This is a genomic window from Pseudomonas sp. P108 (assembly GCF_032613195.1).
Lineage (GTDB): Bacteria > Pseudomonadota > Gammaproteobacteria > Pseudomonadales > Pseudomonadaceae > Aquipseudomonas.
Genome location: NZ_CP126691.1, coordinates 5,190,434 through 5,305,776 on the forward strand (window position 1 = coordinate 5,190,434; position 115,343 = coordinate 5,305,776).

At 58.9% G+C, this 115,343-nt stretch carries 85 protein-coding genes and 1 pseudogene (2 of these 86 running past the window's edge); 46 read left to right on the forward strand and 40 right to left on the reverse strand.

Going from position 1 to position 115,343, the window contains the following annotated elements:
* A protein-coding gene (gene argJ / locus QOM10_RS22885; RefSeq protein ID WP_316916988.1) for a bifunctional glutamate N-acetyltransferase/amino-acid acetyltransferase ArgJ crosses the window boundary here: on the reverse strand, positions 1 to 907 show its 5' portion. Its footprint begins 311 nt before the window's first position; 907 of the gene's 1,218 nt are visible here — the first part of the coding sequence; its start codon is at positions 905 to 907; the stop codon falls past the left edge of the window.
* A gap of 122 nt (positions 908 to 1,029) precedes the next feature.
* Positions 1,030 to 3,765 carry a preprotein translocase subunit SecA gene (gene secA, locus QOM10_RS22890; RefSeq protein ID WP_316916989.1) on the reverse strand — a complete coding sequence of 912 codons (2,736 nt, stop codon included), beginning with the start codon at positions 3,763 to 3,765 and terminating at the stop codon, positions 1,030 to 1,032.
* 308 nt (positions 3,766 to 4,073) lie between these two features.
* On the opposite strand from secA, the gene QOM10_RS22895 reads away from it, so the two are divergent.
* Positions 4,074 to 4,529 carry a DUF721 domain-containing protein gene (locus QOM10_RS22895; RefSeq protein ID WP_102900164.1) on the forward strand — a complete coding sequence of 152 codons (456 nt, stop codon included), beginning with the start codon at positions 4,074 to 4,076 and terminating at the stop codon, positions 4,527 to 4,529.
* A 108-nt stretch (positions 4,530 to 4,637) separates the two neighbouring features.
* Here the strand turns inward: QOM10_RS22895 and QOM10_RS22900 are convergent, their stop codons facing one another.
* Complete coding sequence (locus tag QOM10_RS22900) at positions 4,638 to 6,125, reverse strand: helicase HerA-like domain-containing protein (RefSeq protein WP_127929529.1); 1,488 nt, start codon at positions 6,123 to 6,125, stop codon at positions 4,638 to 4,640.
* A 189-nt stretch (positions 6,126 to 6,314) separates the two neighbouring features.
* Here QOM10_RS22900 and QOM10_RS31395 point away from each other — a divergent pair.
* The 5 genes and pseudogenes from QOM10_RS31395 to QOM10_RS22920 all read left to right on the forward strand — a co-directional run.
* Positions 6,315 to 7,346: pseudogene (locus QOM10_RS31395) on the forward strand (cache domain-containing protein); the annotation flags it as partial.
* Positions 7,347 to 7,439: 93 nt separating this feature from the next.
* Positions 7,440 to 8,204 (forward strand): methyl-accepting chemotaxis protein, encoded by a 765-nt coding sequence (locus tag QOM10_RS31400; protein ID WP_409347916.1) that lies wholly within the window; start codon positions 7,440 to 7,442, stop codon positions 8,202 to 8,204.
* A 258-nt stretch (positions 8,205 to 8,462) separates the two neighbouring features.
* The gene (locus tag QOM10_RS22910; protein WP_177413876.1) at positions 8,463 to 9,584 is read left to right on the forward strand and encodes a glycosyltransferase family 4 protein; all 1,122 of its coding nucleotides are present in this window, start codon (positions 8,463 to 8,465) and stop codon (positions 9,582 to 9,584) included.
* A complete protein-coding gene (locus tag QOM10_RS22915) occupies positions 9,577 to 10,353 on the forward strand; it encodes a DUF2334 domain-containing protein (RefSeq protein WP_150750366.1) in 777 nt (258 codons plus the stop codon). The genes QOM10_RS22910 and QOM10_RS22915 overlap by 8 nt, the downstream gene beginning before the upstream one ends.
* Positions 10,350 to 11,348: a YbhN family protein gene (locus tag QOM10_RS22920; protein ID WP_150750367.1), complete on the forward strand. Its 999-nt coding sequence runs from the start codon at positions 10,350 to 10,352 to the stop codon at positions 11,346 to 11,348. Before QOM10_RS22915 ends, QOM10_RS22920 begins: the two co-directional genes overlap by 4 nt.
* On the opposite strand, the gene QOM10_RS22925 is transcribed toward QOM10_RS22920, so the two are convergent.
* The gene (locus QOM10_RS22925; RefSeq protein ID WP_174245079.1) at positions 11,332 to 11,508 is read right to left on the reverse strand and encodes a hypothetical protein; all 177 of its coding nucleotides are present in this window, start codon (positions 11,506 to 11,508) and stop codon (positions 11,332 to 11,334) included. The genes QOM10_RS22920 and QOM10_RS22925 overlap by 17 nt on opposite strands.
* A gap of 86 nt (positions 11,509 to 11,594) precedes the next feature.
* On the reverse strand, positions 11,595 to 12,443 hold the full coding sequence (purU, locus tag QOM10_RS22930; protein ID WP_007912774.1) for a formyltetrahydrofolate deformylase: 849 nt from the start codon (positions 12,441 to 12,443) through the stop codon (positions 11,595 to 11,597).
* A 336-nt stretch (positions 12,444 to 12,779) separates the two neighbouring features.
* Here purU and mvaT point away from each other — a divergent pair, with 336 nt between their 5' ends.
* Positions 12,780 to 13,157: a histone-like nucleoid-structuring protein MvaT gene (gene mvaT / locus QOM10_RS22935; RefSeq protein ID WP_007912775.1), complete on the forward strand. Its 378-nt coding sequence runs from the start codon at positions 12,780 to 12,782 to the stop codon at positions 13,155 to 13,157.
* A gap of 97 nt (positions 13,158 to 13,254) precedes the next feature.
* Here the strand turns inward: mvaT and sbcB are convergent, their stop codons facing one another.
* On the reverse strand, positions 13,255 to 14,685 hold the full coding sequence (sbcB, locus tag QOM10_RS22940) for an exodeoxyribonuclease I (protein ID WP_150774440.1): 1,431 nt from the start codon (positions 14,683 to 14,685) through the stop codon (positions 13,255 to 13,257).
* Between the two features lie 181 nt (positions 14,686 to 14,866).
* Between sbcB and QOM10_RS22945 the strand changes: the two genes are divergently transcribed.
* The 6 genes from QOM10_RS22945 to QOM10_RS22970 are packed head-to-tail and all read left to right on the forward strand — an operon-like array spanning position 14,867 to position 21,586.
* Entirely contained in the window at positions 14,867 to 15,592 is a 726-nt protein-coding gene (locus QOM10_RS22945) for an RDD family protein (protein ID WP_127929534.1), read from the forward strand.
* Positions 15,589 to 16,566 carry a stage II sporulation protein M gene (locus QOM10_RS22950; RefSeq protein WP_316916992.1) on the forward strand — a complete coding sequence of 326 codons (978 nt, stop codon included), beginning with the start codon at positions 15,589 to 15,591 and terminating at the stop codon, positions 16,564 to 16,566. Before QOM10_RS22945 ends, QOM10_RS22950 begins: the two co-directional genes overlap by 4 nt.
* A complete protein-coding gene (locus tag QOM10_RS22955; RefSeq protein WP_316916993.1) occupies positions 16,553 to 18,100 on the forward strand; it encodes a DUF4129 domain-containing protein in 1,548 nt (515 codons plus the stop codon). Before QOM10_RS22950 ends, QOM10_RS22955 begins: the two co-directional genes overlap by 14 nt.
* Positions 18,097 to 19,260 carry a DUF4350 domain-containing protein gene (locus QOM10_RS22960; protein ID WP_316916994.1) on the forward strand — a complete coding sequence of 388 codons (1,164 nt, stop codon included), beginning with the start codon at positions 18,097 to 18,099 and terminating at the stop codon, positions 19,258 to 19,260. The genes QOM10_RS22955 and QOM10_RS22960 overlap by 4 nt, the downstream gene beginning before the upstream one ends.
* Positions 19,257 to 20,258 carry an AAA family ATPase gene (locus QOM10_RS22965; protein WP_150750373.1) on the forward strand — a complete coding sequence of 334 codons (1,002 nt, stop codon included), beginning with the start codon at positions 19,257 to 19,259 and terminating at the stop codon, positions 20,256 to 20,258. The genes QOM10_RS22960 and QOM10_RS22965 overlap by 4 nt, the downstream gene beginning before the upstream one ends.
* A complete protein-coding gene (locus QOM10_RS22970) occupies positions 20,255 to 21,586 on the forward strand; it encodes a DUF58 domain-containing protein (RefSeq protein WP_316916995.1) in 1,332 nt (443 codons plus the stop codon). The genes QOM10_RS22965 and QOM10_RS22970 overlap by 4 nt, the downstream gene beginning before the upstream one ends.
* A 107-nt stretch (positions 21,587 to 21,693) precedes the next feature.
* On the opposite strand, the gene QOM10_RS22975 is transcribed toward QOM10_RS22970, so the two are convergent.
* From QOM10_RS22975 to QOM10_RS23010, 8 genes are all read right to left on the reverse strand, one after another.
* Positions 21,694 to 23,670 carry a hypothetical protein gene (locus QOM10_RS22975; RefSeq protein WP_316916996.1) on the reverse strand — a complete coding sequence of 659 codons (1,977 nt, stop codon included), beginning with the start codon at positions 23,668 to 23,670 and terminating at the stop codon, positions 21,694 to 21,696.
* A 119-nt stretch (positions 23,671 to 23,789) separates the two neighbouring features.
* Positions 23,790 to 25,130: a hypothetical protein gene (locus QOM10_RS22980; protein WP_316916997.1), complete on the reverse strand. Its 1,341-nt coding sequence runs from the start codon at positions 25,128 to 25,130 to the stop codon at positions 23,790 to 23,792.
* On the reverse strand, positions 25,123 to 28,884 hold the full coding sequence (locus QOM10_RS22985) for a hypothetical protein (protein WP_316916998.1): 3,762 nt from the start codon (positions 28,882 to 28,884) through the stop codon (positions 25,123 to 25,125). Before QOM10_RS22985 ends, QOM10_RS22980 begins: the two co-directional genes overlap by 8 nt.
* Entirely contained in the window at positions 28,877 to 32,965 is a 4,089-nt protein-coding gene (locus QOM10_RS22990; protein ID WP_316916999.1) for a neuraminidase-like domain-containing protein, read from the reverse strand. The genes QOM10_RS22985 and QOM10_RS22990 overlap by 8 nt, the downstream gene beginning before the upstream one ends.
* Before the next feature lie 39 nt (positions 32,966 to 33,004).
* Positions 33,005 to 36,676, reverse strand: coding sequence for a Tc toxin subunit A (locus QOM10_RS22995; RefSeq protein ID WP_316917000.1), 3,672 nt, complete (start codon positions 36,674 to 36,676; stop codon positions 33,005 to 33,007).
* Between the two features lie 124 nt (positions 36,677 to 36,800).
* A complete protein-coding gene (locus QOM10_RS23000; RefSeq protein WP_316917001.1) occupies positions 36,801 to 40,064 on the reverse strand; it encodes a hypothetical protein in 3,264 nt (1,087 codons plus the stop codon).
* A 190-nt stretch (positions 40,065 to 40,254) separates the two neighbouring features.
* Positions 40,255 to 40,611 carry a PilZ domain-containing protein gene (locus QOM10_RS23005; RefSeq protein ID WP_127929544.1) on the reverse strand — a complete coding sequence of 119 codons (357 nt, stop codon included), beginning with the start codon at positions 40,609 to 40,611 and terminating at the stop codon, positions 40,255 to 40,257.
* 230 nt (positions 40,612 to 40,841) lie between these two features.
* The gene (locus QOM10_RS23010; RefSeq protein WP_007951249.1) at positions 40,842 to 41,228 is read right to left on the reverse strand and encodes a tetratricopeptide repeat protein; all 387 of its coding nucleotides are present in this window, start codon (positions 41,226 to 41,228) and stop codon (positions 40,842 to 40,844) included.
* Positions 41,229 to 41,400: 172 nt separating this feature from the next.
* Here QOM10_RS23010 and pyk point away from each other — a divergent pair, with 172 nt between their 5' ends.
* A complete protein-coding gene (pyk, locus tag QOM10_RS23015; protein WP_127929545.1) occupies positions 41,401 to 42,852 on the forward strand; it encodes a pyruvate kinase in 1,452 nt (483 codons plus the stop codon).
* A gap of 177 nt (positions 42,853 to 43,029) precedes the next feature.
* Positions 43,030 to 44,355 (forward strand): delta-60 repeat domain-containing protein, encoded by a 1,326-nt coding sequence (locus QOM10_RS23020; protein ID WP_316917002.1) that lies wholly within the window; start codon positions 43,030 to 43,032, stop codon positions 44,353 to 44,355.
* A gap of 193 nt (positions 44,356 to 44,548) precedes the next feature.
* On the opposite strand, the gene QOM10_RS23025 is transcribed toward QOM10_RS23020, so the two are convergent.
* From QOM10_RS23025 to QOM10_RS23035, 3 genes are read right to left on the reverse strand one after another with little or no spacing between them, the layout of a single operon-like run.
* A complete protein-coding gene (locus QOM10_RS23025) occupies positions 44,549 to 45,298 on the reverse strand; it encodes an enoyl-CoA hydratase-related protein (RefSeq protein WP_316917003.1) in 750 nt (249 codons plus the stop codon).
* A 28-nt stretch (positions 45,299 to 45,326) separates the two neighbouring features.
* Positions 45,327 to 46,262, reverse strand: coding sequence for an iron-sulfur-binding ferredoxin reductase (locus tag QOM10_RS23030; protein ID WP_316917004.1), 936 nt, complete (start codon positions 46,260 to 46,262; stop codon positions 45,327 to 45,329).
* Positions 46,255 to 47,361 carry a sensor domain-containing diguanylate cyclase gene (locus tag QOM10_RS23035; protein ID WP_127929550.1) on the reverse strand — a complete coding sequence of 369 codons (1,107 nt, stop codon included), beginning with the start codon at positions 47,359 to 47,361 and terminating at the stop codon, positions 46,255 to 46,257. Before QOM10_RS23035 ends, QOM10_RS23030 begins: the two co-directional genes overlap by 8 nt.
* Positions 47,362 to 47,999: 638 nt before the next feature.
* On the opposite strand from QOM10_RS23035, the gene QOM10_RS23040 reads away from it, so the two are divergent.
* The 9 genes from QOM10_RS23040 to QOM10_RS23080 all read left to right on the forward strand — a co-directional run bounded on the left by QOM10_RS23040 (position 48,000) and on the right by QOM10_RS23080 (position 66,200).
* Complete coding sequence (locus QOM10_RS23040) at positions 48,000 to 49,523, forward strand: fumarate hydratase (RefSeq protein WP_127929551.1); 1,524 nt, start codon at positions 48,000 to 48,002, stop codon at positions 49,521 to 49,523.
* A 201-nt stretch (positions 49,524 to 49,724) separates the two neighbouring features.
* Positions 49,725 to 54,245, forward strand: coding sequence for a SpvB/TcaC N-terminal domain-containing protein (locus tag QOM10_RS23045; RefSeq protein WP_316917005.1), 4,521 nt, complete (start codon positions 49,725 to 49,727; stop codon positions 54,243 to 54,245).
* Positions 54,242 to 57,034, forward strand: a complete 2,793-nt coding sequence (locus tag QOM10_RS23050) for an RHS repeat-associated core domain-containing protein (RefSeq protein WP_316917006.1) — start codon at positions 54,242 to 54,244, stop codon at positions 57,032 to 57,034. The genes QOM10_RS23045 and QOM10_RS23050 overlap by 4 nt, the downstream gene beginning before the upstream one ends.
* A gap of 172 nt (positions 57,035 to 57,206) precedes the next feature.
* Positions 57,207 to 59,768, forward strand: a complete 2,562-nt coding sequence (locus tag QOM10_RS23055) for an RHS repeat-associated core domain-containing protein (protein WP_316917007.1) — start codon at positions 57,207 to 57,209, stop codon at positions 59,766 to 59,768.
* A gap of 76 nt (positions 59,769 to 59,844) precedes the next feature.
* The gene (locus QOM10_RS23060; RefSeq protein WP_316917008.1) at positions 59,845 to 61,605 is read left to right on the forward strand and encodes an ATP-binding protein; all 1,761 of its coding nucleotides are present in this window, start codon (positions 59,845 to 59,847) and stop codon (positions 61,603 to 61,605) included.
* A complete protein-coding gene (locus tag QOM10_RS23065; protein ID WP_127929555.1) occupies positions 61,605 to 62,933 on the forward strand; it encodes a sigma-54-dependent transcriptional regulator in 1,329 nt (442 codons plus the stop codon). The genes QOM10_RS23060 and QOM10_RS23065 overlap by 1 nt, the downstream gene beginning before the upstream one ends.
* Before the next feature lie 384 nt (positions 62,934 to 63,317).
* The gene (locus QOM10_RS23070; RefSeq protein ID WP_007912608.1) at positions 63,318 to 64,637 is read left to right on the forward strand and encodes an MFS transporter; all 1,320 of its coding nucleotides are present in this window, start codon (positions 63,318 to 63,320) and stop codon (positions 64,635 to 64,637) included.
* Positions 64,638 to 65,019: 382 nt separating this feature from the next.
* Complete coding sequence (locus tag QOM10_RS23075; RefSeq protein ID WP_150774293.1) at positions 65,020 to 65,295, forward strand: hypothetical protein; 276 nt, start codon at positions 65,020 to 65,022, stop codon at positions 65,293 to 65,295.
* Positions 65,296 to 65,570: 275 nt separating this feature from the next.
* The gene (locus QOM10_RS23080) at positions 65,571 to 66,200 is read left to right on the forward strand and encodes a flavin reductase family protein (protein WP_316917009.1); all 630 of its coding nucleotides are present in this window, start codon (positions 65,571 to 65,573) and stop codon (positions 66,198 to 66,200) included.
* A 4-nt stretch (positions 66,201 to 66,204) separates the two neighbouring features.
* On the opposite strand, the gene QOM10_RS23085 is transcribed toward QOM10_RS23080, so the two are convergent.
* Both QOM10_RS23085 and QOM10_RS23090 read right to left on the reverse strand, forming a co-directional pair.
* The gene (locus tag QOM10_RS23085; RefSeq protein WP_038366794.1) at positions 66,205 to 66,447 is read right to left on the reverse strand and encodes a hypothetical protein; all 243 of its coding nucleotides are present in this window, start codon (positions 66,445 to 66,447) and stop codon (positions 66,205 to 66,207) included.
* 43 nt (positions 66,448 to 66,490) lie between these two features.
* Positions 66,491 to 66,844, reverse strand: coding sequence for a putative quinol monooxygenase (locus QOM10_RS23090; RefSeq protein WP_127929557.1), 354 nt, complete (start codon positions 66,842 to 66,844; stop codon positions 66,491 to 66,493).
* A 397-nt stretch (positions 66,845 to 67,241) separates the two neighbouring features.
* Here QOM10_RS23090 and QOM10_RS23095 point away from each other — a divergent pair, with 397 nt between their 5' ends.
* Positions 67,242 to 68,171, forward strand: a complete 930-nt coding sequence (locus QOM10_RS23095) for an AraC family transcriptional regulator (RefSeq protein WP_127929558.1) — start codon at positions 67,242 to 67,244, stop codon at positions 68,169 to 68,171.
* 319 nt (positions 68,172 to 68,490) lie between these two features.
* On the opposite strand, the gene QOM10_RS23100 is transcribed toward QOM10_RS23095, so the two are convergent.
* Positions 68,491 to 69,939 (reverse strand): aldehyde dehydrogenase family protein, encoded by a 1,449-nt coding sequence (locus QOM10_RS23100; RefSeq protein WP_316918396.1) that lies wholly within the window; start codon positions 69,937 to 69,939, stop codon positions 68,491 to 68,493.
* Positions 69,939 to 71,576 (reverse strand): 5-guanidino-2-oxopentanoate decarboxylase, encoded by a 1,638-nt coding sequence (locus QOM10_RS23105; RefSeq protein WP_316917010.1) that lies wholly within the window; start codon positions 71,574 to 71,576, stop codon positions 69,939 to 69,941. The genes QOM10_RS23100 and QOM10_RS23105 overlap by 1 nt, the downstream gene beginning before the upstream one ends.
* 228 nt (positions 71,577 to 71,804) lie before the next feature.
* On the opposite strand from QOM10_RS23105, the gene QOM10_RS23110 reads away from it, so the two are divergent.
* On the forward strand, positions 71,805 to 72,686 hold the full coding sequence (locus tag QOM10_RS23110) for a LysR substrate-binding domain-containing protein (RefSeq protein WP_316917011.1): 882 nt from the start codon (positions 71,805 to 71,807) through the stop codon (positions 72,684 to 72,686).
* 35 nt (positions 72,687 to 72,721) lie between these two features.
* Here the strand turns inward: QOM10_RS23110 and QOM10_RS23115 are convergent, their stop codons facing one another.
* The 4 genes from QOM10_RS23115 to QOM10_RS23130 all read right to left on the reverse strand — a co-directional run bounded on the left by QOM10_RS23115 (position 72,722) and on the right by QOM10_RS23130 (position 75,822).
* Positions 72,722 to 73,189, reverse strand: a complete 468-nt coding sequence (locus tag QOM10_RS23115; protein WP_160041619.1) for a hypothetical protein — start codon at positions 73,187 to 73,189, stop codon at positions 72,722 to 72,724.
* Between the two features lie 33 nt (positions 73,190 to 73,222).
* Complete coding sequence (locus QOM10_RS23120) at positions 73,223 to 73,933, reverse strand: hypothetical protein (RefSeq protein ID WP_160041621.1); 711 nt, start codon at positions 73,931 to 73,933, stop codon at positions 73,223 to 73,225.
* 350 nt (positions 73,934 to 74,283) lie between these two features.
* Positions 74,284 to 74,898, reverse strand: coding sequence for an NAD(P)-dependent oxidoreductase (locus QOM10_RS23125; protein WP_316917012.1), 615 nt, complete (start codon positions 74,896 to 74,898; stop codon positions 74,284 to 74,286).
* A 45-nt stretch (positions 74,899 to 74,943) separates the two neighbouring features.
* Complete coding sequence (locus tag QOM10_RS23130; protein ID WP_127929563.1) at positions 74,944 to 75,822, reverse strand: MBL fold metallo-hydrolase; 879 nt, start codon at positions 75,820 to 75,822, stop codon at positions 74,944 to 74,946.
* A gap of 114 nt (positions 75,823 to 75,936) precedes the next feature.
* Here QOM10_RS23130 and QOM10_RS23135 point away from each other — a divergent pair, with 114 nt between their 5' ends.
* Both QOM10_RS23135 and QOM10_RS23140 read left to right on the forward strand, forming a co-directional pair.
* The gene (locus QOM10_RS23135; RefSeq protein WP_202978058.1) at positions 75,937 to 76,842 is read left to right on the forward strand and encodes a LysR family transcriptional regulator; all 906 of its coding nucleotides are present in this window, start codon (positions 75,937 to 75,939) and stop codon (positions 76,840 to 76,842) included.
* A 217-nt stretch (positions 76,843 to 77,059) separates the two neighbouring features.
* Entirely contained in the window at positions 77,060 to 77,236 is a 177-nt protein-coding gene (locus QOM10_RS23140) for a hypothetical protein (protein WP_007912636.1), read from the forward strand.
* A gap of 148 nt (positions 77,237 to 77,384) precedes the next feature.
* Here the strand turns inward: QOM10_RS23140 and QOM10_RS23145 are convergent, their stop codons facing one another.
* Positions 77,385 to 78,269, reverse strand: a complete 885-nt coding sequence (locus QOM10_RS23145; RefSeq protein WP_316917013.1) for a helix-turn-helix domain-containing protein — start codon at positions 78,267 to 78,269, stop codon at positions 77,385 to 77,387.
* Positions 78,270 to 78,455: 186 nt separating this feature from the next.
* On the opposite strand from QOM10_RS23145, the gene pobA reads away from it, so the two are divergent.
* Together pobA and QOM10_RS23155 are read left to right on the forward strand one after the other, a co-directional pair.
* Positions 78,456 to 79,640, forward strand: a complete 1,185-nt coding sequence (pobA, locus tag QOM10_RS23150; RefSeq protein WP_177413918.1) for a 4-hydroxybenzoate 3-monooxygenase — start codon at positions 78,456 to 78,458, stop codon at positions 79,638 to 79,640.
* A gap of 79 nt (positions 79,641 to 79,719) precedes the next feature.
* Positions 79,720 to 81,237 carry an MDR family MFS transporter gene (locus QOM10_RS23155; protein WP_127929566.1) on the forward strand — a complete coding sequence of 506 codons (1,518 nt, stop codon included), beginning with the start codon at positions 79,720 to 79,722 and terminating at the stop codon, positions 81,235 to 81,237.
* A gap of 170 nt (positions 81,238 to 81,407) precedes the next feature.
* Here QOM10_RS23155 and QOM10_RS23160 read toward each other — a convergent pair whose 3' ends face one another.
* The 4 genes from QOM10_RS23160 to QOM10_RS23175 form a co-directional block, all read right to left on the reverse strand.
* Positions 81,408 to 82,256 carry a cache domain-containing protein gene (locus tag QOM10_RS23160; protein WP_316917014.1) on the reverse strand — a complete coding sequence of 283 codons (849 nt, stop codon included), beginning with the start codon at positions 82,254 to 82,256 and terminating at the stop codon, positions 81,408 to 81,410.
* A gap of 113 nt (positions 82,257 to 82,369) precedes the next feature.
* Positions 82,370 to 83,224, reverse strand: a complete 855-nt coding sequence (locus tag QOM10_RS23165) for an ATPase (RefSeq protein ID WP_127929568.1) — start codon at positions 83,222 to 83,224, stop codon at positions 82,370 to 82,372.
* Between the two features lie 116 nt (positions 83,225 to 83,340).
* Positions 83,341 to 84,333 (reverse strand): NAD-dependent epimerase/dehydratase family protein, encoded by a 993-nt coding sequence (locus QOM10_RS23170; protein WP_122844525.1) that lies wholly within the window; start codon positions 84,331 to 84,333, stop codon positions 83,341 to 83,343.
* A 95-nt stretch (positions 84,334 to 84,428) separates the two neighbouring features.
* Positions 84,429 to 85,328: a LysR family transcriptional regulator ArgP gene (locus QOM10_RS23175; protein WP_116030023.1), complete on the reverse strand. Its 900-nt coding sequence runs from the start codon at positions 85,326 to 85,328 to the stop codon at positions 84,429 to 84,431.
* Between the two features lie 96 nt (positions 85,329 to 85,424).
* Between QOM10_RS23175 and QOM10_RS23180 the strand changes: the two genes are divergently transcribed.
* The 10 genes from QOM10_RS23180 to QOM10_RS23225 all read left to right on the forward strand — a co-directional run bounded on the left by QOM10_RS23180 (position 85,425) and on the right by QOM10_RS23225 (position 99,574).
* Positions 85,425 to 85,826, forward strand: coding sequence for an ACT domain-containing protein (locus tag QOM10_RS23180; protein WP_316917015.1), 402 nt, complete (start codon positions 85,425 to 85,427; stop codon positions 85,824 to 85,826).
* A gap of 5 nt (positions 85,827 to 85,831) precedes the next feature.
* Positions 85,832 to 86,434 (forward strand): LysE/ArgO family amino acid transporter, encoded by a 603-nt coding sequence (locus QOM10_RS23185; RefSeq protein ID WP_150750394.1) that lies wholly within the window; start codon positions 85,832 to 85,834, stop codon positions 86,432 to 86,434.
* Between the two features lie 176 nt (positions 86,435 to 86,610).
* On the forward strand, positions 86,611 to 87,207 hold the full coding sequence (locus QOM10_RS23190) for a superoxide dismutase (protein ID WP_007918933.1): 597 nt from the start codon (positions 86,611 to 86,613) through the stop codon (positions 87,205 to 87,207).
* Positions 87,208 to 87,642: 435 nt separating this feature from the next.
* Positions 87,643 to 89,694, forward strand: a complete 2,052-nt coding sequence (locus tag QOM10_RS23195; protein ID WP_127929574.1) for a putative bifunctional diguanylate cyclase/phosphodiesterase — start codon at positions 87,643 to 87,645, stop codon at positions 89,692 to 89,694.
* A gap of 211 nt (positions 89,695 to 89,905) precedes the next feature.
* The gene (locus QOM10_RS23200; protein WP_316917016.1) at positions 89,906 to 91,252 is read left to right on the forward strand and encodes an imelysin family protein; all 1,347 of its coding nucleotides are present in this window, start codon (positions 89,906 to 89,908) and stop codon (positions 91,250 to 91,252) included.
* Between the two features lie 319 nt (positions 91,253 to 91,571).
* Complete coding sequence (locus QOM10_RS23205) at positions 91,572 to 92,999, forward strand: di-heme oxidoredictase family protein (protein ID WP_316917017.1); 1,428 nt, start codon at positions 91,572 to 91,574, stop codon at positions 92,997 to 92,999.
* A gap of 27 nt (positions 93,000 to 93,026) precedes the next feature.
* Positions 93,027 to 94,091, forward strand: a complete 1,065-nt coding sequence (locus QOM10_RS23210) for an imelysin family protein (RefSeq protein WP_127929577.1) — start codon at positions 93,027 to 93,029, stop codon at positions 94,089 to 94,091.
* A gap of 14 nt (positions 94,092 to 94,105) precedes the next feature.
* A complete protein-coding gene (locus QOM10_RS23215) occupies positions 94,106 to 95,206 on the forward strand; it encodes a DUF1513 domain-containing protein (RefSeq protein WP_316917018.1) in 1,101 nt (366 codons plus the stop codon).
* Between the two features lie 179 nt (positions 95,207 to 95,385).
* Entirely contained in the window at positions 95,386 to 96,534 is a 1,149-nt protein-coding gene (locus QOM10_RS23220; RefSeq protein WP_127929579.1) for an efflux RND transporter periplasmic adaptor subunit, read from the forward strand.
* Between the two features lie 13 nt (positions 96,535 to 96,547).
* Positions 96,548 to 99,574 (forward strand): multidrug efflux RND transporter permease subunit, encoded by a 3,027-nt coding sequence (locus tag QOM10_RS23225; RefSeq protein ID WP_316917019.1) that lies wholly within the window; start codon positions 96,548 to 96,550, stop codon positions 99,572 to 99,574.
* Positions 99,575 to 99,749: 175 nt separating this feature from the next.
* On the opposite strand, the gene QOM10_RS23230 is transcribed toward QOM10_RS23225, so the two are convergent.
* From QOM10_RS23230 to colR, 5 genes are all read right to left on the reverse strand, one after another.
* Positions 99,750 to 99,977: a hypothetical protein gene (locus tag QOM10_RS23230; protein WP_127929581.1), complete on the reverse strand. Its 228-nt coding sequence runs from the start codon at positions 99,975 to 99,977 to the stop codon at positions 99,750 to 99,752.
* Between the two features lie 2 nt (positions 99,978 to 99,979).
* Positions 99,980 to 100,696 (reverse strand): lipopolysaccharide kinase InaA family protein, encoded by a 717-nt coding sequence (locus tag QOM10_RS23235; protein WP_127929582.1) that lies wholly within the window; start codon positions 100,694 to 100,696, stop codon positions 99,980 to 99,982.
* A 4-nt stretch (positions 100,697 to 100,700) separates the two neighbouring features.
* Entirely contained in the window at positions 100,701 to 101,369 is a 669-nt protein-coding gene (locus QOM10_RS23240) for a class I SAM-dependent methyltransferase (RefSeq protein WP_316917020.1), read from the reverse strand.
* Positions 101,370 to 101,530: 161 nt separating this feature from the next.
* Positions 101,531 to 102,805: a sensor histidine kinase gene (locus QOM10_RS23245; protein WP_150750400.1), complete on the reverse strand. Its 1,275-nt coding sequence runs from the start codon at positions 102,803 to 102,805 to the stop codon at positions 101,531 to 101,533.
* Positions 102,805 to 103,476: a two-component system response regulator ColR gene (gene colR / locus QOM10_RS23250; protein WP_095123294.1), complete on the reverse strand. Its 672-nt coding sequence runs from the start codon at positions 103,474 to 103,476 to the stop codon at positions 102,805 to 102,807. The genes QOM10_RS23245 and colR overlap by 1 nt, the downstream gene beginning before the upstream one ends.
* Positions 103,477 to 103,697: 221 nt before the next feature.
* On the opposite strand from colR, the gene QOM10_RS23255 reads away from it, so the two are divergent.
* Entirely contained in the window at positions 103,698 to 104,441 is a 744-nt protein-coding gene (locus tag QOM10_RS23255) for a phosphatase PAP2 family protein (protein ID WP_150750401.1), read from the forward strand.
* A gap of 192 nt (positions 104,442 to 104,633) precedes the next feature.
* Here QOM10_RS23255 and groL read toward each other — a convergent pair whose 3' ends face one another.
* The 4 genes from groL to QOM10_RS23275 all read right to left on the reverse strand — a co-directional run bounded on the left by groL (position 104,634) and on the right by QOM10_RS23275 (position 108,146).
* The gene (groL, locus tag QOM10_RS23260; protein ID WP_127929586.1) at positions 104,634 to 106,280 is read right to left on the reverse strand and encodes a chaperonin GroEL; all 1,647 of its coding nucleotides are present in this window, start codon (positions 106,278 to 106,280) and stop codon (positions 104,634 to 104,636) included.
* Positions 106,281 to 106,330: 50 nt separating this feature from the next.
* The gene (locus QOM10_RS23265; protein WP_007916610.1) at positions 106,331 to 106,624 is read right to left on the reverse strand and encodes a co-chaperone GroES; all 294 of its coding nucleotides are present in this window, start codon (positions 106,622 to 106,624) and stop codon (positions 106,331 to 106,333) included.
* 248 nt (positions 106,625 to 106,872) lie between these two features.
* A complete protein-coding gene (locus QOM10_RS23270; RefSeq protein ID WP_016986669.1) occupies positions 106,873 to 107,349 on the reverse strand; it encodes an FxsA family protein in 477 nt (158 codons plus the stop codon).
* 65 nt (positions 107,350 to 107,414) lie between these two features.
* Positions 107,415 to 108,146, reverse strand: coding sequence for a HugZ family protein (locus tag QOM10_RS23275; protein WP_150750402.1), 732 nt, complete (start codon positions 108,144 to 108,146; stop codon positions 107,415 to 107,417).
* Positions 108,147 to 108,310: 164 nt separating this feature from the next.
* Here QOM10_RS23275 and QOM10_RS23280 point away from each other — a divergent pair, with 164 nt between their 5' ends.
* Complete coding sequence (locus tag QOM10_RS23280; protein ID WP_127929588.1) at positions 108,311 to 109,069, forward strand: SDR family oxidoreductase; 759 nt, start codon at positions 108,311 to 108,313, stop codon at positions 109,067 to 109,069.
* A gap of 127 nt (positions 109,070 to 109,196) precedes the next feature.
* Here the strand turns inward: QOM10_RS23280 and apbC are convergent, their stop codons facing one another.
* Entirely contained in the window at positions 109,197 to 110,291 is a 1,095-nt protein-coding gene (gene apbC / locus QOM10_RS23285; RefSeq protein ID WP_160041643.1) for an iron-sulfur cluster carrier protein ApbC, read from the reverse strand.
* Positions 110,292 to 110,446: 155 nt separating this feature from the next.
* Here apbC and metG point away from each other — a divergent pair, with 155 nt between their 5' ends.
* The 4 genes from metG to QOM10_RS23305 all read left to right on the forward strand — a co-directional run.
* Complete coding sequence (gene metG / locus QOM10_RS23290; RefSeq protein WP_150774274.1) at positions 110,447 to 112,498, forward strand: methionine--tRNA ligase; 2,052 nt, start codon at positions 110,447 to 110,449, stop codon at positions 112,496 to 112,498.
* Between the two features lie 115 nt (positions 112,499 to 112,613).
* A complete protein-coding gene (locus tag QOM10_RS23295; RefSeq protein WP_150774273.1) occupies positions 112,614 to 113,183 on the forward strand; it encodes an electron transport complex protein RnfA in 570 nt (189 codons plus the stop codon).
* Entirely contained in the window at positions 113,180 to 114,388 is a 1,209-nt protein-coding gene (rsxB, locus tag QOM10_RS23300; protein WP_316917021.1) for an electron transport complex subunit RsxB, read from the forward strand. The genes QOM10_RS23295 and rsxB overlap by 4 nt, the downstream gene beginning before the upstream one ends.
* Positions 114,375 to 115,343, forward strand: partial view of an RnfABCDGE type electron transport complex subunit D gene (locus QOM10_RS23305; RefSeq protein WP_150750406.1) — the 5' portion only. 15 nt of this gene lie beyond the right edge of the window; only the first 969 of its 984 coding nucleotides appear in the window; the start codon lies at positions 114,375 to 114,377; the stop codon falls past the right edge of the window. Before rsxB ends, QOM10_RS23305 begins: the two co-directional genes overlap by 14 nt.

The window sequence follows — 115,343 nt, forward strand, 5'->3', positions numbered from 1 at the left end:
CCACGGTGTAGCCGACGTCGAGGCATTCCTGATGGTTGCCGCCGCCATTCACTTCAACGGTGACGAACTTGGTCGCACCTTCGCCGTCACGCACGATGGCCTGGGCCACGTCCATGCACACTTCGAACACCGCTTGCTTCAGTTTTCCGAACAGCTCGCCTTCAGCGCGGGTGATTTCCGGCAGTGCGGCCTTGCCGGTTGCGATCAGCATGCAGCAGTCGTTGGTCGAGGTGTCGCCGTCGATGGTGATGCGGTTGAACGACTTGTTCGCGCCATCGAGCATCAAGTTGTGCAGGACGTCACGGGAGACTTTGGCGTCAGTAGCAATGTAGCCAAGCATGGTCGCCATGTTCGGACGGATCATGCCCGCGCCTTTGCTGATGCCGGTGACGGTGATGGTCACGCCGTCATGCTCGAACTGGCGGCTGGCACCCTTCGGCAGGGTGTCGGTGGTCATGATCCCGGTAGCAGCGGCTTCCCAGTTGTTTTCCGAGAGGTCGTCCAGCGCGGCTTGCAGCGCGCCTTCGATCTTCTCGACCGGCAGTGGCTCGCCGATCACGCCGGTGGAATACGGCAGAATCTGCTCGGCAGCAACGCCGGTCAGCTCGGCCAGTCTGGCGGTGGTACGTTCGGCAGCGGCCAGACCCGGCTCGCCGGTGCCAGCGTTGGCGTTGCCAGTATTGGTCAGCAGGTAACGCACGGCATTCTGTACGCGTTTCTTCGCCAGGATCACCGGCGCGGCGCAAAAGGCGTTCAACGTGAACACACCCGCCACGGTCGAGCCTTCGGCGCAGCGCATTACGACAACATCTTTGCGCCCGGGGCGCTTGATGCCGGCCGAGGCGATACCGAGTTCAAAACCGGCAACCGGGTGCAACGTTGGCAAAGGACCAAGACCAACAGCCATGAATGCGCTCCTTACTCAATGATGTCAGCACCGCCACGCGCAGTGACGGTGGTTTAAATGGCAAAACGCCGCGACGGCAGGAGCCGGTCGCGGCGCGGGTATTTCAGCGATTGAAACGGGTTTTACTGGATCTGCCCGTGGCAATGCTTGAATTTCTTGCCCGAACCGCAGTAGCACAGTTCGTTGCGGCCCAGCTTCTGCTCGTTGCGAACCGGGGCGGTGGCGAGGGCCACATCGACCTCTTCACCCAATACTTCCGGTTGCTCCAGACCTGGCGCTTCGGCGTGTTCGAACTGCATGCGGGCGGCCAGTGCTTCGGCTTCCTGACGCAGGCGTTGCTCTTCGGCTTCCGGATCTTCGCGGCGAACCTGAACGTGCGACAGCACACGGATCGAGTCGCGCTTGATCGAATCGAGCAGTTCGGAGAACAGCGTGAACGACTCGCGCTTGTATTCCTGCTTCGGGTTCTTCTGAGCGTAGCCACGCAAGTGGATACCGTGACGCAGGTGATCCATGGTCGACAGGTGGTCTTTCCACAGGTCGTCCAGCACGCGCAGTACGATTTGCTTCTCGAACGAGCGCAGTGCCTCGGCACCGGCCTGATCTTCTTTCTCGTTGTACGCCGCCATCAGCTCGGTCATGAGCTTCTCGCGCAGGGTTTCTTCGTACAGGTGATCGTCTTCGTCGAGCCATTGCTGGATCGGCAGCTTCACGCCGAAGTCGCTGGCAATCGTCGCTTCCAGACCGGCCACGTCCCACTGCTCTGGCAGCGATTGCGGTGGAATGTGTGCGCTGACGGTTGCGTTGAGCACGTCCTGACGGAAGTCGGCGATGGTTTCACCGATGTTGTCGGCGGCCAGCAACGTGTTACGCATGTGATAGATCACTTTACGCTGTTCGTTGTTGACGTCGTCGAACTCGAGCAGTTGCTTACGGATGTCGAAGTTACGGCCTTCAACCTTGCGCTGCGCCTTCTCGATCGCGTTGGTCACCATGCGGTGTTCGATCGCTTCGCCCGGCTGCATGCCCAAGGCTTTCATGAAGTTCTTCACCCGATCAGAGGCGAAGATACGCATCAGGCTGTCTTCCAGCGACAGGTAGAAGCGGCTCGAACCGGCATCACCCTGACGACCGGCACGGCCACGCAGCTGGTTGTCGATACGACGGGATTCGTGACGCTCGGACGCGATCACCTGCAAACCGCCGGATTCCAGCACTTGCTGGTGACGCTTCTGCCAGTCGGCCTTGATCTGGGCAATCTGCTCAGGGGTCGGGTTTTCCAGCGACGCAACTTCAACTTCCCAGTTACCGCCCAACAGGATGTCGGTACCACGACCGGCCATGTTGGTGGCGATGGTCAGTGCGCCCGGACGACCGGCCTGCGCGATGATCTCGGCTTCCTTTTCGTGGAACTTGGCGTTGAGAACCTTGTGTTCGATGCCTTCCTTCACGAGCAATGCGGACATGTGCTCGGAGGTTTCGATGGTCGCAGTACCCACCAGCACCGGACGACCGGCAGCCATGCTTTCCTTGATGTCCGTAACGATCGCCGCGTATTTCTCTTCGGCGGTGAGGAACACCAGGTCGTTGAAGTCTTTACGCGCCAATGGTTTGTTCGGCGGAATGACCATGACTTCCAGACCATAGATCTGGTGGAATTCGAACGCTTCTGTATCGGCCGTACCAGTCATGCCGGACAGCTTGGTGTACAGACGGAAGTAGTTCTGGAACGTGGTCGAAGCCAGGGTCTGGCTCTCGGCCTGGATGTTCAGGCCTTCTTTGGCTTCGATGGCCTGGTGCAGGCCTTCGGACAGACGACGCCCCGGCATGGTACGGCCGGTGTGTTCGTCGACCAGTACGACCTGGCCGTCCTGCACGATGTATTCGATGTTGCGATTGAACAGTTTGTGCGCACGCAGACCGGCATACACGTGGGTCAACAGGCCCAGGTTATGTGCCGAGTACAGGCTCTCGCCTTCAGCCAGGAGGCCGACGCGGGTGAGCATGTCTTCGATGAACTGGTGACCGGCTTCGTTGAGTTCGACCTGACGGGTCTTCTCGTCAACGGTGTAGTGGCCAGCCTTGGTGACTTCGCCTTCGACTTCTTCAACGTGCAGTTCCAGCTGCGGGATCAGTTTATTGATCTCCATGTACAGCTTGGAGCTGTCCTCGGCCTGACCGGAAATGATCAGCGGGGTACGCGCTTCGTCGATGAGGATGGAGTCGACTTCGTCGATCACGGCAAAGTTGAGTTCGCGCTGGAATTTTTCTTCCATGCTGAACGCCATGTTGTCGCGCAGGTAGTCGAAACCGAATTCGTTGTTGGTGCCGTAGGTGATGTCGGCGGCGTACGCCAGACGTTTCTCTTCCGGGGGCTGGAACGGCGTCACGACGCCGACGGTCAGGCCGAGGAATTCATACAGCGGACGCATCCAGTTGGCGTCACGACGCGCCAGGTAGTCGTTCACCGTCACAACGTGCACGCCCTTGCCGGACAGTGCGTTGAGGTAAACGCCCAGCGTTGCCACGAGGGTTTTACCCTCACCGGTGCGCATTTCGGCGATCTTGCCTTCGTGCAAGGTCATGCCACCGACGAGTTGCACGTCGAAGTGGCGCATACCCATGATGCGCTTGCCGGCTTCGCGGGCGACCGCAAAGGCTTCTGGCAACAGCTTGTCGAGGGTTTCCCCTTTGGCGATGCGGGCCTTGAACTCATCGGTCTTGGCGCGCAATTGATCGTCCGAAAGGGCCACCATTTGCTCTTCGAAGGCATTGACGAGCTGCACCGTCTTGAGCATGCGTTTGACTTCACGCTCGTTCTTGCTTCCAAAAAGTTTCTTTAACAAAGGCGCAAACATATCGGCAGGATCTTCCACACTAAAGGGATGGAGGGCGGCCCCGTGAGCGTCGCCCGTGCAGCCCTCATGGCCGCATGCGAACGAGCATTCTACCCGGAAACGGAAGTGAGGAAAGTGGCGATGTTCCACGATGCTGGCACTGCGCTTTGACGGGGCTCACTTAAAATAGGGGCGTTTTGCTCAACTTCAAGTCATACAAGGCAGAAGTTAGTCGTTGATTTAATGGGTAAAGCGGGGGCAAAAGCAATGGGCGAGTGATTTCGGCCTTTCTGCTACCATGGCGTTTCTGTTACTTCAGGTGTTCGATCATGGCATTTCGCCCTCTTACGGCCAGAGCACCCGCCGTTCTCCTGCGCGAAGCCAAGCCGCTCAAAGCCATCCTCGGCCACGCCCAGCGACTGGGTCATTTGCAACGCCTGCTCGAAAGCCAATTGCAACCTGCAGCCCGCGAACACTGCCATGTAGCGTCGTGGCGCGAAGGCAGTCTGTTGCTGATTGTCACCGACGGTCACTGGGCCACACGCCTGCGCTACCAGCAAAAACGCCTGCAGCGGCAATTGCAGATGTTCGACGAGTTCGCCAGTCTGACGCGGATTCTGTTCAAGGTGCAGCCGCCTACAGTGCAGCGCGGGGCGGCCGGGCACACGATGGATTTGTCCACGGATGCGGCGGCTACGATTCAGGCCACGGCGGACGGGATCACTGATCCAGGTTTGCGCGCAGCGCTGGAGCGCCTGGCGGCGCACGCCAAAAACAAATCCTGACAGCTATCAATAATTGTAGGAGTGAGCCTGCTCGCGATAGCGGTGAAACAGTCGACATTGTCGTGACTGTCATACCGCAATCGCGAGCAGGCTCACTCCTACATTAGATCAGCGGCGTTTGCTGCCACCGAGTAAGGAGCCCATCAAACCGCGCACCAATTGCTTACCGAGGTTATTGGCAGCCTGACGCATGGCCGACTTCAACGCCTGCCCTGCCGCCGTACCGAGAAACTCCCCTGCCCTGTCGGCAAGGCTTGGCTCTTCAACCGCAGGCTTGCCGGCGGGTGCCTCGGCCTCAGGCGCCAGGCCTTTACGGCCCATGAGAATTTCATACGCCGATTCACGATCAATCGGCTTGTCATAGCGCCCCTTGAACGGCGAGCCGGCGATCAATACCGTGCGCTCGGTTTCCGTCAGCGGCCCGATCCGCGATTGCGGTGGCGCCACCAGCCCGCGCTGAACCATTTCCGGCGTGCCTTTCTCGGTCAGCGTGCCGACCAGCGCTTCGCCAATCCCCAACTCGGTCAGCACCGACAAACTGTCAAACGCCGGATTCGGCCGGAAGCCGTCCGCCACCGCGCGCAGGGATTTCTGCTCTTTGGCGGTAAAGGCGCGCAAGCCATGCTGGATGCGCAGGCCAAGCTGCGCGAGCACGTCATCGGGCAAGTCCGCCGGCGACTGGGTGACGAAATACACGCCAACACCTTTGGAACGAATCAAGCGCACCACTTGCTCCAGCCTTTCCTGCAAGGCCTTCGGCGTATCGCCAAAAAGCAAATGCGCTTCATCGAAAAACAGCGCCAGCAGCGGTTTATCGGCATCGCCGCGCTCCGGCAACTGCTCGAACAGCTCAGCCAGCAGCCACAACAGGAACGTCGCGTAGACCTTCGGCGCCTCGTGTACCAGACGACTGGCGTCGAGCAAGTGAATGCGCCCACGGCCATCGGCGGTCGGCTGCAAAATGTCTTCAAGTTGCAGTGCCGGCTCGCCAAACAAGGCTTCGGCGCCCTGCTGCTCAAGAATCGCCAGGCGGCGCAACAGCGCCTGACTGGAACCGGTGGTCATCAGCGCCGCGTCTTCGCCCAACAGTTGCGGGTTGTCCTTGAGGTGATTAAGCAGCGCCTTCAGATCTTTCAGATCGAGCAACAACAGGCCTTCGCGGTCGGCAACTTTGAACGCTGCGTAGAGCGCTGACTGCTGGCTGTCGGTCAGCTCCAGCAGACTGCCGATCAGCAGCGGGCCCATTTCGCTCAACGTGGTGCGCAACGGATGACCGGACTCACCGTGGATATCCCACAAGGTCACCGGGTACGCCTGCGCTTTGTAGTTGAGCCACGGCATCCCGGCAATGCGCTCGGCAACCTTGCCCTGCGGGTTACCGGCCGCACCGAGGCCGCACAGATCACCCTTGATATCAGCGGCAAACACCGCGACGCCGGCATCGCTGAACGCCTCGGCCAAACGTTGCAAGGTGACGGTTTTACCGGTACCGGTGGCGCCGGCGACCAGTCCGTGGCGGTTCGCCAGGCGCATGGCCTGACCAATCTGTTGCCCCGCGAGGTCGGCGCCGATTACGAGTTGCGATGAGTCAGGCATTTTGTCACCCAATGGTTAATCTTTGATTCTGCATGGCCGATAAAGAAGAGTGAGAGACCCGACCACAAGTCAGGCCGGACATTTCCCTAAGGAGAGACGGAAATATCAGCTTGTTTTCACCCTTGCCCATTTCGCGCGCCTCTATAAAAGCACGCCCTGGACATTAAGACCTTAGCGGAACCCCAAGCCATGAACAAAAATCTGCGCTTCAGCCATAAAATTTTGCTTGCCGCCGCCCTTATCGTCATTGCCGCCTTCGCCTCGTTTACCTTGTACAACGACTGGCTACAGCGCAACGCGATCCGCGATGACCTGAACAACTATCTCAACGAGATGGGTGAAGTCACCGCCGGCAATATCCAGACCTGGCTCACCGGTCGCATTCTGCTGATCGAGAACGCCGCCCAGAACATCGCCATCAACCCGGAACCGGCCAATGTCGCCAGCCTGCTGGAACAGAAGGCCCTGACGTCGACGTTCATGGCTTCCTACCTCGGCGATGCCACTGGCCACTTCACCATCCGTCCTGATGCGAAGATGCCCGACGGTTTCGATCCACGCGTGCGCCCTTGGTATAAAGGTGCCGAGAGCAGCAGCACCTCGACTCTGACCGAGCCGTACATCGACGCTGCCACCGGCCAGTTGATCATTTCCATCGCCACTGCCTCGAAGAAGGCCGGTCAGAGCGTCGGTGTGGTTGGCGGTGACCTGAGTCTGCAATCGCTGGTCGACACCCTCGCCGCGCGGGATTTCGACGGCATGGGTTATGTGTTCCTGATCAGCGCCGACGGCAAGATCCTCGTGCACCCGGACAAGGCTTTGGTGATGAAATCACTCAAGGAAGCCTATCCGCAGGATACCCCGCGCATCAGCAGCGACTTCAGCGAAGTCACCGTTGACGGCAAAACCCGCATCGTCACCTTCGCGCCGATCAAAGGCCTGCCGTCGGTGAACTGGTACATCGGTCTGTCGGTGGACAAGGATCAGGCGTTCGCAATGCTCAGCGAATTCCGCACCTCCGCAGTGATCGCGACAGTCATCGCTGTCGCGATCATCCTCGCGCTGCTCGGCATGCTGATCCGCATTCTGATCCAGCCGCTGCACGTCATGACCCGCGCCATGGAAGACATTGCCGATGGCGAAGGCGACCTGACCAAACGCCTGACCATCGTTAACAACGATGAGTTCGGCGTGCTGGGCACCGCATTCAACCGCTTCGTCGAGCGTATTCACGGCTCGATCCGCGAAGTGTCGTCGGCCACCGGGCAAGTCAACGAAGTAGCGCTGCGTGTGGTCGCTGCGTCGAACTCGTCGATGTACAACTCCGATCAGCAAGCTTCGCGCACCAGCAGCGTTGCCGCCGCGATCAACCAGCTCGGCGCCGCCGCGCAGGAAATCGCCCGCAATGCAGCACAAGCGTCGAATCAGGCCAGTGATGCACGCGGCCTCGCCGAAGACGGCCAGCAAGTGGTGGATCGCAGCATCAAAGCGATGAATCAGCTGTCGAGCATGCTCAGCGCGTCGAGCAGCAACATCGAATCGCTGAACAGCAAAACCGTGAACATCGGCCAGATTCTCGAAGTGATCACCAGCATTTCCCAACAGACCAACCTGCTGGCGCTCAACGCGGCGATTGAAGCGGCGCGTGCCGGTGAGGCCGGTCGTGGCTTCGCGGTGGTGGCCGATGAAGTGCGCAACCTGGCGCACCGCACCCAGGAATCGGCGCAGCAAGTGCAAACCATGATCGAGGAGCTACAAGTCGGCGCCCGTGAATCGGTAAGCACGATGAGCGACAGCCAGCGCCACAGTCAGGACAGCGTCGAGATTGCCAACCTCGCCGGGGAGCGCTTGAACAGCGTGACGCAGCGCATTGGCGAGATCGACGGGATGAACCAGTCGGTGGCCACCGCGACCGAGGAGCAGACCGCCGTGGTTGAGTCGATCAACGTCGATATCACCGAGATCAACACGCTGAACCAGGAAGGCGTGGAGAACTTGCAGGCGACACTGCGCGCGTGTTCGGATCTGGAGCAGCAGGCTTCGCGGTTGCAACAACTGGTTGGCAGCTTCCGCATCTGAAGATCAAGAGCCTTACCCCCTCACCCCAGCCCTCTCCCCCAGGGGGGCGAGGGGAAAGGGAGCCGATCTTCGTGCTGTTCAAAACCTGAGTTCGACTCGGTATTGCACGTCGGCGTAATTCGCTCAAACACCTCGGTCAGTCCCCTCTCCCTCCGGGAGAGGGCTAGGGTGAGGGTGCTCTTCAGCTCTACCGCGCAATCCCGACCGAACATCTATTCTTGATAAAGGTCAACCAAGGGAGAACCACGCAGCGGAGGGATGATCACCGTGCATATCGCCGACATCACCATGTTCTACGCCCCGGCCAGCGGTGGCGTGCGCACTTATCTGGATGCCAAGCATCGCCGGCTGGGAGTCAAACCCGGCATTCGTCACAGCCTGCTGATTCCCGGCGCGCACTTCGGTGAACACGATGGCGTTTATACGGTTCCCGCCCCCGCCCTGCCCTTCGGCAAAGGGTATCGCTTCCCGCTGCGCCTCGCGCCTTGGCGAAATGTCCTGCAGGATTTGCAGCCCGATCTGATCGAAGTCGGCGACCCTTACCTGACGGCCTGGGCCGCACTGGATGCGCGGCGACAACTGGATGTGCCGGTGATCGGTTTTTATCATTCGGATCTGCCGCTGCTGATCGGCAATCGTATGGGGCATTGGGTCACGCCGAATATCGAGGCGTATGTCACCCGGCTCTACGGCAACTTCGACCGGGTACTGGCGCCAAGCCAGGTGATGGCTGACAAACTCAGCGGACTTGGCGTGCGCAATGTCTTTGTGCAGCCCTTGGGCGTGGACCTGCAAACCTTTCACCCTGAAGCGCAGGACCGCAATCTGCGCGCAGAACTGGGCATCGCCGAGGACACGCGCCTGCTGATTTTCGCCGGACGCGGCTCGAAAGAGAAAAACCTGCCAGTGCTGCTCAACTGCATGCGACGCCTCGGCCCGCGTTATCACCTGCTGCTGGTCGGCTCATCGATGCCCGCCGTGGTGCCGGACAACGTCAGTGTGATCGACGAGTTCTGCCCTGCCTGGCGAGTCGCGCAATTGATGGCCAGTGCCGACGCACTGGTACATGCCGGTGATCAGGAAACTTTCGGGCTGGTGATTCTTGAAGCCATGGCCTGCGGCATTCCCGTGGTCGCCGTGGCCGCGGGAGCCTTTGAAGAAATCGTTACTGAGTCATGCGGCCTGCTCTGTGCGCCGAACAACCCGCAGGCTATGGCCAATGCCGTGCGCGAGCTGTTCAGTCGTGGCTGCGTGAGACTTGGCCAACAGGCGCGCGAACATGTAGAGCAGCATTACGCGTGGGATGCGGTGGTCGACAGCCTGCTCAGTCACTATCACGCCGTCCTCGGCCACGCACTGCCACGGGTGGCCAATGGCTGAGTCGATGAATCACCCTGCCGTGTTGCTGGTGCTGCACGATGTGGCGCCCTCGACATGGACGGATTACCAGCCGTTTGTCGCGGCCGTCGACGCAATGGGTCATGTGCCGATGACCTGGCTGGTGGTGCCGGACCTCCATCGACGCAACGCCCTTCAGGCTCACCCGTCGTTTCGTCGAATGCTCGATGAGCGCATCGCCCGTGGCGATGAACTGGCTCTGCACGGCTATTTCCATGACGACCTGGAGCCCGGCCCGACAACCCCGCGTGACTGGTTCATGCGCCGGATCTACACCCATGAAGGCGAGTTCTACGGTCTGCCCCCTGAAACCGCCCTCGCCCGCCTGCGCGCTGGCATCGAGTTGTTTCAGCGCTACGACTGGCCACTGCACGGCTTCGTCGCCCCGGCGTGGCTGATGAGCGACGGCACACGCCAGGCACTGCGCCAATTGCCGCTGAGCTACACCAGTGATCCGCAGTATCTCTACCGCTTGCCGGACTTCACCGCCATCAATGCCCCGGGCCTGGTCTGGAGTGCCCGCAGCGCCTGGCGCCGTGGCTTGTCAAAAATAGTCAGCGAGCAGCGGCAGCAGCGCTGGCGTCAGGCGCCGGTAATTCGGCTAGGCTTGCATCCGGTGGACATGCGCCATCGTTTCTCTCGTGATTACTGGTTGCACACCCTTGAACGATTGCTGGCGGAAGGACGAGTACCGATGACCAAAATGCACTGGCTCGCTCAACAGCGCGGCCTATTGGAACGCGCCGCATGAGTCGCGGCATCCTGTTATTGATCGGCCTGCTCGCGGCAGTGCTGATTCCGGTTGTGCTCGGCGGCAGCGAAACCTGGGTGCGCCTGCAAAACTTTCCGTTGCAATGGTTGCTGGTGATGTTCGGCATGATCCTGCTGTGCTGGGGCATCAATACCTTGCGTTTGCGTTTGTTGCTCGGCGATCAACGCGACCGCGTCACGCCGCTGAAAAGTCTTGGCGTGGTCATGGCCGCCGAATTCGCTTATTGCGCGACACCCGGTGGCAGTGGCGGGCCGCTGACGATCATGGCCCTGCTGGCACGATCGGGCGTGCGCCCGGCGCGGGGCAGCGCGGTGTTTGCCATGGATCAGCTCAGCGACTTGCTGTTCTTTCTCTGCGCCCTGAGCGGGATTCTGATTTATGCGCTGTTTCAGCATCTGAGCGATCGACTGGAATGGCTGCTGACCGTAAGCGCCGTGTCGTTGTTTGGCGGTCTGTTCAGTTGCGTGTTGGTCGCGCGCTACCACCGCGCGTTGATTCGACTGAGCGGGCGTCTGTTGGCAAGGGCCAACGTCAAGGTCAGCACCCGGCGGCGCTGGGCGCGCAAGTTGCTGCACTTTCTCGCGGCTTTTACCGACACGCTGAAGTTGCCCTGGCAGACACTGATCAAGGTCTTTGCGCTGACGTGCGTGCATTGGCTGCTGCGCTACAGCGTGTTGTATCTGGCGGTACGCGGTCTGGGCGCAGACTTGCAGTGGGCCTGGAGCTTTCTGGTGCAGATGCTGTCGCTGGGCGCCGGACAATTCAGCCTGCTGCCGGGCGGCGCGGGGGCGGCGGAACTGACATCGGCGGCACTGTTGGCGCCGATGATCGGAAAATCCACCGCAGCGGCGGCGATCCTGATCTGGCGGGTGGTGACTTACTACTTCTATCTATTGGTGGGTGGCCCGGTGTTTCTGTTGATGCTCGGGCGCCCGTTGCTGAAGAAACTGATGAATGTCAGGCAGGCTTCTTAGCTTCGTCCTGATCCTCTTTGAGTTGTTCCCACAACTCGGCGGCGCCGGGAAATTCGGTGCCATCTTCCGGGCTCATGTCTTCCGGATCGTAGCGGCTCAGGCAACCTTCACCGAGGGTCGCCGGGGCTTTGGATGTGGCTTTGTCCAATGGATCGCTCATGAGCTTTTCCTCGGGTCAGAAACGGCGAAGGGCCTGGAGCGATTGAACGCCCAGACCCTTCGTTTTTCAAGCCTGTTTGGTTTGAATCAGAACACCACAGTCTTGTTGCCGTGCACCAGCACGCGGTCTTCGAGGTGATAGCGCAGGCCACGAGCAAGCACCATCTTCTCGACGTCACGGCCGAAACGCACCATGTCTTCGATGCTGTCACTGTGGCTGACACGGACCACGTCCTGCTCGATGATCGGGCCGGCGTCCAGCTCTTCGGTCACGTAGTGGCAGGTCGCACCGATCAGCTTCACGCCACGCAGCGACGCCTGGTGATACGGCTTGGCGCCGACGAACGACGGCAGGAAGCTGTGGTGAATGTTGATGACTTTATGTGCGTATTCACGGCACATGTCCGGCGGCAGGATTTGCATGTAGCGCGCCAGCACCACCACTTCAGCATCGTGCTGTTTGACCAGCCGCGACACTTCATCGAAGGCCGGTTGCTTGTCCTGCGGATTGACCGGGACGTGGTAATAAGGGATGCCGTGCCACTCGACCATGCTGCGCAGGTCGTCGTGGTTGGAAATCACGCAGGAGATTTCGCAGTCCAGTTCATCGCTGTGCCAGCGGTGCAGCAAGTCAGCGAGGCAGTGGGATTCGCGGCTGGCCATCAGCACAACGCGCTTTTTCTGCTCGGTGTCGGTGATGCGCCAGTCCATCGAGAACTCTTCGGCGATCGGCGCAAACTTCTCGCGCAACACTTCAATACCGAAAGGCAGCGAATCGGCACGAATCTCGTGACGCATGAAGAACCAACCCACTTGATTGTCCGAGTGGTGGCTCGCTTCGGTGATCCAGCCGTTGTGGGCTGCCAGAAAATTACTGACTTTGGCAACAATGCCAACGCGGTCCGGGCAAGAAATCACCAGGCGGAAAGTGCGCATGAGGGGGAAACTCCAGAACTTCGCAAAGGCCGCCATTCTAGCGGCTGCGCGGGAAAACTGCAGTATTGATCAGCACGGCCCCGCTCAGGCTCGGCGCTACGAATGCTTGACGGGGTGATCGTCCACCTGACAGTGATCCCGTGGTATCGCTTGATCAGACAACTGTGAATATCTGTGATGACTGGGTCACACTATTTAACTGAATATTCAATAGATGGCAGTTTCTCGTAACTAATTTAAATAAAAACTCCGGTTAAATGTTTACTTGATGAAACAGCCTGACTATTATTGCGGCACTGTCCCCCTGCCATTCAGCACTCTACTAAGGTAGTAATCATGTCCTTGATCAACGAATACCGCGCCACCGAAGAAGCTATCAAAGAGCTGCAAGCCCGTTTGAAGAACCTGTCGCAAGACGACAAACTGCAAGCCGAGCTGGAATTCGAAGGCAAACTGCGCACCCTGATGGGCGAATACTCCAAGTCCCTGCGTGACATCATCGCGCTGCTGGACCCGGAAGCAAAAACCAAAGCAGTACGTGGCGGCGCAGTAAAAACTACCGGCACCAAGCGTGCCCGCAAAGTTAAACAATACAAAAACCCGCACAACGGCGAAGTCATCGAAACCAAAGGTGGCAACCACAAAACTCTGAAAGAGTGGAAAGCCAAGTGGGGCGGTGACGTGGTTGAAGGCTGGGCTACCCTGCTGGGCTAAGCCGCAACGCTTTCGCAGAGCGATCCGCGAAAAAACAAACGCCAGCGAATGCTGGCGTTTTTTTATGCACGGCATTTAAGCCCGGTCATGTTCGATTTCAAAGATTCAAACGTTTGCGCAATGCCTGGACATAATTCTGCCATTCATTGAGCACCTCACTCTGCAGCGGCGTGGCATTAAGTGACCATTGCTCTGCTGCCTCGCTAAAAGACTTCAAGGTATTCGGCGCGCCGTATTCAGGTGCGGACAACCGCTGCTGACAAAATATTCTCCAGCGTTCTTGCTCTTCGAAATTCAACGTCTCGGGAAAGTTACGCGCGCGATATCGAAAGAGTAATTCGGGCAAACGTTCGTCATCGAAAGGCCATTGCTCTTGCGCTAGTTGTGCCGGGTCGGCGCTCCTCACTTGCTCACATAGACGGCGGTCGCGATCACCGATAAATCCGTCGTACAACTGTTGTTCGGGATCCTCGCTCGGCGTGAAATCTTCGCTGGCATAAATTGCCGCAACTTTATCTTTCCAAACTTGTTGTGCGTCAGTTAGCCGCAGCGCTCGCTGTTGATACAGCGCCATGTCCAGCCCCAGACGCTGCTGATCCTGCGCGCGCAAAACCGCAAGCGGCGCCACCACCGGGCAACGGTTGATGTGAATCAGCTTGAGCGGTACCGGCAACTCGCCTTCCAGCAAGTCATCGCGACGCGTGTACAAACGCTGGCGCAGGGTTTGCGCGTCGAGATCCAGCAAACCCTGCGGGTCGAGGTGCAGGTCACAGACGATCAGTGCATTACGGTTTTTCGGGTGCCAGGCCAGTGGCAGCACCACGCCGACATAACTGCGTGCCGCCGAGAAACGCCCTGAAATATGCACCAGTGGCTGCAACAGGCGAATCTGGTCCATGACTTTCTGCTTGCTGCGCAACTGAAACAGCCAGTCATACAGCTTCGGCTGTTTTTCGCGGATCAACCGCGCCAGTGCGATGGTGGCGCGCACGTCTGACAAGGCTTCGTGGGCGTGACCATGATCGATATTGTTCGCCGCCGTCAGGCGTTCGAGCTTGAGCGTAACCCGGCCCTCGTCATCGGTCGGCCAGACCAGACCGTCAGGACGCAACGCGTAAGCAGCGCGCACCACATCGATCAGATCCCAGCGACTGTTGCCGCCCTGCCACTCCCGCGCGTAGGGGTCGAAGAAGTTGCGATACAGGCTGTAGCGGGTCATCTCGTCGTCGAAACGCAGCGTGTTGTATCCCGCGCCGCAGGTGCCGGGGGCGGCCAGCTGAGCGTGAACCCGCGTCATGAAATCCGCCTCGCTCAAACCCTTTTCGGCAAGCTGACCCGGGGTGATACCGGTGATCGCGCAGGCCGCCGGATGCGGCAGGATGTCTTCGCTGGGCTGGCAGTAGAGATTCACCGGCTCGTCGATTTCGTTGAGCGCATGGTCGGTGCGAATCCCGGCCACCTGCAACGGGCGATCGTTGCGCGGATTGATGCCAGTGGTTTCGTAGTCGTACCAGAAGATTGAAGTCACGGGCGGTTCCTGAACTGAAGATCGGCGAAGTCTAGGCGCTCGACCGCCGTCGCGGCCAGCCTTGAAACATTCAAACACCTTGCGGCAATCACTGTGCAATACATAGTTATGTCGTTTCCCCCCGAGAGGCTGCTAGCATCGGCCTCACTTGCACCCCGAACAGGCGAACATCAGGTAGCCCATGCTCGAGCCCACAGCACCGCCAAGGAAAGCACCGCTGGCCCCGCCGCTGGATACGCGGCATCAGGTCGAAACGCCGGAAGGCATCGATCTGCCGTTGCGGCCGGCCGGGCTGATGGTGCGTGCCGTGGCCTTTGCCATCGATCTGGGTATTCGCGGCCTGATCATGGGCGCGCTGTTCATCGCGCTGGCGTTTCTCGGCAAGCTCGGCATGGGTCTTGGTTCGCTGCTGCTGTTTGCGATCAGCTGGTGGTACATGGTGCTGTTCGAAGTGCTGCGTCAAGGCCGCTCGCCGGGTAAACAGTGGATGGGCCTGCGCGTGGTGCACGACGACGGCACACCGATTGGCTGGTCGGCCTCGCTGCTGCGCAACTTGCTGCGCTTTGTCGATCTGCTGCCCTTCGGCTACTTCCTCGGCGCGCTCAGTTGCCTGCAACACCCGACCTTCAAACGCCTCGGCGACATCGCAGCCGGCACACTGGTGGTCTACAGCGAACGCCCGTTGACCCGACCGCAACTGCCTGATGCCGAACCCCGGCGCTCGCCGGTCACCCTGACGCTCGCGGAACAACGCGCCGTGCTTGGCTTTGCCGAGCGCCAAGGTGAATTATCGCCAGCGCGGGTCAATGAGCTGGCTGCCTTGCTCGCGCAACCACTGCATATTTCCGCACCCAAAGCGGTCGTTGAACTCAACGGCATCGCCCGTGGTTTGTTGGGTACGTCATGAAGCAAAGCCTTTTCGAGACGCGTCACAAGGCCGAATGGGAGCGTTTTGCGCTGGCCCTCGAACGCCTCGAACGTGGCAAGGACACCTCACAAGTAGCCGGCTTCCCCAAGGCCTATCGACGGCTTTGCCAGCATCTGGCATTGGCCCGGGAACGTGGCTACAGCAGTTTCCTCATTGATTCGTTGCAACAACACGTGCTGCGCGGGCATCAGCAGTTGTACCGCCATCGCAGCCGCCTCGGCGCCAATCTGCTGAGTTTCATCCTCGCCGACTTTCCGCGTCTGGTACGTGCCGAATGGCCTTTTGTGCTGGCCGCGGCTTTGCTGTTCTTCGGCAGCCTGATCAGCGTCGGCGTGTTGGTGTATGTGTTTCCCGAACTGGTCTACAACCTGATCCCCGCCGATCAGGTGCGTGAGATGCAAGGCATGTATGACCCGGTCGCCGGCCACCTCGGGCGCCCCGCCGAACGCGCGGCCAGCGAAGACTGGGTGATGTTCGGTTACTACGTGATGCACAACATCGGCATAGCCTTTCAGACCTTCGCCAGCGGTTTGCTGATGGGCGTGGGCAGTGCGTTCTTTCTGTTCTACAACGGCATGGTCATCGGCGCGGTCGCCGGGCATCTGAGCGAGATCGGTTTTGGCCAGACCTTCTGGTCATTCGTCATCGCCCATGGCGCCTTTGAACTCACCGCCATCGCCCTCGCCGGCGCGGCCGGCCTGGAACTCGGCTGGGCCCTGATCGCCCCCGGACGGCTGACCCGCAGCGAAGCGCTGAAACGGGCGGCGCGCAAAAGTGTGCTGCTGGTCTGCGGGGTGATGTTGTTCCTGCTGATTGCTGCGTTTATCGAAGCCTATTGGTCATCGAAAACCAGCGTCACGCCGCTGACTAAATATCTGGTCGGCGCCGGGCTGTGGGCTTTGGTCGCGGTCTATCTGTTGTTCGCCGGAAGGACACGCCATGCGCCTGAGTGACGCCACCGTGGTGATCCGTCCGCGCACGACCTGGGAAGCCATGGACCTCGGCGTGCTGATGAGCCAGCAACATCGCCGTCTGCTGATGACCAGTTGGGCGATCGTCACCTTGCCGCTGTTCGCTTTGCTCAGCCTGTTGTTCTGGGATTCGCCGTCACTGGCGGTGTTTATCTTCTGGTGGCTGAAACCGGCGTACGAACGCCTGCCGTTGTACATCCTGTCGAAAGCGCTGTTCGGCGAAACGCCGACACTCAAACAAGCCTTGCGCCAATGGCCACGCCTGCTCAAACCGCAACTGCTGGCCAGCCTGACCTGGCGCCGCCTGAGTTTGAGCCGCAGCTTTCTGCTGCCGGTGGTGCAACTCGAAGGCCTCGACGGCAATGCCCGGCAACAACGCCTGCAGGTGCTGCTGCAACGCAACGCCGGCGCCGCGCAATGGCTGACCCTCATCGGTGTGCATCTGGAGACCGCGTTGTGGATCGGCCTGATGGTGTTGTTCTACATGCTGTTACCGCAGCAGATCGAAACGGATTGGGACTGGCAATCGCTGATATTCGCGGCGGATCACGATTGGCGCTGGCTCGAACACCTGACCAATGTTTTCTATGCGCTGGTGCTGGTGGTGTGGGAACCGATCTACGTCGCCTGTGGCTTCAGCCTTTATCTGAACCGCCGCACACAGCTGGAAGCATGGGATATCGAGCTGGTGTTCCGCCGCTTGCGACAGCGCCTGAACAACGGTGTATTGGGGGTGCTGCTGGCGGTCTGTCTGCTGCTGCCGAATGTGCCTTCGGCGTGGGCAGCCGAGCCTGATGACAGTCCACAGGCACCGCGACTGTTGAATCAGCCGCTCACCAGTCAGGCCTCCCGAGACAGCATCAAGGCGTTGCTCGAACAACCGCCGTTCAAGAACAAGGAATCCGTCACCCGCTATCGCTTTGGCGACGACCCGGCGAAACCTGCCGAAGCGCAAACACCGGGTGAAGCGCCGCAGTGGTTGAAAACCCTGCTGGGCTGGCTCGACGGGCAACACCTAAATCTGCTGGCGAAGATCATTGAAGTGTTGTTGTGGGGCGCGCTCCTGGCGGCAATCGGCTGGCTGCTCTGGCGTTATCGCGAGTTCCTGCAAGCTTTCGTCAGTCGCCGCCCGAGACTGCCTGCCAAACCGAAACGCGCGTTGCCGCAGCAAGCCTTCGGTCTGGACTTGAACCGAGACACCCTGCCTGACGACATCGCAGCCAGCGCCGAGCAACTCTGGCAAAGCCAACCCCGTGCAGCGTTGGGCCTGCTCTATCGAGGGCTGCTCAGCCATCTGCTCCACGATTTCGATCTGACCCTGAAGCCCGCCGACACCGAACTCCAAGTGCTCGCGCAAATCGAGCATTTACAACGTCCCGAACTGCTCGCCTTCAGCCGCAGCCTGACCGTCCACTGGCAGAACATGGCCTACGGGCATCGCGTGCCAGCGGCGCCTCTGCAGCAGGAATTGTGCGATGGCTGGCGCGCCTTGTTCGGCCCCGGAGCCGTCCGATGAGTCGCCGCACGGGATGGTGGGTCGCTGCGTTGGTCGCCCTGCTGCTGGGCGCGTTGAGCGTTTTCCTCTACCTCAAGGCCAAGCCTTATCAGGAAGAAATAGATCACGGCCCCTCACCCGCCGCGCAAGCCAATCCTTATCTGGCAGCCGAGCTGTTTTTGCGCGAGCGCGGCCTGAATGTCGGCCATGCCGAAAGCCTCGCGGAGCTCCCCGATATCGACCCACGCCGTCATACATTGCTGTTGTTCAACGACCGCTCGCAAATGACCCCGCGTCAGGTCGATCAGGTATTGAACTGGGCACGCGCCGGCGGGCGCCTGGTATTCGTCGCCGAATCACTGTGGGATGAGCAGACCAGACAGAGCAACGACCTGTTGCTCGACCGGGTGCAACTGCATCAATCCCTGAGCAAGGATCTGAAAGACTTACCTGCGGACGTCGAACCAGAGCGCTTCCCGAAACTGACCAAACTCTATCTGGAAGACGAAGACGCACCGGCCTACGCCGGTTTCGACACCGACTTCCACCTCGACGACCCGAAGAACCTCGCACAAGCCTGGGCCAACAGTGCCAAGGCCACGCACATGATGCAGCTGCCCTACAGCCTTGGCACGATCACCGTGGTCACCGACGCCGAGTTGTGGAAAAACAAGACCATCATCCAATACGACAACGCCTGGTTGCTCTGGTATTTGAGCGCCGACACCGACGTCACGTTGGTCTACAACACCGAGCACGACGGTCTGCTGACCTTGCTCTGGCGTTACTTCCCGCAAGCCATCGTCGCCCTGCTCGCCTTGATCGGCCTGTGGCTCTGGCACGTCGGTGTGCGCCACGGCCCACTGCAATTGCCCGCTCCGAGTGGACGTCGGCAATTGCAGGAGCACCTGCGCGCCAGTGCCGATTTCCTGTTGCGCCACAACGGCCAGCAAGCGCTGCTGCAAGCACTGCAACAGGATGTGCTGCGCCGCGCCCGCCGTCGCCATCCCGGCTTTGACCAATTGAACGTTGCCGAACAATGGCTGGCGTTGTCGCGCCTGACCCGGCAATCCACCCGCGCTATCAGCCAGGCCTTGAGCCCGGTGCCGAACCGGCGGATCTCCAGCGCCGATTTTTGCCGCCAGGTCGCCCACCTGCAAACCTTGAGGAACACGCTATGACCGAACAAATCGAGCCCGGCAGCGCCAGCCACGCCGCCCAGCAACGCCAGCGTGCCAGCCAGTTGGCGCAAGCGGTGCGCGGCGAATTGCAGAAGGCCTTGATCGGCCAGAATCAGGTGATCGACGACGTGCTGACAGCACTTATCGCCGGTGGCCACGTGCTGCTCGAAGGCGTGCCGGGGCTGGGCAAGACCTTGTTGGTACGTGCACTGGCCCGCTGCTTCAGTGGCGAATTCGCGCGGATTCAATTCACTCCGGATCTGATGCCCAGCGACGTCACCGGCCACGCGGTGTACGACTTGCAAACCGAGCAGTTCAAACTGCGCAAAGGCCCGTTGTTCACCAATCTGTTGCTGGCCGACGAGATCAACCGCGCACCGGCGAAAACCCAGGCCGCCTTGCTCGAAGCGATGCAGGAGCGTCAGGTCACGCTCGAAGGTCGCGCCCTGCCCATCGCGCAACCGTTCATGGTCCTGGCCACGCAAAACCCGATCGAACAGGAAGGCACCTATCCCCTGCCGGAAGCCGAGCTCGACCGGTTCATGCTCAAGGTACGCATGGACTACCCCGACGCCGATCAGGAGCTGAACATGGTGCGTCAGGTCTGTCGCTCGACCCGTGCCGACATGCTCGATGTGCAACCGCTGCGCACCGTGTTGCAAGCCAAGGATGTGCAAGCCTTGCAACGCATCGCCAGTGACTTGCCGCTGGACGACCAGGTCCTCGACTACGCCGTGCGCCTGGCGCGCAGCACGCGCACCTGGCCGGGGCTGACCCTTGGCGCCGGACCACGCGCCTCGATTGCCCTGGTGCGTTGCGCCCGTGCCCGCGCATTGTTGCGTGGCGGCGAATTTGTGATTCCCGATGACATCAAAGGCTGCGCGCTGGCCGTGCTGCGCCATCGCGTGCGCATCGCCCCGGAGCTGGACATCGAAGGTTTGCAGGTCGATCAGGTGCTCCAGCAACTGCTCGACCAGATTGCGGCGCCGCGTCTGTGAAACCCTCACGCCTGCTGTTGATCTGGCTGGCTGTGCTGCTGGTCATCGGCATTGTGCTGGGGACATTGCGGGCACTGGAGACCGATATCCCGGCCAGTCTGATCTCGATCAACTGGGGTTTGCTGCTGGCACTGTTGGCCCTGGCGGTGCTGGATGCGCTGCGCCTCAAACGTCTGCCGACGCCGCGCATCACACGTCAGATGCCCGGCAGTCTTGCGCTCGGCCGCTGGGGTGAAGTGCGCATGGAAGTCGAACATGACTTCAGCGAACCGATGCCCATTGAGCTGTTCGACCACCCGCCAGAAGGCTTGAGTTTCGAAAACCTGCCGCTGGCAACTCAATTGCAACCGGGCCAGCGCAGCCTGCTCGGCTATCGCCTGCGCCCGCTCAAACGCGGTCATTTCAGCTTCGTCCACTGCGAAATCAACCTGCCCAGCCCCTTGGGATTATGGTCAGGCAAACGCCTGCTCAGCGTCAGCGACCAGACCCGCGTCTATCCCGACTTCGCCCGGCTCTACGGCGGTGAACTGCTGGCTGTGGACAACTGGCTCAGCCAGCTCGGCGTACGCCAGCGGCAACGTCGCGGTCAGGGTCTGGAATTCCATCAACTGCGCGAATTCCGCGAAGGCGACAGCCTGCGCCAGATCGACTGGAAAGCCACCGCGCGCCAGCGCACGCCGATTGCCCGCGAGTATCAGGACGAGCGCGATCAGCAGATCATTTTCATGCTCGACTGCGGCCGGCGCATGCGCAGCCAGGACGATGAACTGTCGCACTTCGATCACGCACTCAATGCCTGTTTGCTGCTCAGTTATGTGGCCTTGCGTCAGGGCGATGCGGTGGGTTTGAGCACATTTGCCGGCGAGCAGCCGCGCTATCTGGCGCCGGTCAAAGGTAGCGGCCAACTGAACGTGCTGCTCAATGCGGTTTACGACCTTGAGAGCACTCAGCGTCCCGCCGATTATCAGGCTGCCGTCAATCAACTGCTGGCCCGACAAAAGCGCCGGGCACTGGTGGTGCTGGTGACCAATTTGCGTGATGAAGATGACGATGAACTGTTGAGCGCGGTTAGACGCCTGAGTGCGCAACATCGGGTGCTGGTGGCAAGCCTGCGCGAGGAGGCGCTGGATTCGATACGCCAAAGAGCGGTGCAAAACTTGCCCGAAGCGCTAGCTTATTGCGGGACGGTGAATTACCTGAACGAACGGGCAGAACTCCATGAGCGCTTGAGTGCTCATGGGGTTCCGGTGGTGGATGTTCGGCCTTTGGAGCTAGGGGCTGAAATGGTAACGCGATATCTAACCTGGAAAACAGCTGGCACTTTATGACGCAGAGCGTGACGAACTCCATGCTCAGAGGGGTCGCACACGTCAACTTACAACAACCCGCTACAAGTCTATAAAAGTACCATCATAACTATTTACAACCCTAAAGTTTAAAGTCTGCGTCCCAAGCGGCCAGGTCGCAGTACCATCTGCCTGGGTATGGTAAAATCAGCCCCCTCCGGCCAAGTGATGGCGATAAATACGCCGGGGGCGGGCTGATCCAGGAAAACCGAAGTAGCGCTAATAACATACTTGGAACCATGACCATCCTGAATTAGTTTTTTAGTTGCAGTGACCAGATTATGGCCCAACGACATCCGCAAATCCGATGAAACCCAATCAAAATCCTGAATCTCCAGTTTCAAAAAAAACTCCGTATTTTTAGAGGTCTTATTGAAGTCCAACTTCCAGGACAACCCTCGCTGGTCAAGTTGATGTATTACCTCCAGACCAGGTGTAACCTCAACACCTAGAATGTCAGGAGGCTCACCTTCCCATATGAGTTTTACACGGCGACCAATCAAGGGAGAGTCAGGTTCCAACGATAGATACAGAGTATGCGTGGCGCCGTGACAGGGATTGGCACCTTCGGGAAATTTAAAGGGAAACGTATCGAACACAAAAACAAGCTCATCGTGACTTATCACTTTGACTGGAAACGATGGCGAACTCGAAAACTCTGGAAATTTCGGCAAGGAAAATTGCAATTCAAAAGTACCGCTGTCGGCCTGATCACTCGTGATAACCCAACTCAACGAGGTCGTCCCATCCGCCATCGCACACGGTTGGCCCAATGGCGGATCAAAAACCAACCCTTGCCCCTCTGCACCAGGCGTGTATTCCAGAGCAAGAAAGCCACCCGGATCACCAATTAAAATGCTGTCCTCATAACTCAGGGTCAATGTACAGGTCTGCCCGACCATCAAGTCCGGTTTCACATCGGGCCATGCCATCCGCTGTCCATTAACGAGTGGGACGAAAGCATCTGACCAGTGTTCAATCAAACGCCCCTGCAATGACGGCGACGCCTCTAATTCGGGAATTTTGGGAAGGACAAACTGCAACGCGAAATGCCCGGCATCCGCTTGTTCGCTAGTGACTAGCCAGTTTAATGACGTTGTCCCCACAGCCATCGCACGCGGCAGCCCCAAGGGTGGATCAAATACCAGCCCCCGTTCCTCTGAGCCCGGTGCGTATTGCAGAGCAAGAAAGGCATCGGGCTCACCAATCAGTCCACTGTTTTTATACTCAAGGGTCAGCGTGCAGGTGTCTCCCACCATTAAATCCAGTTTGAGTGCAGACCAACTGACCGGCTGGCCATTGATCAGAGGTGTGAAACCGTCTGACCAATCTTTGATTAAACGCCCAGGTATGACCGGTGATTTCGATACGTCGGGTAACTTGGGAAGGGAAAACTGCAAAGCGAAAAGACTGATATCAGTGGGGCTGATCGTGATTTGCCAGCTCAATGAAGTAGTTCCCTCCTCCATCGCGCACAACTGCCGCAACGGCGGATCGAAAACCAGATCCCTGCCCTCTGCGCCTGGTACGTAATCCAGAGCAACAAAGCCGGAAGGATCACCAATGAGAAGATTATTTTCGTAACTCAGCGTCAGTGTGTATATCCGCCTCATCATTGAAATGAGTCTGGCTTCGGGCCATTCTACTTGCCGGTCGTTGAGGAGCGGAATGAAGCCGTCTGACCAGTTGCTGATCAATCGCCCCGGCATTAACGGTGACTTCGATAACTCAGGATACTTTGGAAGCGCGAACTGCAATTCAAAAAGACCGATGTCAGATGAGTCGCTCGTGATACGCCAATTCAATGAGGTAGTGCCCTCAGCCATCTCACATTCCTGTCCCAACGGCGGATCAAAAATCAAACCCCGCTCCGTGCCCGACTTGCACTCCAAAGCAAGAAAGCCTTCGTCCGTGCCAATCAACCAACTGTATTTATAGTCCAGCCCCACTGTGCAGGTTTCACCCTTCATCAGATTCAGTTTCACCTCATCCCAGTCGACTTTCTGGCCATTAACGAGAGGGGTGAATTCTTGCAGCCAAGTATTGGAATCAATAGATTTAGACATTTGATGGCACCAATTCAAATTCGAGAGCTTTTAATTCCCACCCGCTACATCCATAGTAACCGCCGTTAATTGCATGCGACGAAATGGAGCTAACCGGTTTCGAAAACTACTGACTTACGCTACACATTCACATAAGTAGAGTTATATCTATTCCAGACTCTGAATCTCAGATCCGTGAAGAAATGCTCCCAAATTACATTACCATCCACTCCGGTAACAATATATTGCTCGCCGCTCGACCATGTTACCCAGATAACTACACCGGGGGCCGGCTTGTTTAGATGGACCGAAGTAGCGGATATAGCATAGGCAAAGCTGCCATCAGCTTGTTTCTTTGTTGCAGTCGCCAAATTATGACCCAAATCCAAAGGCAATCTTTCCGAGACCCATTCAAGATCCAGAACTTGCAATTGGAGGTAGATCAGTGCTTGCTTGGTAGCTTTGCTAAAATCCAGCTTCCAGGACACCCCCGTTTGATCAAGTTCAATTACATCCTGAAGACCCGGTGTAATCTCGACGCCCAGAACATCATGGGGCTCACCGCTCCATATCAGCTTCGCACGGCGCCCGACCAATGGAGAGTCAGGCTTCAAAGACAGCTGCAGATTATGTACGGCGCCGAGACATGGATAAGAAACCTCGTAAGAGGAAAGGGGCTCTGTACGCAAACTGCTCTGGCGAGGCTTGATGAGGAACGTATCGAACATAAATATGAGTTCGTCGTGGCCTATCACTCTTGATGGCAATGACGGCGACTCCGAAGCCATAGAAAATTTCGGCAGGACAAACTGCAACTCAAAACCACCGATATCAGCATGGTCACTCGAAATAACCCAACTTAAAGACTGCGTGCCCTCTGCCATCTCGCACGGTTGGCCCAATGGCGGATCAAAAACCAGCCCTCGCCCCTCTGCACCTTGCTTGTATTCCAAAGCAAGGAAGCCATCGGGCTTCCCTACCAAATCGCTATTTTCATAGTGCAGCCTCAACGTGCGGGTCTGTCCTACCAACAAGTCCAGCTTCACATCTGGCCAATCGACGGGCTGCCCATTGATGTACGGAATGAAGCCGTCTGACCAGTTACTGATCAATCGCCCCGGTATTAACGGTGACTTCGATAGCTCAGAATACTTTGGAAGCGCGAACTGCAATTCAAAAAGACCGATGTCAGATGAGTCGCTCGTGATACGCCAATTCAATGAGGTAGTGCCCTCAGCCATCTCACATTCCTGTCCCAACGGCGGATCAAAAATCAAACCCCGCTCCGTGCCCGACTTGCACTCCAAAGCAAGAAAGCCTTCGTCCGTGCCAATCAACCAACTGTATTTATAGTGCAGCCCCACTGTGCAGGTTTCACCCTTCATCAGATTCAGTTTCACCTCATCCCATTCGACTGTTTGGCCATTAACGAGAGGGATGAATTCTTGCAGCCAAGTATTGGAATCAATAGATTTAGACATTTGTTGGCACCAATTCAAATTCGAGCGTTTTGAATTCCCAGCCGCTGTATCCGCCCGGGACATAAGCATCCAGCCAGCCACGTCTAAGGCCAGGCATCCTGAACTCTATCCGTGCGTTCCCGTCGACATCTGTAGTAGTGGGAGCAAGATTCAATGTCGGGTATTCCCATTGCACCTCGACCCCCTCCAAAGGCTCAGAGGTCAAGGCCGACACTACGTTGACGGTCGCTGAAACCCGCTCGCCCAGGTGACCACCGGGCTTGGGGCTGGTGAGCGAGAGGATCTGCCGAGGTTGATTGAGGTAAAGCGGTATGGCGATGGACTCCGAATGCAGTGCCTCGCCCACCGTTGCGGTCAGCTCAAATGCACCAGGTGTCGTCGGTACAAACCGCACGCGCGCCACACCGTAGTAATTGGTGGTGGTTGTCACTTCACCAAGATCCGGGCTGAACCATGTCACGATCACCCCGGCCATCGGTCTGCCGCTGATGACTGAAACAATGGTGATCTGTTCCGAAACCGCCTCGCCCCACAACAAGGTCTGGCTGATTCGCGAACGCTCGGCAATTTTCACTACCTGCGCGCCCTCTCCCAAAGACATCGCATTAACGGGAGACAGGCTCGCCAGCCGTTCAGACGCAAAGCACAACCCGAAGCTGCCGTTCTTCGCGTTACCGACCGAGTAATAGTTGAAGGTTAATTTCTCTTCCTCGTTGAAACGCCTGAATTCGCCGAGCTTGGGTTCATCGAAGCGCATTCCCAGCTCCCCTGGCCCGGCTCCCGTCATTCCCAACGCCAGACCGTAATTCAGCAAATCGCTGTCGGACGGGACTTTCAGGTCAATCCGGTGCTGCCCGTTATGACGCGGGAAGTAGGTTCTTTCACCCCATGGCTGTTCACGTTTGCCGTCAAAACTGACCATCAAACCCGCCCACGGGTCTGTTTCCAGCGCATTGACGGTTATCATGCGACTGTCTTCGTTGCCGTCAAAGTAGCTGTCTACCAGCGCAATAACCGAATGCGTGCCGCCGGCAAGCGGCCGAAAACCAAAACCGCTCCAGCCCTCTGAATCGGTCCACGTGGTCGGGCTATTCACGCCGTCCCACCAATTCACCGGAACCTGTTCCACCGGGCGCTGGGTAAAATGCGAATACACCTGAACCCAAAGCCAGGCAGGAGCCGTGGATCCGGCCGTACCGACGACCGGATCCACGGCTGCTTCGCGCACAGCGTGAATCCTTACTTTGTTATGAGCCAACACCATGGGCTTGGCAGGAGCGACAAAATCCAGTTCGGGCAAGACAACGACCAGCTCGAAGCGAGCCGGTTGCTCGCTTGCAGAAAAGTCCAGCGTCCAGATAGCGCCGCCGTCGGTCAACGTTTCTGAAGTATCCAGCGTCGATACAACGGGAGCGCCCAAGGCATCAATCGGGGCGTCGGAGCGGGTCAGCACGGCCTGCAAACCCACCAGTGGGCTCAATGCGCCAGGCATTACATTGAAGCTGTGGGTGGCCCCCAGACACGGATACAGCGCTTGTTCGTCCGGCTCAGCCCGAATCTGATCCAGCAGAAAGCTGAATTCCGTACTCAACTGAGCAGAAAGCAAGCGCCCGGACAACTCCCGGACAACCTCGACACTTTCCAGATGCAGTTCCAGCTCAAACAGACTGCTGATGCTGCTGACCGCCGCTGAACTCAGCGTCCATTGCACGCCTTCTTTCGACAAGGGTTTGCCTACTCCCGGCTCCGAGAGCTGCAGACCGATACCGGGATCATCGCCACGCCAGTGCAAGCTGATGTTTTTATCAAGCCAGGAACTTTCCTCGACGGGTTTGACGATCAGGGTATGCGAATGTCCTCTTCGGCAGACCACTCCGAGCGTATTACGCTTGACAATCTCCCCGTCCAGCAGGATCTCGACCTCGGTTTTCCAGGGACTGGAAGCGAGCGCCCGGACGTCGAACGGCCGGGTGATCGGCACGGATTCCGAGTGCGCCTTGACGTGAGCCGTGACCTTCAGATTGCCGGCTTCAATCGGCGTATAGAGCACGCTCGCCCAACCACCATCGCCACTGCACGCATTAATGACGCCTTGCGGCGTGTGCCATTCGACCGACGCGTTGCGAACCGGATCACCGTCACCGAATGCCGTCTCATGCAACACTTGCAAGCGCAACAACACACTTTCCTGCTCATCGACCACGGGGCATTTGTTGGCTTCGTGCACTTCACCGATCCTGACCCGGTTGCGCGCCAGCGACATCGGTCTGCCCGGGGACGGCAGCAGCAAGTCCGAGCAGACCAGTGATAGTGTGAATTTACCGTCAAGGTCCCCCCCGCTAGCCAGCGTCCAGACCATATCCCGCTCTGTGACGGGCACTGCGCTTTCAAGCTCCGGGCTGATGTCCACACCGAGCTGTCCGTGATCATCGCCACTCCAGTGCAATGACAGCCGGGTACCGAGTAAAGAACCATCGGCAGGCAGTCGTACCTGAACGTCATGGCGGCTGTCACGGTTCGGATAGCCTTGCGAATCCCAAGCAGTCTCTTGCCCATCGACAACGGCAAGCAGTTCGTCCCACGGATCAGTTTCCAGTACCCGTACTGTGAACGATTCCGTGTAAACGCCACTGGCATAATATCGACTCGTGACCGAGGCCACGATGTGCGCGTCTCCCGCCGTCTCCGGCTGAAAGTCGCAGTAGGCCCAGCCATGTTCATCCGAAACACTGGCAGAAAACACGTGCTCTGCCGTCGACCAGTTCACCGTCAGGCCTGCGAAGCTCTGATTGGTGTAATAAGACGCCACTTGCACCCCCAGACGCACGCTCTGCCCGTGTTTCAGTATCGGGTAATACGCAGCGTCCAGCCTCTCGCGAAACTTCAGACGGTGGTGGCCCAGCGATGCGTCGATCGTAAAAGGTTCGGCGTTGTAGCGGCTGTGCAGGTTCACCGTTAACGGATAACAGTCCTTGCCAGGCACCACTGGAGCGTGGAGCAACCAGTGCTCTGTCAGCAACTGGTCTATCTCCGGGCCCGGCATGATACCAATCGCTTTCTGTGGATTATCGACAAGCATCAACGAGGCCTCGGTATTCTCCCAGGCGTTGCCCGGCTCTGGCTCGAAGGTCAAATCATGTGAGTCGCTGTCTGTTGCTCCCATGCAAAGGTAAAGCGTGCCACCTTCGCCCAGCACTTGTTTATCGAGTTTCACTGTTTTCAGCTTCAACTTATCCAAATACAACTGGAGGTCGATACGGGCAATCCGGACTTTCGAATAATTGTCGTTTTCTTCGTTCGGCGGGCTTCTGATCTCGATGCGAAGCTTATCGCCAGCCTCGAACAATGCACTCAGCGTTTGTACGTATGGATCCGGATCAAAAATCAAAGGTTGTCCGGCTGCCAACCGGGCCAGATCCTGCTCAAGGTTGCGGTCAGGTTTGGGTATCAGCTCTATTTCGTCAATCAACTGCTTACCGTTGAAAATCCGTAGCCAGCCCGACTGCTCGTGGATCGTCTCGCACTCGAAGCTCAGTCGATATTGCGCTTGATCGGCGGGTTTCTTGGGGACATCAAATTCCTGACTGACCCAGCTTTCTTCAGCAAGATGCAAAAGTGTGATCCGCTCGCCAGTGACATACTCATCTTCCACCGTGCCGACTGCAGAACCGATCTTTGTCCAGCCCCTTGTCCCTTCGAGGAAATCACCATTGAGTATCAGACTCTGGTCCGCTTGAATGATCGGTTCACTCATGATTACCCGCTCCTTTGACTTGCCGGTTGCGCCAGGCAGTTTCAGCTTCGTTGACCAGGTCTTTGACTTTGCTGGCGAAGGTCGTCTCGCCGATCTTTGCGCTGTAGCGGACACGCACGATGACGTTGGTCATGGAGCGCAGCATGTCTGCCTGCGGCCGCTTCCCATGCCAGGGAAAAGACAGTTGCCACTTCGACACGGCACCCGTGTATTCGAATGGATTGAGCAAGCCATCATCGGGCTTCATGGCCGTCAGACCGTTGTCGGCAATCCCTGCCGAGAGGACGATCTGCTGGCCGCTGCGCAAGTTGATCAACACATCGCTCGGCGCCACTTTCCCGGGGTTGTGCAAGTACTGCACCGACTGCGTGGTAGCACGGGTCGCCGTCTTGCTTTCGATCTGCAGCAAGACGGCCCGCACATCCTCGAACGGTCCGGTCAGCACCGGCAGGTCGATTTCCACCGACTGGATCTGCCGGCAGAAGAGTCCCGGATGATCACGATCGAACAGCAACTGAGTCAGCTGGAACTCCAGCGTGCCGTCTCTCTGTAGCAGACCCAGCGCAGTCTCCCAACTGTCGACACCTGGCTGCGGGTCGAACTCGTCGTTGAACAACTCGCGCAGGGAAATGGTTTTCACCAATTCCGGTCGCCGCTCGTAGCGTTGTAAATATTCGCGCTCCATACGCAGCAAGTGCGCACGCAAATGCTCGCCTGCCGTCAAACCATGACGCTGATCCAGCCACACCTGTGGCAACGGAATCTGCGTGTCGTAATCACCGGTTTCGGCATTCAGCGATGCCTGGGCGCTGAGACACAAACTGATGACGGCATCGTATGCCTGATAATGCAAAGCCTTGAGCTGGCCAAGCATCCAGCCGAACAGTTCGGCATTACCCGCGCGATTTTTCAGATAGCTGTAAATCGTCAGCGCCTGAGCGTTGGCCCGCAGGGTTTGGGCAAGGTTTGAGCGAGCGGCGCTGACCGCATGGCGCTGCGCCTCGATCTGCGCGTTGAGGGCGTCCACCTCGGCCAAGGCCTGATCACGCTGCAGTCCCCATTCGTTACGACGGCGACGGTAGCCTTCAGTAGTGGCCTGATCGTCGGCGTCGATTTGCAGCATCGACGAAGCGATTTCCAGTCCGAAGCACACGGCATCGATTGCATTTTCAGGCTTCATACCGCCATTGGACATGCCAAAAATCTTCGGCAGCGCCGCGATAACCGCCCCGGTGGGTTTGAGGACTTTGGCGGTCAAGGCAAGTGTTTTCGACCCTTTCAGGCTCGCCATCACCTGATACTCTACCGCCGACACGTTCTCGTCATAGCGCTGCGCGTACGCATCCGCGCGCTGTAGCGCCACAACCCGGCTCTGCTCAAGCGCCGTGACGCCAGCCTCGAGTTGAGCGATGGACTGCTCCTGCACGGTTTGCGCGTAATTGCCCAGTTCGACCAAATGCGTTTGCTGCAATTCTTCCTGCTCGGCACGATCACGTCGTTCGAGCAGATTGAGCACTTGAGTGCCGAAATCCTGGAGCACCTGCACCGCACGCAATGCAATTTCGTGAACGGCACGCCAGCGGAACGCGCCGACGACCAGCCGGCCGCCCATCGGCCGTGGCCCACCGACACCACCCGACGCCAGGAAACGCAGCAACTCGTTCGGGTCGGTGGGCGGGCTGAATAGCGGGATATCCAGCGGCTTGCCATCGAGGGTGAGGTTGTTGCGCAAGTTGTGCAAACGCCGGCCGGGGGCCGCAAACAAATCCACCAGCGACGAATCGATCGGAATCCTGAACGGCCCGGAAGACAACAGACCAAGGCTCGCCGCAATATCGGACCCGGCGGGGACATCCGCCAGACTGAAGACATGCGTCTGTTCAAACGCCTCCAGCGCCGGACGGCGGCGGCTTGCATCCACAAGGCTTCCCACCGTGGCGGTCTGCCAACGGTTCACCGCACGGGCCAAAGGCGCCGGGCCCATCAGGAACTCGGCTTGCACGTAACACAAGCGGGCCGCCACCAGGCTGTCGCGGGTCAGTTGCCGGTAATACCAGTCGCCCCAGATCATCAGATTTTTTACGTAGTCGCAGAACATCAAAATCTTGAAGTGCTTGGGTGTCGAATAGCCAATCGCATCCGGATCGGCGGGGGCCAGCGCCTCACAGCCGGGATTGCCGGCTTCGTTTGCCAATGGCCGGCAGCGCCAGTACGACACTTTGGGAACGGCTCTGGCGGTGTCTGCAATGGCTTGCGGGTCGAACACGAAATGCAACCATTTCTGCGCTTCGACAAAACGTTCTTCATCGCGCATGCGGGTGTACACCAGGTGCGGCAAATGGAAAAACAACTCCCAGTAGAACAGACCGTTGGCGCCATCGAAGGCGCCGTTGGGTTCGTGAATCTGAGCGCCGGTCGGCGGTGGTTCCGGAAGGAACTGCGTGTCCCAGTCGAGTACGGCCTCCACGGAGCGATTGGAGCGCAGCACCAGTTCAGGACCGAACTGTGAGTTCAGGCGGCTGTAATTGAGGTACGGTTCCGGCAACTCATAAGACAGAAACTGCGCCGCATTGGTGATGTTTTTTACCAGCTTTGGCGGAGTGAAGTTCGTCAGGTTGCCGATCTGGAGTTTGAACTCCTTGCCGCCATACCCGGTCGTTTCTGCGGTTAACGCTAACGTGGTGTCTGGCGGCCATGAACCTTTGTCACGTTCGAACCTCAACGAGGCCGTGGTCCAGCCTCCGGCTTGCGAATGCGTTTCTTCTAAAGAGGGATCCGCCACCGTGCCGTTCAGCAGCTTCAATTCGAACACTTCAGAAACGCCAGGGGGCAGCGCCGTAGGTCTGCAAAACCCATTGACGATCAGTACATCCTTTTCGCCTTCACGTATTGCTATAGCGTGAAGATCGAGAAAATCCGACATCGTGCCTTCAGGCTTTTCAACGCTGGTCATCGGGACCTGGTAATTGAAGGAATGCTGCACCGTTTCCGGAGTTTTGAAGCGTTCCCTGGCGCTATCCAGCCAGCCACCTGCGTCAGTGAGGTCGGGGCGTAGCAGTACGTCGTAAATCCTGCGTGTCACGTCTGATGCATCCGATGCTTGTTCCGCGTCCTTTACCGGGATCGACACCCCCAGCTTCCCCTTGGGAGACATCCCATCGATCCACACCGAAGAAATCAGGTGAAAATCCTGGTCATCGCCTTCCGCGGCTTGCGCGCCGTATAGACTCAGCGGCGCCGACCATTGACCGTTCTGCTTCATGAAGGACAGGTTGACGTCGAGTCTTTCGGGGATGCTTTCGCGGATGCTTTCGTCTTCTGTTTTGCCTTCTACTTTGTCTCTCCATTCGGCCCAGACCAGGCACAACCGTCCGTTCCAGAACACCGGGCGTATATCCAGCACCCGATGCGCCGGCTGAATTTCCACTGCCTGCCATTCACCCCAGGCAGCCGGATTGACCGCGACGCAGGTCGGCGTGAGCTCGATCTCGGCTTTGCGCCAGAAGTACTGGAAAGGCGGCACCCGCTCACGGCCGACAAAGTAGTAGTCGGCGCGGTCAGGCGTGGGACCGTCCATGTAGCAACTCAGCACATCCAGATCACAGGTCTGCTCAAACCTTTGCAAGTAATTATGCAAGGCAGCCAGCACGGAGTCGTCATTCAAGCGGGTGTGGTTCAGGTCATTTTCGAGGGCCTTGAACAGGCTGGTCTTGCGTTGGCGAACAAACGGGTTGATGTAGTTTTCCGGGTAGAGCCTGATCAACTGCACCGCAGCCCAATCGGAATAGTTGCTGCACAATTCCCACTCGCTCAGATCGCTGGCGGGAAACTGATGCTTGTCGTAGCCGCGCTCAAGATTGCGGTATATCCGATGAATGTACTGCTGGGCGCAACTGGTCGCTTCGGCCACCCAAGAGCTTTTCACTGCGAAAGTTTCCAGCGGGTCCATACACAGCAGTTCGAACAAGCCTGCCGGCGTTTCCACAAAGGAGTATTTCTCCCGGCTGGCGTGCCCGATGCAGTATTCAAGCAAAGCGGAACGCCGTTTTTCCTGCAGATCGCCAATATGATTCAGTGCCATGATCCTTGCTCCTCGATGGGAATAGACGGTGGATGGAGGTCATCTCACGTTGGTCGCCCCCCCCCCCTCGAACGTAATCTCATCGAAGATCGCTTTTTGCTTGCTACGCTGGCTAAGCACACTCAGCGCGAATGTGCCCCCTGTGTCGCTGGAAACGAACACCCGCGTGAGCCCTTCCTGATTGGTAAGGTCCTGTTGTCCCCTGAGAATCACCCTGGCTGTTTCTCCTGCCCCCCTTTCGACAAACCAGTTCACCAGCTCGTTTGCACCAAGGTTGTTAAAACGATCCATCAACGTGGCGTAGAGCTCGACTTCCTGGCCCCGTGCGACGACGCCCGATGGCACCGGCGACTTCAGTTTCAGTACAAATTCCAGAGTCTTCTCGTCGGAGGTGAGGATGATCTTCGAGGCATTTTCAGGTTCGAACAGGTCCAGCCAGAAAACAGGTACGTCCTCCCCCATTCTGGTGCCAGGCGTGTAGATGGCCTCGAGCACTCCGTCGTAATTGGTATGGCCGGTTCGGATATCGCCCAGGCTGGCGCGAAAATGCACCCGGATGCCACTCAAGGGTTTTGGTTCGGGACCTGTCGGATCTGTGAGCTTGACCGTGTAAGTAGCGGTTTCGCCGGAACCGGCGACAATCTCGGTGGGGCTCACAGCGACACTCATCGTCACAAGTTGCCGCAGATCCCCCGGCACTTGAGCAAGCGGCGCACGCGCTTCGGATTGGCTGAGCAAGGCCAACTCGGCGGCATCGGCATAGGCCTTCGTGTCGACCTCTTCAGACAAATCGCCCATCAGGAAAATTGTCAGCGCGTCCATCCCGGTTTTCGCCGACATCTCACGAACGCGGATAAGCAGAGCCAGTTGGCTGAGATTGCTCAGAATCGGTCGCTCTGAATCCATGCGATTGATGCATTCACGCACCTCCTGCACGCTCCAGTCGAAAAACTCGGCCAATCGGATAGTAGAAGCCTGATGCGCCAGCCGCTGCGCATGCTCGCCGAGGAAGGTTTCCAGCGAGTTGACTTCGCGCAGGTAGTCGAGCAGCTTTTGCGCCGGCAGCGAGCTCATACTGAATGCCCGGGTAAGCGTGGTCAGGTGGTAAAGCGTATTGATCGTGAGTGCATATTGGCTGGTCTGCCCCATCCAGGCGCGGTAACCGTAATCCAGATAATCCTGCAGCAGGACTGCACTCAGACCCAGCGTTGCAACCACCTCGCTGCGACGCCGAACGTCGGCCAACAGCAAAAGCAACACATCGGAATCCGGGGTGCGGCTGGATTGCTCGGTGCTCGAATCGATACGTGTTTTCACCTCGCGCAAAAACTGGTAAACCGTTTTGTTGGCCCAGTTCAGCACCGGGATTGCCTGATCCGGTCCGATTCCGGCATAAACCGCCAGGGTTTCCTTGACCAATGACACCTGGGCATCCCTGGCATCCAGCAGCACTTTCAACAGGGTGTTGGCCAGACTTGTGCGCAACTCTGGCTCCAGGGAACCGAGCGCTTGATCAATGGCCCACTCCACCCTTTTCTGCGCATCAATCAGGTACTGTTCGAGCGTCCCTTTCGGCGCCAGCACTAACCCATCGACATCGACAACATCCTTCAACCCATCGGGATTCGCCACCAGAAAGTCCAGCCAGCTGGCGGCACCGGCAGGCGGCAAACCGGCCATCAGAACGGCCGCATTGGAAAACTGCGCCGTCGGCAGCAGATTGCGTATCTGCTCAAACAGTTGCCGGTCTTGCTCGGACGCCTCGCGGGCAGGTTGAGGGGCTGCCGCGTGTTGCAACACCCACAGCACCGGCAAGTTACTTTGCTCGCACCACCGCACACACGATTGCAGGGCGTCGATAATGTTCAGAACGTCCGCTGTCTTGCTGTCGGTCGAGTCGATTTTCGGAATACCGGCCAGACCATTGAGCCAGTCTTCTCCACCCGTCAGCAGCAGCATCAGCACGCCTTCGACCGGGGTGATGCTCAGCAATCGGGACAAGCGCACCAGTCGATAAAAGCTGGAAAGAATCGGCAGGCTGCGCTTGAACTTGTTGTCACTGATGTTGTGAGCCTTGGCCACTTGCGAAGCCAGATACTGGTAAGTCTGCGTATCAATCCCCAGGCCACTGCACAATTGGCTGATAGTCAGATTGACCTCGCCCGGTGCGGGTATCACCGGAAACTCACCATTATCCAGCAACAAAGGTTCGCCATAGCTGGCTTGACGGTTGAACACCTGATCGAATTGCGATAACGCTTCGCCGCGCCCGTAGATGCCCAACTGGTCGATGAACACCGCGAAGTCCGCCGCCGTGCAGTTGTAGCGTTCGCGCAACGTCTGGAACAGCCCGAGGGCGTGTACGACATTGTCAGTTATCCACCATTGCGTGTTATCCGCACCGCCGCGTCCTTCCGCCCTGATCGCTGCAGCCAGCAAGGCGTCTACCTGATCACTGGGCAGTTCCATCCAGTTGCACAGGCGCACCATGCGGTTCATTCGGTCGAAGGCGGCAAGCCCCGCCTCATCGCTGGCGACAATGGACAACCGATGGATTGCCGCTGGAACGTCATCATCCGCAAGGGTGATACTTACGCCTGGGTAAGTATTGGCATTGATGTAAATCGACCCCGATCGTCCGCTTTCCGGCTGCGTGGACGTATCTTCAACGTACTTGAAATTGGGCGAAAGCTGCGGTGCAAAATCGCGAACGGAAAGCAAACGTTCAATCGCCAGTGTGTCTAGCTTTGTGCGTTCAGCGAAGTGCGGGATCTGACTCAGATTCTGATACGCCCCCGGCCCCTCCTCTATGTCTTCACCGTAGTTATCCCGATAAAACGCGCTAAGGTCCGCAAACTTGACAGCAGGTTCCGTTAACACGGTGCGTTGATACGGTCCAAATCGCGAGGAATGCGCCAGCGCACGTTCGGCATCATCGAACCAGGTCTCGGTTTTCAAAAAATAGGGGTAGGCCAACTGAACCGTGTGCGCAAAATCACCCACTGACAAGTTGTTGAGTTGCGCAACTCCGTCAAGGGTGACCCAGTGTTGATAGTAAGGCAGACCATTGGGGTAACGTGCGTCAATCAAAACCTCTTCGATTGTCTTTCTCGGCGGTTCTCCTATCGGATGTTCCGTAATGAAACGCTCAAGCACCGAGACAATGATGTCCACCGCGGACACCGACCGGAACACTGCATTGAAATCCACGGACAGGTCCATCAGATCAGCACGACGCCCTTTAAGCGGGAAGCTCGACTCGTCCGCTGCAGGCTCGATGCGGTCTTGAATCCAGAGCAATAAAAAGATCAGGTAGGCCACCGGGGATATGAGGGACTCCAAAGAGTCCGGTGGTGCCAATTTGTTGAAGCCGGTCTGAAACAGCCGCTCATATTGCGGACCAACTCCCATTGACAACAATCCACTCGAGGGCCCGGACACGCCATCGCCATCGCGCAGTTGCTCCTCGATATACTCACGGCTCAGGTACGTGGCCATGCTGTTGGCACGCCGCAAAAACTGTTGGGCGTCCGTCTGGGTCAGTTGATATTTGCTACTCAGGTGCGCCACGCCTTTTTCCACCAACGGCAAAATTGAACCGCCGTCTTTCAGGTAGGTTTTGAGCTGTTGCAAACCAGCGTCTTGAGCGTATGTCTCATCGGGAAACAACTGTTCGTAGAGTTGCAGACCGGGACGGCGCGGATCAGCCATGATCAGATTCCTTGAGGCGAGAGCTGGCCTGAACTGCCCGACATAGTGGTCAGGCAGCCCATTTGTTCAGATCGATTTGGCGCTGAATTGCCTTAGACGTCTACTGTCAGAACTGACAGGTTTATTAACCGCTCGTCGGATCTTTTCGACTGGATATCGCGCCGGGAATCGGCATGACTTCGAAGCGTGCACTGTTCGCCCAATCAGACAACCTTGTGCCCAGTGTGAGAGTTTGCCGGAACCGGCACCAATTACCGCCGGGTCGCAGAACTTCCCCGGATGCGCCACGCCACTGCTTTGCTTCAACGGTCAGCAACGGCGTCCATTTCAACTCCGTGTTGAACCAGCTCGTGACTTGCCCGATGCCTTCCTCGCCCGTGCCGGCAAAGACCACCGGATCATGCACCCAACGCCCTTCTGCCGGCTCCGTGATGATGGGCAAGTACACGCCCGCCACGACACTGCTCGTGGCAGGTTCCGACTCGAAGCCATCAAGCATTGCTCTCACCTCCAGAACCAGGTTGCCGTCAGCCTGAGCCTCCACTGCGACCGACCAGGTTCGATCCTCCTGCACGAGCGCGCTATTCGAGGCGATCCCCAACATCGCCGTAACGGTGTCACCCGGAATACCGAAACCTGACACGACCACCTTCCGGCCGACGTGTTCGCCTTCGATCGGGGTCTCGATAGTAGGCGCTGCCGGGGTCACGTCGTAGGTCAGACTTTCCGTGAAGTTGGACTTGTGTGTAACGTTACCGTCTGTAAAAAGTTGCCGGGCGCGGATCGTGTAGGTGCCCACAGGCTGCGTCACTGTTCCTTGCCAAAGACGACCTGCGCTCACTGGAATATCGCTCAACCACGGTTCGTCAGCCCCCTCGAACCAGATCTCGACCCGCGCGGAAGGCAGACCAGTGCCTCGAAGTATCTCCGTGCGAGTTAGCTTGCCGTCTGCACCTGGCGTAGTGATTTTCGGCGTCGGCACCATCACGTTGAAGCTACGACGTTCACTTTCTTCGGACGAACGCCCATTGCGCTCCTGTTTCGCGTAGATCGTGAACGGGCCGAATTTCAAACCGGTCAGTCGAATTTCCCATTCACCGTCCTCGCCCAAGAGCAGCGGATCTCCCACTTTTTGTTGAAACTGCGCCTCGTACAACTGCATCGTGGCCCCGCTCACGCCGTCGTTGCCTTTGATATCCACATCCGCCCCTACATCACTCTCGGCCGGGTGGGTGATGACCGGTTTGAGCATGACCGGATAAACCGTGAAATCTCTGGACTGCGGATCCGAGGGCTGCTCGACAAATTTCTGGGTGACGAGGATCGTTTGGGCAATATCAGCGGGGAACGCCACAGGACGCTGGAACGTCCATGTGCCTTTGACCACAATCCCGGAATAGAAAGTGTTGTTACCGCTAAAGGTGATGCTCACCGTGGCGCCCTCTATACAAGTGCCACGAAACATTGGTTTCAAGCCTTCCTCAGGTGGTTTCTCCACCGTTGGTGGCAGGGGCGGTATCGACACGAGCAATTCACAGGGTGGTTTTGATGAATGGTCCCCCAGACTCTGGGTAATGTGAACTTTCCGCTGGTTGGTTGGCCCCCATGGCTCCAGTGCCCGGCTCGACCATTGGCCATTGCGGACCTCCACGCTTGGTGCAATTTCGTTTGCGCCCGAGTCTTTGAGCGAGACGGTAGCCCCGTTGTAACCTTTGCCGCTGAAAGTTGGCTGGTAGTCCTTGGTGTAATCCACATCGGTGACAGGCGGCATGTCGTTGTTGATCGTGAATTCACGGGGCTGCGACTCGATCCAGCCACTGTCGTTGTCCGCGATCTCCTGCACAACCTGGACTGTATACTTGCCCAGCCCCCAGCCTGTTGCTGTTACGTCCCAAGAACCATCGTTTCGCACGGTGACGATGGAAGGCGTATCCGGTGGCGTGACGTCTGGGTAACTTTTGACGATGAACCGGATCCGCGTGGCGAGTCTCGAGTCGTAGTGGCCGGTGCCGGAGAACTGCACTGTTTCTGCGACAGGAAATTCGAACTTTGGCGTTTCAAGTTCGGGAGGACGAATGCGGAAAGCATGGGCCTTGATTGACTCGGAATAGAGACCTACGAGCGTCTGTTCAGCAACAAGAGAGAGCGGACCCGGTTTCAAGCCTTTCAACTTGACGAGCCAATTACCGTTTGCCAGCACGTCACTTACACCTAATGGGATGCGGGTCAGATCCTCAAAAACTTCGACCTTGGCACCAGGCAATCCATTATCGCCTTCAAGGTCGAACGTCGCCTCTTGCACAAATTCGGAATCGCCGATGGCGGGAAAACCCAACATCGTCAAGGCCACCTCGTTTGAATAAGAGTATTGACCGTCCGAAACGTTTTGCGCTCTAACTAAAAAGTTACCGGAGGGGAGGTACTTCCCTGACTTAAGGGGAAGCACCCAAGTGAGGGTGTTGAAATTATCGCTTGCGGTCAACGTTTCATTATTATTGCGCGCGTCCTGTACCGAAATTTTTGCTTTCGTGTTACGGATTCCCTTGAAAATCAACTGAGAGTGATTCACCAATGTATTTGCCAAGGGTGACGTTATCGCAGTCTGCGATTTTCGTATCGTGACGACATTGGAAGCAACCGATATCTCAGTGCCAACAACCTGCTTGGCATAAAAAGACATGTCCTCCAGTGGCAAATAAATGGAAGCTTCCCAATTACCATCACCTTTCAGGGCGGCGATACCAATGATATTTTCACGCGGACCAAGTATACGGATCGCCCCCTTCTGCCAATGGCCATTACCCTTAACCAGGAAAGGCATTGTCACAAGCGTATTTGGTAACGGAGATTGTATGACAGGCGTCCGTGCAGGAATAATTTTATCACTCCAACCCTCCCAATCTTCGACATCATTATCAGGTCCGTCATATTGAATACGCATCTGCAGATAAACTTCTACGTCATACGTACCAAGTGGCACGCTCAGGGTAACTACGTAGTTATGCCACTGTGCGTCTTGCCTCATCGTGTCCGGTGAGTTTTTTCGCTCATATCCACCAGCCTTAAGAACCACATCAATATTAGCGCGATCCCGGTTCCCACCGCGGGTAGTCATCTTGTACTTTACGGTCCTCACATGAATATGCTCACTGTCAAACTTGTATTGACATTCCAGTAAGGTTGTCAGGGACGGCACGCGTGGGTGAATCTGATAAAGGGTCGTGGTGACAGCGTTGTCCCAAAACACTTCGGAATATTGTTCGCCCTCGCCCACACCGACGAAGGAGGCCTTATCAGCGAGAGACTCGTCCGGTACGCGGTTGGTCTGAGCTTTACTCTCGCTCTTCTGCTCATCCCCACTCTCGGATTCTCCAATCTCGTCGTCCATTTCAGTGCTCCTGCGCAATTAGGCAAACTTGCACCGAAACTACGGGATGGCGGGATGAGCGACCACTGTCAGATCTGACAGTCAACAAGAACTTATTGACATTAAAATCGCGGTATCAATAGCGAAAACAATTACTCAAGCGGAGAACGCACGCTTGATACATACCCACACAGCACTTGGCGCTATCGAATCAAGCCGAAGCCGGCAACGGCTGAAAACTGAAATACTGCCGCAGCGCCTGCACCAACTGGCCAAACTCCACCGGCGGTTGCAGCAGAACGAACCCGGCGTCGTAATGCAGTGGTGTGGCGTCTTCATGGCACCACACGCAACACGCGGTGAAGTCGATGACTTGCTGGCAGCCATCGCTGGCGGGGATTTTCAGGCGTAGCTGGAAGTCCACGCCCACCATCATCGGCAACTGGCTGATCAGCATCAGCCCGTCTTCGGAGACGTTACCCAGAAAGCCGATCGGTTTGTCGGTGACGGTATTGAACACTCTGAGGAAGTACGGCAGCTGATGCCGTTCGATCCGTTCGGTAAACATGCGCAGTTCGCCATGCAAGGCTCCATCACAGAGCCGCACCTTAGCTTCGGAACGTACCGGTATCGCCGGCCCGCTCTCCCCGCTTCCGGTGTGACGGTCGCTACGTCGCCGTCACCTTACAACTGCCAGTCGCAGGTGTTGCTCCGGATTCAGCAACGTGGCGCTGAATCCGGGTTCTTCGACTATAGCTCAGCTTGTACACACGGCCAGATTTTGTATGACAACTGTCATCAGAAACGGGTTGGACGCACCACGGCAGCGGCGCTGCGGGTCGGGTAGTGGCCCAGGCTCTGCAAGGTTTCCAGACGGGCGCGGGCGCGGTAGGCGTATTCGCTGTTGGGGTACGAGGCAATGATGAACTGGTAGGTCTGCGCCGCGTCGACAAACATTTTCTGCCGCTCAAGGCACTGGCCGCGCATCATCGACACTTCCGGCCACACATACGGGCGGGCGCGGCTGGCGCGTTCGACCTTGGACAGCTCGAGCATGACCTGCTCGCAATTGCCGCGATCATAGGCGCTGTAGGCGTTGTTCAAATGATGGTTCATCGACCAACGGGTGCAGCCCGTGACGGCGAGGACGCTGAGGGCAAGGGCGGCAATGGGTACGAATCGCATGAGGGTTCTCCTGTCTTGAGCAATGTATCGACCCATGGTCGGAAATCTTCAGGCGCGTTTGTCCCAAAGTTGTCGTGTTCAATAAAGAAACCATTAAGTAGTGCAAACGAACAATGACTACACCCTCCGAGCATAGTAGCCTTCGCTAGCGCTTGAACTCAGGAGTCTTTGCATGTCCGTCCGTCGTACCAAAATCGTCGCTACCCTTGGCCCGGCCAGTAACTCGCCGGAAGTTCTCGAACAGCTGATTCTGGCTGGTCTGGACGTTGCCCGTCTGAACTTCTCCCACGGCACCCCCGACGAGCACAAGGCTCGCGCGAAGCTGGTGCGTGACCTGGCTGCCAAGCACGGTCGCTTCGTCGCCCTGCTGGGTGACCTGCAAGGCCCGAAAATCCGTATCGCCAAATTCGCCAACAAGAAGATCGAGCTGAAGATCGGTGACCCGTTCACCTTCTCCACCAGCCATCCGTTGACCGAAGGCAACCAGCAAGTGGTCGGCATCGACTACCCGGATCTGGTCAAGGACTGCGGCGTGGGCGACGAGCTGCTGCTCGACGACGGCCGTGTGGTGATGCGCGTTGATACCGCCACCGCAACAGAATTGCATTGCACCGTGACCATCGGCGGCCCGCTGTCCGACCACAAAGGCATCAACCGTCGCGGTGGCGGCCTGACCGCACCGGCCCTGACTGAAAAAGACAAGGCCGACATCAAGCTCGCCGCAGAAATGGAAGTCGACTACCTCGCGGTGTCCTTCCCGCGTGACGCTGCCGACATGGAATACGCCCGTCAACTGCGCGACGAAGCCGGCGGTACTGCCTGGCTGGTAGCGAAGATCGAACGCGCTGAAGCCGTGGCCGACGACGAAACCCTCGACGGTCTGATCAAGGCGTCCGACGCGGTGATGGTTGCCCGTGGTGACTTGGGTGTGGAAATCGGCGATGCCGAACTGGTGGGCATTCAGAAGAAAATCATTCTGCACGCACGCCGCCACAACAAGGCTGTGATCGTCGCGACCCAGATGATGGAGTCGATGATCCAGAACCCGATGCCAACCCGCGCCGAAGTGTCCGACGTGGCCAACGCCGTGCTCGACTACACCGACGCCGTGATGCTGTCTGCTGAATCCGCCGCTGGCCAGTACCCGCTGGAAGCTGTGCAGGCAATGGCGCGCATCTGCGTCGGCGCTGAAAAGCACCCGACCGGTAAAACCTCCAGCCACCGCATCGGCAAGGAATTCACCCGCTGCGACGAAAGCATCGCACTGGCGACCATGTACACCGCCAACCACTTCCCGGGCGTCAAAGCGATCATCGCCCTGACCGAAAGTGGCTACACCCCGCTGATCATGTCGCGCATCCGTTCCTCGGTGCCGATCTACGCGTTCTCGCCGCACCGTGAAACCCAGGCGCGCGCAGCCATGTTCCGCGGCGTGTACACCGTACCGTTCGACCCGGCTTCGCTGGAACCGCACGAAGTCAGCCAAAAGGCGATCGACGAGCTGGTCAAGCGCGGCGTTGTGGAAAAAGGCGACTGGGTCATCCTGACCAAGGGCGACAGCTACCACACCACCGGCGGCACCAACGGCATGAAGATCCTGCACGTGGGCGATCCGCAGGTCTGAGTGACACGCTGAAAAACAAAGCCCCGCTGTTATAACAGCGGGGCTTTTTTATGCCTATTGGATTGGTTTGACTGTCAGTTGGGTCAGTAGGCCGTTGATTTTTTCCTCGTTAACGTTGAGGTGCGTAACCCACTCACGAAGAACTGGACACATTGCGTGGTCAGGGAGGATGCATAAATGAACTTACAGCAGACACAGACAAGCATTTCACAAGGCGAACTGGATCCCGCATTCGGCGACAATGGCAAGGTCTTTTTGAAAACACCTGATCCACAAGATCAGGAATTCAGCATGCGGGGACTATTCGTCGATGAACTGGGCACCACTTACATCACCGGAGATGTTCTTCGCTCGACCCGACGTTCTGACTATTGCTGCGTAAAACTGGACGCCCGAGGCAACCTCGATGAATCATTCGGCGCTGCGGGTTACGTCACCGGCCGGTTTGATGATGACACGGGCGGAATGACGCATTCGCACGCTCACGAAATAGTGACACTGGACGATGGAAAGCTGCTCCTGATTGGCATTTTCTTTGACGGTAGCTTGAAAAAGTCCAAGGCACTTGTACGCCTGAATGCCGACGGCAGCCTGGATCCGGAATTTGGCAAACAAGGCAAAGTCATCATTGACCTTGAGGACGAGAGCAAGCTACTGCGCAAGTCACGCGAGCCTTCCAGGTTTGCTGCGCAAACACAGGGTGAAAATCCCCGTTCGACTGTGTTGCAAGATGGCCGGATACTTCTACATGAACCGGTGGGTTGGGGCTTCGAAAAAACGACTACCGCAGTTATTCGCCTATCGGCCACTGGGGTTCTGGATGACAGTTTCGGCAAGAAGGGAATCGTGCACATTTCCCACCCGGATTTTGCCCACACAGCGTTGAATGATTTGTTAGCCAAACAGGACGGCTCTTATGTACTGGCAGGTCACGTTCACAATGATGACCTGAACTCTGTCTCGGCCTTACTGACTCGCTTGACTCACGCGGGGGAGATCGCCACCTCATTCGCCGACCATGGTTATCGACTAGTAACGCCAGACCAAAATCACTTGGATTTCCTCATCGAAAAACTTGTCGCGCAAACCAACCGGCGCCTTCTTGCCGTGGGGAGGACTTATGGTGTCGACGTGGCGGGTTTGCTGATCAGCCGAGAAGCAGACGGCAGCAAAAATATCCAGTTCAACGGTGGCGAGCCGTCGCAGACCAAACTGGACGGATACCAAACCATCTGGCATTGCGCGTCAATCAAGCCCGATGGAAAAATTCTGGTTTTCGGGCTAGTACGGACATCCGATACACCCAGCTATGTTGTCGCCAGATTCATCGATGACGGCACTCTCGACACTTCATACGCGAACGGCAAGGGTTGGCGGATGTTCCCCATTGGCCAAGCGCTTCGGGATGCAGCCAGTTTCACCGAGGACAAAGTGACGTTTCTCGGCCACGTCATTGTTGCAGGAAGGCGTGAGTATTGCGTTGCCCGTGGACTGATCGGGTGACAGCAACCCCATGACTGATCGCTAAAAAACCGAAGCCCCGATACGTGAGTACCGGGGCTTTTTTGTTTTCTGATCCAGGAGATGTGTCGACTGATCCGACGCCATCGCGAGCAGGCTCACTCCTACAGTTGAAATGCGTTCCCCTGTAGGAGTGAGCCTGCTCGCGATGGCGTCAATCCAGTCAGCGAACCTATCAATGCCGTTTGATAAACCCGGTCAACGCCGCCAACGCTTCCGGCGAGCGCAGTCTTTGAGTGAACAATGCGCCCTCCTCCTCGATCACCTTACGAATCAACTCGCGATCCGGCGCCTTCATCAATTGCTTGCTGATACGCACTGCCTCAGCCGGCAGTTCGTCGAAACGCAACGCCACTTCCCGCGCCTTGCGCAACGCTGCATCGCCGCTGCCCAACGCCTCCGTAGCAATGCCCCAGGCCGCGGCTTGTTCACCGGTAAAGCCTTCGCCCAGTAACAGAAGCTCCGCCGCTTTGGCCTGCCCGAGCAAACGCGGGAGGATCAGGCTCGAACCGAACTCCGGGCACAAACCAAGATTGACGAACGGCATGCGCAATCGCGAATCGCGGGCCACGTAGACGAGATCGCAATGCAGCAACAACGTGGTGCCAATGCCCACCGCCGCGCCGGCCACAGCGGCGATCACCGGTTTGCGGCATTCGAGCAGATTGAGCATGAAGTGAAAGACCGGGCTGTCGAGGTCGCTCGGCGGTTGCTGGACGAAGTCGGCAATGTCGTTGCCGGCGGTGAAGCATTCGGCGCTGCCGGTGATCAGTACGGCGTTGATCTCAGGATCGCCATCGGCTTGCTTCAGCGCCTCGGCGAGGCGGCTGTACATGGCGCGGGTCAGGGCGTTTTTCTTGTCCGGGCGATTAAGCCGCAGGGTCAGTAAACCGCGTTCGCGTTCCAGCAGAATGGCTTCGGTCATGGCGTGTCTCGCGTCGGAAATTCAGCGCTCAACCACGGCTCAAAAATACGTCGGCCAGCAGTTGATTGCGCGGCAGTCCGGCCAGGTACAGACGCCTTGCGAAAGCGTCGACACTGGCCGTCGAGCCGCAGACTAAGGCCAGGGTTTGCCGGGAAACAAGGCGCAGTTGCGCCAAAGCGGCGGCTGACTCGGCCGCCGTCCACAACTCGACGCTGAGGTTTTCGCGCTGCGCGGCCAGTGCGGCAAGGGGTTTGGCCAGATAGTGCTCGTGATCGTCATGGGCGACGTGAATGACGCGGATCGCGCCTTGGTGATCCTGGCGCAGGGCTTCGCGCAGCACGCCGAACAATGGGCCTAAACCCGTACCGGCGGCCAGTAGCCATAGTGGGCGACTGTGCCAGTCCGGGTCGTAGTGCAAGGCGCCGCCGCGCAGTTCGCCAAGCCGGATCGGGTCGCCGATCTGCAAACGCCGCGCAGCATCGCTGAATTCGCCGGGCTGACGGCAATCGAGGTGAAATTCGAGAAAACGGTCTTCTTCCGGCAGGCTTGCCAGCGAATACGGCCGGGCAATGTGATTGATCCACAACACCAGATGTTGCCCGGCGCTGTAGCGCAACGGCCGCTGCGGAGTCAGGCGCAGGCGCAGGACGTTGTCGCTGAGCCAGTCCAGCGCTTCGACCACCGCCGGGCGACCGTCGGTGATCGGGTCGAAGGTGTGCACCTGCAAGTCTTCGATCACCTGACACTGACACGCCAGGCGCCAGCCTTGCTGACGCTGTTCGGCGCTCAAGGCGTCCGGGCGATTGTCCGCGGGCAGGCCTTGCACACATTGCACCAGACAGGCATGGCAACTGCCGGCGCGGCAGCTGTAAGGCACCGCCACACCGTTCTGATTAAGGGCATCGAGCAGATTGCTGCCCGTGGTTACTGACCACTGTCGTTCACCGACGCGAAGTTCAGGCATCGACGTTCTCCCATGCGGCCGCACAACGATTGCGCCCGTCACGCTTGGCCCGATACAAGGCCTGATCGGCGCGCTGCAAGGCGTCGTCCAGATCATCGCCCAACGCCAGCAGCGTCATGCCGGCGGACAGGCTGAGGTTGCGCACATTCAGGCCTACCAGTTCGACGTCGGTGAAGGCGATGCGCAGACGCTCGCAGCAAGCGGTCAGCCGTTCGGCGTCGCAATCGGGCAGCAGCACGACGAATTCCTCACCACCATAACGCGCCAGCACATCGCCGTCGCGCAGGCATGCCTGTGCGACGCCGGCGAAGGCCTGCAGCACCTGATCGCCCGCCGCATGGCCGTGCAGGTCGTTGATGCGTTTGAAGTGGTCGAGGTCGATCAGCGCCAGACCATGCACGATATCGTCGTCCATTTCGTTCAGCTCTCGCGTGGCCAGACGCAGAAAATGCCGACGATTGAACAACCCGGTCAACTCATCGGTGGCGACCAGATCTTCGAGCTGCCGCATCATCCCGCGCAGGGTGTCCTGATGCGCCTGCAAGGCAAACCGGCGTTGACGCTGGCGTTGTCGAGAAACCTGGACGAAACGCGCGTAAAGCACCAGCCACGCCAGCACCATCGCCAGAATGCACACCTGCAAGGCTGCGAGCGCCGGTTCGCGCAAGCGGAAGTGGTAGCCGTCCCACAGCGTGATTGCGCAGAAACTGAAGAACACCAGCAGTGCGCAACGCACGAAAGCCCGTCGGCTGAGGTGGAACAGGCCGAACAGCAGGATCAGCACGTAGAACACCAGAAAGGCACCGCGGGCTTCACCCAGATGGGCGATCAGCCAGGTCTGCCAGCCGAGGCCGAGCAGCACCTGCACTTCGGTCAGGCTGGGATCGGCAAAGCGCAGGTTGCGCCCGCTCCAGAACAGCGCGAACAGCGCCGACTGGCTGATGACGACCAGCGCACTGCCAACGGCGACAGAAGTCAGGGACTGCTCGTAATGCCCCGTGAAAAACGCCAGCCACAGCAGCAGCAAAGCCAATCCATAGGTGGCCGCAGCGAGGGCAAAGCGTTTGAGCAAAAGACGTTGAATGGCGTTATGGGTCAATCGTTGACTCACCGTGCGATAAGAGGCTGACCGAGTGTCCTACTCTACAGACCGGCTGCCACTTTAGAGGCCCAGTCGATAAATGACCACCGATTTTCGGGCTCGAAAATTGACGTCAAAAGTGTGGCCTGCGTATACCGTCAAAAGCCCCTCACCCTAGCCCTCTCCCGGAGGGAGAGGGGACTGACCGAGTTGTTTTTCCGAGCTACACCGACCTGAAGCATCACGTCGAACTCTGGTTTGCAAACGGCACAAATCAGCTCCCTTTTCCTCAGCCGAACCGAGTTTTTGAATACCACGAAAATCGGCTCCCTTTCCCCCTCGCCCCCCTTGGGGGAGAGGGCTGGGGTGAGGGAGTAGCTCTTGAAGTGCAAACCCGCTGGCCGATTTTCGCCCACCCATGCGACCAACGAATGACTGCCGGCGCGTGTACGCCCCATCGAGGCGCGGTATACTGCCGCGCCTTTTTAGCGTCGCGCCAGCAGCCCCGGCGTGCCCGGCCCAAAGGGCCAGCTTCAAGTTGCAAGCTCCAAGCCGCAAGCTCGAACAGTCCGCGTACTGCTCCAACTTGCCGCTCGAAGCTAGAAGCTCAAAGCTGCCCTATTAAAATGTTCCCGTCTTTTAGAGGAGCGCGACTCATGACCGTGATCAAGCAAGACGACCTGATTCAGAGCGTTGCCGACGCCCTGCAGTTCATTTCCTATTACCACCCCGTGGATTTCATCCAGGCGATGCACGAAGCCTACCTGCGCGAAGAATCGCCAGCGGCCCGTGACTCGATGGCGCAGATCCTGATCAACTCGCGCATGTGCGCCACCGGCCACCGCCCGATCTGCCAGGACACCGGTATCGTTACCGTGTTCGTGCGCGTCGGCATGGACGTGCGTTGGGATGGCGCCACCATGGGCCTGGACGACATGATCAACGAAGGCGTACGTCGCGCCTACAACCTGCCGGAAAACGTCCTGCGTGCCTCGATCCTCGCCGACCCGGCGGGCGCTCGCAAAAACACCAAGGACAACACCCCTGCCGTGATTCACTACTCCATCGTCCCGGGCAACACCGTGGAAGTGGACGTGGCGGCCAAGGGCGGCGGCTCCGAGAACAAGTCGAAAATGGCCATGCTCAACCCGTCCGACTCGATCGTCGACTGGGTACTGAAGACCGTTCCGACCATGGGCGCCGGCTGGTGCCCACCGGGTATGCTCGGCATCGGCATCGGCGGCACCGCCGAGAAAGCTGCGGTCATGGCCAAGGAAGTGTTGATGGAATCCATCGACATTCACGAGCTGAAGGCCCGTGGCCCACAGAACCGCATCGAAGAAATGCGTCTGGAGCTGTTCGAGAAGGTCAACCAGTTGGGCATCGGCGCCCAGGGCCTCGGTGGCCTGACCACCGTGCTCGACGTGAAGATCATGGACTACCCGACCCACGCCGCCTCGCTGCCGGTGTGCATGATCCCGAACTGCGCCGCCACCCGTCACGCACACTTCGTGCTCGACGGTTCCGGCCCGGCCTCGCTGGAAGCGCCACCGCTGGACGCTTACCCGGAAATCGTCTGGGAAGCCGGCCCGTCGGCCCGTCGCGTCAACCTCGACACCCTGACCCCGGAAGACGTGCAGAGCTGGAAGCCGGGCGAAACCGTCCTGCTCAACGGCAAAATGCTCACCGGTCGCGACGCCGCGCACAAGCGCATGGTCGAGATGCTCAACAAAGGTGAAACCCTGCCGGTGGATCTGAAAGGTCGCTTCATCTACTACGTCGGCCCGGTTGATCCGGTCGGTGACGAAGTGGTTGGCCCGGCGGGCCCGACCACCGCGACGCGGATGGACAAGTTCACTCGTCAGATCCTTGAGCAAACCGGCCTGTTGGGCATGATCGGCAAATCCGAGCGCGGCCCGACCGCGATCGAAGCGATCAAGGACAACAAAGCCGTGTACTTGATGGCCGTCGGCGGCGCTGCTTACCTGGTCGCTCAGGCGATCAAGAAGTCCAAGGTGCTGGCGTTCGCCGAACTGGGCATGGAAGCGATCTACGAGTTCGAGGTCAAGGACATGCCGGTCACCGTTGCGGTGGACAGCAAAGGTGAGTCGGTGCACATCACCGGTCCTGCGATCTGGCAACAGAAGATCAGCGAAAGCCTGGCGGTAGAAGTGCGGTAAGCCCTTCGCCCTCATAAAAACGGCCGGTTCATCCCTTGGATGATCCGGCCGTTTTTGTTTGTGCAAACCGATCGCGATAAAAACGTCGTCAATGCACACAAAATGATCTTGCGCACCTGTCAGATCTGACAGGTTCATTTAATCGCGGTTCTTGTTAGCGTCAGTCCATTCACGCCCACCTTCTGCGCAATGGATTCGACCATGGCCGAGCAACAAGAACTGAGCATCACCAAGCCCTCCATCGCCAAAAGCGCATCGATCGCCACCATCGGCAAAAGCTGGGGCGCTGTGGGCCCGACCGGAGCGGCAGCGTTCGAACTGCCGATTCCAACATCCGCCGGGCGAGGCTGGGACCCACAGTTTTCCTTGAACTACAGCAGTCAGAGCGGCAACGGTCCGTTCGGCCTTTCGTGGAATCTGAGTGGCGTGGGTCAGATCAGCCGCCGCACCAACAAAGGCGTGCCGCGTTATACCGAGCACGACGAAATCATCGGCGTAGATGGCGAAGTATGGATGCCGGAGCTGGACGAAAATGGCGAACTCAAATCACGTGATGCCAACAGCTACAACGGCGTCGACATCGGTCCGCACAAAGTGGTGCGTTACTGGCCGCAAGTCGAAGGCGACTTTGCTTTGCGTGAGCGCTGGCAGCGCCAGACCAGAGAAGCAGATCCACCGGTGTTCTGGCTGATACATGGCGCCGATGGTTCACTGCACATTTACGGCAAAACCGCAGCGACCAGGCTCGCCGATCCCGATGCACCTGGACGCGTCGCCGCGTGGCTGATCGGCGAAAGCATGAACGCCCGTGGCGAACATATCTGCTTTGAGTACAAGGCCGATGATCAGGATCCTGACCCGACACATGACTACCGCGCCCAGCGTTATCTGTGCCGCGTGTGCTATGGCAACTTCACCGCCAGCAGCGATCTGTACAGCTGGAAAACAGAGAATCCCACAGACCTGGACTGGCACTTCCACCTGCTGTTCGATTACGGCGAGCGCAGTACGTCGCTGACCGATATCCCGGCCTATGACGGCTCCCCCCCGAACCACTGGACAGTCCGCCCCGACCGCTTTTCAACCCATGGTCGGGGCTTTGAACTGGGCACGCGCAGACTTTGCCAGCAGGCGTTGCTGTTTCATCACTTCTCCAGGGAAAAAACCGAGAAACCGAAACTGGTACGCCGCCTGCTGCTGGAATATCACCAACCGCAAAACGTCGCGCAATGGACCTACAGCCAGATCAGCGCGGCGCACTATCAGGCGTTCGATGCCAACGGCGTTGTCGAGAACACACCGCCGATCGAGTTCGACTACGCCACCTTCGATATCAATAAAAAACCGCTTCAACTCTTCGAGTCCGATGTGCAGCCGGGCATCGAAGACAACAATTTCTATCAATGCGTCGATCTCTTCGGCGAAGGCGTGCCGGGGTTTCTTTGCCGTTATGACCAGAGTTGGTATTACCGCGAACCGCTGCGCGCGACGACGGGCGGCGATGAAATCGGTTATGGACCCTGGACCGCTTTGCAGAAGATTCCGGTCGCCGATCGCAGCCGTCCGGTACAGCAACTGTTGACCGATCTTACCGGTGACGGCCGACTCGACTGGGTCAGCGCGCAACCAGGCAGCAGCGGCTTTCGCACATTCACCGCAGAGCGTCAGTTTGACGATTTTGTTGCCTTCGGCCATTTCCCGCCGGAGTTCTTCTCCGCCCTCTCGACACTTGGCGACCTGAGCGGTGACGGCTTGAGCAGCCTGGCCTTGATCGGACCGAATTCGGTACGGCTGTATGCCAACCAGCGCGAACAAGGTTTCGCCGCGCCTGAGGAGGTGCCGCACAAACCCGACGACGACCGCTTGCCGGTATTCAGCAATTCTCCGACAGAACTGGTGCTGCTGGGCAATCTTCTCGGCAGCGACATGCCCGAGCTGTGCCGGATACGCCACGATGAAATCCGCTGCTGGCCGAACCTCGGTCACGGCCGCTTTGGCCAAGGTCGCAAGATCAGCGAACTACCCTTCAACTACGCGCAATTCGATTCGTCACGCGTACGCCTTGCCGACCTCGACGGCTCCGGAGCCGCATCGCTGATTTACCTGAATTCAGACACTTTCGATATCTACCTGAACCATGGTGGCAACGGCCTGGAGCAGACGCCGATCAGCGTGCCGTGGCCCGACGGCGTACGTTACGACCGTTTCAGCCAGGTGAGTTTTGCCGATCTGCAGGGCCTGGGTTGTGCCAGCCTGATCCTGACGCTCACGCACATGCAGCCGCAGCACTGGCGCTACGATTTTGTCTCGGCCAAACCGTATCTGTTGACCAGCAGTAACAACAACATGGGCTGCAGTACCCGCGTGATCTACCGCAGTTCGGCGCAGGAATGGCTGGATGAAAAACGCCGTTTGCTCACCCTCAAGCGTTTGCCGGTTTGCCACCTGCCGTTCCCGGTGACGGTGGTGAAGAAACAACAGCAACTGGATGAAATCACCGGCAATTGCCTGACGCAGACGTTCACCTGGCGGGAAGGTTTCTACGACAGCCGTGATCGTGAGTTCCGCGGTTTCGGCCAGTTGCAGCAAACCGACAGTGAGAGCGCCAGCGGCGCTGATGACGTCGGCTTCAGCGAACCGGTGCGGGTGTATACCTGGTTTCACACCGGACAATCGATGGACCGGCCGCGCACCGGCTACTTCAATCAGGACACACAAGCGGTCCCCCTCGGCAACACTCTGTTCAGCCGGCATCACCCAGACGACGACGTTGATGAAATCATCCCGGCGCACGATGACGATACCCGGTACCAGATTTCCCGGGCGCTGGCCGGCGCGGTAATCCGCAGTGAAACCTATGCCGACGCAGAGGTGGACAGCCCCGGGATTGCCACGCCTTATGTGGTCGAAGAATGGCGTTATCAGGTGCGCGAAGTGCGCCCGCAAGGTGCTTGTGCCGCTGCCGTATTACTGCCGCTGGTGGTGGAAAAAATCAGCTGTCAGTACGACCGCTTTGTCGATGACCCTCTGTGTCGCAAAGAGCTGAATCTGCGCTGGAGCGCGTACGGTCAGCCGACGCACACAATGAGGGTGAGCTACGCCCGGCAGCTTACCGAAGAGGATTTGCCGCCATTCGACGATACCGATGAACAACAATGGTGGCTCGACGCTCATGACCCGGCGCAGCAATCGTTCTACCTGAACGAAAGCCGTTCAGCGTTCATCGAGCTGGACAAGGACTTGCAGCATTGGCGTCTGGGTTTGCCTTATCAACAGCGAGATAACGCGCTGGTCTTGCCAAAAGGCATTTTGCCCACAGGGCTCGACGCAGAGCAGGTGTCTTGTGAATGCCTGATGGCGCATGAGGATTCGGCGCACTGGAATGCCGAACGCGTGCTGACGACACAGTCCGTGCAGCGTTACCTGGGTACCGATGGCAAGCAACTGGAAGACGGTGTTGCCGGGTTCGAAGCCCTGGCCGGCCCACTGGAAATCGCACAACTGGACAAGACCGCGCTGGACGCTTACAGCGAAGTGCGCCCTCCAATCAACGTGCGGGACGAACTGCGAAAGATCGGATATCTGCCGATGCCGTTTCTGTTCTGGGTGAATCCATTGGGCGGTACGGAGCACGACCTGTGGTCGGCCAATTTCGGCTATGCCGAATACGCTGGCCTCGACGGTTTCTACAAAGTACAGCGTTATCGCGAAACCCTCAGCCACGGCTACACCCGCGCCGAATACGACGCTCACGCGCTGGCCGTGACGCTCGTGGTGCTGCCGGATGGCTGTACCACGCGCATCGAGTACGACTACCACGCGCTGCAACCGCTAAAGATATTCGACGCCAATGACAACGTTCAGGAAGCGATCTACGAGCCTTCCGGCCAGCCAATTGCCAGCAGCTTTCACGGCACAGAGAACGGCCAGCCTGCCGGCTTCAGCCCGCTGGAAGAGTACAGAGTTCCAGAAGACCGGCGCCCGGAGACGGCCATCGCCAACCCGGGAAAAGCCGTGCAGGAAGCCGCCACCACCTTGCGCAAGGATCTGTTCAGCTGGATGGGACAGGTGACCAATGACAGCCGGACAACCCGCGAATGGATCGCTCGGAGGGATCTCTTGCCCAGCGGCCACATCAGGGCCAGCGCACGGCGGCGACTCGCACAGCGCAGCAGCGCACTGACACCTGCTGAGCAAGCCCTGCACGAGGTCATCAGCACGGTGCATCGCGAACCGGTGCACAGCGTCATCCTCAGTGCCGACCGCTACCCCGACGTTGCGACAGATGCGCAGATCCAGATCATCAAAGCTTGCGTCGATGGCTTTGGCCGGCCCCTGCAAACCCAGCAACGGGTTGATCCGGGCATGGCCTATGCCGTAAGCGACGATGGCTCGCTGATCGTCGAGGATGGTCAATTCAAACAAGTCGATGCCAATCCGCGCTGGCGCATCAGCGAGCGTGTCGAATACAACAACAAAGGCTTGCCGGTGCGTCAGTTCCGGCCGTTTTTTGCCAATATCCACCGCTACGTCAACGACCAGTCACTGCGCGAGCTGGGCTACTTTGATCAGGTGTTCTACGACGCGTTGGGGCGCCAGACCAGGCTGGTCAACGCCAAGGGTGACTTCTCCCGCGAGACCTACCACCCGTGGTATCGCGCCAGCGAAGATTTCAATGACACCGCCGAGCCGCCACCACCGCCAAAGGTACAGCGGTCATGATCGCCAACCTGCATCGACGTACGCCAGCGCTTGCCGTCAGCGATGCGCGTGGTTTGCCGGTGCGACAGGTGGCGTACCTGCGTGCGGTGGCCGATGACACCGCTACTGCCCTGGTTACCCGCCAATATCACGACCACGCAGGACGGTTGGTCGAGCAATGGGATCCGCGTCTCTCGGTGCCGTCTCTGACCTCGGTCCACAGCCTGGCCGGGGCGCTGCTGAAATCTGCCAGTGTCGACGCCGGCTGGCGTTTCAACTTGCCGGGGCTGGCCGGTGAGCCACTGCAACGCTGGGACGCGCGCCACGCGCATTGGCGCACGACCTTCGATGAGCAACTGCGCGTGGTGGAGGTCGCGGAAAACGGAGAGGATGTCGACACTTTCAGCTACGCCGATGCCACGGCTGACGCGGGGCACAATCAGCGCGGCCAGTTGCTGGAACAGCAGGACCGTTCGGGTTTATTGCGCACCGACAGCTTCGCCCTCACCGGCCAGCCGCTGACAGAAACCCGCACCTTTAGCGATGGCCAGGCGTTCACCAGCCAGCGACGGTTCAGCCCGCTCGGCGCGACGCTCGAGCAGACCGACGCCGGCGGTCATCGACAACAGTCGCGCTACGGTCTGGCCGGGCAGCTCAAGCAAACGCACCTGCAAATCAACGGCAAGACCGACTGGCAGGCGGTGCTGCTGGATGCAGAGTACAACGCCGCCGATCAGATCATCGACCAACTGGCCGGCAATCAGCTGCGCAGTCAGTGGACCTACGACCCGGCGGACGGCCGTTTGCACACCCAGTCCAGTCGCAAGGACAGTGGCGCTGTCCTGCAGGATTTCGAATATTTTTACGACCCCGTCGGCAACATCACCCGCATCGAAGACCACGCATTTCAACCGCGACACTTCGCCAACCAGCTTATCGACGGCCATCGCGACTTCACTTACGACTCGCTCTACCGACTGACCAGCGCCACCGGTTACGACGACGCCCCGCCCTCGGACATTCCCGGCCTGCCGCACCCGAGCGACCCAGGCAATCGCCTCAACTACAGCCAGACGTACCAATACGATCATGGCGGCAACCTGATCGAACTGTGCCATGTGCGTGCCGGTAACAACTACACCCGGCTGATGCGCATCGACCCGAACAGCAATCGCGGGGTGCGCTGGAAACCGGAGGATGCGGAACCGGAGTTCGACAAACTGTTCGACCGCCACGGCAACCTGCAAGCCATTTACTTGGGCAGGCCCCTGAGCTGGAATGCCCGCGACGAACTGGAACAGGTGATTCTGCTGGCCCGCGACAACCACAACAGTGACGCCGAACGCTACGAATACAGCCAGGGTATGCGGGTGTTCAAACGCCACGACTATCTGGCCGCCAACGTCGAACATTTCCATCAGGTGCGTTACTTGCCGGGGCTGGAAATTCGCACTCGTGACAATGGCGAAGAACTGCACGTGATCAGCGTCGGCAATGCGCGCTACCTGTATTGGCTGGCGAAAAAACCCAAAGGCATCGACGCTGATCAACTGCGCTACAGCCTTGAAGACCACCTTGGTTCCTGTGTGATGGAGCTGGATCAACAGGCGCAACTGATCAGTCAGGAAGGTTATTACCCGTTCGGCGAAACCGCATGGATGGCCGCTCACTCAGCGCTTGAAGTGAGTTACAGGTTCATTCGCTACTCGGGCAAGGAGATGGACGTCAGCGGGCTGTATTACTACGGCGCACGGTATTACGCACCGTGGTTGCAACGCTGGATCAGCACCGACGCCGAGCAGGCGGACGGTCTGAATTTATATGCATTCGTGGGGAATAACCCGATCGGTTTTATCGATCCGGACGGGAACACGCGGGCAGAAAGCGTGATCATGCTGTATTCGGCGTTTGCTTCCGCCGTAGAAGGACACTCCGAGGAAGTATTGGGGCAACTGCACAACATCATCAATCAAAATGTTGCACTGAACATGGCAGTGAATCTGGGGGGAGAAATCGTCAGAGGGATTGTCGGCTATGAAGGTGGATCTTTGGGCGGTGCCCAATTTGACACCATGATTCCAGCACTTGAAGTGGCACCGAACGTGTTGAAACCTTCATCGTTGGTCGGTGGCAACATCGGGGGTGATGTCGCCGGGGCCATCGTTGAGCCGGTGGCAAACTCTATCGGCCTGCAAGTCGGGCCTTTGATCCCGCAAACCTCGCAGATGTCCGTCAGCGCGATTGATCAAAGCCTGGGGATCGAGGCCCCCGTCAAGGAAATCAACTCATGGAAAGACTTCAAGAGCGAAGTGCTGCATCCGACACTCAATTCGTTATTCAGCCCAGCATTTTTAATGAACAGAGTATTCGGAACAGTGGTGGGGATCATTCCCGGCGCACTTAACATGGGAAGTCGGGCGCAGGAAGCACAAGACATCAAGAACCGGCTTGACCCGGTGAAAATTGAAAAGATCGAAAAAATGCTCAGCGACTGGAAAGCGGCCATTGAACAACGGTCTGCATGGGCGGAAAAAGCTTTTGACGCATTGGGCGTTGACAGTGTTTCGCCTGCCAATGTGCTGCCGAATGTCAATGGCAATACTTCCAGCGAAACGCTGGCCGTCATTACGCGCGCTGGCTTGCAACAGAAAAACCGAGCTGTGCTCGCCAACATCGCACAGGCTCAGGCCGGACTTGCGCGATACAGAGAGATGGGGACCACTGACAATCTGTACAAAGCAAGACAACGGCATCTGGCATCAAAAAAGCCGGGGAACCCCCTCCTCACCAAGTTTAAAAACGGTCACTGAAACCATGCATTCACGCACGCCCTCCCTGACAGTGAATGACGGACGAGGCCTGCCAGTCCGCAAGGTAGCGTACTTGTGTAGCGTGACAGGTAACACGTCAAGCCCCCTGGTGACCTGCCAGGAACACGATTCAGCCGGGCGTCTGATCACGCAACGGGACCCGCGCTTGCCCATGGCTAACACGGCAACTGTTTATTCGTTGAATGGCAATGCGGTGCTTATCGACAGCGTGGATAGCGGCTGGCGTGTGGTGCTGCCAGGGCTGGCCGGCGAGTCGCTTCAGCGTTGGGACGCGCGCTGGCATCACTGGGTCATGACTTTCGACGAGCAATTGCGCAGGCTGACAGTTGAAGAAAATGGCATCGCTGACGTCGAAACCTTCATATACGGCGACGCTGGCGCCGATGCGCTGCACAACTTGCGCGGCCAGCTCCTCGAACAGACAGACCCCGGCGGCACCCTGCACATGACCAGCTTTGCCCTGATCGGCGAGCCATTGGAAGAAACCCGTACCTTCCACGACGCCAAGGCCTTCACCACCCGCCGCGTCTTCAGCCCCCTCGGCCTCGTGCAGGAGCAGACTGACGCCAGCGGACACCGACAACAGTTGCGCTACGGTCTGGCCGGACAGCTCAGGCAAACGCACCTGCAAATCAACGACAAGACCGATTGGCACGCGGTGCTGCTCGACGCGCAGTACAACGCCGCCGACCAGATCATCGAACAACTGGCCGGCAACCAGGTGCGCAGTCAGTGGACGTACGACCTGGCCGACGGCCGCTTGCACACCCAGTCCAGTCGCAAGGGCAGCGGCGCTGTGCTGCAGGATTTCGAATATTTTTACGACCCTGTCGGCAACATCACCCGCATCGAAGACCACACTTTTCAGCCGCGCTACTTCGCCAACCAGCTGATCGACGGTCACCGCGATTTCACTTACGACTCGCTCTACCGACTGACCAGCGCCACCGGTTACGACGACGCCCCGCCGCCGGACATTCCCGGCCTGCCGCAACCGGGCACCCCTGGCGATCGCCTCAACTACACCCAGACCTATCAATACGATAACGGTGGCAACCTGATCGAACTGTGCCATGTCAGAGAGGGCCACAACTCCACCCGGCAAATGCGCATCGACCTGAACAGTAATCGCGGGGTGCCCTGGAAAACAGGCGCACCGGAACCGGTGTTCGACGATCTGTTCGATCGCCACGGAAATCAAAAGGCGATGCACCCCGGCAAACCGCTGCTCTGGAATGCCCGCGACGAGCTGGAAAGCGTGATCCTGATCCAGCGCGAAGGCGGACCGAATGATGCCGAGTGTTACCGCTACAGTCAGGGTGTGCGCGTGTACAAACGCCACGAATTTCATACCCCCACTGCCGAACACTTTCATCAGGTGCGCTACCTGCCGGGCCTGGAAATCCGCACCCGCGACAACGGTGAAGAACTGCACGTCATCACCCTCGGCAATGCCCGCTGCCTGCATTGGGCAGAGAGAAAACCCAAAGGCACCGACACCGATCAATTGCGTTACAGCCTCGAAGATCACCTCGGTTCCTGCGTGATGGAACTCGACCAACAGGCACAACTGGTCAGCGAGGAAGGTTACTACCCGTTCGGTGCCACGGCGTGGTTGACCGCGCCCTCGAAAATTGAAGTCAGCTACAAGTTCATTCGCTATTCGGGCAAAGAGATGGACCTCAGCGGTATGTATTACTACGGCGCACGCTATTACGCACCTTGGTTGCAACGCTGGGTCAGTGCGGATCCGGCGGGCGATATCGATGGGTTGAATCTGTACGGTTTTGTGCTCAACAACCCCGTGACTTACTTCGATTCGACAGGCAACAAAACGGAGGAAGCCCAATCGTCTACCGGAGGAGTTCTGGCATTTATTACCGGAAACACTCCCAGAGAGCGTATGCAGAAGAAACTGGCCTTCCATAACGAGCTGCTTTCAGCCGTCGATCTGGCGGTCAGGGATGTCACCACTCAAATACTCAACCATCGTTCCGAGACCAACAGCAGAGTATCAACAGCGAAAAGAACAGGTTTTTTCCTTGCGGAAAAGGGTGCATCCAACGCGGTTGGCATAGGCTTGAGCGCGGCCGGGGTAACACTGGGAATCCCCGGCGGCCCTCTCGGAATGCTGATCGGCGGGGCACTTGGTTTCGTGGTCGGAAAAACCGTGAGTAAAACTACGAAAGCAATCGGCAAACATACCGGTTTGAACACCGCCATCAGCCTGCAACCGGATCGATTGAAAGGAGACAAGCTGATCAAGCAAACAGAAGCAGAACAAGGCCCCGTGGTTAACATTAAGTCTTTGGCTACTTACAACCCGCTCAAACCCGCAGGACGGCAAGAGATCAAACAGGGCGCTATCGTAGCTGGCAAGGAATTGGCGCTGGCAGGGGCGGGCAAGATCCCCTACGTCGGGCCGGCCATCAAGGTCATTCCGGATACCCTCGATCTCTTGAGTGAAATAGCAACCAGCGCAATTGATCTTACCGAGGATGAGGTGACAGCATTGGATGCCGACATTATCGGCACGATAAATATGCTGCAGCGTGGCTCGGAACATTTAATCGAAAAGGTCAAGGCCATGAGTTTCTCTGACACCACTAAACGCATTGAACGCATTGAACGCGAAACCGGAACTCGAATAAAAACGCTTCGAAACCTGCGAACAGTGCTTCATTCCAACTCGTCCAGTTTTACTGCCGTATGAAAAGGTGACGACACGGCTCTTGGCCTCAACAGTGCACATGGTAAGGTGCCTGCCCGTCCTTATCCCTGCGCCCAGCATGCTGCCGACTTCCCGTACCTTGCGTCTGTCGTTGTATACCCTGCTGATCATCGCCGGCGCGGCGCTTGCCGCTACGCTTGCGATCCGCCACGCCGAACGTCAGGCGCTGGAGGAGGATGCCGCACGCGCCAACCAGCAACTGGCGCTGTACGCCAATTCCCTGCACACCCTGATCGACCGCTATCGCGCCCTGCCCGCCGTGCTGGCGCTGGACCCGCAATTGCGCGCGGCGCTGGCCGGAGCGGTCGATGCCGACGAACAGGCGGCGCTGAACCTGAAGCTTGAGAAGATCAACGGTGCGGCACAATCCTCGACCCTTGAACTGCTCGATCACACCGGCCTCGCCGTGGCCGCCAGCAATTGGCGTCTGCCGAGCAGTTACGTCGGCCACAATTACGGTTTCCGCCCCTACTTCAGCCAGACCCGCACCCAAGGCACCGGGCGTTTTTATGCCGTGGGCGTGACCAGCGGCATTCCCGGCTACTTCCTCTCAAGCGCCGTACTTGGTGATAACGACGAGTTTCTTGGGGCAATGGTGGTCAAGCTGGAATTCCCCGAACTGGAGCGGGAGTGGAGTCAGGGCAATGACACGCTGCTGGTCAGCGACGCGCGCGGCATCATCTTCATCGCCAACCAACCCGGCTGGCGCTATCGCGCGCTGCGGCCGTTGAGTGCCAGTGACATGGCCGAGATCAAGGCCACGCGTCAATACGACAAACAATCGCTGGTGCCCCTGACCCACTTGTCGCTGCGCCGCTTCGATGACAACAGTGATCTGCGCCGTGTCGAAGGCCCGCAAGGCACGGCGGATTATCTATGGGAGTCACTGCCCCTGAGCGCCGAAGGCTGGACCCTGCACCTGCTGCGTCATCCGCAAGTGGCGTTCGAAGATCTGCGCAACGCCGGCCTCGCCGCCGCCGGGGTGTGGCTGGCACTGGTGTTTCTGTTGCTGTTTCTCAACCAGCGCTGGCGCCTGTCGAAAATCCGCCAGCGCAACCGCGAGGAACTGGAGCAGTTGGTGGAAGAACGCACCCGCGACTTGCGCACCGCGCAGGACGGTCTGGTGCAATCGGCCAAACTCGCCGCGCTCGGTCAGATGTCCGCCGCGCTGGCCCACGAAATCAATCAACCGCTGACCGCCCAGCGCATGCAACTGGCGACCCTGCGCCTGCTGCTCGACCATGGCCGTGTCGACGATGCCTATAAAGCCTTGAAACCGGTGGATGACATGCTCACGCGCATGGCTGCCCTCACCGGCCACCTCAAGACTTTCGCGCGCAAAAGCCCCAGCGGCTTGCGCGAGCGGCTGGATCTGGCGACGGTGGTCGATCAATCTCTGCAGTTGCTCGATGCGCGGCTGCGCGACGAACAGGTCAGTCTGGTGTTGCACCTGACCCGTCCGGCGTGGGTGCGCGGCGATGCGATTCGTCTCGAACAGGTGCTGATCAACCTGCTGCGCAACGCCCTTGATGCGATGCAGGGCAAAGCGTGCAAACGTCTGGAGATCCGTCTGGAAGCCGATGAGCAACTGTGGCGTCTGAGCGTCAGCGACAATGGCGGCGGCATCGCCGAAGATCATCTGGCCCAGGTGTTCGATCCGTTCTTCACCACCAAACCGGTGGGCGACGGCCTGGGCCTAGGGTTGGCGGTATCCTTCGCCATCGTGCATGAATCCGGCGGCCGTCTGAACGCCGAGAATGGCGACACCGGCGCGGTGTTCAGCCTGACTTTGCCGATCGATCTGGAGGCACACATCTGATGCTCAACTCGGTAATGGTGGTCGATGACGAAAGCAGCATTCGCAGCGCCGTCGAGCAGTGGCTGAGCCTGTCGGGCTTCGAGGTGCAGTTGTTCAGCCGCGCCGAAGACTGCCTCGCCGCCCTGCCCGCGCACTTTGCCGGGGTAATCCTCAGCGATGTGCGCATGCCCGGCATGGGTGGCCTGGCGCTGTTGGCCGAAGTGCAGAAACGCGATGCCGATCTGCCGGTGATCCTGCTCACCGGTCATGGCGATGTACCGATGGCCGTCGAAGCGATGCGCGACGGTGCCTACGACTTTCTGGAAAAACCGTTCAGCCCGGAAACCCTGCTCGGCAGCTTGCGCCGGGCGCTGGACAAACGCCGTCTGATTCTGGAGAACCGCGCCCTGCACGAGCAGGCCGACAACCGCGCGAAACTCGATGCGACCCTGCTCGGCGTGTCCCGTGGTTTACAGACGTTGCGCCGGCAGGTGCTGGATCTGGCGACGCTGCCGGTCAACGTGTTGATCCGTGGTGAAACCGGTAGCGGCAAGGAACTGGTCGCGCGTTGCCTGCATGATTTTGGCCCCCGAGCGGACAAACCGTTCGTGGCGCTGAACTGCGCGGCGATCCCTGAGCAGCTGTTCGAGGCCGAGCTGTTCGGTCACGAGAGCGGCGCGTTTACCGGTGCCTCGGGCAAGCGCATCGGCAAGCTGGAGTACGCCGATGGCGGCACCTTGTTTCTGGATGAAATCGAAAGCATGCCGCTGGCCCAACAAGTGAAACTGCTGCGCGTATTGCAGGAGCAGAAGCTTGAACGGCTGGGTTCGAACCAGAGCATTCGTGTCGATCTGCGGATTGTCGCGGCGACCAAACCGGATCTGCTCGACGAGGCTCGGGCCGGGCGGTTTCGCGAGGATCTGGCCTATCGCCTGAACGTCGCCGAGCTGCGCTTGCCGCCGTTGCGCGATCGTCGTGAAGACATTCCGTTGCTGTTCGAAACCTTCGCCCACAATGCCGCTGAACGCTTGGGGCGTACCTTTCCACCCTTGAGCGGCGCGCAATTGAGTCATCTGCTCAGCCACGACTGGCCGGGCAACGTGCGCGAACTGGCGAACGTTGCCGAACGCCAAGTGTTGGGGCTGGACGAGCCGGCACCGGGGATTGATCCGGGGCAATCGCTGGCGGCGCAACAGGAGGCGTTTGAAGCGCAATGCCTGCGTGCAGCATTGACCCGGCACAAGGGTGATGTGAAAGCGGTGCTTGAAGAACTGCAACTGCCGCGCCGCACGTTCAATGAAAAGATGCAGCGGCATGGGTTGAGTCGGGAGATGTTTTTGGCTGAGTGAGGCAGGGTCGGGATTTTTGGTGTGGCTGAATCCATCCCCCTCACCCCAGCCCGCTCCCCCAAGGGGGCGAGGGGGAAGGGAGCCGATCTTTGTGCTGTTCAAAACCTGAGTTCGACTCGATATCTCAAGTCGGTGGACCTCGAATAATCCACTCGGTCAGTCCCCTCTCCCCCCGGGAGAGGGCTAGGGTGAGGGGCTTTTTGATCTCAGCCCCAATAAGCGGAAATCCGCTCATCAAACCAGATCCTTCGGCGATATCCCGCTCAGTCAGGTCTGCCATCCCCTCTAAACCGGCCCTCCCCCCGTTGGCACACCTCCTGCTATAGCCCTCGCAGGCTGCGTTTCTACGCGCTCCACAAAAACAATTAAACGAAGGATCCTTCAATGGATAACTCCAACGCCCTGCCTCTTGGGTCGGCTGCCGTGCCCGCCAAAGAAAGAACCACCGCCAGCCGGATCAAATCGATCTTCAGCGGTTCCGTCGGCAACATGGTCGAGTGGTACGACTGGTATGTGTATGCCGCCTTCTCCCTGTACTTTGCGAAAACCTTCTTCCCTGCCGGTTCCACCACCGCCCAACTGATGAACACCGCCGCGATTTTCGCCGTCGGCTTTCTGATGCGTCCGATCGGTGGCTGGCTGATGGGGATGTACGCCGACAAGGTCGGACGCAAAAAAGCCCTGATGGCCTCGGTTTACCTGATGTGCTTCGGCTCGTTGCTGATTGCCCTCAGCCCGAACTACGAAACCATCGGCATCGGCGCGCCGATCCTGCTGGTGTTCGCCCGTCTGCTGCAAGGCCTGTCGGTCGGTGGCGAATACGGCACCTCGGCGACCTATCTGTCGGAGATGGCGACCAAGGAACGTCGCGGCTTCTTCTCCAGCTTCCAGTACGTGACCCTGATCTCCGGCCAGCTCATCGCGCTGGGCGTACTGATCGTGCTGCAGAACGTGCTGACCACTGAACAGCTGTACGCGTGGGGCTGGCGTATTCCGTTCGCCATCGGTGCGCTGTGTGCGGTCGTGGCGTTGTACCTGCGTCGCGGCATGGAAGAAACCGAGTCGTTCACCAAGAAAGAAAAGTCCAAGGAAAGCGCGATGCGCACCTTGATGCGCCACCCCAAAGAGCTGTTGACCGTGGTCGGCCTGACCATGGGCGGCACCCTGGCGTTCTACACCTACACCACCTACATGCAGAAGTATCTGGTGAACACGGTCGGCATGAGCATCTCCGACTCGACCACCATTTCTGCCGCCACGCTGTTCCTGTTCATGTGCCTGCAACCGATCATCGGTGGCCTGTCGGACAAGATCGGTCGTCGTCCGATCCTGATCGCCTTCGGTGTACTGGGGACGATCTTCACCGTGCCGATCCTGATGACCCTGCACACCATCCAGACCTGGTGGGGCGCATTCTTCCTGATCATGGCGGCGCTGATCATCGTCAGCGGCTACACCTCGATCAACGCCGTGGTGAAAGCCGAGCTGTTCCCGACTGAAATCCGCGCCCTGGGCGTTGGCCTGCCGTACGCACTGACCGTGTCGATCTTCGGCGGTACCGCTGAATACATCGCACTTTGGTTCAAGAGCATCGGCATGGAAACCGGTTACTACTGGTATGTGACGGCGTGCATTGCCGTGTCGTTGCTGGTGTACATCACCATGAAGGACACCCAGAAGCACTCGCGCATCGTTACTGACTGATCAGGTGTTCACAGCCACTGCAATGGTGGCTGTTCTGGCCCTATCGCGAGCAGGCTCACTCCTACAGGGGAAAACATTCCAAATGCAGGAGTGAGCCTGCTCGCGATTGGGGTCACCGCGTTATCCAGACCTGCATGAATAATTCCTCACATCCGCTGCCAAGCGATTAATCGCTAATTAATGCTGCCCCTTCATTGTGCAATCACCTGATCGATAACCTGCGCGACGCTCGCTTCGACGACGAAAGCGAATTCAATGCGCCGCCCTTAATATCAAGTTAATCGATTGTTTTTAGCATTATTTTGCGCTTTTCAATCAATTTAGTTGGCGTAGCATTAAACACATGCAAGACACACCCGCCAACGAATCTGGAGTAACCGACATGAAAACCAAACTGATCCTCGCCCTGACCCTGTCCGTACTGGCCGCCAACACCTTCGCCGCCGACGGCTCGGACAAAACCAAATCCGCCGACTTCATCAACGGCGCCAGCGCCGCCATCGAAACCAGCCACACCGGCACTTATGCCGCTGACGGTTTTGATAAAACCAATATTGGCAAAGCTGTTGCTGCCGATGGTTTCGACAAAACCAACCTGGGTAAAACGATCGCGGCTGACGGCTTCGATAAAACCGGGACTGCCGCCGCTATCAGCTAAGTATCAGCAGTCCTCTCACAGCCCGGCTTCGGCCGGGCTTAGTCATTTCTGGGGGATGACAATCTCCTGAGTTCACATCAAACCCTGTGGGAGCGAGCCTGCTCGCAAAGACGTCGTGTCAGGCGATATCAATGCAACTGACCCGACGCTTTCGCGAGCAGGCTCGCTCCCACAGGGGAATTTCATAGCTTGGAATATCGGTGTCTGGCTGGAAATATGCGGCGTGTACTTGCACTATTGGCCACCTGACTCAGCACTCTCCAGGACCACCCACCATGCCCGATGACATTCACTTCTACGAACCCGCCAACGGCCACGGTCTGCCCCACGATCCGTTCAACGCCATCGTCGGTCCGCGCCCGATCGGCTGGATTTCTTCACAGGATGCCAACGGCCAGTTGAACCTGGCGCCGTACAGTTTCTTCAACGCCTTCAACTACATTCCGCCGATCATTGGTTTCTCCAGCGTCGGGCGCAAAGACAGCCTGAACAACATCGAGCAGACCGGCGAGTTCGTCTGGAACCTCGCCACCCGCCCGCTGGCCGAGCAGATGAACCAGAGCTGCGCGATGGTCGCGCCGCAGGTCAACGAGTTTGAATTGGCGGGATTGACGACCGTTGCGTCAAAAGTGATTTCGGTGCCACGGGTCGCCGAAAGCCCGGTGTCCTTCGAGTGCAAGGTCACACAGATCATTCAATTGCAGCGTGCCGATGGCGAGACGGTGCCGAGCTGGCTGATCCTCGGCGAAGTCGTCGCCGTGCACATCGCCAAGTGGCTGTTGAAGGACGGCATCTACGACACCGCCGCGGCAGAACCGATTCTGCGCGGCGGCGGGCCGGCGGATTACTTCCAGCTGGGGCCTGAGGCCCTGTTCAAGATGTGGCGTCCGGGCGCCAGCAAGTAACGCGTTACCAGATCAACTCGGCGTCTTCAGTGACGCCTTTGAGGTTATCCAGTTCATTGATGGCAGCCTCGTCGGCGGCGATAGCACCGGGGAAGACCTGATCATTCAGCAGCTTGTGAAAGCGTGGTGCACCGCCATCGACCAGGGCCTTGACCGCGATTGCCGCGTGATAGCCCTTGTTGCCGCCCAGCTCGACGGGGACGACTGCGGAAACTGCTTCGAAGTGTTCGAACTCTTTACGTGCCATGTCACACATCCCGGCTCAGACAAATAAGCCGGACATTAAACCCTCAACCGACGAGTTTGTGTACCGGTGCCGGGCATTGACCGAGGGCTTGCGCCGCCGATACGTCCTTGAAGGTGTGGAAGTCGAGGCTGTTGACCACCAGTTCCTGCACCAGCTCGGCGAAGATTTCCATCGACGGGCTGTTGAAATAGTTGGTCATCATTTGCTGACTGCTCCAGAACCCGGAGATCAGCCACAACTCGGGATCACACTGCGAATGCTGCAAGGCAAAGCTCAGGCAACCGGGGGCGGCGCGGGACGGATCGATCAACGCGCTCAGGCGTACACCGAGTTCCGCCGAACGCCCGGCGCGCGCTCGAACGAAGGCCATATGACTGACGGGAATCTGCTTGGACATGTTCAACCCTCCCAGGGAGTCGCGTGGCAGCCGGGGGACGGGCTGCGACAGGATCAAAGGTTAAGGGCCACGTGAACTCTGCCGTTAGTCGATTCCTGCCGCCGCGTTGCACAATCCTGCGAGACTGCATCCAGAACCTGTAACAACCTGTAAAACTGCGTCACACGTCTGTCATGCGCGTTTTGTGTAGGAGCTGTCGAAGGCTGCGATCTTTTGATTTTGCCTTGAAGATCAACAGATCGCAGCCTTCGGCAGCTCCTACAGGGTTGGATCGCGACAGGCGCGGAAACACCCCGGGGCAGAATCAGGCAAGCATTTCGCAGGATGTGTCTACCGCTGGCGCTTGCACAAACATATGCTCTGCTCCATTCCACCTCCCCTGCCGAGGATGCCGTGCATGACGTCATTCGATCGTTTTCAAGCCGAACCCAGCGCTGACATGGAAAAACAGCGCGCGGAACTGGCGGCGATCATCCGCCGCAACACCACTGACGATGGCAGCTACGAGACCGCCATCGGCTCGCTGTTCATGTCGCGCCACACAAAATCCCACGACTTTGCCCCGGTGCTCGCGCAACCGGCGCTGTGCATCATGGCGCAGGGACGCAAAGAGGTGCGGCTGGCCGATGAGTACTTCAATTACGACCCGCTGAATTATCTGGTGGTGTCGGTTTCGATGCCGTTGAGCGGGCGCGTGGTCAATGTCTCGCCGGAAGAACCGATCCTCGCCGTGCGCCTGGATATCGACCCGACTGAAATCACCGCACTGATCGCCGACGCCGGCCCCATGGGCGTGCCGACCCGGCCGACCGGGCGTGGTTTGTATGTCGAGCAGATCGACAGTTCCATGCTCGATGCCGTGTTGCGTCTGGCGCGCCTGCTCGATGCGCCGAAAGACATCGCCATGCTCGCGCCGCTGATTCGCCGGGAGATTCTTTATCGCCTGCTGCGCAGTCCGCAGGGGCATCGTTTGTATGAAATCGCGATTGCCAACAGTCAGAGCCATCGCATCAGTCAGGCGATCAAATGGTTGAACGGCAATTTTGAACAGCCATTGCGCATTGATGATCTGGCGAAAGAAGTGAACCTCAGCGTGTCGACCTTGCATCACCGCTTCAAAGCGATGACGGCGATGAGTCCGCTGCAGTATCAGAAGCAGTTGCGTTTGCAGGAAGCGCGGCGTTTGATGCTGGCCGAAGGGCTGGAAGCTTCGGCGGCGGGGTATCGGGTGGGGTATGAAAGTCCGTCGCAGTTCAGCCGCGAGTACAGCCGCTTGTTTGGTGCGCCGCCGTTGCGGGATCTGGCGCGGTTGCGGCTTTCGGTGTGACCGTTAGAAGCCCCTCACCCTAGCCCTCTCCCGGAGGGAGAGGGGACTGATTGGGGGATATTGAAGAGATTCACCGACTTGAACGATTGGCTTTGAATCCATAATCAACTCGATTTTTCAGGTCGGCGAACATCGGCGAACATCGCCGGACACCGCGGTCGGCCCCCTCTCCCACCGGGAGAGGGCTGAGGTGAGGGTCGGCTTTCCAAGTGCTTTGACCAATCCATAATCGACTGGATTTTTCAGGTCGATGGACAGCGCCAGACACCTCGGTCGGCTCCCTCTCCCTCCGGGAGAGGGCTGGGGTGAGGGTCGGCTTTTACACCGCCCGAATCACATGCTTGATCTCCTGAAACGCCGCCAACCCCCAAGGCCCTAACTCACGACCAATACTGCTCTGCTTGTACCCGCCCCACGCCGCCTGCGGGAAAATCACTTGCGGTGCATTGATCCACACCATCCCCGCCTGCAAGGCATTGGCCACGCGGTCCGCCGCAGCAGCATCGCTCGTCACCACACTGGCTACCAAACCAAACGGCGTGTCATTGGCCAGCGCAATCGCCTCGGCTTCGCTACTGAAACCGCGCACACACAGCACCGGCCCGAAAATCTCTTCACACCACAGCGCGCTGTCCAGCGGCACGTCGGTGAACACGGTCGGCTGCAAAAAGTAGCCGCGTGGCAGCTCCGCCGGGCGATTGCCGCCGCAGATCAATCGCGCACCCGCGCTCAAGCCACGATCGATGTGCCCAAGCACTCGCTGATACTGCGCCTGATTGACCAGCGCACCCATTTCCACCTCCGCATCGAACGGATCGGCCACACGAATGGCCTGCGCACGTTTCTGCAAGCGACGGAGGAATTGCTCTTCCAGCTCATCAGCCACCAGCACACGACTGGTCGCCGAACACATCTGCCCGGCATTGAAAAACGCGCCGCCACAAGCCAGCTCGACCGCCAGATCGAGATCTGCATCCGCCAACACCAGCAGCGAAGATTTGCCGCCCAATTCGAGGCTCACGCCCTTCACCGTTTCCGCCGCACGCTGCATCACCTGCACGCCGACCGCATTGCTGCCGGTAAAGGAAATTTTGGCGATGCGCGGATCCGCCGACAATGGCGCACCGACCGCCAGTCCTGTGCCGCAGACAAGATTGAAAACGCCGTTTGGCAGACCCGACTCCGCGATGATCGCCGCCAGTTCCAGCTCCGGCAGCGGCGTTACCTCTGAAGGTTTCAGCACCACGCAACAACCCGCCGCCAACGCTGGCGCGAGTTTCCACGCCGTAGTGACCATCGGGAAATTCCACGGCACGATCAGCCCGACCACTCCGCACGGTTCGCGGCGCAGACGTGCGCTGAAATCATCGCTGGGCAGCGGCACGTTGCTGTCCTGTCTGGCGTCGAGGCCTTCGGCGAGTTCGGCGTAATACTCGAACGTGGCGATGACATCGTCGACGTCGATGGCCGCTTCGAACTGCGGTTTGCCGTTGTTGCTCGATTGCAGGTTCATCAAGTGCTCGCGACCATTGCGCACACCATTGGCGATGTTGCGCAGGATCGCCCCGCGTTCGGCACCGCTGGTTTGCGACCAGTTTTTGAACGCTTCGCTGGCGGCCCCGACGGCTTGATCGACTGCTTGCTCGTCACCGCCATTGACCGTGGTCAGCAGCGCTTCGGTGGCCGGGTTGATCACCCGCAGATGTTCGCGGCCGGCCGACCATTGACCGTTGATGTAGAGGCCGTCGAGTGTGGTCGGGAAACTGATCATTGCGCCACCGCCTTCATCCATTGGCTCTGGTCGATTTCAATCAAGGTCGGGCCCTGACGATCGCTTGCACTACGCAACGCGCTGCGCAGTTGTTCGATGCTGCTGATCGCTTCAGCCGCGCAGCCGAGGCCCTTCGCCACAGCGACAAAATCCGGGGTGTAGATGTCGACGCCGACCGGCTCGATGGCACGGTTGACCATGTATTTCTTGATCTCTTCGTAGCCCTGGTTATTCCACAGCAGGACGATCACCGGCACCCGCGCTTCGACGGCGCTGGCCAGTTCCGGCAGAGTAAATTGCAGGCCACCGTCGCCGATCAGGCACACCACCGGTGGCCGCGCGCCTTGGTCGGTTTGACCGCCGAGCCAGGCGCCAATCGCCGCCGGCAAGGCGTAGCCGAGCGTGCCGTAGCCGGTCGACGCGTTGAACCAGCGGCGCGGGTGATCCGGGTTGAACGTCAGGTTGCCGGTATACACCGGTTGCGTCGAGTCGCCGACGAACACGGCGTTGGGCAGCTCTTCGAGTACGGTGTCGAGGAAGCGGGTTTGCGCGAGGGTCGGCGCGTCCCAGCTCGCGGCCAGTTCGGCGCGCAGTTTGCCGGCACGAGCCTGGCCCCAATCGCTGCTGCGCTCACCGAGTTTTTCCTGCGACAGCGCATCCAGCAAGGCCTGCACGGCGTTGCGCGCATCGGCCACCAGCGCCAAGTGAGGCGGATAGTTGCGCACGGTCTGATCGGCGTCGATGTCGATACGCAGCAGCTTGCCGGGAATCTCGAAACCGCCCGCGAAAGTAACGTCGTAATCGGTCTCGGCCAACTCCGTGCCGATGGCCAAAACCACGTCGGCATCAGCCACCAGCGCGCGGGTGGCAACCAGCGTTTGAGTCGAGCCGATCAGCAGCGGATGGTTGCCCGGCAGCATGCCTTTGGCGTTGATGGTCAGCGCCACCGGAGCGCCGAGCAACTCGGCGAGTCGAGTCAGTTCCGGCGCTGCGTCAATGGCACCGCCGCCAGCCAGAATCAGCGGACGTCTGGCTTCAGCCAGCAGCTCGCTCATGCATTTGACAGCCGCTGGCGCAGCGCCGGCGCGGTCGATATTGACCGGTACGCTGGCGAGCAATTCATCGGCGTTTTCGACCAGCACGTCCAACGGAATTTCGATGTGCACCGGACGTGGACGGCCGGCCTGGAACAAAGCGAATGCGCGAGCGAGCACACCCGGCAATTCCGACGCCGACATCAGGGTGTGAGAGAACGCCGCGACACCGCCGACCAATGCGCTCTGGTTCGGCAACTCATGCAGCTTGCCGCGACCGCCGCCCAACTGACTGCGCGATTGCACGCTGGAAATCACCAGCATCGGGATCGAGTCGGCGTAGGCCTGCCCCATGGCCGTGGTGATGTTGGTCATGCCTGGCCCGGTGATGATGAAGCACACACCCGGTTTGCCAGCGGTGCGCGCGTAGCCGTCAGCCATGAAACCGGCGCCCTGCTCATGCCGAGGCGTGACGTGACGAATGCTCGAACGCGCCAGCCCACGATACAGCTCCACGGTATGTACGCCAGGAATGCCGAACACCTGCTTGACCCCGTAACCTTCGAGTAACTTGACCAGTACTTCGCCACACGTCGCCATGTCGATTGCCCTTCATATTTGATCGATACGCCGAATCAAATGTGGGAGCGAGCTTGCTCGCGAAAGCGGTGTGTCAGCTAGATCAATGCTGAATTGAAAACCGTATTCGCGAGCAAGCTCGCTCCCACAATGATTCCGGGAATGGGCTCATTGAACGGTCGGCAGGTAGCGGCAACAATCGATTAAAAGTCATACTAGCCATGTCCTCACGTCATGCCTTGGATCCCCATGAAACGCCTGCCTCCCCTGCCCGCCCTGCACACCTTTCTGATCACCGCGCAGTGCTGCAACTTCACCCGCGCCGCCGAGCAGTTGCACATCACCCAGGGCGCAGTGAGCCGGCAGATCGCCGGGCTGGAAGCGCATCTCGGTTATCCGCTGTTCATCCGTCTGGCCCGTGGCCTGGCGCTGACCGCCGAAGGACGTGAATGGCTGCCGCGTGTGGAAAAAGTCTTCGGCCTGATCAGCGAAGCCACCGAGCAAATCGGCCTGCAGCGCGAAACCCTGCAACTCAAGGCGCCCAGTTGCGTGATGCGCTGGCTGCTGCCGCGCTTGCTGCAATGGCAAAAAGAACGCCCGGATGTGCCAGTCAAACTGACCACCACCCTCGCCCATGGCGTCGACTTTCAGCGTGAGCAATTCGATGCAGCGGTGATCTACGGGACGCCGCCGGACAACTCCTCCACTGCACTGCATCTGTTCGATGAACAACTGACACCGGTCTGCTCACCGGTACTATTAAAAGGCCCACCGGCACTGGCCGACCCGGCTGATCTGCAACAGCATCTGCTGTTGCATCCGACCCGCAATATCCAGGACTGGACGGTGTGGCTGACGGCGGCTGAGCTGCAATTGAACAACGTCAACATGGGCCAGCATTTCGAAACGCTGGATCAGGCGATGTCGATGGCGTCTCACGGGACCGGGGTGGCGATTGGTGATTGGTCGTTGATCGGCGACGACTTGCGTGCTGGACTACTGGTGATGCCGTTTGAGTTGAAGGTGAAGACGGGGCTGGCGTATTACGTGGTGGTGCCACAGGGCGAGCAACCGTCGCCGCAGTTGGAGGAGTTGATGATCTGGCTGGTGGAGCAGGCGCATACTCGCTGACTAGATTTTTCCGGCTGATGCCGACCTAGCTTCATTCATTTTGTCTCTGTGCCGTTGAGGATCTTGGTGGGTCTCTGGACAAGTGAAAGAAACTCAGGAAAACCAGCGCTCCATGCCTGTAGCGCTTCGAAGTGAACTGCACCAAACTCGATACCTTCCCCGCGATACAACTGCTGGTTAATCAATTCAAGGTTACGTAAGGTTCTTTGTGGATTGAATTTTTTGTAGGTGTGGACGATCAGGAAGAATGGAGACTTTTCTCGAGAGGTGTGGAGTTGGTTTAGAAGAACATATTGACCAACGAGCAGTTTTGCCATGTTGGCCGAGTCGATTTCGATCAAGTACTCGATCCCATCATGCTCCAACGATTCGTCGACTGAAATCTGGACGTTACCACATACAAATTTACGCTTCCCCAATAGCTTCACATCCAGAGTTCGGGACATCAGCTCTTTGAATTTTTTTTCGTTAGAACCTGCAGTCGTGCGTTCAATGATGTCCATTCTTTTTTATCCTGTGTATTGTTTTTAAGGCTTTTACTGTTTCTCGTTTTTTCCGTGTACCAATGGCCGGGTAGCCCGAGCTGACATTTCTTCAAAAACAACCACTACACCTGGGAAGTGGTGACGACTATTACAATAAAAGCTGCCGCCAGATTCGGGAAAAATATAGGCAAATGAGGTTTTTCGTTTTGGCCGACTACGAAATTTTCCCATCAACTCAAGCCAGTCAGCCACCTTCCTGCGAACGGCTACACAATTTATTAATCCGTCGTCCAAACGAACATCCGTAATGGAGAGTGTCGGGACAATAAAGGTTACTGCAAAGCGTCGGTCTGCCTCATTCAGCGAAAGGAGCCAGCAATCTGCCCATGCTAGAGCCTGAGCATGACGCACATATTTTTTGAGATCGCCCTCGCCGGTAATAGGCTGCCAAGCTTGCTTGGCTTCGATGGCAAACGATGTTTTAGGGGAGGAAATCACTAAGTCGCATCTACCTCGCCGCAATGCTCCTGAATCTACCCCCTTAAGATGATTTCCCCGTTTAGAAGTATTGAACTCCTCAATTGCCACCCAACCATCGAGGCTCCAGGCAGCACCCGCCAACGTGCTAAGCGTTGCACGCTCGTTGTACCACCAGCAATTGTCTTCGGTGAACACCTTAGAGTAACGCTCAACGGCCGCTAGCCATGCATCTAAAAGCGCGACTAATTCTGGATCGCCCCCATGTACCGACACTTTTTTCAACGGTTTGAAGTCCTTTCAGCGTGATGTTGCCGAGTTCAAGGGTTGCTTGCAGAGACATAGATGCAAACCCGTTACCAAAACCTGAACAGTGCTGTCGAATAAAGTCGTGATGATAACCGTGCGGATTGGAAAAGAAGAGTGTCTGAAGGTTGAACGCAGTCGTGGTAATAATCAGGGCTCTGACTATGCTCGCTAATCGATGTGTCAAAAGCCTGAATGCGCAGGAATTCATCGCATAGGCAGAACTCAAGCCCAAACAGGAAAACAAATACTAGGGAGCATCAGTAAAAACTGGACGGATTCCCTGCCGCCTCACCAATGCCCCCGCTACCGCACTGAATCCGCCAAACTCAATAACCAACAGTAAACCGCTGACGCGAATGCTTCGGCGTTTCCACTTCGTCGATCAGCGCAATCGCGTAATCAGCAAAAGTAATCCAGCTACGCCCCTCGGCACTCACCAGCAAATGATCCTCGCCGACACGGAAACTGCCCGTGCGCTCCCCTTCGACAAACTCCGCCGACGGCGACAGGAAGGTCCAGTCCAGATCCTGCTCCTGACGCAACGCCTCAAGAAATGCCGCACCAGCACTGGCTTCCGCTTTGTACTCCGCCGGGAAACCCGCACTGTCGATCACTCGCGTGTCGTCCGGCAACAACAACGAACCGGCACCACCCACCACCAACAGACGCTTCACTCCCGCCTGCTTCACTGGCCCAACAATAGCGCTCGCAGGCACGGTGGCGAAATGCGCAGCGGTGATCACCACGTCGTGACCGACCACTGCGTCTTGCAACGCTGCGGCATCCAGCACATCGACATTCTTGCTGACCACACCGGCACGCGCGCCGATCTTCGAGGTATCGCGGGCGATAGCGGTTACGCTGTGGCCACGACGCAGGGCTTCTTCCAGCAGTTGGCTACCGGCACGGCCGGTGGCACCAATGATTGCGATCTTGCTCATGACATTCTCCAGTTGGCTTGAGAGTGCTGCGTTTTCAGAATCGGCTTACCACTTCATTTCGCCCTTGGCGACTTTCGCGCTCAGCTCCAGCGAGCTTTCTTCACCCAGTTTCGGGTAGCGTTTTTTCATCGCGGCGATCAGTGCGGCGGAGTCTTTGGCCTTGGCGGTTTCAGCGTCGAACGCCTTGATGTAGTCGGCAGTGAACTTCACGCTGGCCAGCGAACGGCTGCTGTTGCCGAGGTAATGGCCTGGCACCACGGTGTTCGGCTTGAGGGTTTCGATCGAGTGCAGGGTTTCCAGCCAGTCGGCGTGGGATTGCACGGTCTGGGTGTCGGCCATCCACACGTGAATGTTCTCGGCGACGACCACGCCACCGACCACGGCTTTGAGCGACGGAATCCACACAAAACTGCGATCCGGCTGCTTGCCTTCGAGGCCGACCACCTGCAATTTCTCCCCTTCGAGCATCAGGCTGTCGCCCTTGAGCACACCCGGCACGATGGTTTTCGCCGGAACGTCGGCGCCCATTTTCGGGCCCCAGAAGGCCAGTTTGCCGGCGACGGTTTTATTGATGTGGTCGACGGTCGGCTGCGACGCCAGCACCTTGGCGTCCGGGAAGGCTTGGGTCAGGGTATCGAGGCCGAAGTAGTAATCCGGGTCACCATGGCTGATGTAAATGGTGGTCAGGTGCTTGCCGCTGGCGCGGATCTTTTCCACCACCTGTTCAGCCTGGGATTTGCCGAATTGTGCATCAACGAGGATCGCGTCTTTCTCGCCGCTGACCAGCACCGAGGTCACCGGAAAAATCGCGTTGGTTCCCGGGTTGTAAACGTCGAGGGTCAAGTTGGCTGCGGCGGCATGCGCGGCGAAACCCAGGGAAGCGCTGGCGAGCAGAACGCGTTTGAGTGTGGTGAAGCCGATCATCTGTTGCTCCGGTATCCGAATGCCGTGTCTGGCGATGGGACAGAGCTTAGTTGCCTGACTCGGTGCAAAAAATGCGATGCTTGAACATAGTTTGTTTCTGAAAGCGGGCAAATCATGGATCGTCTCCAAGCAATGCGGGTGTTTGTCACCGTGGTGGATCTGGGCAGCCAGTCGGCAGCGGCCGATCATCTGGACCTTTCGCGCCCCGTGGTTTCGCGTTATCTGGCAGAGCTGGAAGACTGGGTCGGCGCACGCCTGATGCACCGCACCACGCGTAAATTGAGCCTGACCGCCGCCGGCAGTGAAATTCTGCCGCGCTGCCGGCAGATGCTTGAACTGTCGACGGACATGCAGGCCGCCGTCAGCGAACCCCACGATGCCCCGCGCGGCTTGCTGCGGATCAGCGTCAGCACCTCGTTCGGCCAGGCGCAACTGGCCGATGCGATGGCTGCGTACGTCAAGCGTTACCCCGGTGTCAGCATCGATCTGCAAATGCTCGATCGCACGGTGAATCTGGTGGATGAACGGATCGATCTGGCGATTCGTACCAGTAACGATCTCGACCCCAACCTGATCGCCCGACGCCTGACCGTTTGTCGTTCGGTGGTGTGTGCCGCGCCGGCTTATCTGCAGGAGCAAGCGGCGCCTTTGCGGGTTGAGGAATTGAGCCGACACAACTGTCTGACGCACTCGTATTTCGGCAAGAGCCTGTGGCATTTCGAGGAAGATGGCGAACCGGTTTCGGTGCCGGTGCAGGGCAATATCAGCGCCAACGAAGCCAGCACGTTGCTGCGCGCGACACTGGCGGGTGCGGGAGTGGCGATGCTGCCGACGTATCAGGCCGGGGTGCATATTCACAGCGGTGAACTGGTTCGACTGCTGCCCCATGCGGAGCCGCGGCAGATGAGCATCTACGCGGTGTACGCCTCGCGCAAACACATGCCGGCAGCGTTGCGCAGCATGCTGGATTTTCTGGTGCTCAGATTTCCGGAAAATCCCGAATGGGATATCGGCCTGTAAACCCGATCCCCTGTAGGCCTTCGCCTGCTCGCGATAGCGGTGTCTCAGTTACTGAAAGGTTGGCTGAACGGACGCTTTCGCGAGCAGGCTCGCTCCCACAGTGGCTATCGATGTGCTGAATGGCGGGTTACAAGCTCAAGCACACTCGCTGGCAACTCCCCACCGCTGACCTATGCTGAAAGTAATACCGCAGGGTATGCGTTCAGAGGTCTACGCCATGAACATCAAAACAAGAAGGTACGTCGCGATTTTCATTACCTGCGCCGCCACGCTGGCGCTGTACGGCACCGCTGCCTGGCGGGTCGAACAGCTGCGCCAGTTACCGCGCGAGTATGCGAGCTGCAATTTCGAACGCTGTATTCCGCACAATGCCACGCTGAACGCATTGCGCTGATTTGTCTGGCTGGAATGTGATCCTGTGGGAGCGAGCCGGCTCCGGGCGGCGATCCGACGAATGCAGTGTGCCAATCACCATCAATAGTGACTGATACACCGCATTCGCGAGCAGGCTCGCTCCCACAGTTTTTGCGGCGGTTATGAGATTAATGTTCGGCCTTGAGGCTGTCGCGGAAAGCCTTTGGCGAGATCCCCACCCGGCGCCGGAACAGCCGCGTGAAGTTGGTCGGATCGGAAAACCCCAACAACTCCGACATCTCGTAAATCGTCATGCTGGTGTACGTCAGCAAGCGCTTGGCTTCCAGCAATTGACGTTCGTGCATGATCTGCAACGCCGGCTGCCCCGCCAATTCTCGGCAGGTGCCGTTGAGGTGCGACACCGAAATCCCCAAGCGATGCGCGAGGTCTTCGACCTTCACGTGCTGGCGGTAAGTCTCCTCCACCAACTGAATAAAACCGTTGAGGTATTCGCGCTGACGCTGCGGCCGCTGACTGGCTTTGTGGCGCACGATCGCCTGCCGGCTGACCCAGACCATGATCACGCTGACCAGCGAATGCATGAGCATTTCCCGCGCTGGTTGGTGACCGTTGTATTCGGCCTGCAACGCCGAGAACAGGCTGTTGAGGTAATCGCCGTCGTTGTCTGCCGGGTAGTTTTGCGCGCTGGCCAGCGCATGTACCGAATCACCCAGTTGCGCCTGCAAGTGGTTGATCAGCGGGGTGGCGAGGGTAACGATGAACCCTTCGACGTCTTCGGAAAAACGGAAGCCGTGCACCGATAACGGTGGCAGCACTTGAATCGCCGGGGTCTGGAGTTGCGTGCGTTGCCCTTCGATCTCAAGCTCTGCCTGACCTTTGAAGACGAAGAGTAACTGGCACAAATCAGCATGGCGGTGGGGTTTGATTTCCCACTCGTGTTCGCGACTGCGGGAGGAAATGGTTTCACAGTGCAGCAAGTCAGGGGTCGGCCAGTCCAGGCTTTCACCGTAGAGCTTGAACACTGGAATCGAAGGCAGCTCAGGCTTGTTCATCACTTCAATCCAGGCCTCGGGGTTGTGGGCGATAATCGCACCGATTGGCAGAATGTACAGGTATCGGCTCAGTTTTCACCTTCAATTGACAGACCCGCAAGGGAAAAATGCAAGCACTCGATCCATAAAAATCATTCACCGGTCTTGGCCGCGTGAAGCTTGCGAGTCATAAAAACAATGAAAACGCTGAAAACCCAAGTCGCCATTATCGGCGCCGGTCCGTCCGGATTGCTCCTCGGCCAGTTGTTGCACAACGCCGGTATCGACACCCTCATCCTCGAACGTCAGACCCCCGATTATGTCCTCGGTCGCATCCGCGCCGGGGTGCTTGAACAAGGCATGGTAGAGCTGTTGCGTCAGGCTGGCGTGAGTCAGCGCATGGACGCCGAAGGGTTGGTGCATGGCGGTTTCGATCTGGCTTTGGACGGGCGTCAGGTGCACATCGATCTGCACGCGCTGACTGGCGGCAAGACTGTGATGATCTACGGCCAGACCGAAGTGACTCGCGACCTGATGGCCGCTCGTCGGGAGGCCGGCGCGCCGACGATTTACCAGGCGAGCAATGTCGTTCCTCATGGCATGAAAAGCGACGAGGCGTTTGTCACCTTTGAAAAGGACGGCGAAACCTTTCGCGTCGATTGCGACTACATCGCCGGCTGCGACGGTTTCCATGGTGTAGCCCGGCAGTCGATTCCGGCCGATAGCCTGAAGGTGTTCGAGCGGGTTTATCCGTTTGGCTGGCTGGGGATTCTCGCCGACACGCCGCCGGTGCATGACGAGTTGGTCTATGCCCGCCATGAACGCGGCTTCGCCCTGTGCAGCATGCGTTCGGCCACCCGCACCCGGTATTACCTGCAAGTGCCGGCGGATGAAAACGTCGATGACTGGAGCGACCAGCGCTTTTGGGATGAGTTGAAAAATCGCCTGCCGGTGGAGCTCGCCGAGAAACTGGTTACCGGCCCATCGATTGAAAAAAGCATCGCGCCGCTGCGCAGTTTCGTCGTCGAGCCGATGCAGTACGGACGGATGTTTCTGGTCGGAGACGCCGCGCATATCGTCCCGCCTACCGGCGCCAAGGGTTTGAACCTGGCCGCCAGTGACGTGAGTACGCTGTTCAATATTCTGCTGAAGGTTTACCGCGACGGGCGCACCGATCTGCTGGAGAAATACTCGGAAATCTGCCTGCGCCGAGTGTGGAAAGCCGAGCGCTTTTCCTGGTGGATGACTTCGATGCTGCACCGCTTCGACGATCACGATGACTTCAGCCAGCGCATCAGCGCCTCGGAACTGGACTACTTTGTCAGTTCAGAGGCAGGGCGAAAAACCATTGCAGAAAATTATGTCGGACTTCCGTACGAGGCTATCGAATAGCTTCCTACCGACTTACACTGGCGAGCATCAACCCGCGCGCAATAGCCGCGCGGGTCCATCACTGCCCGCAGGCTCGCCCGTGACCAATCTCAATCACCCCGAAACGCCCAAACCGGCCATTCGCAGCGTGCTGGTCGCGTTGATGATGGCGATCTTTCTCGGCGCGCTGGATCAGACCATCGTTGCTGTATCGATGCCGGCCATTTCTGCGCAGTTCAAGGACGTCAGCCTGCTGGCCTGGGTGATTTCCGGGTACATGGTCGCGATGACCGTGGCGGTGCCGATCTACGGCAAGCTCGGTGACTTGTACGGGCGGCGCAAACTGATGCTGTTCGGCATGGGCCTGTTCACCCTCGCCTCGCTGTTCTGCGGCATGGCGCAGAGCATGGAGCAACTGGTGCTGGCGCGGATCCTTCAGGGCATCGGCGCCGGCGGGATGATTTCGGTGAGTCAGGCGATCATCGGCGACATCGTGCCGCCGCGGGAACGCGGGCGTTATCAGGGTTACTTCAGCAGCATGTACGCCGTGGCCAGTGTCGCCGGCCCGGTGCTCGGCGGTTACATGACCGAATACCTGTCGTGGCGCTGGGTGTTTCTGATCAACCTGCCGCTGGGCCTCGGTGCCTGGTGGGTGGCGCGACGCAATCTGCGCGGGCTGCCGATTCCGCAACGCAAACCGATCATCGACTACCTCGGTACGTTGTTGATGATCATCGGCCTGACCGCCCTGCTGTTGGGCATTACCCAGGTCGGTCAGGGTCATTCGTGGCGCAGCGCTGAAGTGCTCGGCTTGTTCGCTTGTGCGGTGGTGGTGTTGGCGCTGTTTGTCTGGCACGAACGCCGGGCGCGCGAACCGTTGCTGCCGATGCACCTGTTTGCCAATCGCAACGCCCTGCTGTGCTGGTGCACGATTTTCTTCACCAGTTTCCAGGCGATTTCCTTGATTGTGTTGATGCCGCTGCGCTTTCAGACCGTCACCGGGGCCGGAGCTGACAGCGCCGCTTTGCACTTGTTGCCATTGGCGATGGGGTTGCCGATTGGTGCATTTTTCGCTGGCCGGCGCACGTCGATCACCGGGCGTTACAAACCACAGATTCTGAGCGGCGCTCTGCTGATGCCGATCGCGATTTTCGGCATGGCGTTCAGCCCACCGGAGGCGACGCTGGTCAGTGGTCTGTTCATGTTGCTCTGTGGTATTTCCAGCGGCATGCAGTTCCCGACCTCGTTGGTCGGCACCCAGAATTCGGTGGAACAACGCGACATCGGCGTAGCGACCAGCACCACCAACCTGTTTCGCTCTCTCGGCGGCGCAGTGGGTGTGGCGTTGATGTCGGCGCTGTTGCTGGCGTTGCTGCAGGATTCCAGTTTCGCCCATCTGGCGAGCAGTTCACTGATGAGCGAGGGCCATTCCGGCAACGTCCTGCTGGATGGTTTGAACGCCGCGCCAGGCGATGCACAAAATGCCTTGCGCGCGGAGCTGCTGGTGACGTTCCGGCATTTGTTGTGGGTGAGTGCGGCGGTGTCGTTGCTGGGGTTGGCAGCGGCGATTGCGATGCCGAACAACCTGCTGCGCGGGCGCGAGCATGGCGCCAAATAACCGCAACACCACAAAACCCTGTGGGAGCGAGCCTGCTCGCGAAAGCGGTGTGTTGATCGTTCCCACGCTCTGCGTGGGAATGCCTCAACGGACGCTCTGCGTTCGGCTTTGGATGGGACGCAGAGCGTCCCGGGCTGCATTCCCACGCGGAGCGTGGGAACGATCATCCTTCAAGGGCTGTAGTAACCCACGGCGACAAGGAAATGCCCGGCCTTCTTCAGGTAGGCATGCTTGTCCTCGACCTTGCCGGTCACCGGGTTTTTCCAGCGGTATTCATATTCGCCCTCATCCTGCTTGCCGATCAGCGCCAGAATCGGCTCGCCCACCGGTTTGCCTTCCGGGTCCTTGACCTTGCCGAAGTCGGTGTTGATCAAGCGCAGGTTGGTGCCGTGGGCGACATAGCGCTGGGTGTTCAGATCAACGACGAACACGTACAAGTCATCCTGCAAGTAGCCGCCCTTGAGCGAGTTGATTGCCGTCAACGTGCCCTTCTCGTCTTTGTCCAGATCAATCGCCGCTTTGTCGAGCAATGCCTTGGCCTGCTCCGCCGAGGCTCGCGGCAAGTAGTAACCCACCGCCAGAATCCGCTGGCCGATGCGTTGATAAAACACATGCTTGCGCTCGACCTTGCCGTCGGACCAGTTCTGCCAACGGTACTCGGCCTGCTGGATGCCATTGCCTTCCGGCACTTTCAACGCGTCTTTGAAGGTTTTCTGCAAATCCGGGCCGAGCACCTCACTCACGTCACGGCCGATCAATGCCGAGGAAGGCCCGCCGCTGGCGAGCATCACGCCTTTGGTGTCGACTACAAACACGTAGCGATCCTTGTCGACAAACTCGCCCTGGCGGCTGAACGCGGCGAACGCCTTGTCGCCATTGTCGTGGTAATAGGCCAAGGCTTTTTCCAGCAAGGCAATGGCGGCCTGACTGTCATCCTTGGCGGCAGTGGCGGCGCTGGCCTGGCCGAAACCGGCCAGTAACATCACGCCGAGCCAGGCCACTTTATGCAAAAACCCCATAGCGCATCCCTCGTTCTTGTTGGTGTTTCAAGAGCGTAGACGGCTTGGGGTGATGTACGAGTATTCAGAATGATGCAGGGGATTACAGAATCCCCTGCACTGATCAACAAAGCTTATGGGCGGGAATTGATCTGCTGCTGCAAATTCTGAATCTGCGCCTGAAGGGTGTTGATGTTGCGGGTCATCTGCGCGCGGAAGGCGTCGAACTCGGCGGTATTGCCGCCACCCTGAGGAGCCGCCGGGCGATTGTCCTGTTCGCTTTTGAGCACGACGATTTCCTGTTCGAGACGATCGATCGCCGCGCTTGGATTGCCCTGCTTTTTCAGTGCTGCGATATCGGCGCCAAGGCTTTTGAACTGTGCATCGAAGGCTTTCAACTGCGCGTCGACCTTGCTGGTGTCGGCCGGCGTGCTTTTCACCGTCGCCAATTCCGCGCTCAACGCTTTGACCTGCGCTTGCAGTTGGGTATTGGCGTTTTGTTGTTCAGTGGTCTGCGCAGTCATCTGTGCCAGGCGTTTGTCCAGATCGCTGGCTTGCCCCGCTACGCCCTGCTGCTGTTTGCTCTGATCGAGCAGCTTGCCTTCAAGCTGTTTGATTTGCAGCTTCAGAGCCTCGCTGTCACTGGTGACGTTGGACTGGCTGGCGACAACCTTGCCGGAAATGTCCTGCAAGCGACCGGCCGCTTCCTCACTGATTCGCGCGAAGCTTTCCTGGGTCGCGACCAGTTGCTGCTCCATCAGCGAGATCTGCTGAAAGCTCCACCAGGCCAGACCGACAAAGGCGAAGAACAGTGCGCCGACCAAGGCCCACAGCGGCCCGGTGCTGGCGGCCTTGACCTTGACCACCGGCGGCGTGCGCGAGTGTACGGAGGTGCGGGCGGTGGTCGGAATGTCATCGTCGTCGAAGGCGTCGGCACGCAGGCTCGGGACATCATCGAAATCGTCGTGGGCATCATTACGCATGGACATTGAGGCAACCTTTGTGAAACGCGGTGATGGCTAAATGCTGCGAAGTATAACCGCCGCAGCCGCAGGGATTGACCCCCAAGCGGCTACACGGTTCATTGCCGCCCGGCCGAATCGTTTCAACGAATGTCCTGAGCTTTCCACCAGCCGCAGAACTCATCCAGCGCCGACCACAGGCTGACTTTCGGATCGTAGTCGAGATAATGCCGGGCGCGGCTGATGTCGAGGGTGAAGTTTTTGTTCATTACCTGCATGCCCAGACGCGACAGGGTTGGCTCCGGACGCCCGGGCCAGAGCTTGCACGCACCCTCATTGAGCGCCGCGACGCTGTAGGCCAGCCCATACGAACGGTACTTGGTGACTTGCGGCACTTCCATTTTGCGCATCACGTAATTGACCACATCCCACAGCGGCACCGGCGCGCCATTGCTGATGTTGTAGGCCTTGCCCAGCGCGGAGCCGGCGGCCAGCAAGCTGCTGAGCATCGCTTCGTTGAGATTCTGCACACTGGTGAAGTCGACTTTGTTCAGGCCATTGCCGATGATCGCCAGCCGACCCTTGCGCTGCATGTTGAGCAGACGCGGGAAGATGCTCATGTCGCCGGCGCCGGTAACGAAACGCGGGCGCAGGGCGATGGTTTCCAGGCCGAATTCCTGGGCACCGAAGACCTTTTGCTCGGCCAGGTACTTGGTCGCGGCGTAGTGATGCTTGAAGCGCTTGGGCACTTGCTCTTCGGTCAGGTTGAAATGATCGCGACCATCGAAATAGATCGATGGCGACGACAGATGCACCAAACGCCGGACGCGCTGCTTCAGACAGGCTTCGACGACGTTTTCGGTGACCTGCACGTTGCCTTGGTGGAAGTCCTGATAGCGGCCCCACAATCCGACGGCGCCAGCGCAATGCACCACTGCTTCGACGTCGGAACACAACTCACGGACCAGATCGGGATCGGTCAGATCGCCGGGGACAAACTCGGCACCACGACGCACCAGATGTTCGACGCTCTCGGCCCGGCGACCGTTGACCCGCACGTCCAGGCCCTGCTCCAAAGCGAAACGCGCAAAGCGTCCGCCAATGAAGCCGCTTGCGCCGGTGACCAAAATTTTCATGCAAAACTCCAATGAAACCAGCTGCGAGCTTCAAGCTTCGAGCTGCAAGTTTAAAACGGTGCGCAGCGCTGAACTTGCCGCTTGCAGCTTGACGCTCATGGCTGCTTCCAGGGCACCAGCCATTGCGCCGATGAACGCACCAATTGCTCGGTCAGCAAGCCTAGAAGCTGACCGCCATTGCGCCAATGATGCCAGTACAACGGCACGTCGATCGGTTTATCTGGCAACAGTTCGCGCAACACGCCGCGCTGCAGTTGATCGCGCACTTGCAGTTCCGGCACCAGCCCCCAGCCGAGTCCGGCTTCGGTCAGGCGGATAAAACCCTCCGAGGATGGGCACAAATGGTGTTCGAATCCACCGTCGACGCCCAACGAGGCGAGATAGCGATGCTGGAGAAAGTCGTCCGGGCCGAACACCAGCGCCGGGGTGCGCGGCAATTGTTCGGCGCGCACGCCGTCGGGGAAATGCCGCTCGATAAACGCCGGGCTGGCCAGCGCGCGATAACGCATTGCACCGAGCAACACACTGCGCGCACCCGCCACCGGACGTTCGCTGGCACAAAGGCATGCGGCCACTTCGCCGGCGCGCATGCGTTTGAGGCCGACGGTCTGGTCTTCGACGACCAGATCGAGCAACAAATGCTGGTCGGCACAGAAATCGCCAACCGCGTCGGCCCACCATGTGGCGAGGCTGTCGGCATTCAAGGCGATGCGCAGGCGCTCCGGCAAACCTTCTTCATCCAAGGCTGGCACCAGGGTCTGCAAGTCGCGCTCAAGCAAACGCACCTGCTGCACGTGGTTGAGCAGGCGCCGTCCAATCTCGGTCGGCGACGGCGGCGTGCCACGTATCAGCACCGGCTGGCCGACCCGCGCTTCGAGCAGTTTGATCCGCTGCGAGATCGCCGATTGCGACAAGCCCAGTACCTGCGCGGCCCGTTCGAATCCGGCCTGCTCGACCACGGCGGCCAAAGCGGAAAGCAATTTGTAGTCGAACATCAGTTTTCCTAATGAGCGATCAGCACTATTGGTTTTTCTTATACAGGTTTCGACTGGAGAATAGCCAGCAAGCACTCTTTCTCAAGGAACACTTCCATGGCTGGCGAAACTTCACTCACGACTTTGTTGCGCAGCATGAGCCCGCAACTCAACGCCGGCGAATACGTGTTCTGCACCCTGCGCGACGGTGTGTTGCCGAGCGGTCTGGAGGTTGTCGGCAGCTTCCGCGAGCAGGAAGGTCTGACGGTAATTGTCGAACGTTCCCGCGCCGAACAGGCCGGTTTCAGCTTCGACTATGTCGCCGCGTGGATCACCCTCAACGTGCACTCGGCTCTGGAAGCGGTGGGCCTTACCGCCGCCTTCGCCACGGCATTGGGCAAGGCCGGGATCAGTTGCAACGTGATTGCCGGCTATTACCACGACCATTTGTTCGTCGGTCAGACCGACGCCGAACGCGCCATGCAAGTGCTGCGCGATCTCGCAGCCAACGCGGAGTAGATCTTATGTGGCAAAGCTATGTGAACGGCTTGCTGGTGGCGTTCGGGCTGATCATGGCGATCGGCACGCAGAACGCGTTTGTCTTGGCGCAGAGCTTGCGTCGTGAGCACCACTTGCCCGTGGCGGCGTTGTGCGTGGTCTGCGATGCGCTGCTGGTGGCGGCTGGTGTATTCGGGCTGGCGACGATTCTGGCGCAGAACCCGACACTGCTGGCAATTGCCCGTTGGGGTGGCGCGACGTTCTTGATCTGGTACGGCAGTCAGGCGTTGCGCCGGGCCTGTTCGAAACAGAGCATGGATCAGGGCGAAAACCAGACTGTGCGTTCGTTGCGCGCAGTGATGCTCAGCGCGTTGGCAGTGACGCTGCTCAATCCGCACGTTTATCTGGATACGGTGTTGCTGATCGGCTCGCTCGGCGCGCAGCAATCGGTGCCGGGGGCTTATGTGGTCGGGGCTGCGAGTGCTTCTCTGTTGTGGTTTTTCACGCTTGCGCTAGGCGCGGCATGGCTGGCGCCATGGTTGGCCCGGCCGAGTACCTGGCGGATCCTTGATCTGGTTGTAGCGCTGATGATGTTTACGGTAGCCGCACAACTGATATTGGCGTCCTGATTTATTCCAAACAGCTCTGGAACCTCTATCCCACACAGTTGTTGCGTGGTTAAGCCGCAACCCCGGTGCTATGATCCGAACCCTGCGCCGCAAAGAGTAAAAACTCGCCGGTGCATTTCTGGCCGCCCGTGATCGGCCTTGCGCTCACCGCAACAGACCTGATTAGGAGAATCATCATGGCTTTCGAATTGCCGCCGCTGCCTTACGCACACGATGCCCTGCAGCCGCACATTTCCAAGGAAACCCTGGAATACCACCACGACAAGCACCACAACACCTACGTCGTGAACCTGAACAACCTGGTGCCAGGCACCGAGTTCGAAGGCAAGACCCTGGAAGAAATCGTCAAGACTTCCTCGGGCGGTATCTTCAACAACGCCGCTCAGGTCTGGAACCACACTTTCTACTGGAACTGCCTGGCGCCAAACGCCGGTGGTCAACCAACCGGCGCGCTGGCTGAAGCCATCAACGCAGCCTTCGGTTCGTTCGACAAGTTCAAGGAAGAGTTCAGCAAAACCTCGATCGGCACCTTCGGTTCCGGCTGGGGCTGGCTGGTGAAAAAGGCTGACGGTTCCCTGGCCCTGGCCAGCACCATCGGCGCCGGCAACCCGCTGACCAGCGGCGACACCCCGCTGCTGACCTGCGACGTCTGGGAACACGCTTACTACATCGACTACCGCAACGTTCGTCCGAAGTATGTCGAAGCGTTCTGGAACCTGGTCAACTGGAAGTTCGTTGCTGAGCAGTTCGAAGGCAAAACCTTCACCGCTTAAGCTGCGCGCCAGTCAAAAAACCCGGCTTTTGCCGGGTTTTTTTATGGGCGTTTGATGATCGTTCCCACGCTCCGCGTGGGCATGCAGCCCGTGACGCTCCGCGTCACTGGACACAGAGCCTCCCTGGAGGCATTCCCACGCGGAGCGTGGGAACGATCAATAGCGTTTTTCTCACAATGAAAGCTGTCTGTCGCTGCTTGCCGCCATGCCACAGGGGGCTAACATCAAAACAGCGGAAAAAATGCTGCGAACCGCTCAAGTTGAAGGTCGAAACTACCGACATAGTACAAATAGGGCTAATACTCCAGACAGCAGCATTTCGGCCAAGGCCACGGGCAAATCGTCCCGGGCCTGATTGTCCCTTTGACTGCCAACACGGGATTGCCAATACTCGTGGCAACTTGACGCTACCCGCACGGAACAAGGAATAACCCTTTGAAGCTGGAACTCAAGAACAGCTTGTCGGTGAAGTTGCTCCGGGTCGTGCTCCTGTCGGCATTGATCGTCGGCGTAGTCTTGAGCTGCGCGCAGATTGTGTTCGATGCCTATAAAACCCGTCAGGCGGTTGCCGGCGACGCCGAACGCATCCTCGACATGTTCCGTGATCCTTCGACCCAGGCCGTTTACAGCCTCGATCGGGAAATGGGCATGCAGGTAATCGAAGGCCTGTTCCAGGATGATGCCGTGCGTCAGGCCTCCATCGGCCATCCCAACGAAGCCATGCTCGCGCAGAAATCCCGCGACCTGCAGCATTCCAGCAGCCGCTGGCTGACCGATCTGATTCTCGGCCAGGAACGCACCTTCACCACCCAATTGGTGGGGCGCGGCCCGTACAGCGAGTATTACGGTGACCTGAGCATCACCCTCGACACCGCCACCTATGGCGAGGGCTTTATCGTCAGTTCGGTGATCATCTTCATTTCCGGTGTGTTGCGTGCTCTGGCCATGGGCCTGGTGCTGTATCTGGTTTATCACTGGCTGCTGACCAAACCGTTGTCGCGGATCATCGAACACCTCACCGAGATCAACCCGGATCGCCCCAGCGAGCACAAGATTCCGCAGCTCAAGGGCCACGAGAAAAACGAACTGGGCATCTGGATCAACACCGCCAACCAGTTGCTTGAGTCGATCGAACGCAACACCCATCTGCGCCACGAAGCCGAAAACAGCTTGTTGCGAATGGCCCAATACGACTTCCTCACCGGCCTGCCGAATCGCCAGCAATTGCAGCAGCAACTGGACAAGATTCTGGTCGACGCGGGCAAGCTGCAACGCCGGGTCGCGGTGTTGTGCGTTGGGCTGGACGATTTCAAAGGCATCAACGAGCAGTTCAGCTACCAGACCGGCGACCAATTACTGTTGGCCCTGGCTGATCGTCTGCGCGCCCATAGCGGCCGCCTCGGCGCCCTCGCCCGCTTGGGCGGCGACCAGTTCGCGCTGGTGCAGGCAGACATCGAACAGCCTTATGAAGCGGCAGAGCTGGCGCAAAGCATTCTCGATGATCTGGAAGCGGCGTTCGCCCTCGATCACCAGGAAATCCGCCTGCGCGCGACCATCGGCATCACCCTGTTCCCGGAGGATGGCGACAGTACCGAGAAGCTGTTGCAGAAAGCCGAGCAGACCATGACCCTGGCCAAGACCCGCTCGCGCAACCGCTATCAGTTCTACATCGCCAGCGTCGACAGTGAGATGCGTCGTCGTCGCGAACTGGAAAAAGACCTGCGCGATGCACTGTTGCGCGATCAGTTCTACCTCGTCTATCAGCCGCAGATCAGCTATCGCGATCACCGCGTGGTCGGGGTCGAGGCGCTGATTCGCTGGCAACACCCGGAACACGGTCTGGTGCCTCCAGACCTGTTCATTCCGCTGGCCGAGCAGAACGGCACAATCATCGCCATCGGCGAATGGGTGCTCGATCAGGCCTGCAAACAACTGCGCGAATGGCACGATATGGGTTTCGCCGACCTGCGTATGGCGGTCAACCTGTCCACCGTACAACTGCACCACGCCGAGTTGCCGCGCGTGGTCAACAACCTGTTGCAGATGTATCGCCTGCCACCGCGCAGCCTGGAACTGGAAGTCACCGAAACCGGCCTGATGGAAGACATCAGCACTGCCGCGCAACACTTGTTGAGCCTGCGCCGTTCCGGCGCGTTGATTGCCATCGACGACTTCGGAACCGGCTATTCATCGCTGAGTTATCTGAAAAGCCTGCCGCTGGACAAAATCAAGATCGACAAGAGCTTCGTGCAGGATCTGCTCGATGACGACGACGATGCGACCATCGTTCGCGCGATCATTCAGTTGGGCAAGAGTCTCGGCATGCAGGTGATTGCCGAGGGCGTGGAAACGGCTGAGCAGGAGACGTACATCATCTCCGAAGGCTGCCACGAAGGTCAGGGTTATCACTACAGCAAACCGCTGCCGGCCCGGGAACTGGGCGCCTATCTCAAACAGGCACAACGCAGTAACGCGGCCATTCTCTAGAAGATCAAAAGATCGCAGCCTGCAGCAGCTCCTACATTTGGAATGCGTTCCCCCTGTAGGAGCTGCCGAAGGCTGCGATCTTTTGATCTGCGTAAATAAGAAATATTTCCAGCCACAACCCTTTACACATAATGCGAAAGATTTGCATTATGTCGCAGTTTTGCGCCCCCCCAGCGCGAGTCCACTCAACTATCGAAGCAGGATGTTCGCCATGATTCGTATGCCTCTGGCTACCGCCAGTCTGCTGGCCATCGCTATTTCCCTCGCCGGTTGCGGCGAAGGTAAAGACAAGGCTGCCGCACCGGCCACGCCGACTCCCGCCGCCAGCACCACCGCACCTGCGGCTGCGCCGGCCGCCGCCGGTAAAGTCGACGAAGCCGCCGCCAAGGCTGTGGTCGCGCACTACGCCGACATGGTCTTCGCCGTTTACAGCGATGCCGAATCCACCGCGAAAACCCTGCAAACCGCCGTCGACGCGTTCCTCGCCAAGCCGAACGCCGACACCCTCAAAGCCGCCAAGGCTGCCTGGGTCGCCGCGCGCGTTCCGTACCTGCAGAGTGAAGTGTTCCGCTTCGGCAACACCATCATCGACGATTGGGAAGGTCAGGTTAACGCCTGGCCGCTGGACGAGGGTCTGATCGACTACGTCGACAAATCCTACGAGCACGCACTGGGTAACCCGGGCGCCACCGCCAACATCATCGCCAACACCGAAGTTCAGGTCGGCGAAGACAAGGTCGACGTCAAAGACATCACCGCGGAAAAACTCGCCAGCCTCAACGAGCTGGGCGGCTCCGAAGCCAACGTTGCCACCGGCTACCACGCCATCGAATTCCTGCTCTGGGGCCAGGATCTCAACGGTACCGGCCCTGGCGCTGGCAACCGTCCGGCTTCGGACTACCTGGAAGGCGCCGGCGCTACTGGCGGTCACAACGATCGTCGTCGTGCCTACCTGAAGTCGGTGACTCAACTGCTGGTCAGCGATCTGGAAGAAATGGTCGGCAACTGGAAGCCAAACGTGGCTGACAACTACCGCGCCACCCTGGAAGCCGAGCCGGGCGAAACCGGTCTGCGCAAAATGCTCTTCGGCATGGGCAGCCTGTCCCTGGGTGAACTGGCGGGCGAGCGCATGAAGGTTTCTCTGGAAGCCAACTCCCCAGAAGACGAGCAGGACTGCTTCAGCGACAACACGCACAACTCGCACTTCTACGATGCCAAAGGCATTCGTAACGTTTACCTGGGCGAGTACACCCGCGTTGACGGCACCAAGATGACCGGCGCCAGCCTGTCGTCGTTGGTAGCCAAGGCCGACCCGGCTGCCGACACCGCGCTGAAAGCCGATCTGGCGGCCACCGAAGCGAAAATCCAGGTCATGGTCGATCACGCCAACAAGGGTGAGCACTACGACCAGCTGATCGCCGCCGGCAACACCGCTGGCAACCAGATCGTTCGCGACGCGATCGCGTCCTTGGTCAAGCAGACCGGTTCGATCGAAGCCGCGGCCGGCAAACTGGGCATCAGCGACCTGAACCCGGACAACGCTGATCACGAGTTCTGATCAACTGCGTCTGCGTCAAAAAAAGGCGACCTTCGGGTCGCCTTTTTCATACCTGCCCTACACAAAACCCTGCTCCATGGTGTGTTCGATATCAGGTACACCACCCATCCCTGTGGGAGCGAGCCTGCTCGCGAAGGCTGTATCGGCCGCCACATTTTCAGCGCGTCGGATACCGCTTTCGCGAGCAGGCTCGCTCCCACAGGGTTTCCATGGTGTTCAAGGCTTGCGCGATATCAAGCAAACGATAATTCCTCTTATTCAATCACCCCGGCCCTGTTAGACTTTGCGCCTTTATTTTTGCCCGTCCGCAGGATGTCTGATGCCTTCGCTGCCTCTTCGCTTGTCCGCACTGTTGCTGGCCCTGGGCCTGAGTGCCTGCGATGACGCCCCGCGTTTCACCAAGGCCGAGCCTGGTGAAGCACGTTCCGGTGGTGCAGCGACCGTGCGCAAGACCGATCAGAATGCGTTCTCTCTGCCCTCGGCCAACCTGCCGCCATCGCGACGGGTGGATTTCAGCGTCGGCAACAGCTTCTTCCGCAGCCCCTGGGTGATTGCGCCGTCGACCACCACCGCCCGCGATGGTCTTGGGCCACTGTTCAATACCAATGCCTGTCAGGGCTGCCATATCAAGGACGGTCGCGGTCATCCGCCGCCACCGGATGCACCTAACGCTGTGTCTATGCTTGTGCGCCTGTCGATTCCCGACACGCCGGAATTCGCCAAAGTCATCGAGCAAGTCGGCGTGGTACCGGAGCCGGTCTACGGCGGCCAGTTCCAGGACATGGCCGTGCCCGGCGTCGCCCCCGAAGGCAAAGTGCGCGTCGACTACACGCCAGTGCCCGTGCGTTTCAAGGACGGCACCGAAGTCGAGTTGCGCAAACCCGTCTTGCAGTTCACGCAACTGGGCTACGGCCCGATGCACCCGGACACGCGTTTTTCCGCCCGCGTCGCGCCGCCGATGATTGGCCTGGGACTGCTCGAAGCGATCCCCGAAGAAGTCATCCTCGCCAACGCCGCCGCTCAGGCAAAAGAGAAAAACGGTATCAATGGCCGCCCCAATCAGGTCTGGGATGACGCGTTGCAAAAAACCGTCATGGGCAGATTTGGCTGGAAAGCCGGGCAACCGAACCTCAATCAACAAAATGTTCACGCGTTTTCCGGTGATATGGGTCTTACGACCAGTCTGCGACCCTTCGATGACTGCAGCGATGCACAGACCGCCTGCAAACAGGCGCCGAACGGCAATGGCCCGAACGGCGAACCGGAAGTCAGCGACAACATCCTGCGTCTGGTGTTGTTCTATAGCCGCAACCTTGCCGTGCCTGCACGCCGTGGCGTTAACGATGCAGACGTCATCGCCGGCAAGAATCTGTTTTTCCAGGCTGGCTGCGATTCGTGCCACACGCCGAAATACACCACCGCCGCCAACGCGGCCGAACCTGAACTGGCCAATCAAGTGATTCGCCCGTACAGCGATCTGCTGCTGCATGACATGGGCGACGGTCTGGCCGACAACCGCACGGAATTCCAGGCCTCCGGCCGCGACTGGCGCACGCCGCCGTTGTGGGGCATAGGCCTGACGCAAGCGGTCAGCGGACACACGCAGTTTTTGCATGACGGTCGCGCGCGCAATCTGCTCGAAGCGGTGCTTTGGCACGGCGGCGAAGCGCAAGCCGCGCAGCAACAGGTTTTGTCATTCAATGCCGAGCAGCGTGCCGCGCTGCTGGCGTTTTTGAACTCACTTTAAACACTGATAAAGAATCGGGAGCCCGACATGTTCCGTCCCAAGCTACTGTTCACCAGCCTTGCCGCCCTTGCCCTCGGCGCTTGCTCGCCACAGGATCCGCAAGCGGTCACCTCGGCGGCCATCGCCAAATCGGTGATCCTGCCGACCTACACCCGTTGGGTCGAAGCCGACAAGCAACTGGCGGTCAGCGCCCTCGCCTACTGCCAGGGCAAAGAAACCCTGGAAACCGCCCGCGCCGACTTCCTGCATGCACAGAAAGCCTGGGCCGAGTTGCAACCGCTGCTGATCGGGCCGCTGGCCGAGGGCAACCGTTCGTGGCAGGTGCAGTTCTGGCCGGACAAGAAAAACCTCGTCGGCCGTCAGGTCGAGCAACTGGTGGTCGCGCAACCGCAGATCGATGCCGCCGCACTGGCCAAATCCAGCGTTGTCGTGCAAGGCCTGTCGGCCTACGAATACATCCTGTTCGACGCCAAACCTGACGTGGCCAACGAAGAACAAAAAGCCAAATACTGCCCACTGCTGATCGCCATTGGCGAGCGCCAGAAGCAACTGGCTGAAGAGATTCTGCAGAACTGGAACAACACCGACGGCATGCTCGCGCAGATGACCAAGTTCCCCAACCAGCGCTACGCCGACTCCCACGAAGCGATCGCCGATCTGCTGCGTGTGCAGGTCACCGCGCTGGACACCCTGAAGAAAAAACTCGGCACGCCAATGGGCCGCCAGAGCAAAGGCGTGCCACAGCCGTTCCAGGCCGATGCATGGCGTAGCCAGTCGTCCCTGACCGCGCTGGAAGCCAGTCTCGCCGCCGCCAAAACCGTTTGGGAAGGCGTCGACAACAAAGGCCTGCGCGGTCTGTTGCCGGCTGAGCAAAAGCCACTGGCCGACAAGATCGATGCCGCTTACGCCGCGTCGCTGAAACTGTTCGACAGCACCCAGCGTTCGCTCGGCGAAATGCTTGAAGACGACGCCGGTCGTCAGCAACTGAACGATATCTACGACAGCCTCAACGTCGTCCATCGCCTGCACGAAGGCGAACTGGCCAAGGCGCTGGGCATTCAACTGGGCTTCAACGCCAACGACGGTGACTGATGAGGGCAAGTGCCATGCTGCGACGTCAGGTTCTGACTTTAGCTAGTACGCTGCTGGGAGCAGTGACGCTGGGCGGCTGGACGCTGTTCAAACGCAAGGATCAGAGCCCGCTGTTGCTGTCGGCGCGCGACGACACTGACGGCAAGCATTATGCCGTCGGCTATCGGCTGGATGGCACGCGGGTGTTCGCCACCGAAGTCGGCCAGCGTTGCCACGACATCATCAACCACCCGACGCAGCCAATCGCGCTGTTCGTCGCCCGTCGTCCGGGCACCGAGAGTTACCTGATCGACCTGCGCGACGGCACGTTGCTGCAGACCGTGACCTCGCAGCCGAACCGGCATTTCTACGGGCACGCCGTGGTGCACAAGGACGGCGAATACCTGTACGCCACCGAGAACGACACCACCGATCCTGGCCGTGGTTTACTCGGCGTGTACAAGTTCGAAGGCGCGCGACTGGTGCACAGCGGCGAGATTTCCACCCACGGCCTCGGCCCGCATCAGGTGTCATGGATGCCCGATGGCGAGACGCTGGTGGTGGCCAATGGCGGGATTCGTACCGAGGCGGAAAGCCGCGTCGATATGAACCTCAACGCCATGGAGCCGAGCCTGGTCTTGATGCAGCGTGACGGCACCCTGCTGAGCAAGGAGACCCTCGCCCAGCAGATGAACAGCGTGCGCCATCTGGGCATCGCCAGCGACGGCACCATCGTTGCCGGTCAGCAGTTCATGGGCGCCTCGCATGAGCGCTCGGAGCTGTTGGCGATCAAGCGTCCGGGGCAGCCGTTCGTGGCGTTTCCGGTACCGGAGCATCAGTTGCAGTCGATGGGTCACTACACCGCCAGCGTCGCGGTGCACAGTGAATTGCGTCTGGTCGCGCTGACGGCACCGCGTGGCAACCGCTTCTTTATCTGGGATCTGGACAGCGGCGAAGTGCGCCTTGATGCGCCGTTGCCGGATTGCGCGGGCGTCGGTGCGGTCCAGGATGGATTCGTTGTGACCTCCGGTCAGGGCCGTTGCCGGTACTACGATTGCCGCCAGGATGAGCTGTTGGCCAAGCCGCTGGAATTGCCGGCGGGGCTCTGGGACAACCATCTTCACTTGATGGCGTAAAACAGCCTTAAAAGATCGCAGCCTGCGGCAGCTCCTACATTGGAATGCACTCCCCTGTAGGAGCTGCCGCAGGCTGCGATCTTTTTCCGCCCCCTGTAAGAACTGCCAGTTGGAATCCCCCCTGTACTCGGAGTAATGTGCCCGCCTGTCTCACCTGATTTCTCCAAGGAACTGGAAATATGCTGCGTCGCCGCATGCTGATCATGTTGGGTGTTGTTTTGTTGATCGTCCTGGTGCTGGGCGGGTACAAAGCCTTTTCGATCTACACGATGATCCAGGGCTTTTCCAAGCCGAAACCGCCGATCAGCGTCGCCGTGGCCAACGCGACCGAACAACCGTGGCAGTTGCGCTTGCCCACCGTCGGCACGCTCAAGGCGCTACAAGGTGTCGAGTTGAGCCTGGAAGTCGCCGGCACCGTCACCGAGCTCAAATTCGAATCCGGACAGAAGGTCAAGGCCGGGCAACCTTTGCTGCAACTCGACAGCGCCGTCGAGACCGCCCTGCTGGAAACCGCCAAGGCTGATCTGGGTCTGGCGCAACTGGATTTCGGCCGTGGCAGCCAACTGGTCGACAGCCGCGCCATTTCCAAAGGCGAATACGACCGCCTCTCCGCCGTTCTGCAAAAGAACAAAGCCACGGTCAATCAGCTCAACGCTTCGCTGGCGAAAAAACGCATTCTCGCGCCGTTCAGCGGCACCATCGGCATCCGTCAGGTCGACGTCGGCGACTATCTGGCCAGCGGCAGCAAAATCGCCACGCTGCAGGATTTGAGCAGCCTCTACGCCGACTTCTACCTGCCTGAGCAATCAGTGCCGAAGCTGGCCATCGGTCAGCCGGTGCAGATCACCGTCGCCGCGTACCCCAAGCAAACCTTCGCTGGCAAGATCAGCGCGATCAACCCGATCGTCGAAAGCACCACGCGCAACATTCTGATTCGAGCCACCCTGGCCAACCCCGACGGCAAACTGCTGCCGGGCATGTTCGCCAGCCTTGAAGTGCTGCTGCCCGATCCGCAAAAACACATCGTCGTACCGGAAAGCGCAATCACCTACACCCTCTACGGCAACTCGATCTACGTGGTCGGGCAGAAGAAAGCCGAAGATGGCAGCGTCGAAAAGGATGACAAGGGCCAACCCGTACTGATCGCCGAACGTCGCTTCATCGAAACCGGTGAACGCCGCGATGGCCTGGTGATGATCAACAAGGGCGTGCAGAGCGGCGAACAAGTGGTGACGGCCGGCCAGATCAAACTGGACAACGGCGCCCACATTGCCATCAGCGACGACAAGACCCTCGGCGAGCAGAACAGTCCGCCTCGCGCCGACTGATCAAGGAATCCCCATGGCTTTTACTGATCCGTTCATCCGCCGCCCGGTGCTCGCCACCGTGGTCAGCCTGTTGATTGTGCTGCTCGGCTTTCAGGCCTGGAGCAAGTTGCCGCTACGCCAATACCCGCAAATGGAAAACGCCCTGATCACAGTAACCACCGCTTACCCCGGGGCCAACGCCGAAACCATTCAGGGTTACATCACCCAGCCGATGCAGCAGAGTCTGGCCAGCGCCGAGGGCATCGACTACATGACCTCGGTCAGCCGGCAGAACTTCTCGGTGATCTCGATCTATGCGCGCATCGGCTCCAACACCGACCGCTTGTTCACCGAGCTGCTGGCCAAGGCCAACGAGGTGAAAAACAAGTTGCCGCAGGACGCCGAAGACCCGGTGCTGAGCAAGGAATCGGCCGATGCCTCGGCACTGATGTACATCAGCTTCTTCAGCAAGGATTTGAGCAACCCGCAGATCACCGATTACCTGTCACGGGTGATCCAGCCAAAACTGGCAACGCTGCCGGGCATGGCCGAAGCGGAGATTCTCGGCAATCAGGTGTTCGCCATGCGCCTGTGGCTCGACCCGGTGAAACTTGCCGGTTTCGGCCTCAGTGCCGCCGACGTGACCAATGCGGTGCGCCAGTACAACTTCCTCTCCGCTGCCGGCGAAGTGAAAGGCGAGTACGTGGTCACCAGCATCAACGCCAACACCGAACTGAAATCCGCTGAAGCCTTCGCGGCGATTCCGCTCAAGGTCAGTGGTGACAGCCGCGTGCTGCTCAGCGATGTCGCGCGGGTGGAAATGGGCGCGGAAAACTACGACTCGATCAGCTCGTTTGGCGGCACGCCGTCGGTGTACATCGGCATCAAGGCCACCCCCGGCGCCAACCCGCTGGACGTGATCAAGGAAGTGCGCAAGCTGATGCCCGAGCTGGAAGCGCAACTGCCGCCGAACCTGAAAAGCGAGATCGCCTACGATGCCACACTGTTTATTCAGGCCTCGATCGATGAAGTGGTGAAAACCCTGTTCGAAGCGGTGCTGATCGTCATCGTTGTGGTGTTCCTGTTCCTCGGCGCGCTGCGTTCGGTGGTGATCCCGGTGGTGACCATCCCGCTGTCGATGATCGGCGTGATGTTCTTCATGCAGATGATGGGCTACTCGATGAACCTGCTGACGCTGCTGGCGATGGTGCTGGCCATCGGTCTGGTGGTCGACGACGCGATTGTCGTAGTGGAAAACATTCATCGACACATCGAGGAAGGCAAGACGCCGTTTGATGCGGCGCTGGAAGGCGCACGGGAAATCGCCATGCCGGTGGTGTCGATGACCATCACCCTGGCGGCGGTGTACGCGCCGATCGGTTTCCTCACCGGGCTGACCGGGGCGCTGTTCAAGGAGTTTGCTCTGACCCTCGCCGGTGCGGTGGTGATTTCCGGAATCGTCGCCCTGACCCTGTCGCCGATGATGTGCGCGTTTTTGCTGCGCCACGAGGAAAACCCCAGCGGCCTGGCGCACCGCCTCGACCGCATCTTCGAAGGTCTCAAGCGCCGCTATCAGAGCATGCTCCATGGCACGCTGAACACGCGGCCAGTGGTGCTGGTGTTCGCCGTGATCGTGTTGTGCCTGATCCCGGTGTTCCTCAAGTTCACCAAATCGGAACTGGCCCCGGACGAAGACCAAGGCATCATTTTCATGATGGCCAACGCGCCGCAGCCGACCAACCTCGATTACCTGAGCACCTACACCGACGAATTCATCAAGATCTTCAAGGAGTTCCCGGAGTACTACTCCTCGTTCCAGATCAACGGCTACAGCGGTGTGCAGGCGGGCATCGGTGGTTTCCTGCTCAAACCATGGAACGAGCGCAGCCGCACACAAATGCAGATCCTCCCCAAGGTGCAAGGCAAACTCGAAGGCATTCCGGGCCTGCAGATTTTCGGCTTCAACCTGCCCTCCTTGCCCGGCACCGGTGAAGGCTTGCCGTTCGAGTTCGTGGTCAACACCGCCAACGACTACGAGGTGTTGTTGCAAGTCGCCGACCGGATCAAGAAGCGCGCCATGGAGTCGGGCAAGTTCGCCTTCGTCGACCTCGATCTGGCGTTCGACAAACCTGAAGTTGTCGTCGATATCGACCGCGCCAAAGCGGCGCAGATGGGCGTGTCGATGCTCGATCTGGGCAGCACGCTGGCGACGCTGCTCGGCGAGGCCGAAATCAACCGCTTCACCATCGAAGGCCGCAGCTACAAGGTCATCGCTCAGGTCGAACGGCCGTACCGCGACAACCCGGACTGGCTGAACAACTACTACGTGAAAAACACTCAGGGCGAATTGTTGCCGTTGTCGACGCTGATCAAGGTCAGTGACCGCGCACGACCGCGCCAGCTCAACCAGTTCCAGCAACTCAACGCGGCGAAGATTTCAGGGTTCCCGTTGGTGAGCATGGGCGAAGCCATCGACACCGTGTTGCAGATCGCCCGGGAAGAAGCGCCGGCCGGGTTTGCCTTCGACTATGGCGGCGCCTCACGCCAGTTCGTTCAGGAAGGCAGCGCGCTGTGGGTGACGTTTGCCCTGGCCTTGGCGATCATTTTTCTGGTGCTGGCGGCGCAGTTCGAGAGCTTCCGCGATCCGCTGGTGATTCTGGTGACGGTGCCGTTGTCGATCTGCGGTGCTTTGATTCCGCTGTTCCTCGGCTGGTCAAGCATGAACATCTACACCCAGGTCGGGCTGGTGACGCTGATCGGTCTGATCAGTAAACACGGGATTCTGATCGTCGAGTTCGCTAACCAGTTGCGCAAGGACAAAGGCCTGACGGCGCGTGAAGCCGTGGAGGAAGCGGCGGCGATTCGTTTGCGGCCAGTGCTGATGACCACAGCGGCGATGGTGTTTGGCATGGTGCCGTTGATTCTCGCCACGGGTGCGGGGGCCGTCAGCCGTTTTGATATCGGCATGGTGATTGCCACGGGGATGTCGATCGGCACGTTGTTTACGCTGTTTGTCCTTCCGTGCGTTTACACCCTGCTGGCGAAACCCGACCTCAAATAATTGCCGTACCCTGTGGGAGCGAGCCTGCTCGCGAAGGCGGTCTGTCAGTTAATACTTGTGGTGCCTGACATACCGCTTTCGCGAGCAGGCTCGCTCCCACAAGGGGCCAGACCCGAATTCCTGGCATAAAAAAAGGCCTCGCAACTGCAAGGCCTTTATATGGGCTTCAATCGTTTCAACTCTGCGGCCTCATCCCTTGAGAAAGTCCGAACATGAACAGCAACAGATCATGATCGGGTTTGGTCGCCACGGAGGCTTTTGCCACCCGTGGGACTGCGCAGTGGGCGTCGTCCACGGACGCGCCTATCACCTGCATGCGAGGCTGCTCCCAGGCAGCCACCGCCAATGAAGCAACTGCCAAGGCTCCAACCAAAAACAAACCTCGTGCAATTTCTAGTTTCATCGCTATAAACCTTTGATAGCGCTGCCAAACGCCGTCTCATAAAAATAGACGAGTTTCTTCCAGTCCGCGTCGCGGAACGACGAATGGCGACGCAATTGCTTCATGTCATGGGAGGCGGCGCGATAGGCCGTCAGACGCTGGCGGCATTTCTCCAGATCAATCAAGGCAACCTCGACCTTGGCCGACTCGCCTTCGCCTGTCACCCGCACAAATACGTGCTTGATGTAGATGCAGCTGTGCTGCCACCGGCCTTTGTGCATGCGCGCGAGATTTTCGGCGAGGTCTTTGAGCACCCGCTCATAAACCACGTCGCCACACTGATCACGACCACCGGCAGCCGCCAGCCAGTGTTCCAGTTCCTGAAAACCGTCCAGGGACTTGGTTACCAGCAGCGCACGCCATTTGTGTTGCGGATCAGGCTGGGCGCCGCAGAAAACGATTTCCGGCACGCGAACCCCGAGTTTGCTGACGCCGGTCAGCGCATCCAGCTCGCGCAAAACCGTAGGACGGCCAAACGGGTGCAACCAACTGCGGTAGATATGACCCGTCTGACGCTTGGCGTACAGCAGTTGTCCGTCGCGTCCAACGATACGTTGCACACCGCTTTCGCCACCCCTGCGCACGTTGGGCTCTTCTACCCATTCGCCGCGCTGATTCCAGTAGTAGTCGAAGCGGTCTTGCGGAGCGACTTCCGTTCCCGCTGCAAATTGCACTGCCATCCTGTTACCTCTTGCGTAATACGTAAACTCGCCACATGGCATAGAGCGGAATAAAGTCCAGTTGTTCCTGAATTCGAAAACCTGCCTCCTCGAACTCCTTTTCGACCGTAGCAGCCGGTAACACATAGCGATTCTGATACTCGCGTTTGTCACGGTTGCGCTCGGCACGCTGGCGTTTCCAGGCCTTGAAGTTGCCGTCGACCCACAGCGAAACAATCACACTGTCACGGGTGACGCGCTCGAATTCGCGCAGAATCGCCCGGCGATGCTCGGCTTCACCGATGTGGTGGAGCAGACGCATGCAAAAAATGCTGTCGACGGCGTTGTCAGGCAAGGCAATGTCGAATGCTGAGGTGTGCAAGGGTTGTACCCGTTTCACCACATCAGCCGGTTGCGCCTGCATGGCTGTCTTGATCATCGACTCGGAATTGTCCGCACCGATGATCACCCGGTTGGCCTTTTCCCCCAGAAGTGGCCAGAAACGCCCTGCACCGCAGGGCAGATCCAGCACCAGTCCCGGCTCACCGACCAACGCCAGCGCCTTGCGGGCCTGTTGTTCGTCACGCCAGTGGGAGAGTCGTCGTCCAAGGCTTTCTTTGTGCTTGCGCAGGTATTTTTGCGCGTGTTGATCGTCGTACTTCTCGGAAAAATCGAGTTTGATCGGGCCGGCCATCACCAGGACTCCTGAATTGCTGATGTCACCACCTTAGGGAGCGGCGTGTCAGCGTCAGGTCATCCATTTGTGAAAAAAATGTCAGGTAAACAGACAAATTATTACAGCGTTATACAGGATTTAGACAGGTGAGAGGGAGTAGCATCGAGCCACTCCGTGCGTCAGATTTTGCCCAGATCCACTTCGAAGCGGCAGCCATTGGGCTCCATCGTGCTGAGGCTGACGGTCCAGCCCTGGTTCTCGCAGATCCGCTGCACCAGCGACAAGCCCAACCCCAGGCCCTCGCCGCGCTTTTCGCTGCCACGCACGAAAGGCTCGAACATGGCTTCGCGTTTTTCTTCCGGAATGCCGACGCCGGAGTCTTCGACCGCGAAGCCGTTGGCAGTGAGTGTCAGGCGAATGAAGCCGCTTTCGGTGTAATGCAGCGCGTTGCGCAACAGGTTGCCCATCACGGCATTCAACAGGGTCGCGTTGTAGCGAACGTCTGATGGATTGCCCGGTTCGAAGATCAGCTTCAGCCCCTTGCTCTCGATCGGCCCGCGCCACAGACAGAGCAGGCTTTCGGCGACTTGCGAGAGGTTTTGCTGAAGTGCCATGCCGGCATCTTCATGCTGGGCGCGCGCCAGCATCAGGAAGGTTTGCACCAACTCGCGCATTTCTTCACTGGCGCGGGCAATACGCTCGACCTGTGAACGACCACGCTGGTCGATGCCGGGGTTTTCCAGCAGCAGTTCGCAGGAGCTGGCCAACACCATCAGCGGCGTGCGCAACTCATGGCTGACGTCGCTGGTGAATAAACGCTCACGTGTCAGCGCCTGACGCAACCGCCCCAACGTGGCGTCGAATGCCACCGCCAGTTCACCGACTTCGTCAGCCGCATAATCCGGCGCCAGCGGTGGTGCCAGCCCGAGCAATTGATCACGGTGGCGAACCTGACGCGCCAAGCGCACTACCGGCGCCATCACTTTGCGCGCGAGCACCCAACCGAGGAACACCGCCAGAGCCAGACTGAGCACAAAGCCCACCAGCACCACGGCAAACAGCACGCGCTCGCGCTCTTCAAAATCGCTCTGATCCTGCAGCAAAACATAACGCCGTCCGTCGACGATCTCGACCATCGCGTGATACGACAACTGCTCGCGGAATACCTCATGGAACCCGGAGTCGAGATGGCGCAGATCCTTGGGCAGCTCGAAATCGCCCGGTCCGCCGCTGAAATAGAACAACTGATCCGGTTCCGGACGGTGGCTCCAGTCCGAGACATTGTCCATCAACAGCAGACGCTGCAAATCGCCGCCCAGTCCGGCCGAAATCAGCTTTTCCTCGACAAGGTGCACGGTCGCGACAATGCCCATGGCGAAGGCTCCGGCGACCAGTGCACTCATCAAAGCAAAGGCAATAATGATCCGCTGGGAAAGACTTTGCCTGAACTCCATTACACATCGGCCAGGCGATAACCCACGCCGTGCACGGTGTGCAGCAGTGGCTTGGTGAACGGTTTATCGATCACTTGACGCAATTGGTGAACGTGGCTGCGCAGGCTGTCGCTGTCCGGGCAATCATCGCCCCACAGCGCTTCTTCGAGTATTTCCCGACGCAGGACATGCGGGCTCTTCTGCATCAACACTGCCAGCAATTTGAGGCCGACCGGGTTGAGCTTGAGCAATTTACCGTCGCGGGTCACTTCCAGAGTGTCGAGGTCGTAGCTCAGATCGGCGACTTGCAACGCACGGCGGCCACCGCCCTGGGCGCGGCGCATTACCGCTTCGACCCGCGCGGCAAGTTCGGACAAGGCAAATGGCTTGATCAGGTAATCGTCCGCGCCGGACTTGAAGCCTTGCAAACGGTCGTCGAGTTGATCGCGAGCCGTAAGCATGATCACTGGTGTGTCGCGGCGGGCATCTTCACGCAAGCGTTTGCACAGTGTGTAGCCGTCGATCCCGGGCAGCATGATGTCGAGCACGATCAGGTCGTAATGCTCGGTGGCTGCCAGATGCAGGCCCGACAGACCATCCTGGGCGCAATCGACGGTATAGCCTTTGAGGCCCAGATAATCGGCCAGATTGGCCAGGATGTCGCGGTTGTCTTCGACCAACAGAATTCGCATGGGCACCTCCTCCGTACGGGGTAACGGCCGTCTTGGCCCGCGCAGCTTACGGCCAAGTGTGGCTCACGGCTAGGCGTGCGTTGGGTTGTTGCGCGAGAAAAACGTTCATTGTTCCTGCCAACGTTTTTTTCACTTTCGATTAACAAATCAGCGACGCGAGCACGCGCAGACTCCGCGGGTTTGCGCTCTTCAGAACCCACCTACCGACCAAGGAATTGCCCATGGCGTCGACTTCTGCCCGCCCCGTTTCCAGGCCACTGAATTTCTGGTTGTGCCTGGGAATACCCACCGTCGCGGCGATTAGCCTGGTGTTGCTTGAACTGACCGATCTGGACATGAATCTGGCCCGCCTGTTCTATGACCCGGTGGCTGGAGACTTCATCGGGCGGCACAGCTACTTCCTCGAAGACATCCTGCATGACCGGGCCAAACAGGTGGTGATCGCCTTCTCGGTGTTTGCCATCCTCGGTTTCATCGGATCGTTCCTCGTCGCCAGGCTTAAACCGTTCAAGCGTGAACTGGGCTGTCTGGTGCTGTCGCTGGGCCTTGCCACCTCGTTCGTCACCCCGGTGAAAGCGGTGACTGCCGTGCAGTGCCCGTGGAGCCTGGAGCAATTCGGTGGCCATGAAACCTACAGCAAGTTGATGGAGCATCGGCCGCAGACCGACAAGCCAGGCCGTTGCTGGCCGGGTGGTCATGCGGCGACGGGATTCACTCTGTTTGCGCTGTTCTTTGTCCTGCGTGATCGCCGTCCGCGTCTGGCGCGTCAAGCGTTCATCTTTGCCTTTGCGCTGGGTTCGGTGTTTTCGATCAGCCGGATGATGCAGGGTGCACACTTCTTCTCGCACAACGTGTGGACGGCGATTTTCTGCTGGCTGATTTGTCTGGGGTCGTATTACTGGGTGCTGTATCGCCCGGCGGTGAAGGCCGAGGCCGTGGTCAAGGCACACCCCATCAGCGCCTGAATATAGATCCCATTGTGGGAGCGAGCCTGCTCGCGAATGCGGTGTGTCATTCAACATTAATGTGGGCTGATCCGACGCCTTCGCGAGCAGGCTCGCTCCCACAGGGGGCTGGGGGTGACGCTGATATTTGGGCAATAAAAAACCCCGCTGACTTTCGCCAGCGGGGTTTTGCGTTACAGGGACAAGGCTGGCTTACATCATGCCGCCCATGCCACCCATGCCGCCCATGTCTGGCATACCGCCGCCAGCAGCGCCGTCTTTCTTCGGCGCGTCAGCTACAGCTGCTTCGGTGGTCAGGATCAGACCGCCGATCGACGAAGCGGCTTGCAGAGCGGAACGGGTAACCTTGGTTGGGTCCAGGATGCCCATTTCGATCATGTCGCCGTATTCGCCAGTCGCAGCGTTGTAACCGAAGTTACCTTTGCCGTTCTTGACTTCGTTGACCACAACGCTTGGCTCGTCGCCGCTGTTGGCAGCGATCTGACGCAGCGGCGCTTCAACAGCGCGACGCAGAACGGCGATACCGACGTCCTGATCAGCGTTGTCGCCTTTCAGGTCAACCAGGGTTTGCAGAGCGCGGATCAGCGCCACGCCACCGCCAGGCACCACGCCTTCTTCAACGGCTGCACGGGTTGCGTGCAGGGCGTCTTCAACGCGGGCTTTCTTCTCTTTCATTTCAACTTCGGAACCGGCGCCAACCTTGATCACTGCAACGCCGCCGGACAGCTTGGCCAGACGCTCTTGCAGTTTTTCACGGTCGTAGTCCGAGGAAGTTTCGGCAACCTGAGCACGGATCTGAGCGATACGCGATTCGATGTCGCCAGCAACGCCAGCACCGTCAACGATGATGGTGTTTTCCTTGGAGATGGTCACACGCTTGGCGCTGCCCAGGTTTTCCAGGGTAGCGGCTTCCAGGCTCAGGCCGATCTCTTCGGAGATAACGGTACCGCCGGTCAGAACAGCGATGTCCTGCAGCATGGCCTTGCGACGGTCGCCGAAGCCAGGAGCCTTCACGGCTGCAACTTTAACGATGCCACGCATGTTGTTCACAACCAGAGTCGCCAGGGCTTCGCCTTCAACGTCTTCGGAAACGATCAGCAGTGGACGGCCGGCTTTGGCAACGGCTTCCAGCACTGGCAGCATTTCGCGGATGTTCGAGATCTTTTTGTCGACCAGCAGAACCAGTGGGTTGTCCAGTTCGGCAACCATGGTTTCCGGCTTGTTGACGAAGTACGGGGACAGGTAGCCACGGTCGAACTGCATGCCTTCTACAACCGACAGTTCGTTTTCCAGGCCAGTGCCTTCTTCAACGGTGATCACGCCTTCTTTACCGACTTTTTCCATGGCTTCGGCAATGATGTCGCCGATGGAGTTGTCGGAGTTGGCCGAGATGGTGCCTACCTGAGCGATTGCCTTGGTGTCAGCGCATGGCTTGGACAGGTTCTTCAGCTCTTTGACGATAGCGATGGTCGCTTTGTCGATACCGCGCTTCAGGTCCATCGGGTTCATGCCGGCAGCGACGGCTTTCAGGCCTTCGTTGACGATCGACTGAGCCAGAACGGTAGCGGTGGTAGTACCGTCACCAGCGTCATCGTTGGCACGGGAGGCAACGTCTTTGACCAGCTGCGCGCCCATGTTTTCGAAACGGTCTTCGAGTTCGATTTCTTTGGCGACGGAAACGCCGTCCTTGGTGATGGTCGGAGCGCCGAAGCTCTTCTCGATGATCACGTTACGGCCTTTCGGGCCCAGGGTCGCTTTTACTGCGTCAGCCAGGACGTTGACGCCCTTGAGCATTTTTTTACGGGCGGAATCGCCAAACAGAACTTCTTTAGCAGCCATGATCGATATTCCTTAAATACTTTGTAGTAGCGGGAAAATGAACGGGGGTATCAGCCTTCGATAACAGCGAGGATTTCGTTCTCGCTCATTACCAACAGGTCTTCGCCGTCGACTTTCACAGTGTTGCTGCCGGAGTAAGGACCGAACACAACCTTGTCGCCTTCCTTCACGGACAGTGCGCGCACTTCGCCGTTTTCCAGAGCTTTGCCCGGGCCTACAGCGAGAATCACACCGTGGTTGGCTTTTTCAGCAGCCGAACCTGGCAGGACGATACCGCCAGCGGTTTTCTTTTCTTCTTCGCTGCGACGGATTACGACGCGGTCATGCAGAGGACGAAGCTTCATTGTCGATCTCTCCTAATTGTGGTTTTCATCGGCCGGTGTAGTCCCGGCGGGTTTGACAAATCCGGCCTGCGCCGGTTGCGGCTCGTCGAGCGAGTCGCGGAAGTCTGTCCGGTTCAAATACCGGAAACCTTGCGGTGACCGATACATAAGGGCGCATAAGCTTATTACAAGGGCGGGGGCAGAAAATTTTTCACTTCAGCACCCTGAAAATGAACACGGCACCCGAGGGTGCCGTGCAGACAGTGCAGTTACTTGGTGTCGCGGTGCTCGAACTCGCCTTCGATCACATCGCCCTCGCGGCCCAGAGGCTGACGCGGTGCAGGACCGCCACGGGGTTGCAGGTCATCGGCGAATGCTCGCTGGCGCATGGCCTGTTCTTCGGCGCGCTGGCGCATTTTGTTCGCCAGCAGTCGACGGCTGAACGGCAGCAGCATGACCAGACCGACCACGTCACTGATGAAGCCTGGCAGGATCAACAGGCCACCGGCCAGAGCCAGCATCAGCCCTTCGAGCATGGTTTGCGCAGGCAGTTCGCCGCGGTTCAGGCTTTCACGGGCACGCAGGGCCGTGGCCAGACCGGCGACGCGCAGCACGAACACGCCGAACATCGAGCCGAGAATGATCAGCAGCAGGGCCGGGAAAAACCCGATAGAGCCTGCCACTTTGACGAATACGAACAGCTCCAGCACTGGAAACAGCAGAAAGAGCAACAGAAAAGGGCGCATCAAAGTTTCCTCAACGCAAGAAATGCCTTGCAGTAAGCCTTAGATGACGTCGCCCTTTCGTGAATTCAAGCATCGGCCACTGCATTTTTTGGCCAGACCTGTGCGTGAGCCAATGAAACCAAGGCTTCGCGCACTTGTGTCGGCGTATGACAAGGGGCTTGAAACGGCAACCAGTACAGCGCCTGACCAATGCGCAGGTGCATGCCCTCAGTGTCAATGCCGGCCAGTTGCGCCGGCACGCTTTTCGGCAGACCGGCGAGATCGACATAGTGCGCGATGGCTTTGGCGTGGTCGCTGTTCATGTGCTCGACCATGCTGATTTCGGCCTTGCCGGCGAACGGATTGGCCAGGGTCAGTTGATCGACCCAGTGAATCGCACCGAAACCGCCGATGTAGCGATGACGCACCGGGTTCAGCACCCAAAAATCGAAATCGTGGGCTTTGTGGTAGTTCTGCGAATCCGGGAAATAACGGTAGTAACGCTCCGCGGCCGCTTCAATGGCAGCCGCGTCTTCGAGCTTTTGCGCTTCGGCCAGGTAGGTCAGGCGACCAACGGCTTGCACGTCATCGGCCTCGCGCTCGCCGACGAGCATTGAGCACTTCGGGTCTTTTTGCAGGTTGTGGGTGTGCTGGGCGATGCGACTGATCAGGATCAGCGGCCGGCCCTGCTCATCCAGGCAGTAAGGCACCACGGAGCCAAAGGGAAAACCGGGCATCGATTTGGAGTGGGTCGACAGCACTCCGCGGTATTCCTTGAGAAGCAATTCTCGGGCATTCTTGGCCACTTCAACGCTCAATTTATGACTCCTTAAATAGTATCCGTCGAAAAAACGGACGGGCGCCCGGGATTAAGTCCCCGTCACGCCAGCGGGCAATTCTCATGTGCAACCCTGCCACGGCCGGTGCAGATCGGGAGTCGCTGAAAACAAAAACTACTCAGACCTGCTATCGGGGCATGCGAATGCAACTCAACGACAAAGTAATCATTATCACTGGCGGTTGCCAGGGTTTAGGCCGTTCGATGGCCGAGTATTTCGCCGGCAAAGGCGCGAAGCTGGCGTTGGTCGACCTCAATCAGGAAAAACTCGACGACACGGTCGCGGCCTGCAAGGCCAAGGGCGTCGAGGCCCGCAGCTATCTGTGCAACGTGGCCAATGAAGAACAGGTCGAGCACATGGTCGCTCAGGTCGCCGCCGATTTCGGTGCGATCCACGGCCTGATCAACAACGCCGGGATCCTGCGCGATGGCCTGCTGCTCAAGGTCAAGGACGGCGAAATGACCAAGATGAGCCTGGCACAGTGGCAGGCCGTGATCGACGTCAACCTGACCGGCGTGTTCCTCTGCACCCGTGAGGTGGCGGCGAAAATGGTCGAGCTGAAGACCAGCGGCGCGATCATCAACATCTCGTCGATCTCGCGTGCGGGCAACGTTGGCCAGACCAACTATTCGGCGGCCAAGGCCGGTGTTGCTGCAGCGACGGTGACCTGGGCCAAAGAGCTGGCGCGTTACGGCATTCGCGTGGCGGGGATTGCACCGGGCTTCATCGAAACCGAGATGACCCTGGGCATGAAACCGGAAGCGCTGGAGAAAATGACTTCGGGGATTCCGCTCAAGCGCATGGGCAAGCCGGAAGAAATCGCCCATTCGGCGGCGTATATCTTCGAGAACGACTATTACACCGGGCGGATTCTGGAGATGGATGGCGGGTTGCGGATCTAACTGCAAACACAAAAACCAATGTGGGAGCGAGCCTGCTCGCGAATGCAGTGGATCAGCCAACCAATGAGTTGAATGACACTCCGCATTCGCGAGCAGGCTCGCTCCCACATTTTCATCCAGCGGTTACTTAATCGTCGCTGATGGTGATGTTCGGCATCGCCGGTGTCGCCGCTTCCTGCAATACAATGCGCGCGCCGACGTGGCGGGCAAGTTCCTGATAGACCATGGCAATCTGGCTGTCCGGTTCGGCGATGACCGTTGGCTTGCCGCCATCGGCCTGCTCGCGGATCAACATCGACAGCGGCAGTGAAGCCAGCAGTTCGACGCCGTACTGGGTCGCCAGCTTCTCACCACCGCCCTCACCGAACAAATGCTCGGCATGCCCGCAGTTCGAGCAGATGTGCACCGCCATGTTTTCCACCACGCCCAACACCGGAATGTTGACCTTGCGGAACATTTCCACGCCCTTGCGCGCGTCGAGCAGGGCCAGATCCTGCGGGGTGGTGACGATGACAGCGCCGGCCACCGGGACTTTCTGTGCGAGGGTCAACTGAATGTCGCCAGTGCCCGGCGGCATGTCGATGACCAGATAATCGAGGTCGCTCCACGCGGTTTGCGTAACCAGTTGCAGCAGCGCGCCGGAGACCATCGGCCCACGCCAGACCATCGGCGTGTTGTCGTCGGTCAGGAACGCCATCGACATGACTTCAACGCCATGGGCCTTGAGCGGCACGAACCACTTCTGATCCTTGACCTCCGGGCGGGTGCGCTCGGGGATGCCGAACATGATGCCTTGGCTCGGGCCGTAGATATCGGCGTCGAGAATCCCGACCTTGGCGCCTTCACGGGCCAGGGCCAGCGCGAGGTTGGCGGCGGTGGTCGATTTACCCACACCGCCCTTGCCCGAAGCCACGGCAACCACGTTCTTGACGTTGGCCAGCCCCGGAATCTGCGCCTGCGCCTTGTGCGCGGCGATCACGGTGTTGATCTCGACTTTCGCCGCGGTCACGCCATCAAGGTTTTCAATGGCCAGTTGCAGCATTTGCGCCCAGCCGCTCTTGAACAGACCGGCGGCGTAACCGATTTCCAGCTGCACGTTGACGCGGTCACCGACGATCTCGATGTGCTTCACGCAACCGGCGCTGACCGGGTCCTGGTTCAGGTAAGGGTCGGTGTATTGGCTGAGGACGGCTTCCACCGCTGCGCGAGTGACGGCGCTCATGGGCAACTCCGATAACAAGACTGGGAAAAGATGGCGGGTATCCTACCCCTTCTATCCTCCGGACGGCACGCCCGGCAACGATTTGCAGGGGTGAAATATCTTGCCCAGCGCTTTATAGTGGCCGACCTCCGTTTCATCAAGTAGCGAAGCCCCACATGTCCGAACCACGCAAGATCCTCGTCACCAGCGCCCTGCCCTACGCCAACGGTTCGATTCACCTTGGCCATATGCTGGAATATATCCAGACCGATATGTGGGTGCGCTTCCAGAAGCATCGCGGCAATCAATGCATTTACGTCTGCGCCGACGACGCCCACGGTTCGGCGATCATGCTGCGCGCGGAAAAGGAAGGCATCACCCCGGAACAACTGATCGCCAACGTGCAGGCTGAACACAGCGCCGACTTTGCCGAGTTCCTGGTCGATTTCGACAACTTCCACTCCACTCACGCCGAAGAAAACCGTGAGCTGTCGAGCCAGATCTACATCAAGCTGCGTGACGCCGGGCACATCGCCCAGCGCTCGATCACCCAGTATTTCGACCCGGAAAAGAAAATGTTCCTGGCCGACCGCTTCATCAAGGGCACCTGCCCGAAGTGCGGCACTGAAGACCAGTACGGCGACAACTGCGAAAAATGCGGTGCGACCTACGCCCCGACTGACCTGAAGGATCCGAAGTCGGCAATCTCCGGCGCCACCCCGGTGCTCAAGGATTCCCAGCATTTCTTCTTCAAGCTGCCGGACTTCCAGCAGATGCTGCAGACCTGGACCCGCAGCGGCACCCTGCAAGACGCCGTCGCCAACAAGATCGCCGAATGGCTGGACGCCGGCCTGCAGCAGTGGGACATCTCCCGCGATGCGCCGTACTTCGGTTTCGAGATCCCGGGCGAGCCGGGCAAATACTTCTACGTGTGGCTGGATGCGCCGATCGGCTACATGGCCAGCTTCAAGAACCTCTGCAACCGCACGCCGGAGCTGGACTTCGATGCGTTCTGGGGCAAAGACTCCACCGCCGAGTTGTACCACTTCATCGGCAAGGACATCGTCAACTTCCACGCGCTGTTCTGGCCAGCGATGCTCGAAGGCGCGGGCTACCGCAAGCCGACCGGCATCAACGTGCACGGCTACCTGACCGTCAACGGCCAGAAGATGTCCAAGTCGCGCGGCACCTTCATCAAGGCCCGCACCTACCTGGATCACCTGTCGCCGGAATACCTGCGTTACTACTACGCGGCCAAACTGGGCCGAGGCGTCGATGACCTCGACCTGAACCTCGAAGACTTCGTGCAGAAGGTCAACTCCGACCTGGTCGGCAAAGTGGTCAACATCGCTAGCCGTTGCGCCGGTTTCATTCAGAAAGGTAACGCTGGCCTGCTGGTCGGCACCAATGCCGCGCCAGAGCTGACCGAGGCTTTCCTCGCTGCCGCGCCAAGCATTGCCGACGCCTATGAAGCCCGCGACTTCGCCCGCGCCATGCGTGAAACCATGGCCCTGGCCGATCGCGCCAACGCCTGGATCGCCGACAAGGCGCCGTGGTCGTTGAACAAGCAGGAAGGCAAACAGGATGAAGTCCAGGCGATCTGCGCCACCGCCATCAACCTGTTCCGCCAACTGGTGATTTTCCTCAAACCGGTGCTGCCGCTGCTGGCCGCCGATGCCGAGGCGTTCCTCAATGTCGCTCCGCTGACCTGGAACGACCACACCACCCTGCTGGCCAACCATCAGCTCAACGAATTCAAGCCGTTGATGACCCGCATCGACCCGGTAAAAGTGCAAGCCATGAGCGACGCCTCGAAAGAAGACCTGACCGCCAGCCAGACCGACACCGGTGCCGCCGCCCCTGCGGGCAATGGCGAATTGGCCAAGGACCCGCTGTCGCCGGAAATCGACTTCGACGCCTTTGCCGCCATCGACCTGCGCGTCGCGCTGATCGTCAAAGCCGAACATGTGGAAGGTGCCGACAAACTGCTGCGTCTGACACTGGATATCGGTGACGAGCAACGCAACGTGTTCTCCGGGATCAAGAGCGCTTATCCGGATCCGTCCAAGCTCGACGGTCGCCTGACCATGATGATCGCCAACCTCAAGCCTCGGAAGATGAAGTTCGGTATCTCCGAAGGCATGGTGATGGCGGCCGGCCCTGGCGGTGAAGAGATTTACCTGCTGAGCCCGGACAGCGGCGCCAAGCCGGGTCAACGCATCAAGTAAGCGACAGCAACAAAATCGATCCCACCGACGTGCCCCGCATGCCGGTGGGATTTTTCATATCTGGGCGGATACTGCCTAACCTTATGAGATACCTGCCCGTTTCGCCGACAGAACCATGACCGAACTCGTGCTTACGCTTGTCAGTGCTGCGCTGCTCAACAACTTCGTGTTGCACTGGCCGCTGGGCGTCGATCCGCTCTTGGCAGGCAATCGTCGGCAGGTGCACGCGCTGGGGTCAGCGACGCTTTGCATGATGCTGGTCGTCGGTGTGGTCGGTTACGTGATCTGGCATGGGTTGCTGGTGCCGTTGCACCTTGAAGCCCTGCGCTTGTTCGTGTTTCTGCCGTTGAGCGTTTTGCTGATCGCGCCACTGCTGAAACTGTTGGCGCGCTGCTTGCCGAATCTGCCCTTCGACGGTTTGTGGCCGTTGTTGCTGGGTAATGCCGGTGTACTCGGACTGGCGCTGATCAACGCACAAAACGATCAAGGCCTGCTGCATGCCACTGCGCTGAGTCTCGGCGCCGGGCTGGGCTTCTGGCTGGTGCTGAGCCTGTTCTGTGATTTGCGCGAGCGCACGGCCGACAACGATATTCCGCTGCCCTTTCGCGGCTTGCCGATCGATCTGATCGGTGCCGGACTGATTGCAGTGATTTTTCTCGGATTCAGTGGACTGATCAAAACATGAGTCTGATTCAACGCATCGATGCCCTCCTGCCGCAGACCCAATGCGGAAAGTGCGGCCATCCCGGATGCAAGCCGTATGCACAAGGCATCGCCGAGGGCGAGCCGATCAACAAGTGCCCGCCGGGCGGTGACGAAACCATCGCCGCACTGGCTGAACTGCTGAAAGTGCCGGTGCTGGAACTGGACATCAGTCGCGGTTCGGCGCCGCCGCAAGTGGCATACATCCGCGAAGCCGAGTGCATTGGCTGCACCAAGTGCATCCAGGCCTGCCCGATCGACGCGATTGTCGGCGCGGCGAAACTGATGCACACCGTGATCATCGATGAATGCACCGGTTGTGACCTGTGTGTCGCGCCGTGCCCGGTGGATTGCATTGAAATGCGCCCGCTGCCACTCGGCACGTTGCCGGTGGTCGGCGGCCTGGCCTTGAGTCTCGACGAGCAACGCGCCCGCGCTGCCAAACGTGATCATGCACGTCAACGTTTCGAACGACGCAATCAGCGTCTGCAACGCGAAGAACAGCACAAACAGGCTGAGCGAGAAGCGCGGGCGAAACGGTCGGCGCAACCTGAAGTGGTCGCAACCGATCCGGTGCAGGCGGCGCTGGAGCGGGTGCGTGCGCAGAAAGCGGCGACTGTGGATGCAGCACTGAAGAAAGCCAAGATCGATGTCGCGATGAGCCGTGCGCAATTGCACAAATCGTTGAAAGCTTTCGGCCATCCGCCGACATTCGAACAGCAGACGCAACTGATCGTGTTGCAGCAGCAGTTCGAAGTGGCAGAACTGGCCTTGGCGAAACTTGAAAGCAGTGCAACGCCAGCGCCCCTAGTGCCCGCCCCCGCCAAAGACGCCGAGCTGAAACGGGCGAAGATCCAGTTGGCCATGCGCCGCGCCGAACTGAAAAAAGCCCAAACCGCCGAAGCGCCGCCCGAACAGATCGCCGCGCTGGAACAAGCGTTGCGCGACGCCGAGCAGGCCCTGCACGCTGCCGAAGCCACCAGCGATCAGCCATTGCCTGACTTGGTGCGGATCGAAAAGCGCCCGATCGACAGCCAGCTTCGCCAGTTGAAAACCGAATTGGCCTACGCCCGCGCGGACCTCAATAAACTCGAACGGCGCGCCGATACCCCCACTGAAATGCTCGACAAGGCCCGCGCCCGCCTGCAATACGCCGAGCGCCAGGTGCAAGACCATGTCGCCCCTTGAAACGCCGGACAGTCGCCTGCAACAGGCGATGAAGCTGGTATTGCTGGCGACGTTGCCGGGGCTGCTGGCGTTGTTCTGGTTTTACGGTTGGGGCGTGTTGATCAATCTGCTGCTGGCGATCGTCACTGCGCTGGTGGTCGAGGCTGCCGTCCTCCGCTTGCGTCGACAACCCATGCGGCCGACGCTGAGCGACGGCAGTGCGCTGGTCAGCGCAACGTTGCTGGCTGCCGCCCTGCCGCCCTACTGCCCCTGGTGGCTGACGGTGACGGCCATTGCTTCGGGCTTGCTGTTCGGCAAGCACGTGTACGGTGGCGTCGGAAAAAACCCGTTCAACCCGGCAATGCTCGGCTTCGCGCTGGCCATGGTGATGTTCCCGCAGCCGATGACCCATTGGCCGGCCCACGGCGTGGATCTGACCGCCGCTTTTCAACAGGTGTTCGGCGCAGGTGTGGCACCGGACGCCTGGGCACAGGCCACCGTGCTGGACAGCCTGCGCATCAACAAAAGCCTGACCATGGACGAATTGTTCGCCAGCAACCCGGCCTTCGGCCGCTTTGGCGGACACGCTGTGGAATGGGTGAATCTGGCGTTTCTTGCCGGCGGGCTGTTTTTGCTGCAACGCCAGGTCTTTGCCTGGCACGCTCCAGTGGGCATGCTTGCCAGCCTGTTTGTCGTCAGCCTGCTGTGCTGGAATGGTTCAGGGTCGAACTCGCATGGATCGCCGCTGTTTCATCTGCTTAGCGGCGCAACCATGCTGGGTGCGTTCTTCATCATCACTGAACCGGTCTCCGGCGCGAAAAACGCGCTCGCCCGTCTGCTGTTCGGTGTCGGCGTCGGGCTGCTGACTTATTTGATTCGCACCTGGGGCGGTTACCCGGACGGCGTGGCGTTTGCGGTGCTGCTGATGAACCTTTGCGTGCCAGCGCTGGAGCGATTCGCCGCTGGCCGCCAGTCA

Coding starts and splice junctions, on each gene's coding strand:
- secA (WP_316916989.1), bottom strand. CDS start 3,765: ATGTTTGCGCCTTTGTTAAAGAAACTTTTTGGAAGCAAGAACGAGCGT.
- QOM10_RS22895 (WP_102900164.1), top strand. CDS start 4,074: ATGGCATTTCGCCCTCTTACGGCCAGAGCACCCGCCGTTCTCCTGCGC.
- QOM10_RS22900 (WP_127929529.1), bottom strand. CDS start 6,125: ATGCCTGACTCATCGCAACTCGTAATCGGCGCCGACCTCGCGGGGCAA.
- QOM10_RS31400 (WP_409347916.1), top strand. CDS start 7,440: ATGTACAACTCCGATCAGCAAGCTTCGCGCACCAGCAGCGTTGCCGCC.
- QOM10_RS22910 (WP_177413876.1), top strand. CDS start 8,463: ATGATCACCGTGCATATCGCCGACATCACCATGTTCTACGCCCCGGCC.
- QOM10_RS22915 (WP_150750366.1), top strand. CDS start 9,577: ATGGCTGAGTCGATGAATCACCCTGCCGTGTTGCTGGTGCTGCACGAT.
- QOM10_RS22920 (WP_150750367.1), top strand. CDS start 10,350: ATGAGTCGCGGCATCCTGTTATTGATCGGCCTGCTCGCGGCAGTGCTG.
- QOM10_RS22925 (WP_174245079.1), bottom strand. CDS start 11,508: ATGAGCGATCCATTGGACAAAGCCACATCCAAAGCCCCGGCGACCCTC.
- purU (WP_007912774.1), bottom strand. CDS start 12,443: ATGCGCACTTTCCGCCTGGTGATTTCTTGCCCGGACCGCGTTGGCATT.
- mvaT (WP_007912775.1), top strand. CDS start 12,780: ATGTCCTTGATCAACGAATACCGCGCCACCGAAGAAGCTATCAAAGAG.
- QOM10_RS22945 (WP_127929534.1), top strand. CDS start 14,867: ATGCTCGAGCCCACAGCACCGCCAAGGAAAGCACCGCTGGCCCCGCCG.
- QOM10_RS22950 (WP_316916992.1), top strand. CDS start 15,589: ATGAAGCAAAGCCTTTTCGAGACGCGTCACAAGGCCGAATGGGAGCGT.
- QOM10_RS22955 (WP_316916993.1), top strand. CDS start 16,553: ATGCGCCTGAGTGACGCCACCGTGGTGATCCGTCCGCGCACGACCTGG.
- QOM10_RS22960 (WP_316916994.1), top strand. CDS start 18,097: ATGAGTCGCCGCACGGGATGGTGGGTCGCTGCGTTGGTCGCCCTGCTG.
- QOM10_RS22965 (WP_150750373.1), top strand. CDS start 19,257: ATGACCGAACAAATCGAGCCCGGCAGCGCCAGCCACGCCGCCCAGCAA.
- QOM10_RS22975 (WP_316916996.1), bottom strand. CDS start 23,670: ATGTCTAAATCTATTGATTCCAATACTTGGCTGCAAGAATTCACCCCT.
- QOM10_RS22980 (WP_316916997.1), bottom strand. CDS start 25,130: ATGTCTAAATCTATTGATTCCAATACTTGGCTGCAAGAATTCATCCCT.
- QOM10_RS22985 (WP_316916998.1), bottom strand. CDS start 28,884: ATGAGTGAACCGATCATTCAAGCGGACCAGAGTCTGATACTCAATGGT.
- QOM10_RS22990 (WP_316916999.1), bottom strand. CDS start 32,965: ATGGCACTGAATCATATTGGCGATCTGCAGGAAAAACGGCGTTCCGCT.
- QOM10_RS22995 (WP_316917000.1), bottom strand. CDS start 36,676: ATGGCTGATCCGCGCCGTCCCGGTCTGCAACTCTACGAACAGTTGTTT.
- QOM10_RS23000 (WP_316917001.1), bottom strand. CDS start 40,064: ATGGACGACGAGATTGGAGAATCCGAGAGTGGGGATGAGCAGAAGAGC.
- QOM10_RS23005 (WP_127929544.1), bottom strand. CDS start 40,611: ATGTTTACCGAACGGATCGAACGGCATCAGCTGCCGTACTTCCTCAGA.
- QOM10_RS23010 (WP_007951249.1), bottom strand. CDS start 41,228: ATGCGATTCGTACCCATTGCCGCCCTTGCCCTCAGCGTCCTCGCCGTC.
- pyk (WP_127929545.1), top strand. CDS start 41,401: ATGTCCGTCCGTCGTACCAAAATCGTCGCTACCCTTGGCCCGGCCAGT.
- QOM10_RS23020 (WP_316917002.1), top strand. CDS start 43,030: ATGAACTTACAGCAGACACAGACAAGCATTTCACAAGGCGAACTGGAT.
- QOM10_RS23025 (WP_316917003.1), bottom strand. CDS start 45,298: ATGACCGAAGCCATTCTGCTGGAACGCGAACGCGGTTTACTGACCCTG.
- QOM10_RS23030 (WP_316917004.1), bottom strand. CDS start 46,262: ATGCCTGAACTTCGCGTCGGTGAACGACAGTGGTCAGTAACCACGGGC.
- QOM10_RS23040 (WP_127929551.1), top strand. CDS start 48,000: ATGACCGTGATCAAGCAAGACGACCTGATTCAGAGCGTTGCCGACGCC.
- QOM10_RS23045 (WP_316917005.1), top strand. CDS start 49,725: ATGGCCGAGCAACAAGAACTGAGCATCACCAAGCCCTCCATCGCCAAA.
- QOM10_RS23050 (WP_316917006.1), top strand. CDS start 54,242: ATGATCGCCAACCTGCATCGACGTACGCCAGCGCTTGCCGTCAGCGAT.
- QOM10_RS23055 (WP_316917007.1), top strand. CDS start 57,207: ATGGCTAACACGGCAACTGTTTATTCGTTGAATGGCAATGCGGTGCTT.
- QOM10_RS23060 (WP_316917008.1), top strand. CDS start 59,845: ATGCTGCCGACTTCCCGTACCTTGCGTCTGTCGTTGTATACCCTGCTG.
- QOM10_RS23065 (WP_127929555.1), top strand. CDS start 61,605: ATGCTCAACTCGGTAATGGTGGTCGATGACGAAAGCAGCATTCGCAGC.
- QOM10_RS23070 (WP_007912608.1), top strand. CDS start 63,318: ATGGATAACTCCAACGCCCTGCCTCTTGGGTCGGCTGCCGTGCCCGCC.
- QOM10_RS23075 (WP_150774293.1), top strand. CDS start 65,020: ATGAAAACCAAACTGATCCTCGCCCTGACCCTGTCCGTACTGGCCGCC.
- QOM10_RS23080 (WP_316917009.1), top strand. CDS start 65,571: ATGCCCGATGACATTCACTTCTACGAACCCGCCAACGGCCACGGTCTG.
- QOM10_RS23085 (WP_038366794.1), bottom strand. CDS start 66,447: ATGGCACGTAAAGAGTTCGAACACTTCGAAGCAGTTTCCGCAGTCGTC.
- QOM10_RS23090 (WP_127929557.1), bottom strand. CDS start 66,844: ATGTCCAAGCAGATTCCCGTCAGTCATATGGCCTTCGTTCGAGCGCGC.
- QOM10_RS23095 (WP_127929558.1), top strand. CDS start 67,242: ATGACGTCATTCGATCGTTTTCAAGCCGAACCCAGCGCTGACATGGAA.
- QOM10_RS23105 (WP_316917010.1), bottom strand. CDS start 71,576: ATGGCGACGTGTGGCGAAGTACTGGTCAAGTTACTCGAAGGTTACGGG.
- QOM10_RS23110 (WP_316917011.1), top strand. CDS start 71,805: ATGAAACGCCTGCCTCCCCTGCCCGCCCTGCACACCTTTCTGATCACC.
- QOM10_RS23115 (WP_160041619.1), bottom strand. CDS start 73,189: ATGGACATCATTGAACGCACGACTGCAGGTTCTAACGAAAAAAAATTC.
- QOM10_RS23125 (WP_316917012.1), bottom strand. CDS start 74,898: ATGAGCAAGATCGCAATCATTGGTGCCACCGGCCGTGCCGGTAGCCAA.
- QOM10_RS23130 (WP_127929563.1), bottom strand. CDS start 75,822: ATGATCGGCTTCACCACACTCAAACGCGTTCTGCTCGCCAGCGCTTCC.
- QOM10_RS23135 (WP_202978058.1), top strand. CDS start 75,937: ATGGATCGTCTCCAAGCAATGCGGGTGTTTGTCACCGTGGTGGATCTG.
- QOM10_RS23140 (WP_007912636.1), top strand. CDS start 77,060: ATGAACATCAAAACAAGAAGGTACGTCGCGATTTTCATTACCTGCGCC.
- QOM10_RS23145 (WP_316917013.1), bottom strand. CDS start 78,269: ATGAACAAGCCTGAGCTGCCTTCGATTCCAGTGTTCAAGCTCTACGGT.
- QOM10_RS23160 (WP_316917014.1), bottom strand. CDS start 82,256: ATGGGGTTTTTGCATAAAGTGGCCTGGCTCGGCGTGATGTTACTGGCC.
- QOM10_RS23165 (WP_127929568.1), bottom strand. CDS start 83,224: ATGTCCATGCGTAATGATGCCCACGACGATTTCGATGATGTCCCGAGC.
- QOM10_RS23170 (WP_122844525.1), bottom strand. CDS start 84,333: ATGAAAATTTTGGTCACCGGCGCAAGCGGCTTCATTGGCGGACGCTTT.
- QOM10_RS23175 (WP_116030023.1), bottom strand. CDS start 85,328: ATGTTCGACTACAAATTGCTTTCCGCTTTGGCCGCCGTGGTCGAGCAG.
- QOM10_RS23180 (WP_316917015.1), top strand. CDS start 85,425: ATGGCTGGCGAAACTTCACTCACGACTTTGTTGCGCAGCATGAGCCCG.
- QOM10_RS23185 (WP_150750394.1), top strand. CDS start 85,832: ATGTGGCAAAGCTATGTGAACGGCTTGCTGGTGGCGTTCGGGCTGATC.
- QOM10_RS23190 (WP_007918933.1), top strand. CDS start 86,611: ATGGCTTTCGAATTGCCGCCGCTGCCTTACGCACACGATGCCCTGCAG.
- QOM10_RS23200 (WP_316917016.1), top strand. CDS start 89,906: ATGATTCGTATGCCTCTGGCTACCGCCAGTCTGCTGGCCATCGCTATT.
- QOM10_RS23205 (WP_316917017.1), top strand. CDS start 91,572: ATGCCTTCGCTGCCTCTTCGCTTGTCCGCACTGTTGCTGGCCCTGGGC.
- QOM10_RS23210 (WP_127929577.1), top strand. CDS start 93,027: ATGTTCCGTCCCAAGCTACTGTTCACCAGCCTTGCCGCCCTTGCCCTC.
- QOM10_RS23215 (WP_316917018.1), top strand. CDS start 94,106: ATGCTGCGACGTCAGGTTCTGACTTTAGCTAGTACGCTGCTGGGAGCA.
- QOM10_RS23220 (WP_127929579.1), top strand. CDS start 95,386: ATGCTGCGTCGCCGCATGCTGATCATGTTGGGTGTTGTTTTGTTGATC.
- QOM10_RS23225 (WP_316917019.1), top strand. CDS start 96,548: ATGGCTTTTACTGATCCGTTCATCCGCCGCCCGGTGCTCGCCACCGTG.
- QOM10_RS23230 (WP_127929581.1), bottom strand. CDS start 99,977: ATGAAACTAGAAATTGCACGAGGTTTGTTTTTGGTTGGAGCCTTGGCA.
- QOM10_RS23235 (WP_127929582.1), bottom strand. CDS start 100,696: ATGGCAGTGCAATTTGCAGCGGGAACGGAAGTCGCTCCGCAAGACCGC.
- QOM10_RS23240 (WP_316917020.1), bottom strand. CDS start 101,369: ATGGCCGGCCCGATCAAACTCGATTTTTCCGAGAAGTACGACGATCAA.
- QOM10_RS23245 (WP_150750400.1), bottom strand. CDS start 102,805: ATGGAGTTCAGGCAAAGTCTTTCCCAGCGGATCATTATTGCCTTTGCT.
- colR (WP_095123294.1), bottom strand. CDS start 103,476: ATGCGAATTCTGTTGGTCGAAGACAACCGCGACATCCTGGCCAATCTG.
- QOM10_RS23255 (WP_150750401.1), top strand. CDS start 103,698: ATGGCGTCGACTTCTGCCCGCCCCGTTTCCAGGCCACTGAATTTCTGG.
- groL (WP_127929586.1), bottom strand. CDS start 106,280: ATGGCTGCTAAAGAAGTTCTGTTTGGCGATTCCGCCCGTAAAAAAATG.
- QOM10_RS23265 (WP_007916610.1), bottom strand. CDS start 106,624: ATGAAGCTTCGTCCTCTGCATGACCGCGTCGTAATCCGTCGCAGCGAA.
- QOM10_RS23270 (WP_016986669.1), bottom strand. CDS start 107,349: ATGCGCCCTTTTCTGTTGCTCTTTCTGCTGTTTCCAGTGCTGGAGCTG.
- QOM10_RS23280 (WP_127929588.1), top strand. CDS start 108,311: ATGCAACTCAACGACAAAGTAATCATTATCACTGGCGGTTGCCAGGGT.
- apbC (WP_160041643.1), bottom strand. CDS start 110,291: ATGAGCGCCGTCACTCGCGCAGCGGTGGAAGCCGTCCTCAGCCAATAC.
- metG (WP_150774274.1), top strand. CDS start 110,447: ATGTCCGAACCACGCAAGATCCTCGTCACCAGCGCCCTGCCCTACGCC.
- QOM10_RS23295 (WP_150774273.1), top strand. CDS start 112,614: ATGACCGAACTCGTGCTTACGCTTGTCAGTGCTGCGCTGCTCAACAAC.
- rsxB (WP_316917021.1), top strand. CDS start 113,180: ATGAGTCTGATTCAACGCATCGATGCCCTCCTGCCGCAGACCCAATGC.